The organism is Longispora urticae (assembly GCF_053902585.1).
Map to the genome: position 1 here is coordinate 56,924 of NZ_JAQZSH010000022.1, position 113,273 is coordinate 170,196.

The 113,273-nt window shown below is 70.9% G+C and carries 111 protein-coding genes, 1 tRNA gene, 2 pseudogenes and 1 riboswitch (2 of these 115 running past the window's edge); of the genes and pseudogenes, 72 read left to right on the top strand and 42 right to left on the bottom strand.

The features are described from left to right. The 9 genes from PT931_RS12830 to PT931_RS12870 form a co-directional block, all read left to right on the top strand. Positions 1 to 182, top strand: partial view of a hypothetical protein gene (locus PT931_RS12830; RefSeq protein WP_456245949.1) — the 3' portion only. 553 nt of this gene lie to the left of the window's left edge; 182 of the gene's 735 nt are visible here — the last part of the coding sequence; the start codon falls outside the window, past its left edge; it ends in the stop codon at positions 180 to 182. Positions 183 to 359: 177 nt separating this feature from the next. Then, positions 360 to 1,175, top strand: coding sequence for a dihydropteroate synthase (gene folP / locus PT931_RS12835; protein ID WP_456246167.1), 816 nt, complete (start codon positions 360 to 362; stop codon positions 1,173 to 1,175). Beyond that, positions 1,162 to 1,518: a dihydroneopterin aldolase gene (gene folB, locus PT931_RS12840; RefSeq protein ID WP_456245950.1), complete on the top strand. Its 357-nt coding sequence runs from the start codon at positions 1,162 to 1,164 to the stop codon at positions 1,516 to 1,518. Before folP ends, folB begins: the two co-directional genes overlap by 14 nt. After that, on the top strand, positions 1,515 to 2,009 hold the full coding sequence (gene folK, locus PT931_RS12845) for a 2-amino-4-hydroxy-6-hydroxymethyldihydropteridine diphosphokinase (RefSeq protein ID WP_456245951.1): 495 nt from the start codon (positions 1,515 to 1,517) through the stop codon (positions 2,007 to 2,009). The genes folB and folK overlap by 4 nt, the downstream gene beginning before the upstream one ends. Further along, positions 2,006 to 2,491: a DUF3180 domain-containing protein gene (locus PT931_RS12850; RefSeq protein WP_456245952.1), complete on the top strand. Its 486-nt coding sequence runs from the start codon at positions 2,006 to 2,008 to the stop codon at positions 2,489 to 2,491. The genes folK and PT931_RS12850 overlap by 4 nt, the downstream gene beginning before the upstream one ends. 23 nt (positions 2,492 to 2,514) lie before the next feature. Further along, on the top strand, positions 2,515 to 3,813 hold the full coding sequence (locus tag PT931_RS12855) for an ABC transporter permease (RefSeq protein ID WP_456245953.1): 1,299 nt from the start codon (positions 2,515 to 2,517) through the stop codon (positions 3,811 to 3,813). Positions 3,814 to 3,918: 105 nt separating this feature from the next. Continuing rightward, a complete protein-coding gene (locus tag PT931_RS12860; RefSeq protein ID WP_456245954.1) occupies positions 3,919 to 4,857 on the top strand; it encodes an SAM-dependent methyltransferase in 939 nt (312 codons plus the stop codon). Then, positions 4,854 to 5,987 carry an NADH-quinone oxidoreductase subunit D gene (locus tag PT931_RS12865; protein ID WP_456245955.1) on the top strand — a complete coding sequence of 378 codons (1,134 nt, stop codon included), beginning with the start codon at positions 4,854 to 4,856 and terminating at the stop codon, positions 5,985 to 5,987. The genes PT931_RS12860 and PT931_RS12865 overlap by 4 nt, the downstream gene beginning before the upstream one ends. Then, on the top strand, positions 5,977 to 7,209 hold the full coding sequence (locus tag PT931_RS12870; protein ID WP_456245956.1) for a threonine/serine ThrE exporter family protein: 1,233 nt from the start codon (positions 5,977 to 5,979) through the stop codon (positions 7,207 to 7,209). Before PT931_RS12865 ends, PT931_RS12870 begins: the two co-directional genes overlap by 11 nt. On the opposite strand, the gene PT931_RS12875 is transcribed toward PT931_RS12870, so the two are convergent. Then, complete coding sequence (locus PT931_RS12875; protein WP_456245957.1) at positions 7,206 to 9,005, bottom strand: hypothetical protein; 1,800 nt, start codon at positions 9,003 to 9,005, stop codon at positions 7,206 to 7,208. The two genes, PT931_RS12870 and PT931_RS12875, sit on opposite strands and share 4 nt — an antisense overlap. A 237-nt stretch (positions 9,006 to 9,242) precedes the next feature. Here PT931_RS12875 and PT931_RS12880 point away from each other — a divergent pair, with 237 nt between their 5' ends. The 4 genes from PT931_RS12880 (at position 9,243) to PT931_RS12895 (ending at position 14,439) form a co-directional block, all read left to right on the top strand. Next, entirely contained in the window at positions 9,243 to 10,388 is a 1,146-nt protein-coding gene (locus tag PT931_RS12880; RefSeq protein WP_456245958.1) for a sensor histidine kinase, read from the top strand. Then, entirely contained in the window at positions 10,385 to 11,068 is a 684-nt protein-coding gene (locus tag PT931_RS12885; RefSeq protein WP_456245959.1) for a response regulator, read from the top strand. Before PT931_RS12880 ends, PT931_RS12885 begins: the two co-directional genes overlap by 4 nt. A gap of 108 nt (positions 11,069 to 11,176) precedes the next feature. Then, entirely contained in the window at positions 11,177 to 11,923 is a 747-nt protein-coding gene (locus PT931_RS12890; protein WP_456245960.1) for an ABC transporter ATP-binding protein, read from the top strand. Next, positions 11,923 to 14,439 (top strand): ABC transporter permease, encoded by a 2,517-nt coding sequence (locus PT931_RS12895; RefSeq protein WP_456245961.1) that lies wholly within the window; start codon positions 11,923 to 11,925, stop codon positions 14,437 to 14,439. Before PT931_RS12890 ends, PT931_RS12895 begins: the two co-directional genes overlap by 1 nt. A gap of 124 nt (positions 14,440 to 14,563) precedes the next feature. Here the strand turns inward: PT931_RS12895 and PT931_RS12900 are convergent, their stop codons facing one another. From PT931_RS12900 to PT931_RS12915, 4 genes are all read right to left on the bottom strand, one after another. Continuing rightward, positions 14,564 to 15,436: a septum formation family protein gene (locus tag PT931_RS12900; protein ID WP_456245962.1), complete on the bottom strand. Its 873-nt coding sequence runs from the start codon at positions 15,434 to 15,436 to the stop codon at positions 14,564 to 14,566. A gap of 78 nt (positions 15,437 to 15,514) precedes the next feature. Beyond that, positions 15,515 to 15,910 carry an aspartate 1-decarboxylase gene (panD, locus tag PT931_RS12905; protein WP_456245963.1) on the bottom strand — a complete coding sequence of 132 codons (396 nt, stop codon included), beginning with the start codon at positions 15,908 to 15,910 and terminating at the stop codon, positions 15,515 to 15,517. Continuing rightward, a complete protein-coding gene (gene panC, locus PT931_RS12910; protein ID WP_456245964.1) occupies positions 15,910 to 16,716 on the bottom strand; it encodes a pantoate--beta-alanine ligase in 807 nt (268 codons plus the stop codon). The genes panD and panC overlap by 1 nt, the downstream gene beginning before the upstream one ends. Beyond that, complete coding sequence (locus PT931_RS12915; protein WP_456245965.1) at positions 16,713 to 17,585, bottom strand: Rossmann-like and DUF2520 domain-containing protein; 873 nt, start codon at positions 17,583 to 17,585, stop codon at positions 16,713 to 16,715. Before PT931_RS12915 ends, panC begins: the two co-directional genes overlap by 4 nt. Before the next feature lie 165 nt (positions 17,586 to 17,750). Between PT931_RS12915 and PT931_RS12920 the strand changes: the two genes are divergently transcribed. The 4 genes from PT931_RS12920 to PT931_RS12935 are packed head-to-tail and all read left to right on the top strand — an operon-like array spanning position 17,751 to position 21,902. Then, positions 17,751 to 18,623: a septum formation family protein gene (locus tag PT931_RS12920; protein ID WP_456245966.1), complete on the top strand. Its 873-nt coding sequence runs from the start codon at positions 17,751 to 17,753 to the stop codon at positions 18,621 to 18,623. Positions 18,624 to 18,668: 45 nt separating this feature from the next. Continuing rightward, positions 18,669 to 20,255 (top strand): L-aspartate oxidase, encoded by a 1,587-nt coding sequence (locus tag PT931_RS12925; protein WP_456245967.1) that lies wholly within the window; start codon positions 18,669 to 18,671, stop codon positions 20,253 to 20,255. A 58-nt stretch (positions 20,256 to 20,313) separates the two neighbouring features. Beyond that, positions 20,314 to 21,132, top strand: coding sequence for a carboxylating nicotinate-nucleotide diphosphorylase (gene nadC, locus PT931_RS12930; RefSeq protein ID WP_456246168.1), 819 nt, complete (start codon positions 20,314 to 20,316; stop codon positions 21,130 to 21,132). 5 nt (positions 21,133 to 21,137) lie between these two features. After that, positions 21,138 to 21,902 (top strand): type III pantothenate kinase, encoded by a 765-nt coding sequence (locus tag PT931_RS12935; RefSeq protein ID WP_456245968.1) that lies wholly within the window; start codon positions 21,138 to 21,140, stop codon positions 21,900 to 21,902. Between the two features lie 11 nt (positions 21,903 to 21,913). On the opposite strand, the gene PT931_RS12940 is transcribed toward PT931_RS12935, so the two are convergent. Then, positions 21,914 to 22,591, bottom strand: coding sequence for a class I SAM-dependent methyltransferase (locus PT931_RS12940; protein ID WP_456245969.1), 678 nt, complete (start codon positions 22,589 to 22,591; stop codon positions 21,914 to 21,916). Positions 22,592 to 22,682: 91 nt separating this feature from the next. On the opposite strand from PT931_RS12940, the gene lysS reads away from it, so the two are divergent. The 3 genes from lysS to PT931_RS12955 all read left to right on the top strand — a co-directional run bounded on the left by lysS (position 22,683) and on the right by PT931_RS12955 (position 27,420). Continuing rightward, positions 22,683 to 24,185: a lysine--tRNA ligase gene (lysS, locus tag PT931_RS12945; protein WP_456245970.1), complete on the top strand. Its 1,503-nt coding sequence runs from the start codon at positions 22,683 to 22,685 to the stop codon at positions 24,183 to 24,185. Between the two features lie 80 nt (positions 24,186 to 24,265). Continuing rightward, positions 24,266 to 24,622 (top strand): histone-like nucleoid-structuring protein Lsr2, encoded by a 357-nt coding sequence (locus tag PT931_RS12950; RefSeq protein WP_197005886.1) that lies wholly within the window; start codon positions 24,266 to 24,268, stop codon positions 24,620 to 24,622. A gap of 275 nt (positions 24,623 to 24,897) precedes the next feature. Further along, a complete protein-coding gene (locus PT931_RS12955) occupies positions 24,898 to 27,420 on the top strand; it encodes an ATP-dependent Clp protease ATP-binding subunit (RefSeq protein WP_456245971.1) in 2,523 nt (840 codons plus the stop codon). 74 nt (positions 27,421 to 27,494) lie between these two features. Here the strand turns inward: PT931_RS12955 and PT931_RS12960 are convergent, their stop codons facing one another. Next, positions 27,495 to 28,313 carry a polysaccharide deacetylase family protein gene (locus tag PT931_RS12960; protein WP_456245972.1) on the bottom strand — a complete coding sequence of 273 codons (819 nt, stop codon included), beginning with the start codon at positions 28,311 to 28,313 and terminating at the stop codon, positions 27,495 to 27,497. Positions 28,314 to 28,382: 69 nt separating this feature from the next. Next, positions 28,383 to 29,246 carry an A/G-specific adenine glycosylase gene (locus PT931_RS12965; RefSeq protein WP_456245973.1) on the bottom strand — a complete coding sequence of 288 codons (864 nt, stop codon included), beginning with the start codon at positions 29,244 to 29,246 and terminating at the stop codon, positions 28,383 to 28,385. A gap of 149 nt (positions 29,247 to 29,395) precedes the next feature. Here PT931_RS12965 and PT931_RS12970 point away from each other — a divergent pair, with 149 nt between their 5' ends. Next, a complete protein-coding gene (locus tag PT931_RS12970) occupies positions 29,396 to 29,995 on the top strand; it encodes a hypothetical protein (RefSeq protein ID WP_456245974.1) in 600 nt (199 codons plus the stop codon). A gap of 146 nt (positions 29,996 to 30,141) precedes the next feature. Continuing rightward, a complete protein-coding gene (locus tag PT931_RS12975; RefSeq protein ID WP_456245975.1) occupies positions 30,142 to 30,279 on the top strand; it encodes a hypothetical protein in 138 nt (45 codons plus the stop codon). A gap of 106 nt (positions 30,280 to 30,385) precedes the next feature. Here PT931_RS12975 and PT931_RS12980 read toward each other — a convergent pair whose 3' ends face one another. The 6 genes from PT931_RS12980 to PT931_RS13005 all read right to left on the bottom strand — a co-directional run bounded on the left by PT931_RS12980 (position 30,386) and on the right by PT931_RS13005 (position 36,033). After that, a complete protein-coding gene (locus tag PT931_RS12980; RefSeq protein WP_456245976.1) occupies positions 30,386 to 30,991 on the bottom strand; it encodes a YdcF family protein in 606 nt (201 codons plus the stop codon). Between the two features lie 119 nt (positions 30,992 to 31,110). Further along, entirely contained in the window at positions 31,111 to 31,506 is a 396-nt protein-coding gene (locus tag PT931_RS12985) for a DUF4259 domain-containing protein (RefSeq protein ID WP_456245977.1), read from the bottom strand. A gap of 354 nt (positions 31,507 to 31,860) precedes the next feature. Next, complete coding sequence (gene disA, locus PT931_RS12990) at positions 31,861 to 33,012, bottom strand: DNA integrity scanning diadenylate cyclase DisA (protein ID WP_456245978.1); 1,152 nt, start codon at positions 33,010 to 33,012, stop codon at positions 31,861 to 31,863. Between the two features lie 7 nt (positions 33,013 to 33,019). After that, positions 33,020 to 34,453, bottom strand: coding sequence for a DNA repair protein RadA (radA, locus tag PT931_RS12995; RefSeq protein WP_456245979.1), 1,434 nt, complete (start codon positions 34,451 to 34,453; stop codon positions 33,020 to 33,022). Between the two features lie 31 nt (positions 34,454 to 34,484). Then, positions 34,485 to 35,258 carry a hypothetical protein gene (locus PT931_RS13000; protein WP_456245980.1) on the bottom strand — a complete coding sequence of 258 codons (774 nt, stop codon included), beginning with the start codon at positions 35,256 to 35,258 and terminating at the stop codon, positions 34,485 to 34,487. A 118-nt stretch (positions 35,259 to 35,376) separates the two neighbouring features. Further along, positions 35,377 to 36,033, bottom strand: coding sequence for a hypothetical protein (locus PT931_RS13005; protein WP_456245981.1), 657 nt, complete (start codon positions 36,031 to 36,033; stop codon positions 35,377 to 35,379). A gap of 347 nt (positions 36,034 to 36,380) precedes the next feature. On the opposite strand from PT931_RS13005, the gene PT931_RS13010 reads away from it, so the two are divergent. The 4 genes from PT931_RS13010 to PT931_RS13025 are packed head-to-tail and all read left to right on the top strand — an operon-like array spanning position 36,381 to position 38,783. Then, entirely contained in the window at positions 36,381 to 36,866 is a 486-nt protein-coding gene (locus PT931_RS13010) for a CarD family transcriptional regulator (RefSeq protein ID WP_197005877.1), read from the top strand. A 35-nt stretch (positions 36,867 to 36,901) separates the two neighbouring features. Continuing rightward, positions 36,902 to 37,579, top strand: a complete 678-nt coding sequence (ispD, locus tag PT931_RS13015) for a 2-C-methyl-D-erythritol 4-phosphate cytidylyltransferase (RefSeq protein WP_456245982.1) — start codon at positions 36,902 to 36,904, stop codon at positions 37,577 to 37,579. Next, complete coding sequence (gene ispF, locus PT931_RS13020) at positions 37,576 to 38,088, top strand: 2-C-methyl-D-erythritol 2,4-cyclodiphosphate synthase (RefSeq protein WP_456245983.1); 513 nt, start codon at positions 37,576 to 37,578, stop codon at positions 38,086 to 38,088. The genes ispD and ispF overlap by 4 nt, the downstream gene beginning before the upstream one ends. Further along, on the top strand, positions 38,085 to 38,783 hold the full coding sequence (locus PT931_RS13025) for a tetratricopeptide repeat protein (RefSeq protein ID WP_456245984.1): 699 nt from the start codon (positions 38,085 to 38,087) through the stop codon (positions 38,781 to 38,783). The genes ispF and PT931_RS13025 overlap by 4 nt, the downstream gene beginning before the upstream one ends. A gap of 170 nt (positions 38,784 to 38,953) precedes the next feature. Here the strand turns inward: PT931_RS13025 and PT931_RS13030 are convergent, their stop codons facing one another. Next, positions 38,954 to 40,114: a homogentisate 1,2-dioxygenase gene (locus PT931_RS13030; RefSeq protein WP_456245985.1), complete on the bottom strand. Its 1,161-nt coding sequence runs from the start codon at positions 40,112 to 40,114 to the stop codon at positions 38,954 to 38,956. An 80-nt stretch (positions 40,115 to 40,194) separates the two neighbouring features. On the opposite strand from PT931_RS13030, the gene PT931_RS13035 reads away from it, so the two are divergent. Together PT931_RS13035 and fahA are read left to right on the top strand one after the other, a co-directional pair. Beyond that, the gene (locus PT931_RS13035) at positions 40,195 to 40,926 is read left to right on the top strand and encodes a hypothetical protein (RefSeq protein ID WP_456245986.1); all 732 of its coding nucleotides are present in this window, start codon (positions 40,195 to 40,197) and stop codon (positions 40,924 to 40,926) included. After that, a complete protein-coding gene (fahA, locus tag PT931_RS13040; RefSeq protein ID WP_456245987.1) occupies positions 40,923 to 42,074 on the top strand; it encodes a fumarylacetoacetase in 1,152 nt (383 codons plus the stop codon). Before PT931_RS13035 ends, fahA begins: the two co-directional genes overlap by 4 nt. 168 nt (positions 42,075 to 42,242) lie before the next feature. On the opposite strand, the gene hisC is transcribed toward fahA, so the two are convergent. Genes hisC through hppD form a run of 3 tightly spaced genes read right to left on the bottom strand, consistent with a single transcriptional unit; the run spans position 42,243 to position 45,320 of the window. Then, entirely contained in the window at positions 42,243 to 43,319 is a 1,077-nt protein-coding gene (gene hisC, locus PT931_RS13045; RefSeq protein WP_456245988.1) for a histidinol-phosphate transaminase, read from the bottom strand. Continuing rightward, positions 43,316 to 44,134: an RDD family protein gene (locus tag PT931_RS13050; RefSeq protein WP_456245989.1), complete on the bottom strand. Its 819-nt coding sequence runs from the start codon at positions 44,132 to 44,134 to the stop codon at positions 43,316 to 43,318. The genes hisC and PT931_RS13050 overlap by 4 nt, the downstream gene beginning before the upstream one ends. Before the next feature lie 13 nt (positions 44,135 to 44,147). Continuing rightward, positions 44,148 to 45,320, bottom strand: a complete 1,173-nt coding sequence (gene hppD, locus PT931_RS13055; RefSeq protein WP_456245990.1) for a 4-hydroxyphenylpyruvate dioxygenase — start codon at positions 45,318 to 45,320, stop codon at positions 44,148 to 44,150. A 122-nt stretch (positions 45,321 to 45,442) separates the two neighbouring features. Here hppD and PT931_RS13060 point away from each other — a divergent pair, with 122 nt between their 5' ends. Beyond that, the gene (locus PT931_RS13060) at positions 45,443 to 45,913 is read left to right on the top strand and encodes an Lrp/AsnC family transcriptional regulator (protein WP_456245991.1); all 471 of its coding nucleotides are present in this window, start codon (positions 45,443 to 45,445) and stop codon (positions 45,911 to 45,913) included. Positions 45,914 to 46,005: 92 nt separating this feature from the next. Then, positions 46,006 to 47,646, top strand: a complete 1,641-nt coding sequence (locus tag PT931_RS13065) for a fumarate hydratase (RefSeq protein WP_456245992.1) — start codon at positions 46,006 to 46,008, stop codon at positions 47,644 to 47,646. Positions 47,647 to 47,702: 56 nt separating this feature from the next. Here PT931_RS13065 and PT931_RS13070 read toward each other — a convergent pair whose 3' ends face one another. Next, positions 47,703 to 49,538 (bottom strand): hypothetical protein, encoded by a 1,836-nt coding sequence (locus tag PT931_RS13070; protein ID WP_456245993.1) that lies wholly within the window; start codon positions 49,536 to 49,538, stop codon positions 47,703 to 47,705. A 95-nt stretch (positions 49,539 to 49,633) separates the two neighbouring features. On the opposite strand from PT931_RS13070, the gene PT931_RS13075 reads away from it, so the two are divergent. Next, positions 49,634 to 50,428 (top strand): DUF4184 family protein, encoded by a 795-nt coding sequence (locus tag PT931_RS13075; RefSeq protein ID WP_456245994.1) that lies wholly within the window; start codon positions 49,634 to 49,636, stop codon positions 50,426 to 50,428. Further along, positions 50,376 to 51,758, top strand: a complete 1,383-nt coding sequence (locus tag PT931_RS13080) for a class II fumarate hydratase (protein WP_456245995.1) — start codon at positions 50,376 to 50,378, stop codon at positions 51,756 to 51,758. The genes PT931_RS13075 and PT931_RS13080 overlap by 53 nt, the downstream gene beginning before the upstream one ends. 209 nt (positions 51,759 to 51,967) lie before the next feature. Here the strand turns inward: PT931_RS13080 and PT931_RS13085 are convergent, their stop codons facing one another. Further along, a complete protein-coding gene (locus PT931_RS13085) occupies positions 51,968 to 52,609 on the bottom strand; it encodes an IclR family transcriptional regulator (RefSeq protein ID WP_456245996.1) in 642 nt (213 codons plus the stop codon). Positions 52,610 to 52,700: 91 nt separating this feature from the next. Between PT931_RS13085 and cysS the strand changes: the two genes are divergently transcribed. The 4 genes from cysS to PT931_RS13105 are packed head-to-tail and all read left to right on the top strand — an operon-like array spanning position 52,701 to position 57,883. Beyond that, complete coding sequence (gene cysS, locus PT931_RS13090) at positions 52,701 to 54,098, top strand: cysteine--tRNA ligase (RefSeq protein WP_456245997.1); 1,398 nt, start codon at positions 52,701 to 52,703, stop codon at positions 54,096 to 54,098. A gap of 2 nt (positions 54,099 to 54,100) precedes the next feature. Further along, entirely contained in the window at positions 54,101 to 55,222 is a 1,122-nt protein-coding gene (rlmB, locus tag PT931_RS13095) for a 23S rRNA (guanosine(2251)-2'-O)-methyltransferase RlmB (protein WP_456245998.1), read from the top strand. A gap of 47 nt (positions 55,223 to 55,269) precedes the next feature. Next, positions 55,270 to 56,607, top strand: a complete 1,338-nt coding sequence (locus PT931_RS13100) for an outer membrane protein assembly factor BamB family protein (RefSeq protein WP_456245999.1) — start codon at positions 55,270 to 55,272, stop codon at positions 56,605 to 56,607. Next, positions 56,594 to 57,883 (top strand): outer membrane protein assembly factor BamB family protein, encoded by a 1,290-nt coding sequence (locus PT931_RS13105; protein WP_456246000.1) that lies wholly within the window; start codon positions 56,594 to 56,596, stop codon positions 57,881 to 57,883. The genes PT931_RS13100 and PT931_RS13105 overlap by 14 nt, the downstream gene beginning before the upstream one ends. 84 nt (positions 57,884 to 57,967) lie before the next feature. Here the strand turns inward: PT931_RS13105 and PT931_RS13110 are convergent, their stop codons facing one another. Beyond that, positions 57,968 to 59,050: an ABC transporter ATP-binding protein gene (locus tag PT931_RS13110; protein WP_456246001.1), complete on the bottom strand. Its 1,083-nt coding sequence runs from the start codon at positions 59,048 to 59,050 to the stop codon at positions 57,968 to 57,970. Between the two features lie 132 nt (positions 59,051 to 59,182). Here PT931_RS13110 and PT931_RS13115 point away from each other — a divergent pair. Further along, positions 59,183 to 59,255: transfer RNA gene (locus PT931_RS13115), tRNA-Thr, on the top strand. A gap of 21 nt (positions 59,256 to 59,276) precedes the next feature. Here PT931_RS13115 and PT931_RS13120 read toward each other — a convergent pair. From PT931_RS13120 to PT931_RS13140, 5 genes are all read right to left on the bottom strand, one after another. Next, positions 59,277 to 60,044, bottom strand: a complete 768-nt coding sequence (locus PT931_RS13120) for a DUF4184 family protein (RefSeq protein WP_456246002.1) — start codon at positions 60,042 to 60,044, stop codon at positions 59,277 to 59,279. 93 nt (positions 60,045 to 60,137) lie between these two features. After that, positions 60,138 to 60,695, bottom strand: coding sequence for an RICIN domain-containing protein (locus tag PT931_RS13125; protein ID WP_456246003.1), 558 nt, complete (start codon positions 60,693 to 60,695; stop codon positions 60,138 to 60,140). Between the two features lie 199 nt (positions 60,696 to 60,894). Further along, a complete protein-coding gene (locus tag PT931_RS13130; protein WP_456246004.1) occupies positions 60,895 to 61,860 on the bottom strand; it encodes an NAD-dependent epimerase/dehydratase family protein in 966 nt (321 codons plus the stop codon). 13 nt (positions 61,861 to 61,873) lie between these two features. After that, on the bottom strand, positions 61,874 to 62,389 hold the full coding sequence (locus tag PT931_RS13135; RefSeq protein WP_456246005.1) for an NUDIX domain-containing protein: 516 nt from the start codon (positions 62,387 to 62,389) through the stop codon (positions 61,874 to 61,876). A gap of 31 nt (positions 62,390 to 62,420) precedes the next feature. Next, positions 62,421 to 63,755, bottom strand: a complete 1,335-nt coding sequence (locus PT931_RS13140) for a helix-turn-helix domain-containing protein (protein ID WP_456246006.1) — start codon at positions 63,753 to 63,755, stop codon at positions 62,421 to 62,423. Between the two features lie 138 nt (positions 63,756 to 63,893). Here PT931_RS13140 and PT931_RS13145 point away from each other — a divergent pair, with 138 nt between their 5' ends. The 7 genes from PT931_RS13145 (at position 63,894) to PT931_RS13175 (ending at position 70,373) form a co-directional block, all read left to right on the top strand. Continuing rightward, a complete protein-coding gene (locus tag PT931_RS13145; protein WP_456246007.1) occupies positions 63,894 to 64,208 on the top strand; it encodes a hypothetical protein in 315 nt (104 codons plus the stop codon). A 238-nt stretch (positions 64,209 to 64,446) separates the two neighbouring features. After that, complete coding sequence (locus PT931_RS13150; protein WP_456246008.1) at positions 64,447 to 64,893, top strand: group II truncated hemoglobin; 447 nt, start codon at positions 64,447 to 64,449, stop codon at positions 64,891 to 64,893. A 428-nt stretch (positions 64,894 to 65,321) separates the two neighbouring features. Continuing rightward, positions 65,322 to 65,675: a hypothetical protein gene (locus PT931_RS13155; RefSeq protein WP_363725316.1), complete on the top strand. Its 354-nt coding sequence runs from the start codon at positions 65,322 to 65,324 to the stop codon at positions 65,673 to 65,675. Between the two features lie 121 nt (positions 65,676 to 65,796). Next, on the top strand, positions 65,797 to 67,464 hold the full coding sequence (locus tag PT931_RS13160; protein ID WP_456246009.1) for an NAD-binding protein: 1,668 nt from the start codon (positions 65,797 to 65,799) through the stop codon (positions 67,462 to 67,464). Positions 67,465 to 67,509: 45 nt separating this feature from the next. Beyond that, a complete protein-coding gene (locus PT931_RS13165) occupies positions 67,510 to 68,166 on the top strand; it encodes a nitroreductase family protein (protein WP_456246010.1) in 657 nt (218 codons plus the stop codon). A gap of 64 nt (positions 68,167 to 68,230) precedes the next feature. Further along, positions 68,231 to 69,547, top strand: coding sequence for a trypsin-like serine peptidase (locus PT931_RS13170; protein ID WP_456246011.1), 1,317 nt, complete (start codon positions 68,231 to 68,233; stop codon positions 69,545 to 69,547). A 67-nt stretch (positions 69,548 to 69,614) separates the two neighbouring features. Next, positions 69,615 to 70,373, top strand: coding sequence for a phosphatase PAP2 family protein (locus PT931_RS13175; protein ID WP_456246012.1), 759 nt, complete (start codon positions 69,615 to 69,617; stop codon positions 70,371 to 70,373). 43 nt (positions 70,374 to 70,416) lie between these two features. On the opposite strand, the gene PT931_RS13180 is transcribed toward PT931_RS13175, so the two are convergent. Genes PT931_RS13180 through PT931_RS13200 form a run of 5 tightly spaced genes read right to left on the bottom strand, consistent with a single transcriptional unit; the run spans position 70,417 to position 75,140 of the window. Further along, a complete protein-coding gene (locus tag PT931_RS13180) occupies positions 70,417 to 71,238 on the bottom strand; it encodes a class II fructose-bisphosphate aldolase (protein WP_456246013.1) in 822 nt (273 codons plus the stop codon). Then, positions 71,239 to 72,267, bottom strand: coding sequence for a 1-phosphofructokinase family hexose kinase (locus PT931_RS13185; protein WP_456246014.1), 1,029 nt, complete (start codon positions 72,265 to 72,267; stop codon positions 71,239 to 71,241). It lies immediately after the preceding gene. Then, positions 72,264 to 73,283, bottom strand: coding sequence for an N-acetylglucosamine-6-phosphate deacetylase (nagA, locus tag PT931_RS13190; RefSeq protein WP_456246169.1), 1,020 nt, complete (start codon positions 73,281 to 73,283; stop codon positions 72,264 to 72,266). Before nagA ends, PT931_RS13185 begins: the two co-directional genes overlap by 4 nt. A gap of 53 nt (positions 73,284 to 73,336) precedes the next feature. Then, on the bottom strand, positions 73,337 to 74,266 hold the full coding sequence (locus PT931_RS13195) for an ROK family protein (protein WP_456246015.1): 930 nt from the start codon (positions 74,264 to 74,266) through the stop codon (positions 73,337 to 73,339). Then, on the bottom strand, positions 74,259 to 75,140 hold the full coding sequence (locus tag PT931_RS13200; RefSeq protein WP_456246016.1) for an SIS domain-containing protein: 882 nt from the start codon (positions 75,138 to 75,140) through the stop codon (positions 74,259 to 74,261). The genes PT931_RS13195 and PT931_RS13200 overlap by 8 nt, the downstream gene beginning before the upstream one ends. Positions 75,141 to 75,307: 167 nt before the next feature. On the opposite strand from PT931_RS13200, the gene PT931_RS13205 reads away from it, so the two are divergent. Further along, on the top strand, positions 75,308 to 76,093 hold the full coding sequence (locus tag PT931_RS13205; protein ID WP_363725332.1) for a DeoR/GlpR family DNA-binding transcription regulator: 786 nt from the start codon (positions 75,308 to 75,310) through the stop codon (positions 76,091 to 76,093). Between the two features lie 331 nt (positions 76,094 to 76,424). Here the strand turns inward: PT931_RS13205 and PT931_RS13210 are convergent, their stop codons facing one another. Then, positions 76,425 to 77,036: a cadmium resistance transporter gene (locus tag PT931_RS13210; protein WP_456246017.1), complete on the bottom strand. Its 612-nt coding sequence runs from the start codon at positions 77,034 to 77,036 to the stop codon at positions 76,425 to 76,427. Positions 77,037 to 77,209: 173 nt separating this feature from the next. Between PT931_RS13210 and PT931_RS13215 the strand changes: the two are divergent. Both PT931_RS13215 and PT931_RS13220 read left to right on the top strand, forming a co-directional pair. After that, a pseudogene (locus PT931_RS13215) lies at positions 77,210 to 77,431 on the top strand (DUF3263 domain-containing protein); the annotation flags it as partial. Positions 77,432 to 77,474: 43 nt separating this feature from the next. Then, entirely contained in the window at positions 77,475 to 78,008 is a 534-nt protein-coding gene (locus PT931_RS13220; protein WP_456246018.1) for a hypothetical protein, read from the top strand. Between the two features lies 1 nt (position 78,009). Here PT931_RS13220 and PT931_RS13225 read toward each other — a convergent pair whose 3' ends face one another. The 3 genes from PT931_RS13225 to PT931_RS13235 form a co-directional block, all read right to left on the bottom strand. Beyond that, positions 78,010 to 80,109 (bottom strand): AAA family ATPase, encoded by a 2,100-nt coding sequence (locus PT931_RS13225; RefSeq protein WP_456246019.1) that lies wholly within the window; start codon positions 80,107 to 80,109, stop codon positions 78,010 to 78,012. A 366-nt stretch (positions 80,110 to 80,475) separates the two neighbouring features. Continuing rightward, positions 80,476 to 81,705: an amidohydrolase family protein gene (locus PT931_RS13230; RefSeq protein WP_456246020.1), complete on the bottom strand. Its 1,230-nt coding sequence runs from the start codon at positions 81,703 to 81,705 to the stop codon at positions 80,476 to 80,478. Further along, entirely contained in the window at positions 81,702 to 81,989 is a 288-nt protein-coding gene (locus PT931_RS13235) for a hypothetical protein (protein ID WP_456246021.1), read from the bottom strand. Before PT931_RS13235 ends, PT931_RS13230 begins: the two co-directional genes overlap by 4 nt. A 59-nt stretch (positions 81,990 to 82,048) precedes the next feature. On the opposite strand from PT931_RS13235, the gene PT931_RS13240 reads away from it, so the two are divergent. From PT931_RS13240 to PT931_RS13250, 3 genes are read left to right on the top strand one after another with little or no spacing between them, the layout of a single operon-like run. After that, positions 82,049 to 84,556, top strand: coding sequence for an alpha/beta fold hydrolase (locus PT931_RS13240; RefSeq protein WP_456246022.1), 2,508 nt, complete (start codon positions 82,049 to 82,051; stop codon positions 84,554 to 84,556). Continuing rightward, a complete protein-coding gene (locus PT931_RS13245; protein WP_456246023.1) occupies positions 84,543 to 84,680 on the top strand; it encodes a hypothetical protein in 138 nt (45 codons plus the stop codon). Before PT931_RS13240 ends, PT931_RS13245 begins: the two co-directional genes overlap by 14 nt. Next, positions 84,677 to 85,549 (top strand): ABC transporter permease, encoded by an 873-nt coding sequence (locus PT931_RS13250; RefSeq protein WP_456246024.1) that lies wholly within the window; start codon positions 84,677 to 84,679, stop codon positions 85,547 to 85,549. The genes PT931_RS13245 and PT931_RS13250 overlap by 4 nt, the downstream gene beginning before the upstream one ends. Before the next feature lie 525 nt (positions 85,550 to 86,074). On the opposite strand, the pseudogene PT931_RS13255 reads toward PT931_RS13250, so the two are convergent. Beyond that, positions 86,075 to 86,929: pseudogene (locus PT931_RS13255) on the bottom strand (trypsin-like peptidase domain-containing protein); the annotation flags it as partial. Then, complete coding sequence (locus PT931_RS13260) at positions 86,926 to 87,588, bottom strand: lipocalin family protein (protein ID WP_456246025.1); 663 nt, start codon at positions 87,586 to 87,588, stop codon at positions 86,926 to 86,928. The gene PT931_RS13260 and the pseudogene PT931_RS13255, both read right to left, overlap by 4 nt. Before the next feature lie 183 nt (positions 87,589 to 87,771). Between PT931_RS13260 and PT931_RS13265 the strand changes: the two genes are divergently transcribed. Further along, a complete protein-coding gene (locus tag PT931_RS13265) occupies positions 87,772 to 88,302 on the top strand; it encodes a hypothetical protein (RefSeq protein WP_456246026.1) in 531 nt (176 codons plus the stop codon). On the opposite strand, the gene PT931_RS13270 is transcribed toward PT931_RS13265, so the two are convergent. The 4 genes from PT931_RS13270 to PT931_RS13285 form a co-directional block, all read right to left on the bottom strand. Then, the gene (locus PT931_RS13270; RefSeq protein ID WP_363725351.1) at positions 88,292 to 88,603 is read right to left on the bottom strand and encodes a hypothetical protein; all 312 of its coding nucleotides are present in this window, start codon (positions 88,601 to 88,603) and stop codon (positions 88,292 to 88,294) included. The genes PT931_RS13265 and PT931_RS13270 overlap by 11 nt on opposite strands. A 159-nt stretch (positions 88,604 to 88,762) precedes the next feature. Next, the gene (locus PT931_RS13275; RefSeq protein WP_456246027.1) at positions 88,763 to 89,614 is read right to left on the bottom strand and encodes a helix-turn-helix domain-containing protein; all 852 of its coding nucleotides are present in this window, start codon (positions 89,612 to 89,614) and stop codon (positions 88,763 to 88,765) included. A gap of 128 nt (positions 89,615 to 89,742) precedes the next feature. After that, positions 89,743 to 89,946 carry a DUF397 domain-containing protein gene (locus PT931_RS13280; protein ID WP_456246028.1) on the bottom strand — a complete coding sequence of 68 codons (204 nt, stop codon included), beginning with the start codon at positions 89,944 to 89,946 and terminating at the stop codon, positions 89,743 to 89,745. Beyond that, complete coding sequence (locus PT931_RS13285) at positions 89,939 to 90,817, bottom strand: helix-turn-helix domain-containing protein (RefSeq protein ID WP_456246029.1); 879 nt, start codon at positions 90,815 to 90,817, stop codon at positions 89,939 to 89,941. The genes PT931_RS13280 and PT931_RS13285 overlap by 8 nt, the downstream gene beginning before the upstream one ends. A gap of 100 nt (positions 90,818 to 90,917) precedes the next feature. Beyond that, positions 90,918 to 91,032, top strand: a riboswitch (SAM riboswitch). 11 nt (positions 91,033 to 91,043) lie between these two features. Here PT931_RS13285 and thrC point away from each other — a divergent pair. The 7 genes from thrC to PT931_RS13320 all read left to right on the top strand — a co-directional run bounded on the left by thrC (position 91,044) and on the right by PT931_RS13320 (position 98,622). After that, complete coding sequence (gene thrC / locus PT931_RS13290; RefSeq protein WP_363725358.1) at positions 91,044 to 92,300, top strand: threonine synthase; 1,257 nt, start codon at positions 91,044 to 91,046, stop codon at positions 92,298 to 92,300. A gap of 379 nt (positions 92,301 to 92,679) precedes the next feature. Continuing rightward, positions 92,680 to 93,663, top strand: a complete 984-nt coding sequence (locus tag PT931_RS13295) for a GNAT family N-acetyltransferase (RefSeq protein ID WP_456246030.1) — start codon at positions 92,680 to 92,682, stop codon at positions 93,661 to 93,663. Between the two features lie 41 nt (positions 93,664 to 93,704). Then, entirely contained in the window at positions 93,705 to 94,724 is a 1,020-nt protein-coding gene (locus tag PT931_RS13300; protein ID WP_456246031.1) for a GNAT family N-acetyltransferase, read from the top strand. A 26-nt stretch (positions 94,725 to 94,750) separates the two neighbouring features. Beyond that, on the top strand, positions 94,751 to 95,482 hold the full coding sequence (locus tag PT931_RS13305) for a hypothetical protein (RefSeq protein ID WP_456246032.1): 732 nt from the start codon (positions 94,751 to 94,753) through the stop codon (positions 95,480 to 95,482). A 53-nt stretch (positions 95,483 to 95,535) separates the two neighbouring features. Next, positions 95,536 to 97,203: a phenylacetic acid degradation protein PaaN gene (paaN, locus tag PT931_RS13310; RefSeq protein ID WP_456246033.1), complete on the top strand. Its 1,668-nt coding sequence runs from the start codon at positions 95,536 to 95,538 to the stop codon at positions 97,201 to 97,203. Positions 97,204 to 97,330: 127 nt separating this feature from the next. Further along, on the top strand, positions 97,331 to 97,660 hold the full coding sequence (locus tag PT931_RS13315) for a PadR family transcriptional regulator (protein ID WP_456246034.1): 330 nt from the start codon (positions 97,331 to 97,333) through the stop codon (positions 97,658 to 97,660). Continuing rightward, positions 97,660 to 98,622, top strand: coding sequence for an HAAS signaling domain-containing protein (locus PT931_RS13320; RefSeq protein ID WP_456246035.1), 963 nt, complete (start codon positions 97,660 to 97,662; stop codon positions 98,620 to 98,622). Before PT931_RS13315 ends, PT931_RS13320 begins: the two co-directional genes overlap by 1 nt. Positions 98,623 to 98,833: 211 nt before the next feature. Here the strand turns inward: PT931_RS13320 and PT931_RS13325 are convergent, their stop codons facing one another. Next, the gene (locus PT931_RS13325; protein ID WP_456246036.1) at positions 98,834 to 99,625 is read right to left on the bottom strand and encodes a phosphotransferase family protein; all 792 of its coding nucleotides are present in this window, start codon (positions 99,623 to 99,625) and stop codon (positions 98,834 to 98,836) included. A gap of 229 nt (positions 99,626 to 99,854) precedes the next feature. Here PT931_RS13325 and PT931_RS13330 point away from each other — a divergent pair, with 229 nt between their 5' ends. From PT931_RS13330 to PT931_RS13395, 14 genes are all read left to right on the top strand, one after another. Then, positions 99,855 to 100,058 carry a cold-shock protein gene (locus PT931_RS13330; RefSeq protein WP_363725374.1) on the top strand — a complete coding sequence of 68 codons (204 nt, stop codon included), beginning with the start codon at positions 99,855 to 99,857 and terminating at the stop codon, positions 100,056 to 100,058. 54 nt (positions 100,059 to 100,112) lie between these two features. Next, positions 100,113 to 101,012, top strand: a complete 900-nt coding sequence (locus PT931_RS13335) for a LysR family transcriptional regulator (RefSeq protein WP_456246037.1) — start codon at positions 100,113 to 100,115, stop codon at positions 101,010 to 101,012. A 40-nt stretch (positions 101,013 to 101,052) separates the two neighbouring features. Then, entirely contained in the window at positions 101,053 to 101,874 is an 822-nt protein-coding gene (locus tag PT931_RS13340) for a hypothetical protein (RefSeq protein WP_456246038.1), read from the top strand. 177 nt (positions 101,875 to 102,051) lie between these two features. Beyond that, positions 102,052 to 103,671: a chaperonin GroEL gene (gene groL, locus PT931_RS13345; protein ID WP_363725380.1), complete on the top strand. Its 1,620-nt coding sequence runs from the start codon at positions 102,052 to 102,054 to the stop codon at positions 103,669 to 103,671. A 326-nt stretch (positions 103,672 to 103,997) separates the two neighbouring features. After that, a complete protein-coding gene (locus PT931_RS13350; RefSeq protein WP_363725382.1) occupies positions 103,998 to 104,318 on the top strand; it encodes a PadR family transcriptional regulator in 321 nt (106 codons plus the stop codon). A gap of 173 nt (positions 104,319 to 104,491) precedes the next feature. Then, positions 104,492 to 105,673, top strand: coding sequence for a hypothetical protein (locus PT931_RS13355; RefSeq protein WP_456246039.1), 1,182 nt, complete (start codon positions 104,492 to 104,494; stop codon positions 105,671 to 105,673). 36 nt (positions 105,674 to 105,709) lie between these two features. Continuing rightward, entirely contained in the window at positions 105,710 to 106,378 is a 669-nt protein-coding gene (locus tag PT931_RS13360) for a copper homeostasis protein CutC (RefSeq protein ID WP_456246040.1), read from the top strand. Between the two features lie 425 nt (positions 106,379 to 106,803). Further along, positions 106,804 to 107,400 carry a dihydrofolate reductase family protein gene (locus PT931_RS13365; protein ID WP_456246041.1) on the top strand — a complete coding sequence of 199 codons (597 nt, stop codon included), beginning with the start codon at positions 106,804 to 106,806 and terminating at the stop codon, positions 107,398 to 107,400. 408 nt (positions 107,401 to 107,808) lie between these two features. Continuing rightward, entirely contained in the window at positions 107,809 to 108,834 is a 1,026-nt protein-coding gene (locus tag PT931_RS13370; protein WP_456246042.1) for a dipeptidase, read from the top strand. 9 nt (positions 108,835 to 108,843) lie between these two features. Next, the gene (locus tag PT931_RS13375) at positions 108,844 to 110,235 is read left to right on the top strand and encodes a sugar porter family MFS transporter (RefSeq protein WP_456246043.1); all 1,392 of its coding nucleotides are present in this window, start codon (positions 108,844 to 108,846) and stop codon (positions 110,233 to 110,235) included. A 41-nt stretch (positions 110,236 to 110,276) separates the two neighbouring features. Next, positions 110,277 to 111,395, top strand: a complete 1,119-nt coding sequence (locus tag PT931_RS13380) for an efflux RND transporter periplasmic adaptor subunit (RefSeq protein ID WP_456246044.1) — start codon at positions 110,277 to 110,279, stop codon at positions 111,393 to 111,395. Next, positions 111,392 to 112,060, top strand: coding sequence for an ABC transporter ATP-binding protein (locus tag PT931_RS13385; protein WP_456246045.1), 669 nt, complete (start codon positions 111,392 to 111,394; stop codon positions 112,058 to 112,060). The genes PT931_RS13380 and PT931_RS13385 overlap by 4 nt, the downstream gene beginning before the upstream one ends. Then, positions 112,057 to 113,247: an ABC transporter permease gene (locus tag PT931_RS13390; protein WP_456246046.1), complete on the top strand. Its 1,191-nt coding sequence runs from the start codon at positions 112,057 to 112,059 to the stop codon at positions 113,245 to 113,247. The genes PT931_RS13385 and PT931_RS13390 overlap by 4 nt, the downstream gene beginning before the upstream one ends. Positions 113,248 to 113,254: 7 nt before the next feature. Continuing rightward, a protein-coding gene (locus PT931_RS13395; protein WP_456246047.1) for a hypothetical protein crosses the window boundary here: on the top strand, positions 113,255 to 113,273 show its 5' portion. The gene runs 320 nt beyond the window's last position; only the first 19 of its 339 coding nucleotides appear in the window; the start codon lies at positions 113,255 to 113,257; the stop codon falls past the right edge of the window.

Below are 113,273 nucleotides of genomic sequence, written 5' to 3' on the forward strand. Positions count from 1 at the left end.
ACCGGGACGTGGTCGGCACGTGGCTCATCGTGGTCGCCGCCGAGGACGGTGCCGGTCGGCGGTTCGTCCGACTGACGGATTTCCGACTCTTGCCCCCCGGGGCTGCGCAGCCGCCGCTGGAGATCGTCGGGGCGGTCGAACTCGCCGTGTGGCCCCTGACGCCGGCGACCCCACCGGAGTGATACGCCGCCGGGTGTCCGCGCGGTAGCCGGTCGGCCGCCCGCCACCGAAAGCTGCGACGCGCACCCCCCGGGCTCCGGGCCGCTGAGCCGTCTGGGCGAGCCGCCCCACCTACCCCGGATCCCGGCGGCCCGCCCGGCCGCACCCTCTACCCTGAACGGGTGAGCACTCCCGCCGTCATGGGCATCCTGAACGTCACCCCCGACTCGTTCAGCGACGGCGGCCGGCACGCGGAGCTCGAGGCGGCCGTCCGCGCCGGCCTCACCCTGCGCGCCCAGGGCGCCGACCTCGTGGACGTGGGCGGCGAGTCCACCCGCCCGGGAGCCGCCCGGGTCGACGCCGACACCGAGGCCGCCCGGGTCGTGCCCGTGATCCGGGAACTCGCCGCGGCCGGGGTGCCGACCAGCGTGGACACCACCCGGGCGACGGTGGCCGCCGCGGCGCTCGCGGCCGGCGCGACCATCGTCAACGACGTCTCCGGCGGCCTGGCCGACCCCGACATGGCCCGGGTGGTGGCCGACGCGGGCTGCCCCTGGATCCTGATGCACTGGCGGGGCCACTCCGACCGGATGCAGGGCAACGCGGTGTACGCGGACGTGGTCGCCGAGGTGCTCGCCGAGCTGTCGGAGCGGGTGGACGCCGCCACGGGTGCCGGGGTGGACCGGGAACGGCTGATCCTCGACCCGGGGATCGGCTTCGCCAAGAACGCGGCGCACAACTGGGAACTCCTGACCCACATGGACAGGCTGACGGCCCTCGGCCTGCCCGTACTCATCGGCGCCAGTCGCAAGTCCTTCCTCGGCGCGCTGCTCGCCGGCCCCGACGGCACCCCCCGCCCCACCGACGGCCGGGAGGCGGCGACCCTGGCGGTCAGCGTCCTGGCGGCCCAGGCCGGAGCGTGGGGGGTCAGGGTGCACGACGTGCTCGGCACCGCCGACGCGCTGGCCGTCCTGCGCATGGTGAACGATCGAAAGGTGACCGATGGACACCATTGAGCTGCGGGGCCTGACGGCGCGCGGCCACCACGGGGTGTACGACTTCGAGCGCGTCGCCGGCCAGGACTTCGTCGTGGACGTCGTCCTCGACATCGACCTGCGGAAGGCGGCGTACTCCGACGACGTGGCCGACACCGTGCACTACGGCGAGCTGGCCGGCCAGCTGGTCGCGGTCGTGTCCGGAGAGCCGGTCAACCTGATCGAGACCCTGGCCGAGCGGCTGGCGGACGTCTGCCTGGCCGACCCCCGGGTGGTGGCCTGCGCGGTCACGGTGCACAAGCCGCAGGCCCCGATCCAGCACGAGTTCGCCGACGTCTCCGTCACCGTGCGGAGGAAGGCATGAGGGCGCTGCTGGCCCTGGGGGCCAACCTGGGCGACCGGCGGGCGGCGCTCGGGGCGGCGGTGGCCACGCTCGGTGACGCCGTGCTGACCGCCTCCCGGGTGTACGAGACGCCGCCGTGGGGGGACGAGCACCAGCCGGCGTACCTGAACATGGTCCTGCTCGTCGAGGGCGACTCCGACTGGCTGGCCGTCGCGCGCGGCCTGGAGGAGGCGGCCGGGCGGACCAGGGACCCGGAGCGCCCGTTCGGCCCGCGCACCCTCGACGTGGACGTGATCATGGTGTGGGACCCGGAGCCGGTGCTGTCCGACGATCCGGAGCTGACCCTGCCGCATCCCCGGGCGCACCTGCGCGCGTTCGTGCTCGTGCCGTGGCTGGAGGTCGACCCGTGGGCCGAGCTGCCCGGGCACGGGTTCGTGGCGGACCTGCTCCGGGAACCCGAGCTCGCGGCGGACGCGCGCGACGTGGTCGCGGTCGGTACCGTGGCGTCATGACCGAGCCGGAGCCCAGCCTGCGCCCGACCAGCCCCACGACCCTGTTCGTGGCCGGCCTCGCCGGCGCCGCCCTGACGTGGGTGCTGATCGGCCGGTTCTACGGGGACCTGCCGAAGCTGACCTGGCTGACCGCGTTGACCCTGGGCCTGCTGGGCCTCGCGGAGCTGTACGCGGCGTGGAACACCCGGACCCGGCTGGCCCGCCGACCGGGCACCGAGCCGGTCGAGCCGTTGACCGTGGCGCGGCTCGTGGTGCTCGCGAAGGCCTCCTCCCTGGTGGGCGCGATCTTCGTCGGGGCGTACGGCGCGCTGACGTTGTGGCTGTGGATGTCGAGCCTCGACGCGGCCGGCCGGGACTTCCCCGGGGCGGTGCTGGCGCTGTGCGCGTCGGCGGTTCTGCTGGTCGCCGCGCTGTGGCTGGAGCAGTCGTGCCGGATCCCGCCGGGCCCCAAGGATATTGAAAAGGACCCTTCCGCCGGCTGAGTTCGGCGGGTACGGTCCCGCACATGGCTCTCGATGCCCCCGGGTCGACCGGCAAGGATCGGCTCTTCGTCCACCTTGTCTGGGAAGTGCTGCTGGCCTGCCTGGTGACGGGCCTGGCCGTGACGCTGTACGGTTTCGCGTCCACCAGCTTCGGCGGTAACCACCTGAAGTCCATGGCCACCGTCGCAGCCGTGCTGCTGTTCCTCGCGGTGGGCCTGTCCGCGACGGTCCGCGCCGGGGTGGTGAACCTGGCCGTGGGCCCGGTCGCAGTCGCCTCCGGGTACGCCTTCGCGGCGCACAGCTACGCCGGATACGTCGAGGCGACGCTGTTCGCCGCGGGGGTGGCGCTGCTGGCCGGCCTGGTGCTGGCGCTGTTCGTGTGCGTGGTCCGGGTGCCGGGCTGGGCGGCGAGCGCCGGGATCTCGGTGCTGATCTTCGCGTACTTCGCCGGCCACCACACCCGCGAGATCACGGACCTCGACTACCGGCCCCAGGGGCACGGCGGGCTCTGGCTCGGCGGCGCCGTCGCGCTGTCCGTCATCGGCGGGCTGTTGTGCCTGGGCGGCGGGCTCCGGCGCGGCCTGTCCCGGTACCGGATCGACGGCGACCCGGCCGGTCGGCCCGGTGCCGGCCCCGCGCTGCTGGCGGCGGGGATCCTGGTCGGCTCGTGCCTGCTGGCGGCCGCGTCGGGCGTCCTGCTGGTCCTGAACCTGCGGGCCAGTACTCCGACGGACGGGTTGCAGCACACGTTCGCGGCGCTCGGCGCGGTACTGCTCGGCGGGGTGAGCGCCTTCGGCCGCCGGGGCGGCATCCTCGGCACGGTGCTGGGCGTGCTCGCCGTCACCCTGGGCGGCCAGATCCTCGCGGTCAAGGCCGTGAGCGCCTCCTACCTGTGGGTGGCCGGCATCGCGGTCCTCCTCGGGCTGCTCGTCACCCGGCTGGTCGAGCGGTTCGGCCGGCCCCGGCGCTACCCGCCGACGGTCGGGGACCCGGAGTCGCCGGACTGGCCGCTCGGGGTCGGCCCGGGCAGTGGCGAGGCGGTGGCCGTGGACGACACGTGGCCGGGCGGCAGCCCGTACGCGAAGGCGAGTTCGGACTCCTGGTCCGGGCCGGCGACCGCCACGTTGTCGGCCCCGCCGGTCCCGCCGCCGCCCGCCCCGGGCGAGCCGGCCGGCTATGACCCGCGCTACGGCGACGACACGAGCTACGGTGCGCGCCCGGGGGAGACGTCCCCGTTCCGGCCGCCGCTGGGCACCGACCGGCCCGAGCAGGGCAACGGGCCCGACATCGACCCGTGGGGTACCCCTCCGCGCCGGATCTGACGGAACATCCCGGTACCCGTCGCTGTGGGTTAGTTTTCAGGGGCATCCTTCTGGGGATGACAGGGGTGCCACAACCCAGACGACACACGCACCGCGGGGGCCACAATGCCGGTCAGCACTTGGCGCGAGGCCATGGAACGGGCCCTCTACGGGCCGGACGGCTTCTTCGTCCGCGAGGCCCCGGCGAGCCAGTTCCGGACCAGCGTGCACGCGTCCTCACAGCTCAGTGCCGCGATCGCGACCGTGGTGCGCCGGGTGGACGCGGCCCTCGGGCACCCGGAGACCTTCGACGTCGTGGACATCGGCGCGGGGCGGGGCGAGCTGCTGGAGACGCTGCGGGCGGAGCTGGCCGACGTGCGGTTCCGGTACACGGCCGTGGAGATCGCGGAGCGGCCGGCCGGGATCTCCCCCGACATCGGCTGGGTGCGCGAGATGCCGAAGGGCACCACGGGGCTGATCGTGGCGACCGAGTGGCTCGACAACGTGCCCGTCGACGTGGTGAGCCGCGACGAGGCCGGCGTGCCCCGGCTGCTGCTCACCGACGGCACCCTCGGCCCGGCCGCCGACCGGGAGACCGCCGACTGGCTGCGCGACTGGTGGCCGGAGTTCGAGCAGGCCGAGTCGGGGCTGACCCGGGACCGGGCCTGGCAGGCGGCGGTGGCCGACCACACCGGGCTGGCGCTCGCCGTGGACTACGGCCACACCAGAGATCAACGGCCTTTCTTCGGTACGTTGACCGGGTACCGCGCGGGTCGGCAGGTCCCCCCCGACCCCGACGGGGCCACGGACATCACGGCCCACGTGGCGATGGACTCGCTGAGTACCGGAAACTCGGTCCTGGTCTCCCAGCGCGAGGCGCTGCGCACCCTGGGCGTGACCGGCACCCGCCCCCCGTTGTCCCTGGCCAGCACCGACCCGCGCGGGTACCTGCGGGCGCTGGTCGCCGCGACCGAGGCCAACGAGCTGACCGACCCGGGCGGACTCGGCGGACACTGGTGGCTGTTCGAGGGCAGGGGCGTGGACGTGGCACGATGCTTCCCATGACCGAGTTGACCGTGGGCGTGGGAGCTGGACTCGACACCGCCGACATGGTGCTGAACATCGGACCGCAGCACCCGTCCACCCACGGCGTGCTCCGGCTCAAGCTGACCGTCGACGGCGAACGGGTCGTGACCTGCGAACCCATCATCGGGTACATGCACCGGGGCGCGGAGAAACTGTTCGAGGTCCGCGACTACCGGCAGATCATCGTGCTCGCCAACCGGCACGACTGGCTGTCCGCGTTCGCCAACGAGCTGGGCGTCGCGCTCGCGGTCGAACGGCTGATGGGCATCGAGGTCCCCGAACGCGCCACCTGGCTGCGCACCGCGCTCGCCGAGCTGAACCGGGTGCTCAACCACCTGATGTTCCTCGGCTCGTACCCGCTGGAGATCGGCGCGATCACGCCGGTGTTCTACGCCTTCCGGGAACGCGAGAAGCTCCAGGCGATCATGGAGGAGGCGGCCGGCGGCCGGATGCACTTCATGTTCAACCGGGTCGGCGGCATCAAGGAGGAGGTGCCGGCCGGCTGGACCCGCCGGGCCCGCGAGGCCATCGCCGACGTCCGCAAGGGCATGAAGGACATCGACGTCCTGATCCGGCGCAACGAGATCTTCATGGCCCGCACCAAGGGCGTCGGGGTGCTCACCGCCGAGGCCGCCGCCGGGTACGGGGCGTCCGGGCCGGTCGCCCGCGCCAGCGGCCTCGACTTCGACCTGCGCCGCGACGAGCCCTATCTCGCGTACGGCGAGCTGGACGTGCCCGTGGTGACCCGGCAGGCCGGCGACTGCCACGCCCGGTTCGAGTGCATGCTCGACCAGGTCTACGTCTCCCTCGACCTCGCCGAACAGTGCCTCGACAAGGTGGACACCATCCAGGGGCCGGTCAACACCCGGCTGCCCAAGGTGGTCAAGGCCCCCGAGGGGCACACCTACGCGTGGACGGAGAGCCCGCTCGGCCTCAACGGGTACTACCTGGTGTCGCGGGGCGAGAAGACGCCGTGGCGGATGAAGCTGCGCACCGCGTCGTACTCCAACGTGCAGGCGCTGGCCACCCTGCTGCCCGGCTGCCTCATCCCGGACCTCGTCGCCATCCTCGGCTCGATGTTCTTCGTCGTGGGCGATATTGACAAGTAACCCGGCCAGCCTGCTCACCTTCCTCCGGAAGCTGGGCGTGGCCCTGTGCGACGCGGGCGACCCGGTGAACCAGACCACCGAGCGACTGCAGAAGATCGCCGACGCGTACGGGGCCGAGGACGTCCGGTTCTTCGTCCTGCCCACCGGTGTGTTCATCCGCGACCACGAGGCCGTCGACTTCTCCGAGGCCACCGGCACCGGACTGCGCCTCGACCAGATCAGCGCCCTGTACGAGCTGGTCGGGCTCGCGTCCACCGCCCGGATCACCCCGGCCGAGGGCAGCACCCGGCTGGACGCGCTGCTCGCCTCCCCGCCCCGGTTCGGCACCGCCGCCACGCTGCTCGGGCACGTCGCGTTCTCCGTCGGCCTCGGACTGCTCCTCGAACCGACCTGGCGTGCGCTGGTCGCCTACGCCGTACTCGGCCTCGGGGTCGGGCTGCTCGGCCTCGTCGCCCGGCGGAGCCGCTCGCTGTCCCTGGCGCTGCCCGTGCTGGCGAGCCTGCTGGTCACGGCCGTCGCGTACCAGGTGGCGGCGCCGCTGCTCGGCGACACGGCGCTACGGGTACTCATCCCGCCGCTCGTGTCCTTCCTGCCCGGCGCGACCCTGACCATGGCCACCGTCGAGCTCGCCTCCGGCGCGATGATCTCCGGCTCGACCCGCCTCGTGTACGGCATCAGCCGGCTGCTCCTGCTCACCTTCGGCGTGGCCGCCGGCACCCAGCTCGCCGGGGCGCACAACGCCGACGTGACCCTGATCCCCCCACTCGGCCCGTGGACGCCCTGGGTCGGGGTGGCCGTGTTCGGCGTCGGCGTGTACCTGTACTTCTCCGCCCCGGCCAGGTCCCTGCTCTGGCTGATGGGCATGCTCTACCTCGCCTACGTGGCGCAGTTCCTCGGCACGCTGCTGATCGGGGCCCTGTTCAGCGGGTTCGTCGGCGCGCTCGTGATGACCGTCGTGTCCTACTGGCTCCAGCGGATCCCCGGCGCGCCGCCCGCCCAGGTGCTCTTCCTGCCCGCCTTCTGGCTGCTGGTGCCGGGGGCGGTGGGGCTGCTCAGCCTGAACGAGCTGGCCACGGATGTGCCGATCGGGGCGAGTGACGCGATCGGTGGGCTGTGGTCGTTCATCTCCATCGCGTTGGGGATGCTGGTGGGGTCCAGTTTGGGCCGGTACTCGATCACCGACCTGGTGCCGGCGGCCTACCGGCAGCGGAACGCGCGCTAGCGCCAGCGTTCCTCGCGCGGGTAGTCCTCCTGCGGGGGCTGCCAGCCGCGTTCGGCGGCGCGGCCCCGGCGGGGTTCCTCCTCGGTGTACCGGGCGCGGTAGCCGCTGTCGTCGTAGTCGCGCGGCGGGCTCCAGCCGGACTCGGTGCGCTCGTCGCCACCGGGGTCCTGCGCGCGCCAGGCCGGGGTCTGCTCGTCCCAGTCGGGGTTGGCGGCCCGGCGGCCCGACCGCTCGGCCGGTCCCTGCCGGGTGGCCCGCTCGGGTTCGGCCGGTTCCTGGCGGATCGAGGCCCACCGGTCGGCGACCCGCAGCTCCTGGCCGTACTCGTCCGTGCGCAGCTCCGCGCGCCGTTCGCCCATCCGGACCTCGCCGCCGCGCTCGTCGGAGCGCACCTCGGCCCAGGACTCGCCGGCCGAGCGGGTGGAGCCCGGCGCGTCCTGCGAGCGCAGGTCCGCCCACGGGTCGTTGCCGCGCGGGATGGCGGGCAGGCTGGTGGAGAAACTGGGTTCGTCGTCGGGCTCGGCGCGGCGGGCCCGACGGTTGCGGGTCGGGCCGTCCATCTCGAACCGGCCGGGCTCGGGCTCGGGGCGGCGCACGTCGAGTTCGGCGCGGCGCGGCTCCGGCTCGGACCGGCGGGGCTCGGCTTCGGCGCGGCGGGGCTCCGAACCGCGCAGCTCCGCGCGGATGTCGGACCCGCGAAGGTCCGGCTCGGCACGGCGCGGCTCGGGTTCGGCGCGGCGCGGCTCGGGTTCGGACCGGCGGGGCTCCAGCTCGGCGCGGCGGGGCGGCGCGGACTCCGCCCGGCGGGAACCGCTGTCCGCCCACGAGGGCTCGCGGGTTTCCGGCTCGTACCTGGCCGGCTCGGCGTCGTACCGGTCCGGCTCGGCGCGGCGCGGCGCGAACCCGGAGCTGCTGTCGAACCCGGACTCGTACCGCGGCGCCCCCTCGGCCCGGCGCGGCTCGTACTGCGAAACAGAGGTGGAGTCGTCGTACCGGCGCGGCTCGGGCCGGGCCGGTGGCGGGCTCGGCGGCTGCCACGCGCGGGCCGGGGCCTCGTCGGCGGGCCGGGCACGGTTCTCCTCGGCGGGCCGGGCGCGCACGGGCGCCGGCTCGGGCTCCCAGCGCGGGCGGTCCTCCTCGACCCGGCGGCCGTACTCGGCGGGGCGGGCGGCCGGCTCGGACCCGGGGCGCGGGCCGAGCACGGTCGACGGCTCGATCCGGCTGGTCTCCAACGCGGGCCGGGCGCCGTACTCGGTGCCCTCCGGCTGCGCGGCGCGCCCCTCGGTCCAGCGGGGTTCCGCCTCCGGTCGACGGGTCGCTTCTTCGGCGGGGGGATAAGGAGTGGCCCGGCCGTGCGGGTGGTCAGCGGTGAGCGTGGTCTGGCGGGTGGTGACCTGCACGGTCTCGGTGTGGTGCACGAGGCCGGAGGACTGCGGCACCGGCACGGACGCGGTCGCGGTCACCGGACCGGGCTGCGGCCGGCCGCCCCGGAGCGCGTCGACCTCCCCGCGCAGGGTCTGCACCTCGCGGAGCAGCGCGGCGTGGGTGGCCTTCGCGGCGGTCCGGATGTCGTCGCGGACGTCCTCCCGGAGCAGTTCCAGCTCCTCGACGAGCGTCGCCTCCATCTCGGCGGTCACCCCGCCGGTGTCCCGACGCAGGGTGATGGACAACCCGATGAGAACGATCGAGAGGATGGCGAGAGCGGCGGCGACTCGAAGTGGGCCCCCGCCCTGGCTGAGCAGCAGCAGAGCGGCTGCCACCGGAGCCAGACCCACCCCGATCCAGAACAGGATCATGGGCAGACCGCCGCTCAGACGCCCCTGTTGGGTGTCCGAGGCTGGCATGGTTGCAGACAGTACCGATTGTTTCAGTTTTTCGAAATAGGGAGGCGCCACGAAGTCCCACCACTTTCCCCTGCACCCGGCTAGTCGTCTTCCTCCCTCCACCGCATAACGAGGGTCATCCTCAGGGATGACGGGCTGATCAGCCTGGCGACGGCCGTCGGAGGCCTCTCCCGTCGTTACGCTCGGTACGTGCCCCGTACCTATTTCGGCCTCCCGCTGCGCAGCGCACTGTTCGACGCGGCGGTGGTGATCAGCGCGCTCTTCCTGTGCGCGGCCAGTGCGGGCACCGAGGAGTACTCCTGGCGCCAGGGCCTGCTCGGCGTAGCGATGTCCCTGGTCCTGCTCTTCCGCCGTAGGTACGCGACGGTCGCGTGCACGGTCGTCGCCCTGCTGGCCCTGTTCCAGACCCTGATGAACTGGCAGGTCCTCCCGCACGACGCGGTGGTCCTGGTCGCCGGGTACAGCGTGGTCAAGTACTCGAAGAGGCTCTGGGAGGGTTTCGCGGCCGGCGCGGCCCTGGTCCTCGGCGTGTTCCTCGCGGCCGACCAGATGGGCAGCAGCTGGGAGGAGAAGGGCGGCATGGTCATCATGCTGGGCTCCCTCGTCGTCGGGGTGTGGTTCGCCGGCCTCAACGCCCGCAACCGCCGGCTGTACGTGGTGAGCCTGGAGGACCGGGCCGAGACGCTGGAGCGCGAGCAGGCCCACCTGGCCCGGATCGCGGTGGGCGAGGAGCGCAACCGGATCGCCCGGGAGCTGCACGACATCGTCGCGCACAGCCTGGCGGTGATGATCGTGCAGGCCGACGGCGCGCGGTACGTGCTCGACGCGAACCCGGAGAAGGCCCGCGAGGCCATGCTGACCATCGGCGACACCGGCCGGGAGTCGCTGGAGGAGATGCGCCGCCTGGTCGGGGTGCTCCGCGAGGCACCCGACGACGACCGCAACGTGGTGGTGCTCAACCAGGTCGGCACGCTGGTCGAGCGCTCCGAGGCCGCCGGCCTGACGATCGAGATGACCCATCTGGGTACGCCGCGGCCGCTGTCCCAGGCGCTGGAGCTGACCGCGTACCGGATCGTGCAGGAGGCCCTGACCAACACGCTCAAGCACGCCGGCGCCGGCACCCGGGTCACCCTGACCTTCGAGTGGCTGCCGCACACCCTGAACATCGCGATCATCGACGACGGGGCGGGCCAGGTGCCCCGGGCGGTGGGCTCCGGCGGCCACGGCCTGGTCGGCATGCGGGAGCGCGCGATGCTGTACGGCGGCGAGCTGATCGCCAAGCCCCGGCTGGTCGGCGGCTTCGAGGTCATCGCGACGCTACCCTTACGGCCATGACCGAGCGGAGCGACGAGTACATGATCAGGGTCTTTCTCGTGGACGACCAGTCGCTGGTGCGCGCCGGGTTCCGGATGGTCCTGGAGGCGCAGCCGGACATGACGGTCGTCGGCGAGGCCGGCGACGGGGCCGACGCGCTCCGCCAGCTGGCCACGGTCGAGGCCGACCTCGTGGTGATGGACATCCGGATGCCGGTGCTCGACGGCGTGTCGGCCACCGCCCGCCTGACCGCCATCCCGAACGGCCCGAAGGTGCTGGTGCTCACCACCTTCGACACGGACGAGGACGCGTTCGCGGCGCTGCGGGCCGGGGCCAGCGGTTTCCTGCTCAAGAGCGTGCCGCCCGAGGACCTGCTCGCCGCGATCCGGGTGGTGGCCGGCGGGGACGCCGTGGTCGCGCCGAGGGTGACCCGCAAGCTGCTCGACCGGTTCGCCGGCCAGCTCGGCCCGCAGAGCGGCTCGGACGACTCGAAGGTGAAGCTCCTGACGGACCGGGAGCACGAGGTGCTGCTGCTGGTGGCCCAGGGCCTGTCGAACCAGGAGATCGCGGAGCGGCTGTTCGTGGCGGAGGCCACCGTCAAGACGCACATCGGCCGGATCCTCACGAAGCTGGAGCTGCGCGACCGGGTGCAGGCCGTCATCCTGGCCTACGAGTCCGGCCTGGTGAAGCCGACCCGCTAGTAATCCTCAGGTCGTAGGGATCTGCCCCTAGGGCGCGACCGGCGGTGGACCCGAGGTCCCGTTCACGGGTGGACGCACACCGCCCGGCGCGCGCCTAGCGTTTGGCGCATGACCAACAACGCAGCAGCCGTGGCCGCCATCGGCCTGAGCAAGCAGTACGGAGTGGGCGAGGCCGCCGTCGTCGCGCTGGACGCCGTGACCCTCGAGTTCGGCGCGGGCCAGTTCACCGCGATCATGGGGCCGTCCGGTTCCGGCAAGTCGACGCTGATGCACTGCCTCGCGGGCCTCGACCGGCCGAGCGCGGGCACGGTGCGGATCGGCGACGCCGACGTCACCCGGCTCGACGACAAGAAGCTCACGCTGCTGCGCCGCGACCACGTCGGTTTCGTGTTCCAGAAGTTCAACCTGCTCCCGGCGCTGACCGCCGCGGAGAACATCATGCTGCCGATCTCCATCGCGGGCGGCAAGGCCGACGCGAAGTGGTTCTCCCAGGTCGTCGCGGCCGTCGGGATCGCCGACCGGCTGGGCCACCGGCCGAGCGAGCTGTCCGGCGGCCAGCAGCAGCGGGTGGCCGTGGCCCGGGCGCTGATCACGAAGCCGCTGGTCATCTTCGCCGACGAGCCGACCGGCAACCTGGACTCCCGGTCCGGGGCCGAGGTGCTCCGGCTGCTCCGCGAGGCCGTGGACACCCTGGGCCAGACGGTCATCATGGTCACCCACGACCCGATGGCCGCGTCCGCCGCCGACCGGGTGGTCTTCCTGGCCGACGGCCGGCTGGTCTCGGAGCTGTACGGGCCGACGCCCGAGCGCATCCTCGACGTCATGGGCAACCTCGACAAGGCGGGCGCGCGCTGATGTTCAAGCTCACCCTCAAGTCGCTGCGCGCGAACTCGGTCCGGCTGATCCTGTCCTCCCTCGCCATCGTGCTGGGCGTGGCGTTCATCGCCGGTACGTTCGTGTTCACCGACGGCCTCAAGCAGGCCTCGTACGACAAGGTCGGCAAGCTCGACCAGAAGACCAGCGTCGGCGTGGAGCTGTCCGAGACCGCCTACCGGACCTCCGCCACCAATCCCGACGCCGGTAAGGCCGACCCGCCGGGCTTCGACCAGGCCACCCTCGACAAGGTGCGCGGGCTGTCCGGGGTCGCCGTCGCCGAGGGTGTGGTGCGGACCACGGGCGGCCTGACCGGTACCAACGGAAAGCCCGTCCGGGGTTATCCGATCTTCACCAGCGTCCCGACCAGCAAGGACCTCCAGTCCTACACCGTGACGGCCGGGCACCTGTCGGAGAAGACCGGCGAACTCACCATCGACCAGCACACGTTCGAGAAGCAGGGCTTCAAGCTCGGCGACACCGTGACGGCCGCCGGTGAGAACGGCGTGGGCCGGAAGATGACGCTGGTCGGCGTCGTGGACGTCTCGGGCACCGCGCTCGACTACGGCGGGGCGTTCCTCGGGGTCACCCCGGACGACGCGCTGGCGATGAGCGGCCTGAAGAAGTACACCGGAATGATCATCGCGGCGAAGCCGGGTGTCGCCAACGAGGCCCTGGCCAAGGAGGTGAAGCAGGCGGTCGGCCCGACGGGGGACGTGAAGACCCGCCAGGAACTGCTCGACGCGGGTTTAGCACAGATCGTGCAGAACGTCGAGCAGTTCAACATTGTGCTGCTCACGTTCGGCGCGATCTCGGCATTCGTCGCGGCCTTCGTGATCGCCAACACCTTCACGATCGTGCTCGCGCAGCGTGCCCGGCAGACCGCGCTGCTCCGGCTCGTCGGTGCCACCCGGGGACAGGCGTTCCGGTCCGTGGTGCTCGAATCGGCGGTGGTGGGCTTCGTCGCCTCGATTGCGGGCATCGTGGCCGGCCTGGGCATCGCGGCGGGCATGCAGACGGTACTGAGAAGGCTCGACTTCCCGATGGAGGGCGGCCTCGTCCTCACCTGGAAGACCATCGTGATCTCCCTGGTGATCGGCACGGGCATCACGGTCTTCTCGGCCCTGGTTCCCGCGTGGCGGGGCACCCGGGTGCCGCCGGTCGCGGCGCTGTCGGATTCCGCGGTGGAGACCGCCCGTAAGGTCGGCAAGATCAGACTGGTACTCGGCGCGGCCGCCCTCGCGGCTGGCGTGGCCTGCCTGTTCGGCGCGGGGATGCTCGGCAGTTTCCTGTTCGTCGGCGCGGGCGGCGTACTCAGCTTCACGGGGATCGTGATGTTCGGCCCGGTTCTGGTGCCGTTCCTGGTCCGGGTGCTCGGCTGGCCGCTGCGGAAGCTGTTCGGCGCGACCGCCACGCTGGCGATCTCCAACGCGGTGCGCAACCCGCGCCGGATCGCGGCCACCTCGGTGGCGCTGGTGATCGGGATCGGCCTGGTGTCCGCGTTCCAGGTGGGTGGCGAGAGCGTCAAGGCGGGGATCGGCGCCCAGATCGACCGGAAGATCGGCGCGGACTTCATGTTCCGGTCCGGCTCCGGGCAGATCTCCCAGGAGCTGGTCGACAAGCTGCGCAAGCTGCCCGAGCTGGGTACCGTCTCGGAGCCCCGGCAGGCCGTCGACGAGGCCTCGAACCTGCGGATCCGGTCCACCCAGCCGCTGTACGCGCTGAACGACGGCGAGAAGGCCGTCGACGGGGACCCGGCGAAGCTGACGGAGGGCAAGGCCGTCGCGACGGTGCCCACCGGGCTGAAGGTCGGCGACAAGGTCACCGTCAAGGGCAGGTCGTTCCAGGTCACCAGCGTCGTCAAGCAGGGCGACGTGGACAAGAAGCCGAACACCACCAAGCAGATCTCGATCATGGACTCCGACTTCACGGCGCTGTACCCGGAGTACCGGCCGTATGGTCTGGAGGCCTCCACGGCCGCCGGGTTCACCACGGCCAAGGCCATGGACGCCGCGTACACGGTGCTCGAGGACTACCCGACCGTGGAGGTGATGGACCGGGCCGCGTACAAGGCGGAGCTCACGTCCACCGTCGACACCATGCTCGCGTTCGTCACGGCGATGCTCGGCCTGGCCGTGGTGATCTCGCTGATCGGGGTCGCGAACACCCTGACCCTGTCGGTGGTGGAACGGACCCGGGAGAACGGCGTCCTGCGCGCCGTCGGCCTGACCCGGGGCAAGCTGCGCGGCATGCTCGCCGTGGAGGCGATCCTGATGGCCCTGGTGGGCGCGCTGCTCGGCGTGGCCCTGGGGACAGCGGTGAGCGCCGGGGCCATGAACATGATCAACAGTCTGGGTGGTGACTTCGCGGTCACGGTGCCCTGGGGGAAGCTGTCGATCATCCTCGGCGTCGCGGCCGCGGCGGCCCTGGCCGCCTCGGTGTTCCCCGCCCGGCGGGCCGTGGGCCGGCCGGTGGTGGAGTCGCTCGCGACGGAGTGACTCGGCCTGTGAGGTGACGGAGGCCCGGTTCCCCGTGGGGGTGGGACCGGGCCTTCGCCATGGGTCGGGATGGCCGCGCCGGGGGCCGGGTGCCGCATGGGTCGGCCGGCCGAGTCAGCGGCCCTCAGGCCAGGGGCAGGGCCTGCTCCCCGATCCCCTGCACCAGCCCGGTGAAGTGCCGCCCCCCGGTCGGCACGACCAGGCACCGCAACGTCAGTAACCCGTGCTTGACCCCGTCCATCTGCGGCCCCAGCCACAGCACGGTCACGTCCTTCGACGTCTTCGTGCTGGGCCAGCCGAGGTACTCCATCGCGGTCTTCTCGCACGCGCTCACCGCGGCGGTCTGCAACTCGGTGGCCGACGTCGGCAGCGCGCCCGGGTCGAGCTTCGCCAGCCCGGCGAACTCCCCGCCGTGCGGCCCGTCGCAGTTGGGCAGGTAGTCGACGTCCTGCACGTTCGAGCCCTCGTAGCGGGGTTCGACGCAGCCGAAGAGCAGCGGGCCGGGCTGGGCGAGAACACCCTTGAGCAGGCCGGTACGCGGGACGAACGTGCGGACCAGATAGCTGCGGGACTCGGCGAGTACGCAGGTCAGCCAGCGCTTCATGGTGCCGTTCGCCGTCTTGTCCTCGGTGTACATCTCGACCTCGAGCCGCCCGGTCTGCCGGTGCGCGCCGAGGTAGGCCTCCGCCTCCCGCTCGCACCGGTCGTACCCCGTGGTCAGCATCGTGTCCCGGCCGGCCGTCCCGTCGGTCTCTCCGACGAAGAACGTCTCGAACTCGTGCGAGGCCGAGCAGTCGACGAGTTTGCGCCCGAGGGTGGACTGCGGGAAGCCGTTCTGGGCGGGCGCGCTGGTGGAGTTCCAGCACTCGCCGACCTTGTCGCCGGCCGCGAGCGGGTCCTTCTTCTCCGCGCCGCCCGGCAGGAGCGCGCAGCCGCTGAGGGTGAGGGAGGCGACGGCGAGGGCCGCCCCCAGGAATGAACCCCGTGAATACCCCATGACGGGGCAGCCTACGGAAGTTCCCGGCGGCGGCCATTCGGCCGAACGGTCACACAGAACGGGCCGGCAGGCCCGGCCTCACACCAGGCGCACGCCCGGATTCGCGACGGTCGGATCGGTGCCCAGCTCGATGACCTCGTTGCGCTCGTTGACGTGCACGACGCGCGGGAGATAGGACTTGGCCTCGGACTCGTCCATCTGTCCATAAGAGATGATGATCACAAGATCATCCGGGTGTACGAGGTGCGCTGCCGCCCCGTTGATCCCGATCACGCCGGACCCGCGCTCGCCGGGGATCACGTACGTCTCCAGCCGGGCCCCGTTCGTGATGTCCACGATCGCGACCTGCTCGCCGGGGATCAGGTCGGCGGCGTCGAGCAGATCCTCGTCGATGGTGACGGAGCCGACGTAGTGCAGGTCGGCCTGCGTCACCGTCGCGCGGTGGATCTTCGACTTGAGCATCGTACGCAGCATCACTGCACCTCCACGGGCGCGTTGTCGATCAGGCGGGTGGTACCGACCCGGGCGGCGACCAGCAGGCGCGCCGGCCCGGTGCCGACCGGACCCAGGAGCGGGTCGGTCAGCGCAAGGTAGTCGAGGTCGACATCCTTGAGTTCGTTGCCGGCGGCCGCGAGGATCTCCTCGGCGGTACCGGAGGGGCACGCGTGCAGCGCGCGGGACAGCGACAGGGCCCGGTCCCGTTCGGACGGGGACAGGAACCGGTTCCGGCTGGACAGGGCCAGGCCGTCGGGCTCGCGCACCGTGGGCACACCGACGATCTCGGTGCCCATGTCCAGGTCGCGGACCATCTGCCGGATGAGGGTGAGCTGCTGGTAGTCCTTCTCGCCGAAGTACGCGCGGTCGGCGGCGGTGAGCCGGAGCAGCTTGTGCACGACGGTGAGCATCCCGGAGAAGTGGCCGGGGCGGCTCGCGCCGTCGAGGATGTCGCCGGTGGGACCCGGGTCGATCCGCACCGACGGGGTCACCGGGTAGATCACGTCCACGGTGGGGGTGAAGACCGCGTCCACGCCCTCGGCCCGGCAGAGGTCGAGGTCCGCGTCCAGGGTGCGCGGGTAGCGGTCGAGGTCCTCGGAGGGCCCGAACTGCAACGGGTTCACGAAGATGGTCGCGAGCACGTGGTCGTTCGCGGCCCGGGCGGCGCGCAGCAGCGAGGCGTGCCCCTCGTGGAGCGCGCCCATGGTCATCACCACGCCGACCCGGCCGGTGAACGTGGCCCGGGCGGCGGCGAGCCCCGCCCGGTCGGCGACGACGAGAGTCACGACCGCACCGCCAGTACCCCCAGAAGTTCCTCCGCGTCGACGGCCTTGAGCCGCCCACCCGCGATGGCCCGGTCGGCGGTCCGGCGGGCCAGGGCCACATACGCCGCGACCGAGTCCGGCGCGTGCGCGGCCAGGGCCGTCAGGTGCGTGGCCACCGTGCCGGCGTCGCCCCGGACCACCGGCCCGGTCAGCGCCGCGTCGCCGAGCCGCAGGGTGTTGTCGAGCGCGGCCGACAGCAGCGGGCCGAGCATCCGCTCGGGGTGCGTCACCCCGGAGCCGCGCAGCAGGTCCATCGCCTCGTTGACCAGCGTGACCAGGTGGTTGGAGCCGTGCACGAGCGCCGCGTGGTACAGCGGCCGGTCGGCCTCGGTGACGAACTCCGGCTCCCCGCCCAGTTCGAGCACCAGCGCCTCGGCCACGAACCGCAGCTCCTCGGGGGCCGTGATCCCCCAGGAGATGCCGTCGAGCCGGTCGAGGTCCTCGGGCCGGTTCGTGAACGTCATCACGGGGTGCAGGGCGAGCGGGAGCGCGTGCCGGCGGGCGGCCGGGGCGAGCACGTCCAGGCCGTGGGTGCCGGCGGTGTGCGCGACGATCTGGCCGGCGGGGAACTCCAGCGCCTCGACGAGCTTGGGAAGAACATCGTCGGGTACCGCCAGGAGGGCCAGATCGACGCCGGCGACGACCTCGTCGGGGGTCAGGACCTGTGCGGAGGGCAGCAGCCGCTCGACGCGGGCCCGGGACGCCGAGGACACCGCGGAGGCGGCGACCACGCGGTGACCGGCGCGTTCCAGGGCCGCCCCGAGGACGGCGCCGACCCGGCCAGCCCCGACGATGCCGACCCGGAGGCGGCCAGGGCGTTCTACGTTCATGTCGCGATCCAGTCCTGGTTGGGGTACCGGTCGACGCAAGTATGCGTCCTGGTCTCGGCGGCTGGGGAGGGCTTGTGGCGTATCGCACCCGGGGGCCGGCGGTGCCGTGCTCCGGGCCGGAAACGGGGCTGCGGGGATGTGCGGGGACCCGTAGGCTCCCGCGCCGTGAAGCCCAGAACTGTTGTCCTCCTCGTCGTCGCCGGTGTCCTCCTAGTATGCGGTGGTTTGGCCGCCCTGGGTGGGCTGGTCAACAGCGGGTTCCTCGGCGGTGGCGGCATCGGTGCGAGCGGCAGGACCACCCCGGTGGCGGGGGACTGCCGGCGCGCCGGCACCGGGCCCGCGACCGGCGCGAACGGCTTCCCCGACACCTACGTGGCCGGCCGGGTGAAGTGTTCCAGCCCACACGAGATCGAGACGGTCTACGTCGGGGTGTACGCCTCCACCTGGACCGAGGAGGTGGGCACGAAGGAGACCACGGAGATCTGCACCTCCCGCTCCGAGGAGTACCTGGGCGGGAAGCGCCACGCCGGGCGGATCGAGATGACCTACTACCTGGAGGAGGGCAGCGGCCGGCGCTGGTTCACCTGCGACCTGGCGGAGGTCGGCAGCTCGGCGGGCAAGAAGCTGGTCACCCGGAGCGCATCCCTGCGCGGCTCCCTCGCCGGGGCCGCCCCGATGACGATCGGCTGCGCGAACTCCACCACCGACGACTTCGTCTACCTGGCGGACTGCGGCACCGCCCACAACGCCGAGTTCGCCGGCCTCTACGCCATGCCGGCCGATGCCGCTCCGGCCGACGAGGACGCCCTCGGCACCGCGGTGACCGCGGGCTGCGAGAAGGTGGTCACGGACTACCTGGGCTGGGACAAGCGTCGATACGACGACTCCCAGTTGATCGAGCTCTCCTACTGGGGCGCGTCGCACGCGGACCTGGCCGGCGACCGTACCTTCCAGTGCTATGTGACCACTCTTGATCACCACAGGTTCACGGCCAGTGTCAAGGGCCTCGGCGACGGGCGGCCCCCGCTGGCCGGGTGAGACCCCGGTCAGCGCATCGCCCGACTGGTGGCGTTCACTGTGTGCATGCACAGACTGCAGGCCCCCGAGCCCGGCTGGGTGGAGACGACCGATGTCCTGGTCGTCGGGACGGGCATCGCCGGACTGACCGTGGCCCTGCAGCTCCGCGAGGCGGGCCACCACGTCACCGTGGTCACGAAGGTCAACATCGACGATGGTTCGACCCGTTGGGCGCAGGGCGGGATCGCCGCCGTGCTCGACCCGCTGGACACCCCGGAGGCGCACGCCCTCGACACCCAGGTCGCCGGGGTCGGGCTGTGCGACCCGGCGGCCGTGCGGGTGCTCACCGAGGAGGGCCCGGCCCGGGTCAAGGAACTGATCCGGTTCGGGGCCCAGTTCGACCGGCACCCGGACGGGTCGCTGATGCTGACCCGGGAGGGCGGCCACCACGCCGACCGGATCGTGCACGCCGGGGGCGACGCGACCGGGGCCGAGGTCCAGCGGGCGCTGCACCGGGCGGTCCGCCGCGACCCGTGGATCCGCCTCGTCGAGCACGCCCTGGTCCTGGACCTGCTGAAGGACGCCCAGGGCCGGGCGTGCGGCATCACGCTGCACGTCCTCGGCGAGGGCACCGAGGACGGGGTCGGCGCGATCCTCGCCCGGGCCGTGGTCCTCGCGACCGGCGGCCTCGGCCAGATCTTCAGTGTGACCACGAACCCCGAGGTGTCCACGGGCGACGGGGTGGCCGTCGCGCTGCGGGCCGGCGCGACCGTCACGGACCTGGAGTTCGTGCAGTTCCACCCCACTTCCCTGTACCTTCCCGGCTCGCGCGCCCAGCAGCCCCTGGTCAGCGAGGCCCTGCGCGGCGCGGGCGCGTACCTGCGGGACGGCGCGGGCGCCCGCTTCATGGTCGGCAGGCACGAACTCAACGAGCTGGCCCCGCGCGACATCGTCGCCAAGAACATCACCCGGGTGATGCACGCCGAGGGCACCGACCACGTCTGGCTGGACGCGAAGCACGTCGAGCGGCTGCCGGAGCGGTTCCCGACGATCACCGCGTACTGCCGCGAGGCCGGCATCGAGCCCACCACCGAGCTGATCCCGGTCGCCCCGGCCGCGCACTACGCCTCGGGCGGCGTGCGCACCGACCTGCACGGCCGCACCAGCATCCCCGGCCTGTACGCCTGCGGCGAGGTCGCCTGCACCGGGGTGCACGGCGCGAACCGGCTGGCCTCCAACTCCCTGCTCGAGGGCCTGGTGTTCGCCAAGCGGATCGCGGCCGACATCGCGGCCGACCTGCCCCCGCAGTCCGACCCGGTCTTCGGGGGGACCGAGGAGAAGGTCGTCGACGAGAACGTCAAGGGCGAGCTCCAGCGCGCGATGACCCGGCACGCGGGCGTCCTGCGCAGCGAGGAGTCGCTGGCCAGCGCCAGTGCGACGGTCCAGGAACTGGCCGGGCGGGCCGGCCGGCCGCGTAACGTGACCTGGGAGGCGACGAACCTGCTCACCGTCGCCTCCGGTCTGCTGCGCGCCGCGACGGAACGCAAGGAGACCCGGGGCTGCCACTGGCGCGAGGACTTCCCGGACGCCCGGCCCGAGTACCTCGGACATGTGTTGTTGGGGTTGAACTCCTCGACGTGGGAAGCACTGTGAGCGGCGCCGCCGAGGGTGCCGCGGAATACCAACGGGAGGCGTTGTTGTGAGGGCTGACATCGACCGCGTGATCGCGACCGCGCTTGCGGAGGACCTGGGGCCCGCGGGGCTCGACGTGACCACCGCCGCCACGATCCCCGCCGACCAGACCGACGTGGCCGAGCTGGTCGCCCGGGCCGACGGCGTCGTCGCCGGGCTGGAGGTGGCCGTCGCGGTGTTCCAGGCGGTCGGCCCCGTCGAGGTCGAGCTGCACGTCGCCGAGGGTGACCGGGTACCGGCGGGCACGGTGCTCGCCACCCTCACCGGCCCGACCCGCGCCCTGCTGACCGCCGAGCGGACCGCGCTGAACCTGCTCTGCCGGATGTCCGGGGTGGCCACCCACACCCGGGCCTGGGCGGACGCCCTGCTCGGTACGAAGTGCGTGGTGCTCGACACCCGCAAGACCACCCCGGGCCTGCGCGCCCTGGAGAAGTACGCGGTCCGGGTCGGCGGCGGCTCGAACAAGCGCATGGGCCTGTACGACGTGGCCATGATCAAGGACAACCACAAGCTGGCCGCCGGCTCGGTCACCGAGGCGTACCGACGGGTGCGCGAACAGTTCCCCGACGTGTCGGTACAGGTGGAGGTCACCACGCTCGCCGAGGCCGTGGAGGCCGTCGACGCGGGCGCCACGTTCCTGCTGCTGGACAACATGACCCCGGAGCGGATCCGCGAGGTGGTCGACGCGGTGGGCGGTCGGGCCGAGTTGGAGGCCACCGGCAACCTCACGCTCGATAGAGTGCGCCCGTACGCCGAGACCGGCGTGGACTACCTGTCGGTCGGGGCGCTCACCCACTCCTCGCCCATCATGGACATCGCACTCGATCTGCGGAGGTAAACACCATGCTGCTCGCCATCGATGTGGGGAACACCAACACGGTCCTCGCCACGTTCGACGGTGACCGGCTGGTGCACTCCTGGCGGATCAAGACGGACTCGCGGTCCACCGCCGACGAGCTGGCCCTGGTCTACCGGGGCCTGCTCGCCGCCGACTCGGTCCAGGTCACCGGCGTGGTCGCCTGCTCCTCGGTGCCCCAGGCCCTGCGCGAACTCCGCTGGATGCTCGACCGGCACTTCGGCGGGGTACCGGCGGTCGTCGTCGAGCCCGGGGTGCGCACCGGGGTGCCGTTGTCCATCGACAACCCGAAGGAGGTCGGCTCCGACCGGGTGGTCAACACGCTGGCCGCGTACCAGCTGTACGGCGGCCCCTCGATCGTGGTCGACTTCGGCACGGCGACGAACTTCGACGTGGTCGGACCGAAGGGCGAGTTCATGGGGGGCGCCTTCGCCCCCGGCATCGAGATCTCGATCGACGCCCTCGCCGCGCGGGCCGCCCAGCTCCGCAAGGTGGAGCCGGTCCGCCCCCGCTCGGTGATCGGCAAGAACACGGTCGAGTGCCTGCAGTCCGGCCTGGTGTACGGGTTCGCCGCACAGGTCGACGGCATGATCAGTCGGATGGTGGCCGAACTGGGCGGCTCCGTCACCGCCGTGATCGCCACCGGCGGACTCGCGCCCGTGGTGATCGAGGAGTGCGAGACGGTCACCCACCACGAGCCCTCGTTGACCCTGATCGGGCTCCGGATGGTCTGGGAACGCACGAACCGCTAGCGCGGCCGGCCCTAGCGCGGCAGCCGGCGGGTCCTCAACGCCACCGTGATGTACGGCAGCTCGAACGGCTCCTCGAGCCCGGTCGTCAGGTCGCGGAGCTCGGCCTCCACCTCGGCCTGCCGCTCGGGGGTCGCGGTCAGGTAGTACGACCGGCTGCGGGTCAGGGTGACCAGGGTGTCGGTGGTGTGGTGCACGGAGTGCCGGAACGTGGCCCGCTCGGCCTCGTGGAAGTGCTGGCCGAAGCCCGGCTGCGGCGCGTGGAACACCCGCTGCGCCTCGGATTCGGCGATCTTCGAGATGGTCGCGACCCAGTCCACGGACTCGTCGCGGATGTTCCAGATCGGACCGAAGATTCCTCCACTTCGGAGGACCCGGGCGATCTCGGGATGCGCCTCGTCGTGGCGGAACCAGTGGTACGCCTGCGCCGCGACCACCGCGTCCACAGAGGCGTCCGGTAAGGGGATGCGTTCGGCGCTGCCGTCGAGGGCGTTGATCCCGGCCCCGATCCGCGAGCGCATCGCGGCGTCCGGTTCGACGGCGATGACCTCGTGACCTGCGTTGGCCAGCACGCGGCTGAAGATGCCGGTACCCGCGCCGAGGTCCACGACCTTCAACGGTGTCGGGCCGAGTAGCCAGGCCGCGGCCTCGGCCGGGTAGGAGGGGCGGATCCGGTCATAGAGATCTGCCACCGGCCCGAAGGATCTGGCCTGGCGTGACAAGTCGAAGGCGTCCATCGGAGGCGAACCTATACCCTTTGTTGCATACAAGAAAGGTGTTGCCGTGACCAAGCCCGTCCAACAGCCAGACAACGATGACCTGCCGGAGCAGTTGCGGATTCGTCATGAGAAGCGAGCCAAGCTGCTCGCTGACGGTATCGAGCCGTATCCGGTGAGTTTCCCACGGACCACGACCCTGGCCAAGTTGAAGGCGCTCTATCCCGACCTGCCGCCCGACACGGCGGCCGGCGAGCGGGCCTCGGTCACGGGCCGGGTGATCTTCGTGCGGAACACCGGCAAGCTGTGCTTCGCGACGCTCCGCGACGGCGACGGCACCGAGCTGCAGGCGATGTTGTCCCTGGACAAGGTCGGCGCGGACGCGCTCGAGCAGTGGAAGCGCATGGTGGACCTCGGCGACCTGGTCGGCGTCGAGGGCGATGTCGCGACGAGCCGGCGCGGCGAGTTGTCGATCATGGTCGAGCGGTTCGTAATCACGGCGAAGTCGCTCCGCCCGCTGCCGGTCGCGCACAAGCCGATGGGCGAAGAGACGCGGATCCGACAGCGGTACGTCGACCTGATCGTCCGTCCGCAGGCCCGTGAGGTCGTCCGGGTCCGCTCCGGCGTGGTCCGGTCGCTCCGGGAGTTCCTCCAGGGGCGCGACTTCGTCGAGGTCGAGACGCCGATGCTCCAGCAGATGCACGGCGGGGCGACGGCGCGGCCGTTCAAGACCCACTCGAACGCGCTGGACATTGACCTTTATCTACGGATCGCACCTGAGCTGTACCTCAAGCGTTGTGTGGTCGGCGGAATCGACCGGGTCTTCGAGATCAACAGAAACTTCCGTAATGAAGGCTCGGACTCCACTCATTCACCTGAGTTTGCGATGCTGGAAGCCTACGAGGCATACGGCGATTACAACACCATGGCAGAGCTGACCAGGGAATTCGTCCAGAACGCCGCGTACTCCGTATTCGGTAGTCACGTCGTGACACATCATGACGGTACCGAACACGATCTCGGCGGGGATTGGCGGGAAATCACGCTTTTCGGCTCGCTATCCGAGGCGCTGGGCACCGAGGTCACGATCAGCACTCCCTATCCGGAGTTGGTGAAGTTCGCCGAAGCCCACGACCTGGCCGTGGATCCCAAGTGGGGCCCCGGAAAGCTGGCCGAGGAGCTCTTCGAGGAGTTGGTCGTCCCGGGCCTCATCGCGCCGACTTTCGTGCGCGATTACCCGGAGGAGACCAGCCCCCTCACCCGTGCGCACCGCACCGAGCCGGGCCTCACGGAGAAGTGGGATTTGTACGTACAAGGGTTCGAATTGGGGACAGCGTATTCGGAGCTCGTGGACCCCGTAGTCCAGCGCGAAAGACTGGTCGCCCAGGCGCTCCTCGGAGCCAAGGGAGACGACGAGGCCATGCAACTCGACGAGGACTTTCTCCGGGCCATGGAGTATGGAATGCCACCCATGGGTGGTATGGGGATGGGTATTGACAGACTGCTGATGGCTCTGACCGGTCTCGGCATCCGGGAGACCATCCTCTTCCCCATGGTTAAGCCAGAGTAAAGGAATAGTGCCGACGGCTTTTCTTTTCCCGTACCGTGGGCTATCTTTCTTTTAATTTGTTGGGAAAGAAGGGGAAAACCGTGGCACAGAAGGTGCACGTGGTCCTCGTCGATGACCTCGACTCGGGTCCAGCCGACGAGACGGTGAGCTTCGGCCTTGATGGGGCCAGCTACATCATCGACTTGTCCAGTGAAAACGCAAAGGTGCTTCGCGAGTCCTTGGCGAAGTACATCACCGCTGGTCGTCGGCAGCGCGCCGGCGCCGGCCGTCCTGCCACCCGGCAGGTCACCACTGGTGCCCGGACCAGTGGTGCGAATGACCGTGAGCAGAACAAGGCCATTCGTGACTGGGCCGTGCGTAACGGCCACAAGGTCTCCAGTCGTGGGCGTATCTCCCAGGACATCGTCGACCTGTACAACGCGCAGGCCGGCCGCTGATCTTCGCGTTACCGCCTGGCCCGACCCCTGGTACCCGGGGTCGGGCCGGCTGCGTCTCCGGGCCGTATTTCGCTCTTGGCGTAGCGCTCAAGCTGCGGGAACAGGTCAAGAAGGCCGTTGGTTAGGGCAAACGTGACGGTCGTGTCGGGGGGAGTGCCCCGACCCGGCCAGCGCTACCCCTGAACAGTCAGGGGCGGGCGATAGAGTAAGGGCACGGATACCAAGAGGTGTTCGGGGACCCACACGGTGCCACCGCGCACGTGAGGAGCACGGGAATGTTCGAGAGGTTCACTGACCGCGCGCGGCGGGTTGTCGTCCTGGCTCAAGAAGAAGCCCGGATGCTCAACCACAACTACATTGGCACCGAGCACATCCTGCTCGGTCTCATCCACGAGGGTGAGGGCGTTGCAGCCAAGGCGCTGGAGAGCCTCGGGATCTCGCTTGAGGGCGTTCGCCAGCAGGTTGAGGAGATCATCGGGCAGGGGCAGCAGGCGCCGAGCGGGCACATCCCGTTCACCCCGAGGGCCAAGAAGGTCCTCGAGCTGTCACTGCGCGAGGCTTTGCAGCTCGGGCACAACTACATCGGCACCGAGCACATCCTGCTCGGTCTGATCCGTGAGGGCGAGGGCGTCGCCGCCCAGGTCCTGGTCAAGCTGGGTGCCGACCTCAACCGGGTCCGCCAGCAGGTCATCCAGCTGCTCTCCGGCTACCAGGGCAAGGAGCCGGCCGCCGCCGGCACCACGACCGAGGCCGCCCCGTCCACCTCCCTGGTCCTCGACCAGTTCGGCCGGAACCTGACCCAGGCCGCCCGCGAGGGCAAGCTCGACCCGGTCATCGGCCGGGAGAAGGAAATCGAGCGGGTCATGCAGGTCCTGTCCCGGCGGACCAAGAACAACCCGGTCCTGATCGGCGAGCCCGGCGTCGGTAAGACCGCCGCCGTCGAGGGCCTGGCGCAGAAGATCGTCAAGGGCGAGGTCCCCGAGACGCTCAAGGACAAGCAGCTCTACACCCTCGACCTGGGCGCCCTGGTCGCCGGCTCGAGGTACCGGGGTGACTTCGAGGAGCGCCTGAAGAAGGTCCTCAAGGAGATCCGCACCCGCGGCGACATCATCCTGTTCATCGACGAGATCCACACCCTGGTCGGTGCGGGTGCCGCCGAGGGCGCGATCGACGCCGCCTCCATCCTCAAGCCGATGCTGGCCCGGGGTGAGCTCCAGACGATCGGCGCCACCACCCTCGACGAGTACCGCAAGCATCTGGAGAAGGACGCCGCGCTCGAGCGCCGGTTCCAGCCCATCCAGGTCGCCGAGCCGTCGCTGGCGCACACCATCGAGATCCTCAAGGGCCTCCGCGACCGGTACGAGGCCCACCACCGCATCTCCATCACCGACGCGGCCCTCGTGGCGGCGGCGACCCTGGCGGACCGGTACATCTCCGACCGCTTCCTGCCGGACAAGGCGATCGACCTGATCGACGAGGCCGGCGCCCGGATGCGGATCCGCCGGATGACCGCACCGCCGGACCTCCGTGACTTCGACGACAAGATCGCCCAGGTCCGCAAGGACAAGGAGTCGGCGATCGACGCGCAGGACTTCGAGCGCGCGGCCCAGCTGCGTGACAAGGAGAAGACCCTGCTCGGCCAGAAGGCGCAGCGGGAGAAGGAGTGGAAGGCCGGCGACCTCGACATCGTCAGCGAGGTCGACGACGAGCAGATCGCCGAGGTCCTGGCCAACTGGACGGGCATCCCGGTCTACAAGCTCACCGAGGAGGAGACCTCCCGGCTGCTCCGCATGGAGGACGAGCTGCACAAGCGGATCGTCGGCCAGATCGACGCGGTCAAGGCCGTGTCGAAGGCCATCCGGCGGACCCGGGCCGGTCTCAAGGACCCGAAGCGCCCGGCCGGCTCGTTCATCTTCGCCGGTCCGTCCGGTGTCGGTAAGTCCGAGCTGTCCAAGGCGCTGGCGGAGTTCCTGTTCGGCTCCGAGGACGCGCTGATCCAGCTCGACATGTCCGAGTTCCACGACCGCTACACGGTCTCCCGGCTCGTCGGTGCCCCTCCCGGGTACGTCGGCTACGACGAGGGCGGCCAGCTCACGGAGAAGGTGCGGCGCAAGCCGTTCTCGGTCGTGCTGTTCGACGAGATCGAGAAGGCCCACCCGGACGTCTTCAACACGCTGCTCCAGATCTTGGAGGACGGTCGCCTCACGGACGGCCAGGGCCGCATCGTGGACTTCAAGAACACGGTGATCATCCTGACCACGAACCTGGGCACCCGCGACGTGGCGAAGGCCGTGTCCCTGGGCTTCCAGCAGTCCGAGGACACCGACGCGAGCTACGACCGGATGAAGACGAAGGTCAACGACGAGCTCAAGCAGCACTTCCGGCCCGAGTTCCTCAACCGGATCGACGACACCATCGTCTTCCACCAGCTGAGCGAGCCGAACATCCTCGAGATCGTCGACATCATGACGATGCGGATCGAGAACCAGCTCAAGAACAAGGACATGGGCCTGGAGCTCACCGACAACGCGAAGAAGTACCTGTCGAAGAAGGGCTACGACCCGGTCCTCGGCGCGCGTCCGCTGCGTCGCACCATTCAGCGGGAGATCGAGGACAACCTGTCGGAGCGGGTGCTCTACAACGAGCTGAAGCCCGGCCAGATCGTTCTCATCGACTGCGAGGGCGACCCCGAGAACATCGACCAGTCGAAGCTGACCTTCAAGGGCGTCGAAAAGCCCGCGCAGGTTCCCGACGCCGTTCCCGTCGAACTCGGCTCCGCCGAACCGACTTCGGAATAACTCGCGGCTGAGACAGAACAACGATGGCGCCCCGGAAGAAATCTTCCGGGGCGCCACCCTTATAGCCGCAAGCTTTACGGAATGTAGTTCTCCAGGAGTGCCGGCGTCAGTCCGTTGGCCTTCATCGCGTTCAAAGCGGCGGTGAAGTCGTCCACGTACGCCTCGCGGAAATGCATCAGCACGATGTCGCCGGGTTGCATCTTCCCCCACTCGCCCTGATAGCGGACCTTCCCCTTGTCGACCGTCTGCTTCCAGTACAGGACGGCCTTCATGCCGCAGTCGTGCGCGGCCCGCAACGTGTTCTGGTTGTACTCACCGAATGGCGGCCGGAACAGCGTCGGCCGGGTCCCGAAAAGTTTCCCGAGTTCGTCCGCGCTGCCGCAGATCTCCTGCTTCTGCCGCTCGTACGACAGCGTCGGCATGGACAGGTGGTTGACCGTGTGCGCCTGGATCGTGGCCCCGTTGGCGACCAGTTCCTTGAAGAACGCCGGATTCTCCTTGGCGGCCGGGCTGAGCAGGAACAGCGACACCGGTATGCCCGAGGCCTTCAGCAGCGCGATCGCCTCCGGCTTCTTCACCCAGCCGTCGTCGATGGTGAGGAAGGCGACCTTCTGGGTGGTCGGAATGCTGGACAGCAGCGGCGCGGTCGGCCCCCCGGCGAGGTTGATCGGCTCCGGCGGCGGCGCGGGATCGAACCGGGGCGTCTTCCCGTCGAACGGGTTCGGGGAGGCCGTGGGGGTGGGGCTGGCGGCCTGTCCCCGACCGGGACTCGCGGAGGGCGACGACGGGGCGGACCACTGCGTCGCCTTGGGGCCGCAACCGGCCACGAGCGCGAGAACGGGGAGTACGAGCAGAGCCGAGAGCAGGCGTCGTCGGGGACGGGGAGGGCGCATCGCGCCATCTTAGGTCGGGATTTGGTAAACGCCAGGCGACTCGGCGTGTCGTGGTGTAGGGGACGGCTGTCAGACGGGGAGCGAGAACAGCCCCTCGTGGACCTCGTGGGCAAGCCCGTCCTCGACCAGTCCGGCCAACGCCCGCCGCCGCTGCGTCTCGTCCGGCCACACCGCGTCCAACGTGCGCAACGGCACCGGATCCCGGGCGTCGCGCAGCAGGGCCATCATGAGACCCCGGACCTGCCGGTCGGTCCCCGCGTACCCCTGAGGCCTGCGTCCTGGACCTTCGGCGGGCGGCTGCCCGGCGAGCCGCCACGCGCAGGTCGCCACGACGGGGCAGTCCCCGCACCGGGGCGACCGGGCCACGCACACGAGCGCCCCGAGTTCCATGAACGCGGCGGACACCCGGGGCGCGTTCTCCGCCGGCAGCAGCGTTTCGACGAGCGCGAAGTCGGCGGGGGTGGTCGCCGCCCCGCCGTCGGCGAGCCCGGTGACGGCCCGGGCGACGAAGCGCCGCACGTTGACGTCCACCACGGGTTCGCGCTGCCCGAAGGCGAAGGCGGCCACCGCCCGGGCCGTGTACGCCCCGATCCCGGGCAGGGCGAGCAGTTCCGCCACGCCGGTCGGCACCGCGCCGTCGTGCCGTTCGACCAGGGCGGTCGCGCAGGCGTGCAGCCGGAGGGCGCGGCGCGGGTAGCCGAGCCGGTTCCACGCGCGGATCGCCTCGGCGGGGGTGTCGGCGGCCAGGTGCGCCGGGGTGGGCCACTTGGCGAGCCAGTTGAGCCACGCGGGGAGCACCCGGACGACAGGCGTCTGCTGGAGCATGACCTCGCTGACGAGGATGCCCCAGGGGGTCGTGTCGGGGGCACGCCAGGGCAGATCACGGGCGTGTTCGTCGTACCAGGTGAGGGCCTGTGCCGCGAGCGGAGTCATCTCCCCGATGATGGCACGGCCCCCCGCCGCGTTTTTGCCCCGGGCGAGCCGATTCCGCATTCGTGCGCGGACTCGGATACTGTGACGGAATTATGCGATCGACGGTCGGACCCCTACCGCCCGCCGTCTACTGGCGGCGTCGAGCCATCGTGCTCGGAGCGATTCTGCTTGTCCTGCTGCTGGGCGTCGTCTACGCCTGCTCGGACCCGTCTTCCCCCGGGAAGAACGACGCCGTGAAGCCCACCGCGTCGACCCCCAAGCCCGATGGCACGACGCCCGCCGAGAACCCCGGTGGTAGCCCCGCGGCCCCGGGCGCGTCCGGCACCCCGTCGCCGGCTCCCGGCCAGGGCGCGGTGACGCCGTGCACCGACGACGAGATCTCGGTGACCGTCCGGACCGACCGCGACCCCGTGCCGAGCGCCGCGTTCCTCCGCATCTTCATCAAGATCAAAAATATTTCGGCCCGCACGTGTACCCGTGACCTCGGCGCCGACGCCCAGGAAGCCCAGATCAAGCAGGGCGACAAGCGGATCTGGTCCTCCGACGACTGCTCCGCCCTGCACGGCACCAACGTCGTCTCCCTCGCGCCGAACTCCGACGGCCAGGAGTTCTTCACCGACTGGAACACGACGACGTCGAGCGCGGCCACGTGCAAGGACGGGCGCACGCTCGTCGAGCAGGGCTCCTACCAGGTGTTCGGGCGCCTCGGCACGAAGACGAGCGCCCCGGCCAACTTCAAGGTCAGCTGACCCGCTCGGCACGTCGCGGGTGCTGGGGGACGGGCCGCTGCTCCGGTAGCGGCCTTCGGCAACCCCTCGACGGGTACTGGCGGGCGCGGTCCGGCACTCGTCGTCGCCGGTCCTCGCGCTGAAGGCCCGCAGGGTCCGCCTCCCCGGTGGTCGCCGGAGCGCCGGTGTGGTCGCGGTTCCGCCTGCGACGTTCCCGGCAGCTCGCCGAGCTCCTACGACGTCTCCGGCAGCTCACCGACCTCGTCGAGGAACAGCGTGCCGCCGTCGGCGTGCCCGGAGGTTGAGCGGACCACCGTCGCTGTCCCGTGCGAGAAGAGCGGACCACCGCAGCTGTCCCGTGCGAGAAGAGCGGACCGCCTTCGCTGTCCCGTGGGAACGGGAGTTCGCTCGTCAGGAATCGGCCGAGCGGACCCACCCGGCGCCGTCCCGCACGAGGGCGGGCAGTTCGTCCCGGTCGAGGAAACCCCGGAAGTAGCGGTACTCACCCTCGAGGCGTTCGCGGTCCGCGCTGTCCGCCCACGTGTGCCGCGTGTAGGGCGCACCGGTGGCGCGGGCCGGCGGATCCCAGGTGACGGCGTAGATCCGTTCGACGCTGGGCATGCCGGCGGCCAGGACGTGCAACGCCCGGCGGTGCCACCACTTGACGACGGCGATGACGGTACGCACCTCGCCGAAGCGAGCCTCGATCAACGGCCGGGCGTCGGCGACGTTGCCGACCGTAGTGGTGGACCGCCGCTCGATCAGGAGCTGCTCCGGGCGCACGCCGGCTTCGTACAGCAGCCGGGCGTGGACCTCGCTCTCGACGTGGTCGGGGATCCTCCGGTTCGGCCCGCCGGTGAGCACCACGCAGGGCGCGAGCTGTTGCCGCAGCAGGCGGGCGGCGGGCGGCACCGGCCCGGGCAGCGTGGAGCCGAACACGAAGGCGATGTCGGCCGGCGCGAGGCCCGGTGCGGTGGCGTCGAGGAGTCCGGTCATCTCGTCGAGAGTGGCGGTCACGCCCACCAAACTACCGACGCCCACACCGTCGTCGCCTCTGACCTCGAGTGGCGAGTCTCAGGCTGGCCAGTTCGTGGGCGCACTCCCGGCCGCTTCAGCGCTGACACGAGGCCGACTTCTCAGCTCGCCGCCAGCAGCACCTGTCGCAGCTGGTTGAGGTTCTTTCTCGCCTGGGCGGCGTCGGGGGCGTGCACCCAGTCGCGCATCCAGAGGTCCGACGCCAGCGTCAGAGCCTCGACGGCCAGGCCGATCAGGTCCGACCCCGGAACCGGCAGCTTCGCCTCGGCATTCCCTGTGAGGCTCGGCCCACCTGGCAGCCCGGTGGCGACCAAGCCGACCAGAGCCACCACCTGGTCGGGGAAGACCTCACGGTTCCACGTGAGGCTCCCTGACACCACTCCAGTCAACGTCGAGGTCACCGCGAGCACCCGCTCACCGGATGGCACCTCGGCCAGCTCGTCGAGCAGATCCTGCGCGCTGTCACTGTCGAAGAGCCCCACACCGAAAGTGCCCACACCACCACCCCGCCCGAACTCCGGCCACACCGGCCGTCAGCTTAGGGCCCATGACCACGGATCGCACCCACCCGCCAGATCAGACGGGTACTCGCCGTATGGCGGACGGCTCGCGGAGACCGTCATGGGGCGCCGGCACTACTGGCTGCCGACATCCGCCACGCGGAGCTGACTCCCGCGGCTTTCGGCGTGCGCCTACCGCCCGGACCTGCCGAGCCGCGGCTCCGTCTCCCCGGAACCGATTCGCCCGACCGCGACCGAGGCACGATGGCCGGTGCTGATGAGCGGCCTGATTGACGGCAACCAGCCGCCCGGACCGTGGGCCCGCGCTTCCCGCCAGGAGAACCTGCGGTCCTAGACGTACCGTTCCAGGATCGATGCCTCCGCCAGGCGGGACAGTCCCTCGCGCACGCTACGGGCCCGGGCGTCGCCCACCCCGTCCACGGCCTGCAGGTCCTCCACCGTGGCCCCCAGCAGCCGCTGGAGGCTGCCGAAGTGGTCCACGATCCGGTCGATGACCGCCCCGGGCAGCCGGGGCACCTTGGTGAGCAGCCGGAAGCCGCGCGGACTGACCGCCGCCTCCAGCGCGTCGGACGCCGCCGGGTAGCCGAGGGCCTTGCCGACCAGGGTGAGGTCGAGGAGTTCGGTGGCGGAGAGGCCGTCGAGCTCGGCGAGCGCGTCGCCGACGCTGCGGGAGGTGCGGCGGGGGCTGGCCAGGTAGTCGCGGACCACGAGGGTGCGGTCGGCGTCGACGCCGGCCATCAGCTCGTCGAGCTGGAGGGCGAGGAGGCGGCCGTCGGTGCCGAGCTCGATCACGTACCCCTCGATCTCGTCGGCTATCCGGCGCACCATCTCCAGGCGCTGGACGACGGCCATCGCGTCGCGCACGGTCACCAGGTCCTCGATCTCCAGCGCGGAGAGCGTGCCGGCGACCTCGTCGAGCCGGAGTTTGTACCGCTCCAGGGTCGCCAGGGCCTGGTTCGCCCGGGACAGGATCGCCGCGGAGTCGTCGATGACGTGTCGCTGACCCGACACGTAGAGGCTGATGATCCGCATGGACTGGCTGACCGAAATGACCGGATGGCCGGTCTGCTTGGCCACCCGCTCGGCGGTGCGGTGCCGGGTGCCGGACTCCTCGGACAGGATCGTCGGGTCGGGCATCAGGTGCACGGCGGCGCGGACGATCCGGGTGCCGTCGCTGGACAGCACGACCCCGCCGTCCATCTTGCAGAGCTCGCGGAGCCGGGTCGCGGAGAACTCGACATCCAGGGGAAAACCGCCGGTACACAGGGTCTCGACGACCTTGTCGTAGCCCAGGACGATGAGGCCGCCGGTACGCCCGCGGAGGATGCGCTCCAGGCCGTCACGGAGTGCGGTGCCCGGAGCCATCAGCGCGAGTGTGGCGCGGAGCGGGTCATCGCGGTCGATCGGCACGACAGCTACTTTAGCGTGTCCGGTCTCGGTGGCGGCGGGACTGCGCCTGCCCCCGCCTGCGGCTGCGGTCATGATCACGTTATCGGGGCCCCTCGTTGGCGGCCTGCGCGTACGCCGTGGCGGCCGCGTGCAGCGCCGTACGGAGGTCCGCGACCTCGAGCACGCGCATCCCCTCGGGGGCCTTGGACGTGTTGTTCGGGCCGCAGCCGGGCGGGACGAGCGCCATCCTGTACCCCAGGCGGGCGGCCTCCGCGAGCCTGCGGGGCACGGCGCCGACCCGGCGGACCTCCCCGGTCAGCCCGACCTCGCCGATCGCGACCAGGTCGGGGGTGAGCGGGATGTCGTGGGTGGCGGAGGCGACGGCGAGCGCGAGGGCCAGGTCGGCGGCCGGTTCCGTGATCTTCATGCCGCCCACCGTCGCGGCGAACACCTCGCGGTCGTGCAGTTTGAGCCGGGCGCGGCGCTGGAGCACGGCCAGCACCATGGCGAGCCGGGCGCCGTCCAGGCCGCTGACGGTGCGCCGCGGGTTGCCCGGCATCTCGGCCCCCACCAGGGCCTGGATCTCGGCGATCAGGGCCCGGCGGCCCTCCATGGTCACCGTGACGCACGTGCCGGGGACGGCGTCGGCGTGCCGGGTGATGAACAGCCCGGACGGGTCGGGCAGCGAGGCGATCCCGGACTCGTGCATCTCGAAGCAGCCCACCTCGTCGGCGGCCCCGAACCGGTTCTTCATCGAGCGCAGCAGCCGGAGCGAGGAGTGCCGGTCGCCCTCGAAGTTGAGCACGACGTCGACCAGGTGCTCCAGGACCCGGGGCCCGGCGACCGTGCCGTCCTTGGTGACGTGGCCGACGAGCACCGTGGCGATGCCGCGCTCCTTGGCCGTGGCGACCAGGGCGGCGGCGACGGCGCGGACCTGGGTGACGCCCCCGGGCACGCCGTCCGTCCCCGGGGAGGAGACGGTCTGCACCGAGTCGATGATCAGGAGCCCGGGCTGCACGGCGTCGACGTGCCCCAGGATGGTGGTCAGGTCCCCCTCGGCGGCCATGAACAGCCGCTCGTGCAGGGCGCCGATCCGCTCGGCGCGCAGCCGGACCTGGCTCGCGGACTCCTCGCCGCTGATCACCAGCGCGGGGGTGTCGGCGTTGGCGGCCCACTGCTGGGCGACGTCGAGGAGCAGGGTGGACTTGCCGACCCCGGGCTCGCCGGCGAACAGGATGACCGCGCCGGGGACCAGACCGCCGCCGAGCACCCGGTCGAGTTCGGCGACCCCGCTGGGCCGCCGCCGCGCGGGCTCGGCGCTGATCGTGGAGATGGGGCGGGCCGGCTCGCTGGGCACCCGGGCGGCCATGTTGCGCAGCGCGGCGGGCTCGGCGCTGACCTCGATGATCGAGCCCCACTCGTTGCACTCGGGACAGCGGCCCACCCAGCGGGGCGGCCGGTGTCCACAGGCGTCGCACTGCACGACGACCCGGGGTGACTTCGTGGCCGAACGGGAACTCCTGGGCGTGGTCACGCACTGAACCTAGCCCAGGAGTACGACAGCGTTACTTGTGCTCGCCGCCGCCGCTGCCGTCGACCGTGTGCGCGCCCTCGATCTCGCTGCTCTCGCGCGGACCGGGGGTCAGCGGGGTACCCATCGGGATCTCGAACTTGTCGCTGGCGAACGTCTTGCCCTCGGCGTCCTGGAAGGTGAACGTGAAGCCGCGGGCGACGACGCCCGGCTTCAGCTCGTCCTTGAGGTCCGTGAGCTGCAGGTACGTCGCCTGGCCCGGCAGCAGGGAGGTGTAGCCCTGGCCCGGGACGGTGATGTTCAGCGCGCAGCCACCGGCGGGCACCGGGGCGGCGGCCGACGGCGAGGGCACAGCGGAGGCGGACGGTGCGGCGGAGCTCGACGGCACCGCGGAGGCCGAGGCCGACGCGCTGGGCGTGGCCGACGGGGACGCGGACGCCGACGCGGCGGCGGACGGGCTGGCCGGCGGGACGATGCCCCCGGTGCCCTTCACGACCTTGCCGGCGTCGCTGTCCACGGAGCACAGCTTCACCGCGTACGGGCTGTCGTTGAAGATCCGGACCTGGAGCGGTGCCGTGCCCTTCGCGGCGTACCCCTTGTCGGAGTACTGGACCATCACGTCGCGGAGCGCCACCCGACCGACGATCAGGTCGTGGCTGTCCTTGAGTTCGATGGTGCGGTTCGCGCCGGGTACCGCGGCGACCTGACCGGCGGTCTGGGAGACCTGCCCGGCGCTGCAGCCAGCCGTGAGCGCGACGGCAGCCACACCCAAGGCGAACGCCGGGATGGCAGTTGTCAGACGGGTCACGTCGGTCCTCCTCGATAGCCACACGCAGACCGGTTGACAGCCTAGTTGTCGCGTTCGGGGAGGCGGAGGCACCCCGCCCAATTCATGACCACCGGTTGTGGACGCGGCGCGGCGCGTCCTAGGGATGCAGCGCGAGGAGCTCGGTCCGGAACGGTTCGAGGGTCGTCGTGGCCCGGACGAGACGGGTGACCCGGCCGGTGCTGTCGACGAGGACGACGGTGGCCTGGTCGGCGGTGGCGGGCCCCGAGCCGGACCTGTTGCGGACCAGCCCGGTGGGGTCGGCGAGCCGGAAGCCCGGACCGCTCTCGGTGGGGGACTGCCGGCCGACGAGCAGGACGGTGACGCCCGTCGGCGCCGCTCCCGTCACGGCGGTGGTGAGCTGGGCGCACACGCACGCGTCGAGGATCAGGATGGCGGCGGGCAGGTGCCTGCCGATCCGGACGGAGCGGCCCAGCTCGTCGGTGAGGGTGACCCCGGTCAGGGACAGGTCGACGTCGGGCTCGGAACTCCTCGGCGCGCGGCCCAGCGGCCCGACCATGGAGAACAGGCTGCTCAGCGCCAGCACGAGCGTGATCAGGAGGATCGCGAACGGGGAGCGGAACAGCGAGCCGTTGCCCGTCCAGCGACGCCGGCGGGCGGCCCAGCGCAGCTCCCGGCGGACCCGCTTGGCCTCTAAGGCCAGCTCAGCGGGGGTGTCGGGGATGATGACGCGGCCCCACTCGGGTGGGAGCCCCGTGACCGGCTGGCTGTTGTCGTCCTCTCGCCATGTGGCCATGCGCACCCCCTCGCGGAGCAGCACCCAACGGACCCTTTAGTCCTTGCTTTCCAGTTTCCCGCACCCGGGCGGCGGGGGCCAGAGGGTTGGCGGGGAACTTTTCCGGACGTGACGTGGGCCGCACCCGACCAGGACACTGGCCCCGCGCTAGTCCGAAATAAACGATTAGTCCGCCATACTTGTCACCAGATCGTTACTCCACGTGTCGTTCCCGGTGCGGATCAGCGAAACGCGGATGTTGTCAAGTGCCTCACATAGCCCCTGACCTGCGGTTATGTCGGTCAGCACACTGTCCGTCAGGCTGCGGAGCGTGTTACCCTAGACACAGCGAAAGGGGTTTCGAACCTATGGCTTTCAGTGTCGGCGAGACCGTTGTATACCCCCACCACGGGGCCGCACTCATCGAGGCAATCGAGACTCGCGTCATTCGGGGCGAGGAGAAGCAGTACCTGGTTCTGAAGGTCGCACAGGGCGACTTGACGGTCCGGGTGCCTGCGGAGAACGCCGAGATCGTTGGTGTGCGGGAAGTGGTCGGCGAAGAGGGCCTCACGGCAGTCTTCGATGTTCTCCGCGCCCCACACACCGAAGAACCGACCAACTGGTCGCGGCGTTACAAGGCGAATCTGGAGAAGCTGGCCTCCGGCAATCCGCTCAAGGTGGCGGAGGTCGTGCGTGACCTCTGGCGTCGTGAGCGGGAGCGTGGGCTCTCCGCTGGCGAGAAGCGCATGCTCGCCAAGGCCCGCGACATCCTGGTCGGCGAGGTGGCACTCGCCGAGAAGAGCACCAAGGACGATGCCGAGGGTCTCCTCGACAAGGTGCTTCTTGAGGCGTGACCAACAGTTCTGAAGGATCGATAGAGGGCCGCGGCGTGACCACGCAATCCGAGCAGCGTGGTGATGTCGCGGCCCTCGTTCCTGCCGCTGGTGCCGGCCTCCGACTCGGTCCCGGGGCCCCGAAGGCACTGCGCCCACTCGCCGGCGAGCCGCTGCTCGTGCACGCCGTGCGCAATCTGCTGGCCACCCCCGGTGTCGGGTGCGTGGTCGTCGCCGCCCCACCGGGCGAGGTCGACGCCGTCGAGGCCATGCTGCCCGACGGGGTGCTCGTCGTGGCCGGTGGCGCGACCCGCCAGACCTCCGTGGCCAACGCGCTCGCGGCCGTACCCGCCGAATTCCTGATCATTCTCGTGCACGACGCCGCCCGGGCCCTGACGCCGCCGACCGTGATCGCGCGGGTCGCCGCGGCCGTGCGGGCCGGTTCCCGCGCCGTGATCCCCGTGCTGCCCGTCGTGGACACCATCAAGCAGGTCGGCGACGACGGCGAGGTGCTCGCCACCGTCGACCGCAGCGTGCTGCGCGCCGTGCAGACCCCGCAGGGCTTCGACCGCCAGACCCTCACCACCGCCCATGACCAGGCCAGCGACGACCTCACGGACGATGCCGGCCTCGTCGAGAAGCTGGGGGTACGGGTGGACACGGTCCCCGGCGACGAACTCGCCATGAAGATCACCCGTCCCCTCGACCTGAAGATCGCTGAGGCTCTCCTGTGATCGTGCCCCGGATCGGCATCGGCACCGATGTGCACGCGTTCGAAGAGGGCAGGGAGTGCTGGGTCGGCGGCCTGCACTGGCCGGGGGAGCGCGGCCTCGCCGGGCACTCCGACGCCGACGTCGTCGCGCACGCCGCCTGCAACGCCCTGCTGTCCGCCGCCGGCCTCGGTGACCTGGGCTCCAACTTCGGTACGTCGCGGCCCGAGTGGGCGGGCGCCTCCGGGGTCGCGCTGCTCACCGAGTCGGCGCGCCGGGTCCGGGAGGTCGGGTTCGAGATCGGCAACGTCGCGGTACAGGTGATCGGGGTCGCGCCCCGGGTCGGTACCCGGCGCGCGGAGGCCGAGGCGGTACTGACCTCCGCCGTGGGGGCGCCGGTGAACCTGGCCGGGGCGACCACCGACGGGCTGGGGATGACCGGTCGCGGGGAGGGGCTCGTCGGCCTCGCCACCGCCCTGATCTACCAGCCGGCCGCCGCCGAGCCGGCTTCCCAGGTGGGGGCGGCGCTGTGACCGGGGAGACGGCCGACGTCTACCTGAGCCGGGCCCGGCTGCTCGTCGACCTGGGCCACTGGCGCGACGCGGGCGACGAGTTGAAGTTCGCCCGGTCGCTCGCCCCCGAGGACGCCGACATCCTGGCGCTGTCCGCGCTGGTCTCCGCGCGGGAGGGCCGGGCCGGTGAGGCCGTGGAGTTCGCGGCGGCGGCCACCGACGCCGCTCCGGGGCACGACGAGGCGATCATCATCCGGGCGTGGGTGCTCGCGTCCACGGACAACCGGGCCGGCGCGCTCGCCTTCGCCGAGGAACTGCTCCGGGATTTCGCACACTCGGCGTACGCCACGCTGGTCGCCACGGCGCTGCTCAACGTGTTCGGTGGCGGGCAGCTGGCGCTCGACGCGGCGTGGGACGCGGTGCGACTGGCGCCGGCCGATCCGGACGCGCACTGGCTGCTCGCCCGGATCGCGGCCCCGATGGGGCTCGACCAGGTCGTCGAGGAGGGGCTGTTCCGCGCCCGGCAGCTGCCGCCGTTCCCGGGGCGGCGGGCCGGGGTGTGGAAGTTGTGGTGGGACCGGTTCGGCGGGGTCCAGCCCGCACCGGCCACGAACACCACCGCGGGCTCCGGCGGAGGTGGTTGGGGCGGGATCTTCAAGGTCGCCGCGATCGTGTTCGCGGTCGGGCTGCTGCTGGCCTGGTTGGCGGCCAGGTAGACCCGGCTCCGGGTACGAGGCTGGTCGGCTCCGCCCGCTGGATCGGTTCGGGGCTACCCCGCCCGTGGTAGCCCCGAAATCCTCGCGGTCGGCCGACGCGGGCCGGGTTGGACCTCGCCCGTCCGAGCAGCCCTGATCGGACAGGCGAGGTGGCTTGACGCCGGTACCCGTCAGAGTTTGCGGTTCGACCAGGTCCAGGCGTAGTTCTCGTCCTCGACGGCCAGCCCCGGCTCGCACAGGTCCAGCGGGCGGAACGTGTCCACCATGACCGCGGTCTCGTCGAAGTAGTCGGCGCCGATCGAGCCCTCGGCCGCGCCCGGCTGCGGGCCGTGCGTGAAGCCGGACGGGTGCAGCGAGATCGAGCCCTGGCCGATGCCGGAGCCCTTGCGCGCCTCGTAGTTGCCGCCGGTGTAGAACAGCACCTCGTCGGAGTCGACGTTGTGGTGGTTGTACGGCACCGGGATCGCCAGCGGGTGGTAGTCCACCTTGCGCGGGACGAACGAGCAGATCACGAAGTTGGGGCCCTGGAACGTCTGGTGCACCGGCGGCGGCTGGTGCACGCGGCCCGTGATGGGTTCGAAGTCGTGGATGGAGAACGCCCACGGGTACATGTGGCCGTCCCAGCCGACGACGTCGAACGGGTGGTTCGCGTACGTGAACCTGGTCCAGCCGGTGCGGTGCTGGACGTACACCTCGACGTCCTCGCCGTCCTCCAGCAGGGGCTCGGACGGGCCGCGCACGTCGCGCTCGCAGTAGGGCGAGTGCTCCAGGAACTGGCCGCGCACCGACAGGTACCGCTTCGGGGGGCCGATGTGGCCGGTGGCCTCGACGACGAGCATCTTGACCATGCCGTCGGGCACCACGCGGTAGATCACCGAGGTGGGCACGATCAGGTAGTCGCCGGCGGTGAACTCCAGGACGCCGAAGCTGGTCTCCAGGCGGCCGGAGCCGGACTCGACGTACAGGCACTCGTCGCCGATCGCGTTGCGGTACAGCACGGAGGTGCGCGAGGACGCGACGTAGGAGATCCGGCAGTCGGCGTTGGCCAGCAGGTGCTGCCGGTCGAGGATCGGGTCGGTCTGCTCGCCGAGCTTGGCCGTCACCAGGTGCCGGGGCTTGAGAGGCTTGTTGGGGATCCGGGTCCAGGCCGTCGGCTCGTACTCCTCCGCGGCGACGATCGCGGTCGGCAGGAACCGGTGGTACAGCAGGGACGAATCGCTGGAAAAGCCCTCCTGGCCCATGAGCTCCTCCGCGTACAGGCTGCCGTCGGGCTGCCGGAACTGGGTGTGACGCTTCGGCGGAAGCTCGCCAACGCTCCGGTAATAGGGCATCTCAACCTCCGGTCGTCCGATAATCGGACGGTCCAACCAACACTTGTCCGCTATTTGTAGCGTCGCCTACAGTAGTGGATGTGTCAACGTCTGCTATCCCACGGCTCCTGCAAGGGCTGATCGACGACGCGGCCGTCTTCCCGCCCGGCAACGCGCCGCTGCCCGACGCCATTGTCGCGCACCGTGCACACCGTTCAGCATGGTATGCGCCTTTTGTCGGCCCTCTACTGCTGCCCGTCGGGCGGATCGACGAGGCCGGCCCACTCGACTTCCCGTTCGGGGCCATCGGTGGCCACGCGCCGGGAGCCGTCCAGGTCGAGCTGCCCTGGTCGCCGTCGCTCCTCGACGAGGACTGGATCGAAACCACCAGGGTGTACGCGGAGATCAGCCGCGCCAGCGACTGGCGCGCCACCCTCGACGCGCTCGTCGGCACCCCGGTCACGCCGAAGTTCCGCACCGGCGGCCTGTCACCCGAGCTGTTCCCGAGCATCGGGGAACTCGCGGCGATCATCAGCGCCTGCCGCACCCGCGGCCTGCGGATCAAGCTCACCGCCGGGCTGCACCACGCCGCCCGGCACACCGACCCGGCGACCGGGTTCACCCACCACGGGTTCCTCAACATCCTCGCCGCGTGCCTGACGCCCGGCGAGGAGGCGTTCATGCTGGAGGCCACCGAGCCCGAGGTGCTCGCGGACGTGGTCCGGCCGCACCTCTTCCAGGAGCGGCCCCTCTGGGTGGGATTCGGGACCTGTAGCGTCACCGAGCCGTTGGAAGACATTCTCAAACTGGGACTAGTGGAGGAGAGATCGTGAGCTGGGTAGCGGGGGCCGACGGCCCGTGGGGCACGCACAACCTGCCGTACGGGGTGGCCGACGGGCGGATCGTCGTCCGCGTCGGTGACCAGGTGCTGGACCTGCAGTCCGTGCTGGCGCTGGAGGCGTTGCGCGCTCCGGTGCTCAACGACTTCATGGCGCTGGGCCCCGACGCCTGGCGCGCGGTCCGGGAGCGGGTCGTGGAGCTGCTGACCGACGAGTCGCACCGGGCCGAGGTGGAGCCGCACCTGTCGCCGCTCGCCGGGAAGACCCTGAGCCTGCCGTTCGCGGTCGGCGACTACGTGGACTTCTACTCCTCCGAGGAGCACGCGACCAACGTCGGCAAGCTGTTCCGGCCCGACTCGCCGCCGCTGTACCCGAACTGGAAGCACATCCCGATCGGGTACCACGGGCGCTCCGGCACGGTCGTCGTCAGCGGCACCGAGGTCAAGCGGCCCAGCGGGCAGCGCAAGGGCGAGGAAGCCCCCGTGTTCGGGCCGTCCGTCCGGCTGGACATCGAGGCCGAGGTCGGGTTCGTGGTCGGCGTGCCGTCCGCCCTGGGCGACACGGTGGGCGTGGACGCGTTCGCCGAGCACGTGTTCGGCGTGGTGCTGGTCAACGACTGGTCGGCCCGGGACATCCAGGCATGGGAGTACGTGCCGCTGGGCCCGTTCCTCGGCAAGTCCTTCGCGACGTCGGTGTCCGCGTGGGTGACCCCGCTGGCCGCGCTCGCCACGGTGGCCGCCCCGGCGCAGGACCCGGCCGTGCTGCCCTACCTCGCAGAGCGGGACCGGGGCACCTTCGGGATCGACCTGGAGGTGGACTGGAACGGCACCGTGGTGTCCCGCCCGCCCTTCGCGGGGATGTACTGGACCCCCGCGCAGCAGCTCGCGCACATGACCGTCAACGGCGCCTCGGTCCGGACCGGGGACCTGTTCGCCTCGGGCACCGTGTCCGGGCCGAACCGCGACCAGGTCGGCTCGTTCCTGGAGCTCAGTTGGTCGGGGGCCGACCCGGTCAAGCTGGAGGACGGGTCGGAGCGCACGTTCCTGCTCGACGGGGACACGGTGACGCTGACGGCCACCGCGCCGGGGGCCTCGGGGCTGCCGGTCGCGCTGGGCGAGGTCACGGGGACCATCGCGGGCTGACCGGCCCGCGGTGGGCATCCTGGGCGGGGCAACGGAGCCAGGGGTGCGCGGCGACCACGGAACCGGGGGCGCGGACGACCGCCGCATGCCGGATCAGGCGCCTCCGTAACCGGAAAATGGGTCTGAAAAAGGGGGCACCTCGGGTGAGCTGCCCCCTTTCCGTGCGGGTCAGAGTGCCTTTTCGGCCGCCGTCAGCATCGCGTCGTTCTCGGCCGGGGTGCCGATCGTGATCCGGACGCCGTGGCCCTGGAACGGCCGGACGATGACGCCCTGCTGCTCACAGGCCTGCGCGAACGGCGCCGACCGGTCGCCCAGCGGCAGCCAGACGAAGTTGGCCTGGCTGTCGGGCACGACCACGCCGAGGGCGCGCAGGCCCTCCACGACCCTGCCGCGCTCGGCGATCACCAGGTCCACCCGGCGGCGCATCTCGTCGCCGGCGGCCAGGGCGGCCAGGGCCCCGGCCTGGGCGGCGGCGCTGGTCGAGAACGGGGTCACGCACTTGCGGATCGCGCCCGCGACCTCCGGCGAGGCGTGTAGCCAGCCGATCCGCAGCGCGGCCAGGCCCCAGGCCTTCGACAGGGTGCGCAGCACGACCACGTTCGGCCGGTCCCCGAAGGTCTCCAGCGCGTCGGGCACGTCGGCGTCGGTGACGAACTCCCGGTACGCCTCGTCCAGCACCACCAGCACGTCGGCCGGCACCCGGTCCAGGAACGCCGTCAGCTCGTCCTTGCGCAGGAACGTGCCGGTCGGGTTGTTCGGGTTGCAGACGAAGATCAGCCGGGTCTTCGGCGTGATCGCGGCGAGCATCGCGTCCAGGTCGTGGCCGTGCTCCGGCGTGTTGGGCACCATGACGCTGGTGGCGCCGGCGGTGGCCGTGATGATCGGGTACGCCTCGAACGAGCGCCACGCGAACACGACCTCGTCGCCGGGCACGCAGGTGGCCTTCACCAGGATCTCGGCGAGCGCGACGGAACCGCAGCCGGTGGCCACGTTGTCCGGGTCGACCGCGTAGAGCTCGGCGATCCGGGCGCGCAGGGCGACGACACCCATGTCGGGGTACCGGTGCGCGTTCGTCGCCGCCTCGGTCACCGCCTCCACGACGCCCGGCAGCGGGCCGTACGGCACCTCGTTGCTCGCGAGCTTGATCGCCTCGGGGATGCCCAGCTCCCGGGCCAGGTCGGCCGGGCTGCGGCCGGGCACGTAGTTCGGCAGCTTCTCGAGGTCGGCGCGGGTCAGCCGGGTCATGTCCGTTCTCCTTCTCCTGTGTTGACGACCACGGTCTGGACCGCACGGTCGTGGATGCACTGCTGGTACGGGCGGTTCGTCACGACGCCGAGCGAGTCGAAGAACTGGAACACCAGGCCGAGCCCGCAGCAGCCGTACCACAGCAGGCACGGGATCGACATGTTCAGCCAGCGGCGCAGGCTCCGGCCGAAGCCGACCTTGTCCGTCGTGTCGAGCCGCACCACCTTGATCCGCATCAGCCGCTTGCCGAGCGTCTGTCCGGTGCCGGCGATGCCGGGGACCTCGTACGCGCCCCAGACGGCGATCAGCACCAGGACCATGTAGAACGGCAGGAACTGGGCGCTCTCCGGGAACGCCGGCGGGTCGCCCTTCTGGCCGTCGAAGCTCCACTGGAAGACCTCGGAGTACCAGGGGCCGACCGCGTCGAAGAACAGGTACAGGAACCAGGCGTTCGCGACGAGGGCCAGCAGGAACACCGACCCGATGTCGATCATCCGGGCGGTGAACCGGGAGCCGGCCGTGGCCAGGGTGAGGCCGTGCGGGCGGGGTTTGGGGGCAGGGGCCTGCGGGGGCGTCCATCCGGGTGGGGGCACCGCCCCGGCCGGCGGGGTCCAGCCCGGAGGCGGAGGCCCCGGGTCCGGAACCAGGGTGGGCAGGGGTGGGGGAACCGGCCGGGCCAGCAACGGCCCGTCCGGTGTCTCCGCGTCGATCGGCAGGGGCTCGCCCACCCACTGCTCGCCGTCCCAGAAGCGCTGGGTGTCCGGTTCGGCCGGGTCGCGATGCCAGCCGGGCTGGACTCCGTCGGTCTTGGTCACGGCCCCTATCCTGCTACAGGTTGCCGCGCTGCTCCTGCTCGCGCTCGATCGCCTCGAACAGCGCCTTGAAGTTGCCCTTGCCGAAGCCGAGCGAACCGTGCCGCTCGATCAGCTCGAAGAACACCGTGGGGCGGTCCTGGACGGGCTTGGTGAAGATCTGCAGCAGGTAGCCGTCGTCGTCCCGGTCGACCAGGATCTTGCGCGCCTTGAGCTCGCTGATCTCGGTGCGCAGCTTGCCGACCCGGGCCGTGAGCTCCTCGTCGTAGTACGAGTCGGGCACGTCGAGGAACTCCACGCCGGCCGCCGTCATCGCGTCGACGCTGGCCAGGATGTCGTTGGTGGCCAGGGCCAGGTGCTGGACGCCCGGGCTCTCGTAGAACTCCAGGTACTCGTCGATCTGGGACTTCTTCCGGGAGATGGCCGGCTCGTTGAGCGGGAACTTCACCTTCCGGGTACCGCTGGCCACGACCTTGGACATCAGCGCCGAGTACTCGGTCGCGATGTCGTCGCCGACGAACTCGGCCATCTTGGTGAAGCCCATCACGCGCTCGTAGTACTCGACCCAGTCGTTCATCTTGCCGAGTTCCACGTTGCCGACGACGTGGTCGAGGGCCTGGAAGAAGCGCTTCGGCTCGGTGCCGGCGGCGATGGCCGGGGCGCGGTCCACGATCGGGGCGCGCTGGACGAAGCCGGGCAGGAACGGGCCGGAGTACTTCGACCGGTCCACCAGCACGTGCCGGGTCTCGCCGTACGTGCGGATCGAGGCGAGGCGGACCGTGCCGTGCTCGTCGGTGATGTCGTAGGGCTCGTCCACGCCCTCCGCGCCGTTGGCCAGGGCGAACTTGTAGTTGGCGTCCACGTCGGGCACCTCGAGGGCGACCTCGATCACACCGTCGCCGTGCCGGGCGTAGTGCTGGGTGGCCGCGCTGTCCGTGCGCACACCGCCGGCGAAGACGAAGGTCGCGCCGCCGGACGTCAGGACGTACTCGGCGTGCTCGCGGAAACCCTGCTCCGGGCCCCGGTACGCGACGCAGGTCATGCCGAAGGCCGTCGAGTAGTAGTGCGCCGCCTGCTTGGCGTTGCCCACGTAGAACCGGACGTGGTCCCAGCCCTTGATCGGGAACTGGTCGGTGGTGATGTCGTGCGCGACGGCACCGACAAGCTGATCGTCCAGCGTCTGGGTCATGGCCGGGGCTCCTTCCGGGAAGTGGGTTTCGCCCGAAGCTTTACCCGGCCCGAGCAACTAGGCAACTGTGCGCTCTGCCAGTGGTCATGTTGCGCAGACTGTTCTACGACTACCCTGAAGTAATGGACAAGTTGTACAGCCTCGACGACCTCGATGTCCGGTTGCTCCGGCTGCTGGCCGCCGAGCCCCGGATCGGGGTCCTTGAATGCTCCCGGCGGCTCGGCGTGGCCCGGGGCACCGCCCAGGCCCGGCTCGACCGGCTCGTGGAACGCGGGGTGCTGCGCGGCTTCGGCCCGGAGCTGGACCCGGTCGCCCTGGGCTACGGGGTGATGGCGTTCATCACGCTGGAGATCCGGCAGCGCCGCGGGCACCAGCCGGTGGCCGAGCACCTGGCCGGGATCCCGGAGGTCCTCGAAGCGCACACGATCACGGGCAGCGGGGACATGATGTGCCGGATCGTGGCCCGGTCGAACGCGGACCTCCAGCGGGTGATCGACCAGATCGTGTCCCAGGAGGGCATCGTGCGCGCGTCGACGATCATCGCCCTCGAGGAGCAGATCCACTATCGGGTACTGCCGCTGGTGCGGCTCTGATCCGTGCGCCCCGGGCCGTGGCCCCGCTCCGGGACAGTGACTTAGGTCAGCCTTGCCGGGCCTGTGCCCGGCCCGGGGATAGGCTGGCGGGCATGCCCGAGTTCGACTACTCGCCCCTGCTCCCGCTCGGTCCCGACGAGACCGAGTACCGGCTGCTGACCTCCGACGGCGTCGAGGTCATCGAAGCCGCCGGACGAACGTTCCTCCAGGTGGCGCCCGAGGCGTTGACCCTGCTGACCGAGACGGCGATGCATGACATCGCGCACTACCTGCGCCCCGCGCACCTCACCCAGCTCCGGTCGATCATCGACGACCCGGCCGCGTCCCCGAACGACCGGTTCGTGGCGCTGGACCTGCTGAAGAACGCGAACATCGCCGCCGGTGGCGTGCTGCCGATGTGCCAGGACACCGGTACGGCGATCGTGATGGGCAAGCGTGGTCGGCACGTGCTCACCGACGGGGCCGACGAGCGGGCCATCGCGGAGGGCGTCTTCAACGCGTACACGAAGCTGAATCTGCGGTACTCGCAGTTGGCGCCGTTGACGATGTGGGACGAGAAGAACACCGGCTCGAACCTGCCCGCCCAGATCGAGCTGTACGCCGACGGGGACGACGCCTACAAGTTCCTGTTCATGGCGAAGGGTGGCGGCAGCGCGAACAAGAGCTTCCTGTACCAGGAGACCAAGGCGGTGCTGAACCCCGCCGGGATGATGCGGTTCCTGGAGGAGAAGCTGCGCGGGCTGGGCACGTCGGCGTGTCCGCCGTACCACCTGGCGATCGTGGTCGGGGGCACCAGCGCGGAGTTCGCGGTGAAGACGGCCAAGTACGCCTCCGCGAAGTACCTGGACAACCTGCCCACCTCGGGTTCGGCGTCGGGCCACGGTTTCCGGGACCTGGAGCTGGAGGCCGAGGTGCTGGAGCTGACCCGCCAGTTCGGGATCGGCGCCCAGTTCGGCGGCAAGTACTTCTGCCACGACGTGCGGGTGGTCCGGCTGCCCCGGCACGGCGCGTCCTGCCCGGTGGCGATCGCCGTGTCCTGCTCGGCGGACCGCCAGGCGCTCGGCAAGATCACCTCCTCCGGGGTGTACCTGGAGAAGCTGGAGACCGATCCGGCGCACTTCCTGCCGCACACGTCGCAGGACGACCTGTCGGAGGACGTGGTCCGGGTGGACCTCAACCGGCCGATGGCGGAGATCCGGGCCGAGCTGTCGAAGTACCCGGTGAAGACGCGGTTGTCCCTGAGTGGTCCGCTCGTCGTGGCCCGCGACATCGCGCACGCGAAGATCAAGGAGCGGCTCGACGCGGGCGAGGGCATGCCGTCCTACCTCCGGGACCACGCCGTGTACTACGCCGGCCCCGCCAAGACCCCCACCGGGATGGCCTCGGGTTCCTTCGGCCCCACGACGGCCGGCCGGATGGACTCCTATGTGGAGCAGTTCCAGGCGGCGGGCGGCTCGCTCGTGATGCTCGCCAAGGGCAACCGGTCCGGGCAGGTCACCAAGGCCTGCGCGGCGCACGGCGGGTTCTACCTCGGGTCCATCGGCGGCCCGGCGGCCCGGCTCGCGCAGGACTGCATCAAGAAGGTCGAGGTCCTGGAGTACGCGGAGCTCGGCATGGAGGCCGTGTGGAAGATCGAGGTGGAGGACTTCCCGGCGTTCGTCGTGGTCGACGACAAGGGGAACGACTTCTTCGCCGAGACGACCAAGCCGACCCTGACGCTCGGGCGGCGGTAGCCCTCAGCGCAGTGCGACGGCCCGCCCCCTTCTGAGGGCGGGCCGTTTCCGTGCCGCTAGTTCACCAGGAAGTAGTGGTAGTTGTCCGAGGTGGTGGTGCCGTCGGCCAGCACGCCCCGGACGCTCAGCCAGTGGTCGGAGCCGCCGGTCTCCGGGGTCCACGTGACGCTCGCGGTGCCGTCCGCGCCGGCCGGCACGGTCTCCTCGAACCCGAAGTCGAACGAGTACACATAGGAGACGACGCCGGGCTGGCGGGGCTGGAAGGTGAAGGTGCCGGTCACGCCCGCGCCACCGGAGGACACGTCAGCCGGGTACTCGGCGGAGACCACCCTCGGGCTGACGTCCACGTGCAGGTTCGTCAGCGAGATCCCCGTCAGCCGGCCGTCCGCGCGCCGGGCCTGAAGGTGGAACTCCAGGTACTCGGACTCCGGGACGAACGTGACGGCGGCCGTGTGGTCCGCGCCGGCCGCGACGGTCAGGTGCGGGCCCTCGCCGAGCCAGTAGGTGTACTCGACCACGTCGGCGGTCGTCGGGTGGAAGGTGAGCACCCGGGCCTCGCCGATCCCGCCGCCCGGGTTGCCGTCCGTGAAGTACGGCTCGTTGAAGGGGACCCCGAAGGTGTAGACCCGCTCCGGGGACCGGTTCCCGGCGCGGTCCACGCTCCACACGGACAGGGACTGCTGCCAGCCGATGGTCGGGGTGAGCTGGTACGTCGCCCGCCCGCCCCGGTGGTCCGCCGCGACGTAGCCGGACCGGCCGGACCGCTCGGCGTAGACGAAGCCCGCGACGTCCTTGTCCCCGTTGGCGGAGAACACGAACGTGCCGGGTACGCCGATGCCGCCGTAGCCGGAGTCGTGCTCGATGTCCCGGTAGTCGTCGGAGGTCACGGACGGGGCCGCCGCCGGGGCGACCAGGTCGGTCGTGAACCGGCAGCCGCCGCTCCACGCGGACTGCCCGCCGTGCGGGTCGGTGGACCGCACGGCCACCGCGTACGTGGTGCCACCGACGAGTCGGCCCGCGGGCACCCTGAGCGCGGCGAAGGAACTGGTGAAGTCGCTGTAGCGACCCCGGCCCTCCAACTCGAAGCGCTGGTCGGGGGCGTCGACCGGCCACACGGCGAACACGACGGTCTGTTCCGCGTCGTAGACGTCGGGGTCGGAGAACCGGACCCGCAGTTCGGGCTCCGTCGTCCGGGCGAACGGCTTGTCCTCGCCCTGGCAGGGCTTGCCCTCGACGCTGGCGTCCCACGGGGTGTTCGGCGCGGCGTTGGTCCACACACCCAGTTCCAGCTGGGCGTCGTACCACTGGGCCAGCCGGGCGTCCTTCTCGACACCCTTGGGCACCCGCAGCTCGACCGTGAACGTGTCGGCCCCGCCCCGGACGGCCTTGCCCACGCCGTACGCCACGTCGGCGGTGATGTAGTCGGCCGGGCAGCCCGGGCGGGTGGCGAAGTCGATGACCTTCAGGCTGTTCAGCTCGGCCGGCTGGCGCGTCCAGGTCGGCGGCGCGTCCGGGGTCTCCGTCCAGCGGAACTCGGTCTGCCGGGGCGCGGAGCAGTCGTCGACCTTCGTGTGCCGGGTGAAGATCTGCGCCGCGCGGACGTCGAGGCCCTTGAGGGCCCGCACGTCGTAGGTGGCGAAGGCGCGGGCGGTGTGGGTCGTGCCGGCGCCGTCCTTCCAGGTGCCGACCGGGACGGCACCGTCGACGGGCGGCAGCGCGCGCTCCGGCGAGGCCGAGTCCACGTATGACACGGAGGTGGGCACGAGGGTGCGCGAGGTGTTCGGGACGATCGCGGTGGCACTGGTCCCCGTCGTGACGAGTGCGACACCGCTGGTGAGTGCGGCCAGGGCGGCGGCTGTCAGGAGCCGTCGCGGGGCGGAGAGGGTTGTCACCCGCAGAGGGTAGGTCCGGGGCGGGGACGCCCGCTGCCCCGTTTCCGTGCGGTGCCTTCACCGGTTGTGCGCATCTGGAGGCTACGGTCCGGTTCATGCCCCTGACGTTTCCGTCACACTCGGCCATCGTCGTGCCGCTGAAGCTCTGGCGGCCCCGCTGGTTCGACGGCGTGGCGCTGGTGCTCGGCTCGACGGCCCCCGACCTGCCCTACAGCGTGTTCGCGGTGCTGCCGAACACGCCTTCGGCGCACAACCTCTGGGGGGTACTCCTCTGGTGCCTCCCCGTCACCCTCCTCGGCTGCCGGCTCACCCGGTGGGCGGCCCCGGCGGTCGCGGCGTCCCTCCCGGGCTGGGGTCGCGACTACGCGGTCCTGGGCGGGGTGCGCCACCCCTGGTACGTGACGGTGTGCTCGGCCCTGCTCGGTGCCGCCAGCCACCTGTTCTGGGACGGCTTCACCCACGATCCGGCGGGCCACGGCTGGGCGACGGGGGTGCTGACGCCGCTGGGCACGGAGGTGGCCGGTACCCCGCTGTGGTGGTTCCTCCAGCAGGGTTCCACGGTGTTCGGCGCGCTCGCCGTGGCGGGGCTGGTGATCCTGGTCGGCCGGCGCGGCCTGCTCCGGGAGTGGCACGGCCCTCCGCCGCAGGTCGATGCGCGGCCCCGGTTCTTCTGGGCGGTGGCCGGCGGCGTGACGGCGCTGCTCGCGGTCGTGAGCTTCCTGTTGCCCGCCGCGTGGTTCACGGCCGTGATCGGGGTGCGGCTGCTGGAGTCGGCGGGGCTGGGCTTGTTGGCCGGTGCGTGGGCGGTCCGGGTTTTCCCGGGGCAGGATGGCAGGTATGGAGTACCGCATCGAGCACGACACCATGGGCGAGGTCCGGGTTCCGGCTGAGGCGCTGTGGGGCGCGCAGACCCAGAGGGCGGTGGAGAACTTCCCGATCTCGGGGGTACGGGTCGACCCGGCGCACATCGCGGCCCTGGCGATGGTCAAGTCCGCGGCCGCCCGGTCCAACGCCGAGCTGCCGCCCGACCTGGCCAAGGCCATCGCGGAGGCCGCCGACGAGGTCGCGGCGGGCCGGCACCCGGACGAGTTCCCGATCGACGTGTACCAGACCGGCTCGGGCACCTCGACCAACATGAACGTCAACGAGGTGATCGCGGCGCTGGCCACCGCCCGGCTCGGCCGGCCCGTGCACCCCAACGACCACGTGAACGCCGCCCAGTCCTCCAACGACGTGTTCCCGTCCGCGCTGCACATCGCGGCCACGGCGGCGGTGGTGCGCGACCTGGTGCCCGCGCTGGAGCACCTGGGCGCGGTCCTGACGGCGAAGTCCGCGGAGTGGCGCGACGTCGTCAAGGCGGGCCGGACGCACCTGATGGACGCGACGCCGGTGACCCTGGGCCAGGAGTTCGGCGGGTACGCGGCGCAGGTCCGCTACGGGGTCGAGCGGCTGTGGGGCACCCTGCCCCGGGTCGGTGAGCTGCCGCTGGGCGGGACGGCCGTGGGTACGGGCATCAACACCCCGGCCGGGTTCGCCGCCAAGGTGATCGCGCTGCTGGCCACCGAGACGGGGCTGCCGCTGACCGAGGCGCGGGACCACTTCGAGGCGCAGGGCGCGCGCGACGCCCTGGTGGAGCTGTCCGGGCAGCTGCGCACGATCGCGGTCGGCCTGTACAAGATCGCCAACGACGTGCGCTGGATGGGCTCCGGCCCGCGCGCCGGCCTCGGTGAGCTGCACATCCCCGACCTGCAGCCGGGTTCCTCGATCATGCCGGGCAAGGTGAACCCGGTGCTGTGCGAGGCGGTCCGCCAGGTCGCCGCGCAGGTGATCGGCAACGACGCCGCGATCGCGTTCTCCGGCTCGCAGGGCGACTTCGAGCTCAACGTGATGCTCCCCGTGCTGTCCCGCAACCTGCTGGAGTCGATCCGGCTGCTGGCGAACGTGTCCCGGCTGTTCGCGGACGGCTGCGTGGCGGGGCTGACGGCGAACGAGGACCGGATGCGGGAGTACGCGGAGGGCTCGCCCTCGATCGTCACCCCGCTCAACCGGTACCTGGGGTACGCGGAGGGGGCGGCGGTGGCCAAGGAGGCGCTGGCCACCCGGCGGAGCATCCGGGAGGTCGTGATCGGGCGGGGGCACGTCGACCGGGGGACGTTGACGGAGGAGCAGTTGGACGCGGCGTTGGATCTGCTGGGGATGGCGCGGCCGCACGGGAGGTGACAGGGACGGCCGGGGCGCGGACCACGCCGGGCCCGGGTGCCACGCGCGCCCGGGTTGCCGTGGGTGCCCCTCGCAGGGGGCGTGACGGTGGGCGGGGCAGGGCACCTCGCGGGGCCAGAGTGCTCCGGAAACCGATGCGTGCCAGGTCGGGCGCCTCTCGTAGCCCTCTGGGCCTCGTGCTTTTCAGGCCGCGGAGGGGCCACCGCCACTCAGGCCGCCGAGAGGGCCGCCGTGAGTTCGGTGGCGGCCTGGAGGACCAACGGTCCGACGACGGCCCCGTCCAGGGGGCCGAGGGACACGACGCCCACGCTGGCCTCCAGGCCGGGTACGCCGAGCACCGGCGCGGCCAGGCCGTGCGCGCCCGGCTGCAGCTCGCCGACGGAGCCGACCCAGCCGGGCTGCCCGGGCCGGCCGCGCAGGATCGCCTTGCCGGCGGCGCCCTGGTCGAGCGGGTGCCGGGAGCCGGCCCGGTAGGCGACGTGGAACTGGGTCCAGCTCGGCTCGACCACGACCAGGGCGAGGGCCTCGCCGCCGTCGGCGACGGTCAGGTGCGCGGTGGCCCCGGCGGCCTCGGCGAGCCGGCGCAGGGGCGCCAGGGCCGCGTCGGCGACCAGGGGCTGGGCGCGGCGGGCGAGCTGGAGGACGCCCAAGCCGAGCCGGAGCCGGCCGGCGGGGTCGCGGCGGAGCAGGGCGTGCGCGGTGAGCGGGCCGACGAGGCGGTAGACCACCGCGCGGCCGACCTCGAGCCGCTCGGCGGCCTCCGTGATGGTCAGCCCGTCGGGCGTGTCCGCCACGATCTTGAGCAGGCGGAGGCCCCGGTCGAGGGTCTGGGCGGTCTCTGTACTCAACATCACTCCATCGTTCGGCCGGACCTGAGCCGCCTACGGTCTACCGCGCTGCTCACGTGCAGAGGATAAGCGCAGGCTCCGGTACCCTTTTGGGGTGACTCTCAGGCTGCATGACACCGCGACCCGCTCGGTGCGGGACTTTGTCCCGCGGGAACCCGGCAAGGTGGGGATCTACCTGTGTGGGATCACGGTTCAGGCAGGCCCGCACATCGGTCACATGCGTTCCGCGATCAACTACGACGTTCTCCGCCGCTGGCTGCTGCACCTCGGGTATGAGGTCCGGTTTGTCCGCAACATCACCGACATCGACGACAAGATCCTGGCCAAGGCCCTGGAAGCCAACGTGCCGTTCTGGCAGATCGCCTACGGCAACGAGCTCCTGGTCGGTCGGATGTATGACGCTCTCGGTGTGCTCCCCGCCACCGTGGAACCCCGGGCCACCGGGCACATCCCCGAGATGTTCGCCCTGATCCAGAACCTGGTCGAGCGCGGCCACGCGTACGCGGCCGAGGGCAACGTCTACTTCGACGTGCGCTCCTGGGCTCCGTACGGCGAGCTGTCCGGGCAGCGCCCCGACGCGATGCTGCCCACCGAGAGCGGCGCGTCCGGCAAGCGCTCCCCGCTGGACTTCGCGCTCTGGAAGGGCGAGAAGCCGACCGAACCCGCCGACGCCTACTGGGACTCGCAGTGGGGTCGGGGCCGCCCCGGCTGGCACATCGAGTGCTCCGCCATGACCTGGCGCTACCTGGGCGAGGAGTTCGACATCCACGGCGGCGGGCTGGACATCCAGTTCCCGCACCACGAGAACGAGGTCGCGCAGAGCAAGGCGGCCGGCTTCGGCTTCGCCCGGCACTGGGTGCACCACGCCATGCTCAACCTCGGCGGCGAGAAGATGTCCAAGTCCGTGGGCAACGTCCTGGACCTCGACGCGCTGATCGCCAAGGGCCTGCGCCCCATCGAGGTGCGGTACTACATCGCGTCCCCGCACTACCGCTCCGTGATCGAGTACTCGGACGAGGCGATCCAGGAGTCCGCGGTCGCGTTCCGCCGGATCGAGGGCTTCGTCACCCGCGCCACCGAACTGGTCGGCGAGGTCGAGCCGGGCGAGTTGGGCGCGGAGTTCGTCGCCGCGATGAACGACGACCTGAACACATCGAGGGCCCTCGCGGCCCTGCACGAGACGATCCGGCAGGGCAATTCGGCGCTCGCCGATGGCCACCACGGCGCCGCACGACGGGCGCTGGCCAGTGTCCGGGCCATGCTCGGTATCCTGGGTATCGACCCATTGGATTCCCAGTGGCGAGTGGCCGGCAGCGACCAGCAGCTCAAGCCGGCAGTCGACTCTCTTGTCGCATTGGCGCTCGAGCAGCGCAACGCAGCCCGCGCCCGTAAGGACTTCCAGGCAGCAGACGCGGTCCGTGACCAGCTGAAGCGTGCAGGGATCATTGTCGAGGACACCCCGAACGGGCCTCGCTGGACGTTGGGGAGCTGACGATGGCAGGAAATTCACAGCGCAAGGGCGCGATTCAGCGCAAGGCGAAGAAGGGCGCCACGGGCGGTAGCGGCGGCAAGCGGGGCGCACAGACCCTCAAGCCGCGCGGCAAGACGCTGCCCGCCGAGGAACGGCCCTGGCACAAGGGCTACTCGGGCACCGAGCAGGTCCCGAGCAAGACCGCGTGGAAGCAGCACAAGGAGAAGAAGGCCGCCTCCGCCGAGGGCCGCGCGCCCAAGGTCGGCCAGCCGGGCTCGGTCCAGACGACCCGCGGCGGCAAGGTCGCCCCGGGTACCAGGATCCGGCAGGCGTCCGGCCCGGCCCGTCCGGCGGGCCCCCGGATCGCCCCCGGCCGGCGCGCCAACACGCCCCGGGAGGCCCCCGAGCTGCTCGTCGGCCGTAACCCGGTCGTGGAGGCGCTCCGCGCGCACGTGCCGAGCACCGCGCTGTACATCGCGCAGGGCATCGACATCGACGAGCGGATCACGGAGATTGTCCGGACCGCCGCCGACAAGGGCCTGGCGATCCTGGAGGTCACCCGGCGCGAACTCGACCGGATGACCGGCGGGGTGCTGCACCAGGGTGTGGGCCTCGCGGTCCCGCCGTACAACTACGAGGCCCTCGAGGACCTGCTGGGTGCCGCCCGGGACGCTGTGACCGCGCCGCTGCTCGTGGCGCTCGACGGTGTCACCGACCCCCGCAACCTGGGTGCGATCGTCCGGTCGGCCGCCGCGTTCGGCGCGCAGGGCGTGATCGTGCCCGAGCGTCGGGCCGCCGGGATGACCGCCACCGCGTGGCGTACCTCGGCCGGTGCGGCGGCGCGGCTGCCGATCGCCCAGGTGACCAACCTCACCCGGACGCTGAAGGTCTGTCAGGAGGCCGGCTACATGGTCGTCGGGCTCGACGCCGACGGCGACGTGTCCCTGCACGACCTCGAAGCCGCCGTCGACCCGATCGTGATCGTGATCGGCTCCGAGGGTCGTGGTTTGTCCCGGCTGGTCGGCGAGTCCTGCGACCTGCTGGTCAACATCCCGATGGCCGGCCAGGTCGAGTCGCTGAACGCCTCGGTGGCCGCCGCCGTCACGCTGTCGGAGATCGCCCGCCGCCGGGCGCTGGACATCTAGTCGAAGGACTGCGCGACCATGGCCCCGGGAGGTAGTCTCCCGGGGCCATGACCGTCATCGACCTCGGCGAGATCACCGACGAATCCGCCCCCGAACCGCCCCGCCGTCCGGTGGACCTGGGCTGGGTGCGGCACGTGCTGCCGTTCGCGGTGGTGGTGGCCCTCGCGTCGGGCGTGTGCGCGGCCGCCGCCGGGCCGGATCGGGGCTCGGCCCGACAGATCTTCGTGAGCTCCGAGGTGTACGGGAAGTCCCCCGACCAGCCGGCCGGGGCCCCCGCGCTGGCCGGCGACGCGCTGTTCACGGCGGGCACCGACCACCTGACCCGGCACGACCTGCGGCACGACGGCCGGGTCGTCTACCGGGTTCCGACCGGAATGCCCCAGCCGGCGGCCACGCTGCGGGTGGCCGGGGGGATGGTGTTCGCGTCGTTCCGGGCGGTGACGAAGCTTCCGGAGAGCTTCTTCCACACCGTCGAGACGACGACCGTCGCGTTCGACGCCGGGACCGGTGCGCGGCGGTGGACCCATCCCGACACGGTGGCGCACGTGCTGGCCGACGGCCGGGTGTTGTTCGACTCCGGTGCGGCGGTCGACGCGGCGACGGGCCGTGAGCTGTGGACGTTCCAGGGCCACTACGTGCTCGACCCGGACGGCGAGCCCGCGCTCCCGTTGCGGTTGGTCGGGCTGGCCGTCCACTCCGAGGTCGGTGCCGCCGAGTCCGTGCTCCGGGTGTTCCTGCGGCTGCGGGACCCCGAGACCGCCGAGGTCCTGACCTCCCGGGAGATCTACACCAGGCGGTCGCTGGGCGGCGTCGGATACGGCGACGACTGGGACGTGCTGGTTGTGCCGGGGGCGATCCTCGTGCACGACCGGTTCAGTGGCCTGAGCAGGCACGATCCGGTGACGCTGGCGGAACTCTGGAAGTCGCGCACCTCTCCCGGGCTGTCCGAGGGCGAGGCCTGCGGCCGGTTGGCCTGCGTGATCGGCCAGCGCGCCGCCAGTACGTCGCAGGTCACCGCGATCGACCCGGCGACCGGCGACCTGCGCTGGCAGATCACCGTGTCCGGCGCGGTGATGGCTGACGGCAGCTTCCGGCGGTTGGGCGCGAACACGATGGTGCTCGACCCGGACACCGGCCGGGTCCGGACCCAGCTGACCGGGTGGCGGGTGCTCGGCGCCGACCGCCGGTACCCGGACCGGATCCCGCTGGTCCGCGACTCCGATTCCGGCGGCTACTGGCTGGGTCTGCTGGACGGCCCGACCGGCAGGGTCCGGTTGGTGCTGCCGGTGCCGACCTCGCCGGCGAGCTGTGCCGGTAACGATCGCTACCTGGCGTGTGTCGACGCCGGTGGCCGTCTGGGAGCCTGGTCGTATGGGGTTCATTGATCTGGGTGAGTTGACCGACGGGGAGCCGGAGCCGCCGTCCGCCGGGCCACTGTGGACGCGGTGGCGGCGCCGGGTGCAGGTGCTCGGCCTGGTCGCGGTCACGCTGTTGACGTGCGGGGCGGTGGAGACGGCCCGGGTACCCCCGTTGCACGAGGTCTTCTCGGTCTCCTCGCCCTCCCGCGGCCGCAGCGACCAGCAGCTCCTGATCGACAACGACAACCTCTTCCGGGTGTACCGCGAGGGCGCGACCACCTGGCTGGCCAGCTACGACCTAACCCGCAGCGGTCGTCGACTCTGGCGGGTACCGGTCGACGCCAGCGCGGTCGGCTCGCTGGTGCTGATCGGCCGGCGCCTGTTCCTGCAACGGTTCCCGGCCGGCCAGCCGACGGACGACGGCGCGTTGCTGACCCCGGTGGCGATGGCCTTCGACAAGGGGACCGGCGCGTCCGCATGGTCGGTGGAGGGCTTCCCGTTCGCGCGGCTCGGCGAGGACAAGCTGCTGTTCAGCCGGGGCAACGACCTGGTGGGGGTGGACGCGGCCACCGGGCGGGAACTGTGGAAGCGTTCGCCGGGCGAGGGCGGGGCGGCGCTGGTCGGCGGCGAGACCCCGGTCGCGCCGTGGCGGGTGGCGTTCGCGGAGGGTACGACGCTGCGGATCGTGGACCTGGAGTCGGGCCAGGTGCTCCGGAGCCGCGACCTCGGCCCCGACAAGGGCGGGGCGAACCGGTTCGGTGGCCTGTTCGCCACGTCGAAGGCGCTGGTGCTGCGGCAGGGCTCGTCGTACACGACCTATGACCCGGAGACGCTGGAGCAGTTGTGGACGGCGTCGGCCCCGGAGTCCGAGTGGGCGATGCCGTGCGGGGAGCTGTTGTGCCAGATGTCCGGCCCGGAGGTGGTGGCCGTGGACGTCGCGACGGGGCGCACCCGGTGGACCACGCGGACGGACGGCCTGTACCTGACCGGGGCCGGGGTGAACGGGGCGATGCTGGGCAACGCGCGGGGTACCGGGATCCGGATGGTCGACGCCGCCACCGGTCAGGAGCTGCTGAACCTGGGCCGGTGGACGCCGCTGCCCGGTCATGACGGCTCGGCGGGCCGGCTCGCGCTGAGCGGCATCTTCGAGGGCGTCGACTGGGTGGGGGTCGCCGACGTCGGTTCCCGGCGGATCCGACCGTTGGCGAAGCTTCCGGGCGCGGGGGACGAGACGTGCGTGGCCAGCGAGAAGTACCTGGTGTGCACACTTATCAGCGAAAAGCTAACAGCCTGGACTTTTTAGGGCAGAATTACTCGTACCCAGGTAATTCCCAACGGGGGGCTCTCCACGGCCGTGGAGAGCCCCCCGTTCTGCTGGGGTACCTACTTACGCGATGCGCAGACCCGACGCGGCGTCGAACACGTGGTGGTGCGCGCCCCGCGGCTTCACGTGCACGATGTCGCCGAGGCGAGGGGCGTTCCGGCCGTCGGTACGGACCGTGAACCGCTCCTGGGTGCCGTTGACGTCGGCGTGCCCGTACACGTAGGCGTCGGAGCCGAGCTCCTCCACCAGGTCCACGATGACCTGCAGGCCGCCGTCGCCCGCGCCGACCAGGTCGGTGTCCTCCGGCCGGAAGCCGATGGTCACCTTGCCGTTGTCGACCTTCGAGACCTGGTCCCGGCTCAGCGGGATGAACATCGAGCCGAACTGGCCACCGTCGGCGGTCAGCTGCACGGTCTTGATGTTCATGGCCGGCGAGCCGATGAAGCCGGCGACGAACACGTTCGCCGGCGCGTCGTACAGGTTGCGCGGCGTGTCGACCTGCTGCAGGACACCGTCGAGCATGACCGCGACCCGGTGACCCATGGTCATGGCCTCGACCTGGTCGTGCGTCACGTACACCGTGGTGATGTCGAGCTTCTTCTGCAGTGCGGCGATCTGCGAACGGGTCTGCACCCGGAGCTTGGCGTCGAGGTTCGACAGCGGCTCATCCATGAGGAAGACCTGCGGCTCGCGGACGATGGCCCGGCCCATGGCGACCCGCTGGCGCTGACCGCCGGAGAGGGCCTTGGGCTTGCGGTCCAGGTACTCCTCCAGCTGGAGCAGCACCGCCGCCTCCTTGACCCGCCGCTGGATCTCGTCCTTGGAGGTCTTGCGGAGCTTGAGCGCGAACGCCATGTTCTCGTACACCGTCATGTGCGGGTACAGCGCGTAGTTCTGGAAGACCATCGCGATGTCGCGGGACTTCGGGGCGAGGTGGGTGACCTCGCGCTCGTCGATGAAGATGCCGCCCTTGTCGACGTCCTCGAGGCCGGCGAGCATCCGCAGGCTGGTTGACTTGCCGCAACCCGAGGGGCCCACGAGGACCAGGAACTCGCCGTCCCCGATCTCGAGGTTCAGGGAGTCGACGGCGGGTCGGGGGGTGCCCGGATAGATCCGAGTAGCGGACCTGTAACTGACTGTAGCCATGCTGCGACTAACCTTCCTTCCACCGGCAGGAACGTGCCGGACGATCCGAGTGAAAGAGCAGTGCCCGACCACCATAGGCGCGGGGGAGATCGCTTGCCAACAGCTGACGGTATGATCCTCTGCAGCCGGTAGGCCGCTATGGCGCAATTGGTAGCGCACCCCACTTGTAATGGGAAGGTTTCGGGTTCGAGTCCCGATAGCGGCTCAAATCACCCATTTGGGTACGTCAAGCGAGGCGCCGGTCCCGGGCCCACCGAACCGCGGCCCACACGGCCAGTACGCCGGCCAGCGCCCCGAGGACCGCCGACAGGATCCAGCGCACACCGACCACGGCCAGCGAGGGCCAGCCGGGCAGCAGTACGGAGCCGACCGCGAGCAGCCCGGTCACCGCGCAGGCGACGCCCCAGAACACGCCGGGCCGGGCGGCGTCGGGCCCGGGCCACAGGTCGGCTGGCCGGAGTGGGCCGTGCCAGCGCGGCAGCAGGCTCCGCCGGCCGATCAGCACCGCGCACCACGCCACCGCGAGCCCGCCCACCGCCGTGGACCCCAGGTGCGCGTAGGTGTGCACCGGCACCCCGAACGGCCCCGCCAGGCTCAACCACTCGAACCGCACCCGGCCCTGGTCGAGCGACCGGTGCGTGACCATGTCCCAGAGCCGGTGGCTGAGCGCGCCGACATACGCCGAAGACGCCGTCACCCACCAGCGGTGCCGCACCCGGCCCAGTACCCCGTAGTGCCGTCCCCAGCCGGGCAGGTGCGCGGCGACGACCGGCGCGGCCCGGCGCAGCACGAGGCTGCCCAGCACGGTCGCCGGCACGCAGAACCAGACCAGCGACCACCAGAGGTGCGCCCGCACCGTGACCCAGGGCTCGAACGCGAACGGCAGGTCCGGTACCGCCGAGCCGACGACGAGCGCGACGCCGTCGAACCAGCGGGGCCGCCACAACTTCAGGGGTACGACGGCCGCGGCGTGCGACGGAAAGGTCAGGGGCATGAGCCGGACCGTAGCCGGCCGGTGTGGGCGGGGTGTGGAGGTGCTGGTCGGGAACGGTGCCGGGCGGCCGTGGATGGCCGCCCGGCACCCGGGCTACTTGAGCGTGTCCTCCCACACCGGCAGCCACACGTCATTGGGCGCGCCCCCCGCGACGCACGTGTACTGGATCAGCGGATTGCCCCGACCCACCCCGCCGCGCACGTTGAGGCACTTGCCGCTCTCCTTGCCGACGACCTGGTACCCGATCCCCTTCGGGACGAGCTTCCACAACTCGTTGGCCGCGTTCCCGCAGGTGTACTGGATGACCGCCGTCCCGTCCTGGGTCCCGCCACCCTGCACGTTGAGACACTTTCCGCTGTGGACGGCCTTGAACCGGTAGTACCCGTCCAGGGTCGACTCGGCCTCCCACCGCTCGTTGCCGGCGTTGGACAGCGGCCACTGGATCACCGCCGCCCCGTTGTCGACGGAGGCGCCGGAGACGTTGGCGACCTGCCCCGGGTCACTGGCGAGCCGGAGCGTGACCTGCTGGACCTGCACCGCCTCCGTGACCGGCCCGCCCGGGGACGTCGCCCCGGCCGGCGTCGCCCAACCCGCCATCAATCCCGCACCCACCACGAGCGCGGTCGCGGACAGCAGCTTTCGGTAGTCCATGTTTCCCCCCGAGTCGGAACTGTGCGTGCCTGTCGAGGAACCCTAAAATTCCGATCTCCCAAAATTCTGTGCAAATGCCAAATTTGATGTCCAACACTTTGAATTCATCGGATTATTGGTACCGCGCCGCGGTGCCGAAGTCGACTGACTAGGATCCGCCCGCCCAATTCGGTCTCCGGTCGCACGCACCTCCGGGTGGTCAGCCCCGCCATGCCCGCCACGCGTCCTCGATCAGCTCCCCGAGGTCCGACCTGGCCGGGATCCAGCCGAGCCCGGTGGCCGCGCGTCGGACGTCAGCGATGAGAAGTGGGGGCTCGGGCCTCGGCGGGAGTTGCTCGACGGTGAAGTCGACCCCGGTGACCTCCCGTGCAACGCGGACGACTTCCGCCATGCTGGAACCGGTACCGCTGCCGATGTTGTACAGCTCGTGCGGGGCGGGTGCCTCGTGCTGGCCCGTTTGCCGCCCGGGTGCAGACCTGCCGAGAGCCAGGCGGACAGCGGTGGCGACGTCCAGGACGTGCACGAAGTCGCGGACCGCCGAGCCGTCGCCGTTGAGCGTGACCCGGTCGAGCTCTCCGGCCGCCGCCCGCAGCGTGTTGGGGATGATGCGGGTGTGATCGGTGTCCGGCACGCCGTTGACCGCACCTGCCAGGTTGAAGATCCGCAGGCTTGTGGCGGTGATGGCGCCCGTCGCGGCGTGCGCGGCGACGAGGCGCTCGGCGGCCAGTTTCGATTCGGCGTACGGGCTCTCCGGGTGCGGCTCCAGGTTCTCGCTCAGAGCGCCCGCGTGGACCGAGCCGTAGACGATGTTCGTGGAGGTGAACACGAAGCTGGGCGGCGTCGCGGGTTTCGCCGCCTCCATAGCGAGAAGCAGGTTGAGGGTGCCGGCGGCGTTGACGTCGAAGTAGGTCAGGGGGTGGGCGAAGGAGTCCCGGCCATGGGTGAGGGCGGCGAGGTGGCAGACACCGTCGAATCCGCCTTCGGCCAAGATCTCGATCATCCGGGTACGGTCCCGCACGTCGCCGTGAACGAGGGTCGCGCCTTCGGGGAGCGTCGCGTCCGTGCCGCCCCGGCTCAGCACGGTGACCTGATGGCCTGCGGCGATGAGGTCGAGGGTGACGGCGCGGCCGAGATACCCGAGCCCTCCGGTGACCAGTACCTTCACGTCAGGTTTCTCCCTACTGGGGACGGCCGAACTCCAGATACCGGGTACCCGTGTCCAACGCTCTTTGGGCCTCAGCCATCCGGCGGGCCATCGAGGGGCGGAGATGGTCGGTCGCCTCGTCCAGCGTCAGGAAGACCAGGGAGGCGAGTTCGTCATCCGGTAGCCGGATGGCCGCGATCTGCTCATCGGTCAGGACACCGCCGTCGTAGACGAACTGGATGCTGTCTCCCCACACGCCGTGCGCGGGGGTCCAGTCCACGACCAGCGGTGCTCCGATCTCCAGGTCGAGGCGGAGTTCCTCCTCGATCTCGCGACGGCATGCCTGAAGCGGAGACTCGCCTTCCTCCGCGATGCCCCCCGGAATGTCGAGGAACGGCTTGTAACGCGGTTCCACGAAGAGGATGTGCGCCGAGGAATCCCGGATCAGGGCACCCCCAGCGATGATTTTCCGGGGCAGGCGGGCGGCGATGCCTGGATTGAACTCCGGCTCCGGTTCGCCCTCGGCCAGCAGGTCATTCTCGATGCTCATGACGGGTGAACACGACTCCTGGTCGGCGCGATCAGTCCGTCAGTACGATACGCGCCCGTTCGCGTAGATCCCGGATCGCCGGGTGCGCCTTCTGTGGATCGAGCCGATGCAGGAGTTGTCTCAGCTCGTGCTGGGACCGAGCGGAGGCTGCGAGGCTGATGGCTTCCACGGCCTGGATGCCGAGCGTGCCGGCTCGCTCGATGTCGCCCTCGTGGTGGGCCGCTGTCGCGAGTTGGACGGCCGCGTAGGCGCGGCGTCGCGGCTGGTCGACACTGAGTTGCCAGACCGTGTGTAGCAGCGGCAGTGCTTCGGTCGTTCTCCCCAGCGTGGTCCAGCACGTGCCGGCGTGGCTCGCGAAAACCGCGTCGTCGATCTTGGCCGCCCAGTCGGGTTCCTCGCCGCGTCGGATGCGCTGATAGGTGTTATCTGCCCGTGCGAGCGAGCGTGTGCAGCCTGGCGCGTCTCCGAGTTCTGAGTAGGCGCGGGCGGCCAGGAACGCGGCGTCGGTGGCCATGGCGGCGGACGTGGTCCGGCTACTGCGGTCGTAGGCTGCCTGCGCGAGTCTGAGGGCTTGGGCGGGCTGGCCCAGGTAGAGGGCCTGGTGTCCCATGCTGGCGAGGATGAACGCGCCGTAGGCCACGTCACCTGCCTGGCTGGCCATGCGCAGCCCCTGGGTGAAGTACCGCTGCGCGAGGGAGTGTTGGCCGGAGTCGTAGGCCATCCAGCCGATCAGCTCACACAGGGCGGCTGCCGCACCGAAGACGTCGCGTCCGACGGAATCGGCGCACTGGCCGCGCAGCATCGGAACGACCGCGTCGTGGAGGTACCTGGCGGCGAGCTCCCGGCTGTGCGCGCCGCCGAACTGCCGGTCGAGCCGGTCGAACGCCTGAGTGGTCGCCCTGACCTCCAACACGTGTCGCTCAGTCACCCGATGGCTCGAACGCGGCAGGTCGAGGTCGGGACTGCTGAACATCCAGTCGAGTACCGCCGCGTTCTGGGCATCGGGCGAGAACCGGCCCCGCACGACTGCCGTGTGCCCCAGCAGGTCGTATCGGGACAGCTCCTCCATGACGGTGAGTGTTGCCGCCAACGACGCGTGATAACCGAGGCCCAGTCGGGAACCCGGTCGACCCGATCCCGCCTCCAGGTCGAGTGCCGACGGCGGGACTCCATAGACGACGGGAAACAAGATTCGATACGGCTCGGAGGGTTCCCGGTGGCCGTTCTCCCAGTGGGAGATCATGCGCAACAGGCTTCTCCTGGCGGCCACCGTGGTCCCGAGATCTGAGGCCGCCCGCTCCAGTGCGAACGCGAGTCGGGCCTTTGTCCAGCCGAGACGTTCACGGTGCTCGCGTAACCGGGTCATTTCTCCACTTTGTTCCCGCGGCCGTGTCCGCGCAACCCGTTGAGTCATCTCCCGTCATCCTCGTGCGACTCCAGACATCGTGCGACTCCCATCGGCGTCTGACGATTCCGGCAGCGGTCGGATGAGCTGGTCCGAGGAGTGGGCATCGAGACCAGGGAGACCGGCATGTTCAAGGCTTCACCAGCGCAGCTCTCGGAACTGGGCCAGCGGATCGTGAGTTTCGTCGACAGCTACCGGCCAGACGAGGTCGACGCGCTGATCTTCGTGGACGAGGAGGGCAGGTTCGGGTTCTCGAAAGGCCCGGACGCGCCGGCCGGCTGTCGGTCGATCATGAACCGGGCCGGGATCGACCGCCTCATGGTCCTACACACCTACGTAACCAGCGACTTCGCCGACCCCGGAGAGCGTGACGCATTTGCCGCCCTTGTCTGTGATGACGCGTGGCTGTCATGAGGCACGATGTGCCAAGCGGGGTCCGGGCGCTGATGGAGCCGACGCGGGAGTTGCCGACGGTGACGCCCCGATGCACGGCGCTCCCCAACGAAAGCTCTGCGGACCGCGCGGAGGCACTCGCTGAAGGTATCTGTCTGATCGTCGTAGGCGCGTTCGTCGTGGGCGTGCTCGGCTACGCGGTCGCCACTGCGTTCGGTTGGCACCAGTAGCGCTGCCCGGGCTCTGACATCATGGGGTGATGGAGAGCGTCTATGCGGCGGCGGGTGGCGGTGAGGGCCTGCTGCGGCTGGCCACGGCGTGGCACGCGCGCGTGATGGCCGACGAGATCGTCAGCCACGCGTTCAGCCACGGGTTCCATCCGCAGCACGACGAGCGGCTCGCCGCCTACTGGGCCGAGGCACTCGGCGGCCCCACCACCTACTCCGACACCTACGGCGACGAGACCTCGGTCGTGCGGATGCACAGCGGCAACGGGCTGCACGAGGAGATGGACCGTCGGGCGATCGCCTGCTTCGACCAGGCCCTGCGCGACGTCGGCCTCGACGCGGAGCCACTCCGGCAGGTGCTGCACGACTACTTCGCGTGGGCTACCACCGGGGCAATGGCGCAGTATCACGCGTCAGCCGACGAGGTCCCCGACGGTATGCGCATCCCCCGTTGGTCCTGGGGCGGGCTCCTGCGCTAGGCCGCGCCGCAACAGCGTCTCACCATTCCGTTCGCGGGTGGCGGGGCGCTTTTCTGTTGTCCCGGTCGGCTTCCGGGGTGTTGAGCTGTGGATATACGGGTGATGGTTCGGGGGGTGAATGGTTCTCGGTGCGAAGCCGGGAGTCGTGGTGGTGGATGGACGCGGGGATTCGTACACGTGAATGGGATTCGGGTGTTTGATTACTGAGTGTTGTGGCGTGGGCACTCAGTCGGATGATTATGCAGATTCGCCCATTGATGTTGAATAATCGCCCCGCGAAGGCGAGACCTGAGTGCGGTTCGCTCGTTGCGTAGATCAGAAGCGCGAAGGGTACCCAGATCTCAAAGATGTTAGTTACCCTAATTGCGGCAATTGTCCTGCCTCGACCACCCGCCGTGGTCGAGGCACAGCCCCTGAAAGGGGGAGTCATGGCTGCTCTGGAGACTTACGGGCGGACCAGCGACGAGCCGGCCCGCCATGGCGGTTCCGGTCATCCGGCGACGATCTACGGGATCGCCGGCGTTCTGGTCGAGCACGACGGGATGACCTACCGCCAGTGGTTGGTGCCCGGCCTCCGCTACGAGATCCGCCCCAACGACGGTTGGAAGCTCGTCGACGCTGACGGGATTCTCATCGGCCACCTGGTGGAGGAGGACGGCAGCGCGATCCGCGAGCTGCCGACCGCCGACGGGCCGCTCGTCCTGATCCGCCCGAACAGTTACAGCGTGCAAGAGGTGCGCGAGGGGGCCTGGGAAGTCCTGGTCCTCGAACCGGCACTGTAGATCTGGTACGGAAACGGCGGGTGGCGAGGGTGCCGCCCGCCTTTTCGCGTGGTGCTCCTCACTGGACGCCGGCCGTGCTCGGGACGGTCGCCGGTTGCCCCGGCTGGCTACCATCGGGCACATGTCCCCAGTCCTGCCCCGCCGTGTGCAACGCCGGCACTTCGTCGTCTGTGGGGACAATCCGCTCGCGTTCCGGCTGGCCGAGGAGCTGACGAAGAAGTACGGGGAGAACGTCACCGTCATTCTGCGGTCCAAGAGGGACAACCACGGGCCGGACATCTCCCGGCTGCCGGGGGTGCGGATCGTCGAGTCCACCCGGCTGGACGAGGACACGTTCCGGGCGGCGGGGCTGCCCGAGGCGCGCGCCCTGGCCCTGGTCCAGCACGGCGACGTCGAGAACATCCACGCGGCGCTGCGCGCCCAGGACCTGCATCCGGGGCTGCGCCTGGTGGTCCGGATGTCGAGTACGAGCCTCGGGCGGCGGATGCACGAGCTGTTCGACGACTGCACGGCGCTGTCGGACGCGGCGATCGCGGCCCCGGCGTTCGTGGTGGCGGCGCTGAACGACCCCACGTTGAACGTGGTGCGGTTGCCGGGGCAGACGTTGCGGGTCGCGCACCGGGACTCGGTGCCGGAGGACCAGGTGCTGTGCGCGCTCACCGATCCGACGGAGTCGCCGTCCTCGCTGCTGCCGGAGGGCTCGCGGAGTACGGACCTGGTGCTGGCGCTGGCCACCGGGACCCCGGAGGAGACCGCGCCGGCCCCGCCGAAGCGGCGCGCGCCGGCCAAGATGCTGTGGGATGTGCTGCGGTTCCGGAAGTTGTGGATCGCGCTGCTGGTCGGGCTGGGCGTGATGGCCGTGGCGGCGACCGTGTGGTCGGAGCTGACGGGCAAGTCCTGGCTCGCGTCGCTGTACGAGATGATGATGACCTCCGCCGGTTCGGGGCAGGTGGACCACAACCTGCACGGGCCCGAACGGGTGGTGCAGGTCGCGGTGACGCTGGCCGGGCTGGTGATCCTGGTGCCGATCGCGACCGCGCTGGCCGTCGAGTTCGTGGTGAACACCCGGCTGGCGATCGCGTTGAACAAGCCCCGGACGACGCACTCGGGGCACGTGGTGGTCATCGGGCTGGGCAACGTGGGCACGAGGGTGGTCCGCCAGCTGCACGACCTGGGCATCGACGTGGTGGCGATCGACGCGAACGAGAAGGCCATCGGGGTGCCGGTGGTCCGGTCGCTGGGCCGCGAGGTGATCATCGGGGACGCGAGCCGGCGGGACACGCTGCTGGCGGCCGGGGTGGACACGTGCCGGGCGTTGTTGACGATCACGAGTGACGACGCGACGAACCTGGACGCGGGGCTGCTGGGCAAGGAACTCCAGCCGGACCTGTGGGTCACGCTGCGGCTGTTCGACGGGGACCTGGCGCACCGGGTGGAGAAGCACCTGGGGATCACCCGGTCGCGGAGCGTGTCGTACATGGCGGCTCCGGCGTTCGCGGCGGCGATGATCGACCGGAAGGCGATCCAGACGATCCCGGTCGGCCGGCGGGTGCTCCTGGTCGCGGAGTTGCCGCTGGCGCGCGGGTCGGAGCTGGTCGGGGCCCGGTTGAGTGCCGCGCACGACTCGGGCGAGGTGCGGGTGATCGCGATGCGCAACGGCGGGCGTACGGGGTACCGGCCGTCGGCCGACCACGTGCTCGCGGTGGGGGACCGGATCACGGTGGTGGCGACCCGGGCGGGGCTCGGCCGGCTGCTGCCGAGAACGGTGTCCCGGTCCACGTCCGAATAGTGAACACTCTTGTCCGTTAGGCGGTCGGGGTCTAACAATGTACGCATGACGCGCAGCTACCCCACCGTTCCGGCCCCGCACTACGACGTACCCGCCGAAGAGGCCCTTGCCAGGGTCGAGGCCTTCGCCGACCTGATGCTCCAGCGCAGGACGATCCGCGACTTCTCCGACGCCCCCGTGTCCCTCGAGGTGATCGACGCGGCGATCCGGGTGGCCGCGACCGCCCCGAGCGGCGCGAACGTGCAGCCGTGGCGGTTCGTGGTCGTCACCGACCCGGAGATCAAGTCCCGGCTGCGGGTCGCGGCCGAGGAGGAGGAGGTCGAGTTCTACACCCGGCGGGCCAGCCAGGAGTGGCTGGACGCGCTGGCCCCGCTCGGTACGGACACCGACAAGCCGTTCCTCGAGGTCGCGCCGGCCCTGATCGTGGTGTTCGAGGTGCACAAGGGCCCCGAGACCCCCCGGCCGTACTACGTGAAGGAGTCCGTCGGGATCGCCGTCGGTTTCCTGCTCGCGGCCCTGCACCACGCGGGCCTGGCGACCCTGACCCACACCCCGAGCCCGATGCGGTTCCTGAACGAGGTGCTGGAGCGGCCGGCCGAGGAGCGGGCGTACGTGGTGATCCCCGTGGGGTACCCGGCGTCGGACGCCGAGGTGCCCGCGATCACCAAGAAGCCACTGGATGAGGTACGAATCATCCGATAACCGCGTCGCCCCCACCGCGCGGGTCGTTAACCACGGCAAACCCGAAATGCGCGGAAGGGGCACCATGCGGCGAGTCGTGGCGGTACTCATGGGGGTGGCGATCCTGGTCGTCGCCGGAGGGGTCGCGGAGGCGGCGATCACGCACCGACAGGACGGCCCGTTCGGGATGCTGGTCGCCGCGAGCACCGACCAGCAGCCCGAACAGGGGATGGCGGGCGCGCCGGAAGCGAAGTCGAAGGCCCCCGGCAAGCCCAAGGCCAAGGAGGCCAAGGTCCGGCCGGCGCCGGCCCTGATCGGCGGTATCGAGCCCGTCAACCAGGTGCTCGACCTCCTCGGCAACGGGCGGACCGAACTGCACTACAAGGACGCGGAGTACGTGAAGCCGCACCTCAGCAAGCTGGTACTGCTGCCCGGGCAGTACCTGAAGGTCAGCGACAAGGCGGGCAAGGAGAGCCGGTACTACGGCCCCGAGGGCCTGCCCCTCAACCCGGCCAGCCTGCTCGACGTCGGCAAGACCCTGTCCAACGGTCCGCTGACCGGCGTGGACAAGTGGGTCATGTCGGTGCCCGGTGACACGGCGGTGCTGGAGGTCGTCAGCAAGCGGCTGCCGCTGCCCACCGAGAAGCTCGGCGGCCTCGGCGTCACGGTCGACAAGGTGGCGCGCGGCTTCGGCAAGAAGGAGCTCGCCGCGAAGGAGAAGCCGCGCACCGAGAGCGTGTGCAAGCGCGACGACAAGTCCGACGCGGTGTGCTTCCAGTCGGAGTACCCGCGGGAGTTCGCGCACGCCACGCCCGTCGCCCGGCTCCTGATCAACGGCGTCGAGCTGTGCACCGCCTGGCGGATCGGCGCCAACAACCGGATGCTGACCAACCAGCACTGCATCGCCAGCCAGCGCGACGTGAACAACACCGAGGTCTGGTTCAACTACCAGTGCGCGGTGTGCGGGGCGACCAAGTCGGAGCCGGTCACCAAGGTGTGGGGCGACCAGTTCCTCGCCACGGACGACAAGCTCGACTTCACCCTGTTCTCGGTGGGCGAGTTCGAGGAGATCCAGTCGTTCGGGTACCTGGAGTTCGACGACCGCCGGCCCGACGCCGGCGAGGAGATCTACATCCCGCAGCACCCGGGCGGCCAGACCAAGCAGATCGCGATGACCAGCGACGCCGACGGCGCCAACTGCAAGGTCGACGACCCCAACTTCGAGGGGTACGGGCCCGGCACGGACGTCTCGTACTTCTGTGACACCGAGGGCGGCTCGTCCGGCTCGCCGGTGCTGTCCCGGCGGACCCACAAGGTCGTCGCGCTGCACCACTTCGGCGGCTGCCCCAACTCGGGGGTCCGGGTCGACCTGATCCAGAAGAAGATCGCCGGCAAGCTGTAGCGGGCGCGCCGACCGGGCCGGGGACGCACTCGGCCAACCGGCCCGGGGCGGCGCGCTTTAATAGGGGATGCGAATTCCCCTGGTCAAGGAACGGCCAGGCTGGTGGCTCGACGCCTCCTGCCTGGCCGTTCTGGTTGTCCTGACCACCGCGTTGGCCCAGGGCGCCGGGTGGCTGCTGGATCTCGATCTCGCCGTCCGCGACGTGGTGGACGCGCACCGGCCCGACTGGGCGGACTGGGTGTTCGGGCAGGTGTTCAACCGGCTCGGCGGCGGTACCCCTCTGATGGTGTTGTGCCTGCTCGCCGGCGTCTGGCGGCTCTGGCGGGCCCGGGGCGCAACCGGAGCCGACCCGGGGAACGGCACCCCTACGGCTGGCGCGGCGCTGCTCGGCCGCCTCTGGCCACTCCTCATCACCGTGGCCGGCTACCTGCTGACCGGCCTCTCGATCAAACCCCTCAAGGTCTGGTCGCACCGCCTGCCACCGCACGACCCGGCCAACGACCCGGCCTTCTTCGCCGCCCCGCACCCCGGATTCGCCGGCGGCCCGGCCAACGAGTCGTTCCCGTCGGGGCACGCGGTCAACGTGTTCGTCTGGTACACGATCCTGGTCATCCTGCTCGCCCCGTGGCTGACCGCCCGATGGCGGCTGGTGCTGCGGGTCGTACCCGTCGTCGTGGTCACCTTCACCACGATCTACCTGGGCTTCCACTGGGTCACCGACACCGCCGCCGGCCTGCTGATCGGCGTGCTGCTGTCCCGCCTGCTCGGCTGGGTCGACTGGGAGGCGCTGGGGTCGCGCCGCCGGGAACCGTCCACGGCGGCATAGCCCGGGGGCGGCCCGACGGTTCGCGAGCCACCCGGCGTCTCCGCTACGGGTTCAGCACCCGCAGGAAGTGCTCGACCGTCGCGGCCATCGCGTCCCGCCCCGGCGCCACGTACTTCCGCGGATCCACGGCCTTCGGGTTCCCCCCGAGGTAGTCCCGCACCGCCCCGGTGAACGCGATGTTCAACGCCGTACCAATATTGATCTTCGTCATGCCCGCCCGGACGGCCGCCGTCAGCTCCCCGTCCGGCACCCCCGAGGACCCGTGCAGCACCAGCGGCACCGGCACCGCCGCGCGCAGCCGGCCGATCAGCTCCAGGTCCAGCGCGGCGTCCCGGGACACCATCGCGTGCGAGGACCCCACGGCCACGGCCAGCGCGTCCACCCCGGTGTCCCGGACGAACGCGACCGCCTCGTCGGGATCGGTGCGCACCCCGGGGGCGTGCGCGCCGTCCTTGCCGCCGACCTCACCCAGCTCGCTCTCCAGCCACAGGCCGTGCGCGTGGCAGAACTCGACGGCCTTGCGGGTCTCGGCCACGTTGGCGGCGAAGTCGAGCTTGGAGCCGTCGTACATGACCGAGCCGAAGCCGTGGTCGGGGGCCTGCTCGACGAGGGACATGTCCTCGACGTGGTCCAGGTGCAACGCGACGGGTACCGAGGACGCGCGGGCCACCTCCCGGGCCGCCGCCGCGATCGGGGCGAGCCGGTTGTGGTGGAAGATCACCGCGTTCTGGCTGATCTGCAGGATCACCGGCTGGCCGGCGGCCTCGGCCCCCGCGACGATGGCCTCGGCGTGCTCCACGGTGATCACGTTGAACGCGCCGACGCCCCGGCCGGGGACGACGAGCTCTGCGGTGGGGGTCAGCATCTACAGCTCCTGAGAGGTCACCGCATGGCAGAACCTGCGGTAGGCGATCTGGTCGAAGGCCCCGGCCTCGGGGGCCAGCACCGCCGCGGCGGACAGCGCCACCGCGTCGGCGAGGATCGAGGGCCAGTCCTTCCGGTACGCCAGCCCGCGCGCCACGGCCGCGACCGCCGAGTCCCCGGCCCCCGTGGGGTTGCCGGCGACCGGTGCGGGCGGGGCGGCGTGCCAGCAGCCGTCGGCGGTGACGGCGAGCATCCCGTCGGGGCCCCGGGAGGCCAGGACGGTGCGCGCCCCGGCCGTGCGGAGCGCCTCGGCGCATTCGATGATGTGCGCGAGGCCGGCGGTGGCGATCCGGTACCCGGCGTCGGCGGCGGGAGCCGGCGCGGCGCCGGAGGTCTGGGTGAAGCCGGGATCGGTGGTGCCCTGCCGGACGTTGCTGTTCCGGGACTCGCTGGCCCGCCCCGCGTGCATCGCCTCCGCCAACTCCTCGGCGTTCGGCTTGATCACGTCGGGCCCGGCCGCCAGAGCGCGCAGCAGCGGCTCCCCGCTGGTGTCCAGGACGGTCGGCACGTCGCGTTCCCTGGCGGTGGCCACCAGCTGCGCGTACGCGTCCACCGGCACCCCCCGCGGCAGCGACCCGGACAGCACGACGACCCGGGCGACCGCGACGAGCCCCGTGTAGCGCCGCACGAACTCGGCCCACTCGTCGGCGCTGACCTCGGGGCCGGGCTCCCAGAACCCGGTGGCGTCGGAGCCGTCGGTGACGACGACCGTCCGGCGCGACTCGCCGGCGATCTCCACGAACGCGTGCTTCGTCTCCAGCAGGTCGCGGGCCCGCGCGCCGGCCGCGCCGCCGATCAGGCCGGTGGCGATGACGGGTTCACCGAGGGCGTGCAGTACCCGGGCGACGTTGAGGCCCTTGCCGCCGGGGCGTTCGGCGACGGAGCGGACCCGGTGCGCGGCGCCCGGGACGAGCGCGTCGACCTGGTAGGTGACGTCGAGCGCCACGTTCAGGGTGACGGTGAGGATCACGCGACTCGCGCTCCGCCCTTGTGCACCTCGAGGACCTGGAGGTTGTCGTCGAGTACCAGGAAATCTGCTCTTCTGCCGACCTCGATCGCGCCCCGGTCGTGCAGGCCGACCGCGCCGGCCGGGGTGGTCGCGGCCATCCGCACGGCGTCGACGATGGAGAAGCCGGCCCCGATGGCCCGGCGGAACGCGGCGTCCATGGTCAGGGTGCTGCCGGCGATGGAGCCGTTGCGGGTCAGCCGGGCCACGCCGTCGGCGACGGCCACGGTCTGGCCGCCGAGTTCGTACTCGCCGTCGGGCATGCCGGCCGCCGCCATCGCGTCGGTGATCAGCGCCGCGCGTTCCGGGCCGGTCACGCCGGCCGCGAAGGACAGGGTGCCGTCGTGCAGGTGCACCCCGTCGGCGACGAACTCGCAGACGATGCCGGGCGCGCGGAGCAGGGCGAACACGGGGCCGGGCTCGCGGTGGTGCGGCGGGCGCATGCCGTTGAACACGTGGGTGCCGACGGTGGCGCCGGCCGTGATCATGGCCAGTGTCTGCTCGTACGTCGCGTCGGTGTGCCCGATCGCCACCGCGATCCCCGCGTCGACCAGCATCTTCGTGGCCGCGAGCGCGCCGGGCAGTTCGGGGGCGACGGTCACCATCCGCACGGCCCCGCCGCCGAGGTTGAGCAGCGCGGCCAGCTCGTCGAGGTCGGGGTCGCGGAGGAAGTCGGGGTTCTGGGCGCCGCACCGGATCGCCGACAGGTACGGGCCCTCGTAGTGGATGCCCGCGAGGGTGCCGTCGCCGACGAGGGGCCGGAAGTTCGCGGTCGCCGTACTCATCAGCTCGGGGGGTGAGGTGACCAGCGAGGCGATGATCGAGGTGGTGCCGTGCGCGAGGTGGAAGGCCGCCGCCTCGCGGGCCGCGACCGGGTCGCCGGTGGTGAACGTGTGCCCGCCGCCGCCGTGGGTGTGGATGTCCACGAAGCCGGGGATCAGCCATCCGGTGTCGTCCCCCGGTACCACCTCGGTGATCATGCCGTCTTCGCTGTTGAGCTGGCCGGTGATGACCCCGTCGGGGGTAACGATCTTCACGAGCTCTCCAACCTGTCGAGCGCGAGGAGTGCCGCACCGATGCAGCCGGCCTCGTCGCCGAGCGCGGCCCGGACCAGGTGTGGCCGGGCATGGAACGTCCGTTTGGCGTCCAGCGCGACCGCGAGCGGGGCGAGGAGCAGGCCACCGGCCTCGGCCAGCCCACCCCCGATGATGATGATCTCCGGGTCGAGCAGGGCGATCCCGGCGAGCAGGCCGTCCGCCAGGGCGTCCACGGACTCCTGCCAGATCTGCTGCGCCTTGGCCTCTCCGGCCTCGGCCCGCGCCGCCACCTCGGCCGCGGTCACGTTTTCACCGTACCTGCGGCCGATGGCGCTGGCGGACGCGATCGCCTCCATGCACCCGAACTGGCCGCAACCACACTGGGGCCCACCCGGGCGGATGACGATGTGGCCGATCTCGCCGGCCGCCCCGTGCGCCCCGCTCCGGACCTGACCGTTGACGGCCAGCCCCGAGGCGATTCCAGTACCAATCGGAATGAAAAGCACATTATTGTACTCTTTGCCCGCACCGATCCGCGCCTCGGCCAGCGCCCCGGCCCGCACGTCGTGCCCGAGGGCGGCGGTCAGACCGGTCCGCTGCTCGATCAGGTCGCGCAGGGGGGCGTCGCGCCAGCCGATGTTCGACGAGTACACGGCGATGCCGCCGTCCTCGTTGACCACGCCCGGTACGACGACGCCGACCGCCTTCGGGTCCAGCCCCTTGTCCCGGGCCGTGCGCACCAGGCCGGCCGCGACGTCGCCGATCGTGTCGAGGACGGCCTCGGGCCCGCGTTCCCGGTGGGTCGCGTGCCGCTCGACGTGCAGCACGTGGCCCTCGGTGTCCACGAGCGCGCACTTCATCCCCGTACCGCCGACGTCGATCGCGACGACGGTACGGGGCGCGTGACTGGGCGGCCCGCTAACCATCCAGGATCACCGAGCGGGTCAGGTGCCGCGGCTGGTCGGGGTCGAGTCCCCGGTGCGCGGCGAGCGCCACGGCGACCCGCTGGGCGACGACCAGGTCCGCGAGCGGGTCCAGGTCGCTGGAGATGAACGCCGCGCCGGTGCGCTCCACGTCCTCCGCCAGCCCCTTCGGCACCTCGCCGAACGCCCACACGGCGCGGTTCGGGGCGGCGATCGAGATCGGGCCGTGCCGGTACTCCATCGCCGGGTACGACTCGGTCCAGAACGTCGCGGCCTCCCGGCACTTCAGCCCGGCCTCGTTGGCCAGCCCGACGGTCCAGCCCCGACCGAGGAACGTGATCTGCTCGATCGTCGCGACGTCCACCGGCAGCGCGAGCTCGACGGCCTTGGCCGCGTCCGAGACCGCCCCGCTCAGGTCCTCGCCCAGGCTGGCGCGCAGCAGGGCCAGGGTGGTCGTCGCGAACCGGGTCTGGACGACCGACTTCTCGTCCGCGAAGTCCAGCACGATCGCGTCCCCGGCGAGCGCGACGCCCGGCGAGGTCGGGTCGCCGATGATGGCGACGCTGGGGATGCTGGCGGGCAGCTGGCCCAGCAGCTCCAGCACCTCGGTCGTGGTACCCGACCGGGTGATGGCGAGGACGCGGTCGTACCCGCGCCCGACCGGGAACTCGGACGCGGCGAACGCGTCCGTCTCGCCGTGCCCGGCACTCTCGCGTAACACGGCATACGACTGCGCCATGAACCACGACGTGCCGCAGCCGACGACCGCGATGCGCTCGCCGTTGCGGGGCAGAGCGTCAACCCGGGCGCCCGCCACCTCGACGGCGCGGGTCCAGCACGCGGGCTGGCTGGCGATCTCCTGCTCGACGTACGTCACCTGCGTGGCCTCCTTGATGGCTTATGATCCGATTTCGCGCACGGAACTCGACGTAAGGGCCTAGTTTCGAGCATCATTGTGCAGGAGAATCATTGTGCACGGAACTCCGTAGGATGCATAGCACTGTGATCGAGCCCGACTGGGGCTGACTGGGAGAGGGGCCGCACGTGGACCGGTACGCGCGCTGGAATGCGCTGCTGGAGCTCCTCGCGGAGACCGGGCGTGTCAGTGTCGAGGACGCAGCCGATCGGCTGACTGTGTCGCAGGCCACAATTCGGCGGGATTTCGACCAGCTCGCCCAGCAACAGATGATCACCCGCACCCGAGGTGGCGCGGTCGCCAACGGGGTGTCGTACGACCTCCCGCTGCGGTACAAATCGGCCAAGAACATCGGGGAGAAGCAGCGGATCGGCCAGGTCGCCGCCTCGCTCGTCTCCCCGGGCATGGTCGTCGGCATCAACGGCGGCACCACCACCACCGAGGTCGCCCGGGCGCTCGCCACCCGCGCCGACCTGGCCGGCGGCGTCGACGGCCAGGGCCTGACGATCGTCACCAACGCCCTGAACATCGCCAACGAGATGATCGTCCGGTCCCACATCAAGATCGTGGTGACCGGCGGGGTCGTCCGCCCGCAGTCCTACGAGCTGGTCGGCCCCCTGGCCACCGGCATCCTCCGCGAACTGACCCTGGACATGGTCCTGCTCGGCGTCAACGCGGTCGACGTCCAGCTCGGCGCGGCGGCGCACCACGAGGGCGAGGCGGCGATCAACAACCTGATGGCGGCCCGCGCCCGCCGCGTCGTGATCATCGCGGACAGCTCCAAGCTGGGCAAGCACGCCTTCGCCCGGATCTGCCCCATCGAGCGCGTCGACACCCTGGTCACCGACCAGCACGCCGACCCGCGCCTGGTGGCCGAGTTCGAGGCGGCGGGGCTGAAGGTCGTCAAGGTGTGACCGGTTCGTCACCGGGACACGCTCCGACGCGTTGACGCATGTCCGGATCTGGGCAATCATCTGGTAGACGTAGCCCGTGCGGCGAGGCGGCCCCCTCATCGCACGGGCTCACTGCCGTCCGGGGCCGGTCGGGTCGCGATCCCGGGCTGGGGGTCGGCCACCTCCGCGCTTCGGTGGGCCGCGCGAGGCCGCCTCGGCGGTTGCCGCCGGTGCTCGGGTCGCACCTCACCTCCGTTCCCCGCCCGCGTGCTCGGAGGCGTGCGGTGGCAACGGATCGCGGCAGGTCCCAGAGACCGTTTCCTGCGCGTGTGCCCGAAGGCGTGGCAGGGAGTCAGATCAGTGCGAGCGCCCGGCCCACGACGCCCGACTCGGCGATGATCGCGGCTCCGATGACGACGAACACGACCGGCACGATCCACTGCCCGTGCCGCTCGATGACCGCGACGACCCGCCGGTGCGACCCGAGCCACGACCCGGCCACGCACCACACGGCCACCAGCACGGCGAACACCCCCACCGTGACCAGGCCTTCCGCCACCCCGATCGACCGCAGCATCGGCGTGTAGACCGACACGTTGTCGGCACCGTTGGCGACAGTTACGCCCGCCACCGCCAGCCAGCCGCCCGCGATCCGGGTGCCCTCTTCGTTGTCGCCGCCGGCCCGGAACGCCCCGACCAACCCCCGCACCCCCAGCCCGATCGGCACCAGCCCGAGGAGCCCGACCCACCGGTCCGGCACGACCTGGAGCCCTAGCGCGGCCAGCGCGGACACCGCCACCAGCGCCCCGACGCCCAGATACTGCCCGCCCCAGATCTGCCACCGCCCCGGCCGCCCGGTCGCCCGGAACGACAGGAACAACACGGTCAACACCAGAAGATCATCGACATTGGTACCGGCGAACACGCCCACCGCCGCCGCCATCGTCCGCACGAGGTCACCCACGACCGGCAACGGTACGGCCCCTGGGTACCCGCCTCAGCCCCGCCTGTGGATAACCGTTGGCCTGTGGATAACCCTGTGGATGCCGAAAACTGGCCTTTCGTTCGGGGTGGGGGCTTCGCTAGTGTCGAGGGATGGCTGTCCAACCGCATACCTCTGACGCGAAGCTGCCCGAGCTCAGCGTCCGGGAACGCGAGCTGCTCGACTTCGAGAAGCGGTGGTGGCGGTTCCCGGGTGCCAAGGAGCAGGCGATCCGCGACGAGTTCGACCTGTCCGGCACGAGGTACTACCAGTTGATCAACGAGCTGCTCGACAACCCGGCGGCCCTGGTGCACGATCCGGTGCTGGTCGGCCGCCTCCGCCGGATCCGCGACACCCGCCGCCGTTCCCGCGGCTAGCGACGGGGCGCCGGGAAGCGTTTCCGGCCGCTAGGGTGCCGTCATGACCGACGCGAATCCGAACGAAATTCTGGTTGTCTTTCCCGGCGGCACCGTGCCGATGCGCGCTGGCACTCTGGCGGAGAAGATGACGAGTTCGGCGGCGGCGCAGGATTGGAAGGAACACAACCAGGGCTACAGCGACGAGCCGTGGACCCTGGGCCGTTGGGGCGACCTGTTGTGGCGGCATTCGCCGTCCTCACGGCAGGGCATCCACAAGGCCGTGGTCTTCGCGTTCAACCCGGAAGTGGGTCTGCACTCCATGCCGGAGACGGTCTCGACGTTCGAGCTCGGCCACCTGGTGTACTACTGCGAGGTGCTGAAGCCGCTGCTCGCGGCCTGGCCTGACAGCCGCGAGGACCTCGCGAGGGAACTCGTCTTCATCCGGGTCGCCGCGACGTATGCGGGTCCTGGGCGAGAACGCGTCCGCGAGGCCCTCAAGGAGTATGTCCTCGACTATCTGGACGACCCCGAGGACCTGGCGAACATTGGCGAGGTCAGCCCGGAGACGCTACGGCTGATCGCCCCGGACGGGTAGCTCACCGCGTCGCCGCGTAGGCAGCCAACGCCGCCACCTGCGCAGGATCCAGCGAGGGCCGCACCCGCTCCCGGGCCGTGGCCACATGCGCGGCGGTCACGGTGGCCGCGTCCAGCGACTCCCGCATCGCCGCGAGCGCCGCCTCCCGCAGCAGCGCCGCACAGTCCGCCGACGAGAACCCCTCCAACTCCTCGGCGAGCGCGGACAGGTCCACGTCGGCGGCCAGGGGCACGCTGCGGGCGGAGGCGCGCAGGATCGCGGCCCGGGCGGTGGCGTCCGGCGGCGGGACGTAGACGAGGCGTTCGAGGCGGCCGGGGCGGAGCAGGGCGGGGTCGATCAGGTCGGGGCGGTTGGTGGCGCCGATGACGACGACGTTGCGGAGGGACTCGACGCCGTCGAGCTCGGTGAGGAGGGCGGCGACGACCCGGTCGGTGGTGCCGCCGTCGGTGGACTGGCCGCGTTGCGGGGCGAGCGCGTCGACCTCGTCGAGGAAGATCAGGGTGGGGGCGGCGTCGCGGGCGCGGCGGAATAGTTCGCGGACGCCGCGTTCGCTCTCGCCGACCCATTTGTTGAGCAGCTCGGCACCCTTGACGGACAGGACGTTCGCCTTCCCGGTACCGGCGATGGCCTTCACCAGGAACGTCTTTCCGCAGCCGGGCGGCCCGTACAGCAGGACGCCGCGGGGCGCGTCGACGCCGAGCCGGGCGAACGTGTCCGGGTACGTCAGCGGCCACAGCACGCTCTCGGTGAGCACCTGTTTGACGTCGGCCATGTCGCCGACCTCGTCGAGGGTGATCCGGCCGAGATCGAGGGTCGACTGCCCCATGGAGCTGGGCCGGACGACCTCGAGGGCGGCGTCGAAGTCGGCCTGGGTGACCTGGGGCGCGGCCCCGCCCCGGACCCGGAGGGCGGCCCGGACCCCGGCCTCACGGGTGAGGGCGGACAGGTCGGCGGCGACGAAGCCGGGGGTGCGGCCGGCGACGTCGTCGAGCAGCACGTCCGGGGCGAGCGCGACGCCCCGGGTGAGGACGTCGAGGAGTTCGCGGCGGCCGATCGCGTCGGGGAGCGGCACGGAGATCTCGTGTTCGAGCAGGCCGGGGCCGCGCAGGCCCGGTTCGAGGTCCTCGGGGCGGCTGGTGGTGCAGATGACGGCCCGGCCGCGGGTGACCCGGTCGACGATCAGGGAGCGGAACGCGGTGGCCAGCCCGCCGGAAAGTGCGTCCACATCGGACACGAGCAGGATGCCTTCGGACCGGCGGAGCGCGGCGAGGGCGTCGTTCGGCGGCTGGGCGGCGAGTTCGGGGCCCCAGAGGGTGGTGACCCGGGCCTTCAGGGAGTGCGCGACGGCTCTGACCAGTGTGGACTTTCCGGAGCCTGCCGGCCCGGTGATGAGGACGCCGAGCGACACGTCAGTGCCCAGGGAGTCGAGCACTTCGCGGTGGTGCAGGCCGAGGTCGAGGAGTTCGGTGAGCTGCTGGGCCTGGCCGCGCAGCCCGGCGAGCTCGATCTCCTCGGCGGCCGGGCCGGCGGGCTCGGGCGCGGACGGCGAGTGGGTGGCGTGCCCGTCCCGCCAGCCGACGACGGTGTCCATGGTGACCAGCCCGGTCGGCCCGGGCTCGACGGCGGTGACGGTGAGCAGCACCGTGGTCCACGCGAGCCCGACCCGGTTGGCGAGGCTCTGCCGCGCGCCGGACGCCACGTCGTGCGGCAGCAGGGACACGTTGTCGTCGAGGGTGGCGACCTTGCCGAGCAGGGCGAGGCGGAGCATCTCGGGGGAGACCGAGGCCATGATCTCGGGCTCGCCGGCGACGGTGATCCGTCGGGCGGCCTCGACGGGCAGCGCGGACACGGTGACCGAGGAGCCGTCGCGCGCGCCGAGGTTGCCGAGCATCAGGTCGTCGGCGTGCAGCAGGCCCCGGGCGGTGCCCGGCTCGGCGAGGGCCGCGATGCCGGCGGTCTCCCGGCGCCCGACGAGGCGGATCGGGTCACCGGGGCGCAGCCCGAGGGCGGTGAGCACCTCGGCGTGCAGCCGGACGATGCCCCGGCGGGCGTCGAGGGCGGCGGGGCGCAGGCTGGCGGTCAACGTCAGGGCTTCGGTCACGCCCCGACACTAGCCGCCCCCCGCCGCCCCGGGAGGGGCCAGAAACGAAACCCCTCAACCCACCAGATGGGTACGAGCCCCCGCGCGCCCGTCCGCGCTCCCCGCGCCCCGCGTGCCTTCGGGGCTGGCCGGTGCCGCGTCGCGCCCACCGGGGGCAGTCCGGCTCGCCACGGGCAGGAATGCGGCCCCGCCAATGGCGCCAGGCCCCGCGCGCATGTCCGCGCTCCCCGCGCCCCGCGTGCCTCCGGGGCGGCAGACTCCGCGACAGGGTCCCTCCCCGGCACGAGAGTGAGGGCCCGGCGCCGCCATGCCCAGCACCAGCCCGGCGCCGCCCTCCCCGTCACCCGGTTGCGGGCCTCACGCCCGTCACGCGCCGGTGCGGTCCACCACCCGGTTGCCGTCCAGCCACACGCCCCGGATCGACTCCTTGAGCGCACCCTTGGCCCCGGCGTGCGCGAGCGCGTCGCCCTCCACGAGCACCAGGTCGGCCTTCCTGCCGGGCGCGATCGTGCCCAGCGTGTCGGCCACGCCCAGGAGTTCGGCGGCCGAACCGGTGCCGGTGTGCAGGGCCGCCGCCGGGGTCATGCCCGCCTCGATCAGCAGGCGGAACTCGTCCAGGTTGTCGCCGTGCGGGCCGACCCCGGAGTCCGTACCCATCGCGATCTTCACGCCCGCCGCGACGGCGCGCTCGACGGCGGCCGTGTGCTGGTCGACCACCATCAGGGCCTTCTCGATCACCTCGGGCAGCAGGCCGCCGCCGTCCGCCGCGATCCGGAGCACCATCTGGGGGGCGAGCATCGTCGGCACCAGCCAGGCGTCGCGCTCCAGCAGCAGGTCCACGCCCTCGTCGTCGAGGTAGATGCCGTGCTCGACGGAGCGGACCCCGTTGCGCAGCGCCACCTTGATCCCGTCGGCGGCCTGGGCGTGGGACATGACGTACTTGCCCGCCGCCGCGGCCTCCTCGACCATCACGGCGACCTCGGCGTCGCGGAAGTGGCCGTGCCGGGGGTCGTCGCGCGGGGACAGTACCCCTCCGGACGTCATGATCTTGAGAACGTCGGCCCCGGCGCGCAGCATCTCCCGGGTCTTCTTCCGGGCCTCGTCGGGCCCGTCGCAGATCCCGTGCGGCCGCCCCGGGTGCGCGGGGAACAGCTTCACGGAGGTACCGCACGGCATCCAGCCGTCCCCGTGCCCGCCGGTCTGGCTGAGCGCGTTGACGGAGATCTGCATCCGGGGCCCCGCCACGAGCCCCCGGCGCACCGCCTCCTTGACGCCCAGGTCGGCGCCCCCTGCGTCGCGCACCGAGGTGATACCGCAGTCCAGGGTGGCCCGCAGGTTGTGCACGGACTCGTAGAACGGCAGCGAGAACGGCCTGGCCAGCCCCTTGAGGTAGTCCACACCGGAGAACATCACGTGCACGTGGCAGTCGAAGAAGCCGGGCAGCAGGGTGTGGCCGGTCGCGTCGATCGCGACATCGCCGTCGAGGCCGGTGCCGACCTCGACGATCGTGTCCCCCTCGACGACCACGTCGGCGGGGGAGGGGGCAGCGCCGGTGCCGTCGAACACGACACCGCCGTGGATCAGGGTCCGGGTCATCCGTTGTTCATAGCGGCTCGCGCCGCCTCGACGCCACCCCACTGGTCCCAGATCGTCCAGGTGCTGCCGCCCGGGTACACCTCCACGCCGTTGTCCGGCCCGAGTTGGACCCGGCGGCCCGGGTACGCGCGGGTGGCTGTCTGCACGTCGCGTTCGTCGAAGGCGCCGGAGAAGATGAGTGCGCCATCGATGAGTTCGCATTTCGAGGCGCCGGTCGGCCAGCGCTGTTCGAAGGCGTCCGTTTTGAACGGCTCATGGGGCGGGGGGATGTCAGGGCCAAGCATGTGGGAGATTTAACCGTATTTTTTTAGCCGACGCCATCGCGCCGCGTACAGTCGCCAGCATGCGCTTGATCGGTCGCCATCGCCTGTGGGCGCTCGCACTCGTGATCGTCCTCCTGGGCGGCCTCTCCTGGTGGTACTTCTCGGATGACGAAGCCGACTACCGCACCACCGACGCCCAACTGCCCGTCAACGGCGTCACCCTCGACACCACCTTCTACGCCCAGGCCTCCGGCAAGGCCCCGCTGATCCTGCTCGCGCACGGCTTCGGCGGCTCGAAGAACTCCGTCGCCGACTCCGCGAAGGAACTCGCCGGCCGGGGCTACAACGTGCTGACCTGGACCGCCCGGGGCTTCGGCCGGTCCACGGGCGAGATCCACCTCAACGCGCGCGACTTCGAGATCAAGGACGCGCAGGGCCTGATCGACTGGGCCGCGCAACGCCCGTCCGTCGCGCTGGACGCGGCCGGCGACCCGAAGCTGGGCGTCGTCGGCGGGTCGTACGGCGGGGCGCTGGCCCTCAACCTGGCCGGCGTCGACAAGCGGGTGGACGCCATCGTCCCGCAGATCACGTACAACGACCTGGCCCGGTCGCTGCTGCCCGACGGTTCCGGCGGCCCGCCCGAGAACGGGGTGCTGAAGAAGGGCTGGGTCGGCGTCCTGTTCGGCTCCGGTTCGGGTTTCTCCCTCGGCGGTGCCGGTAGTGGTGCCCCGACCCGGGGCGTCCCCGGTGACCCGCAGTGCGGCCGGTTCGCCAAGGACGTCTGCGCGGCGTTCCTGGACACCGTGACCACCGGCCGGGCCACCCCCGAGACCGTGAAGCTGCTCCGCGAGGTCAGCCCCAACGCGATCGCCGGCCAGATCACCGCCCCGACCCTGCTCATCCAGGGCATGGCCGACTCGCTGTTCCCGCTGCCCGAGGCCGAGGCCAACGCGAAGGCCATCACCAGCGCGCCCGTCCGGCTCGCCTGGTTCTCCGGCGGGCACGACGGCGGGGTCGGCTCCAACGCAGACCGGGACCGGGTCAAGTTCCTGACCGTCCAGTGGCTCGACCACCACCTGCTCAAGCAGGGCGACGCGCCGGGTACGTCGTTCACGTACAGCCGGGTGACCGGGGTCAGCGCGCAGGAGCGGGGGCTGACGACGACGGGCTTCAAGCTCGACGCGTACCCCGGGCTGGACGGCTCCCAGCGCTCCGTCGACATCACCGGACGCGAACAGCGGATCGCCAGCCCGCCCAACGGCGTACCCTCCGCGATCTCGGTCCTGCCCGGCCTGTCCCTCGGCGGCACCGGCCTGACCAGCGTCGAGATGACCGGCCAGAACGCGGCCTTCGAGTCCGAACCGCTGACCACGGCGGCGGACGTCGTCGGCACCCCGAGCGTGCAGCTGCGCGTCGCGTCCCCGACGGGCGAGGCGGTGCTGTTCGCCAAGCTGTACGACGTCAGCCCCAACGGCCAGGCCTCCCTGCCCAACGGCCTCGTCGCCCCGATCCGGCTCTCCGGCCTGTCCGCCGACCTCGCCGCCGCCCAGCCGGTCAACGTGACCCTGCCGGCGATCTCCACCCGGATCGACGTCGGGCACCGGGTGCGTGTGGTGATCGCGACCTCCGACCAGTCCTACCAGGGCCCGGTCCAGCCGGTCGTCTACACCGTGGCCGCCGGCACCGCGGTCGCCCTGCCCACCGCCGCCGGCACCCCGCTGATCACGGCGGAGACCCCGCTGCTGATCGCGCTCGCCGTCCTGGTGGGCCTGATCCTGCTCGGCATCCTGGCGGCGGTCCTGATCGCCCGGGCCCGGCACCGGGGCCGCGACCGCGCGGTCGTCGCCGAGTACGCGGACACCCCGCTGGTCATCAAGGGCCTCCGCAAGGAGTACGCGGGCGGTTACGTCGCCGTCCGGGACATCAGCCTGACCGTGCAACGCGGCCAGGTCGTCGGCCTGCTCGGCCCCAACGGCGCGGGAAAGACCACCTCCCTCCGGGTACTGATGGGCCTCACCCGCCCCAGCGCCGGCCAGGTCCTGGTCTTCGGCCACCAGCTCATCCCGGGCGCCCCGGTGCTGTCCCGGCTCGGCGCGCTCGTCGAGGGCCCCGGCTTCCTCCCGCACCTGTCGGGCATGGAGAACCTCCGCCTGTACTGGCAGTCCACCGGCCGCCCCGCCGAGGACTCCCGCCTCGAAGAGGTCCTGGAGATCGCCAACCTGGGCAAGGCCATCCACCGCAAGGCCCGCACCTACTCGCACGGCATGAAGCAGCGCCTCGCCATCGCGCAGGCCATGCTCGGCATGCCGGAGCTGCTGGTCCTCGACGAGCCGACCGACGGGCTCGACCCGCCGCAGATCGCCGAGATGCGCCGGGTACTGAAGAAGTACGCCGTCGACGGCCGCGCCGTGCTCGTCTCCAGTCACCTGCTGGCGGAGGTCGAACAGACCTGCACGCACGTGGTCGTGGTGAACCAGGGCCGGCTCGTCGCGGCCGGGCCCGTCGCCGATGTGGCCAGCTCGGGCCGCCGCCTGGAGGACGCGTTCCTCGCCCTGGTCGAGGGAGGCCCGGAAGATGACCGCGACTGACCCCCGGGTGGCCCCGCGCGGCTGCCTGCCGGCCACACCGCACCGTGGGGCGCGCTCCGCGCTCCTTCTGAGCACCCCGACCCCCGCCGCGTCCATCCCCCGCCTCCAGGAGGTGCCCCGGTGACCACCGTGACCGAGACCGACGGCCGCGCCACCGGCTGGCACGCCCACCGCACCCTGCGCTACGGGGTGGAGTTCCGCCGCCAGCTGACCCGTCGGCGTACCAAGATGGCGTTGGGTTTCCTGACCCTCCTGCCGTTGTTGCTGGCCGGCGCGTTCAAGCTCAACCCGGGCGGCAACCAGTCGACCCGGCAGAGCGCGTACGGCAGCCTGGTGGATCTGGCGACCGGCAGCGCCCTGAACTTCACGATCTTCTCGCTGTTCGTGTCGTCCACGTTCCTGCTGATCGTGGTGGTGGCGCTGTTCTGCGGGGACACGATCGCCAGCGAGGCGAGCTGGGGGAGCCTGCGCTACCTACTGGCCGTCCCGGTGCCCCGGTCGCGGCTGCTCGCCGTGAAGCTGTCGGTGGCCCTGACCTACTGCGCCATCGCGGTACTCCTGCTGGCTGGCAGCGCGACCCTGTTCGGCTGGATCTTCTTCGGCTGGCACGACCTCGGCACCCCGCTGGGCGGCGTCCTCCCGGCCAGCACGGGCACCGGCCGGGTCCTCGGCGTCGTCGCCTACCTGGCGATCCAGCTGCTACCGATCGCCGGCCTGGCCTTCCTGCTGTCCGTGAGCACCGACGCGCCCCTCGGTGCCGTCGGCGGCGCGGTCCTGTTGCAGATCATCGCGAACATCCTCGACGCGGTGACCGCCCTCGGGGACCTGCGCAACTGGCTCCCCGGGCACTACGACACCGGCTGGCTCGGCCTGCTGGCCAGCCCGATCCAGACCGAGGACATGATCCGGGGCACCATCTCCGCCCTGCTGTACGTCACGATCTTCGTGGCGCTGGGCTGGTGGCGCTTCCTCCGCAAGGACGTGGTGAGCTAACCGGCCCTCTGCCCCGGCCCACGGCTCAGCCACCGGCCGGGGCAGTGGCCCGTATCCGGGGCCGGACACCGGCACGATCCCCGGCCCGGACACCGGCGCTACCGCCGGCCCGAAGCCTGGCCCGGACACCGGCCCGATCGGAGCCCCGGGCCCGGCCCCGACGCCCCCAGCGGCAGCGGTCCGCCGCAGCATGAACAGGAACACCGCCACCACCCCGGTCCCCACCGCGACCAGCGCGCACAACGCGATCACCAGACTCGGCACGGCCGAACTCCCCGGCGTCTGCCCGGCCAACCTCCGGTACTCCCACGCCTGCTGGTGACTGGGGGAGGCTTTGAGGACCGCGTCGAAGTACTCGATGGCGGCCTTGTGGTGGCCGGCGTAGTACTGCTTGAGCCCGGACCGGTAATTGCGGTCCACTGGCCCCAGCCCGTTGGGGATCTCCTTGCCGCGCAGCACCCCCGCGACCAGCGAGGACGCGGCCATGAAGTTGAACGCCTGCGGTTCGCCGGCCGGCGCGGAACTCACGATGCCGATCACCCGACCGGACTGGTCCACCACGGGCCCGCCGCTCATGCCCCCGGTGGAGGCGGCGCTGACCTCGTAGAAGGGGACGCCGGCGATGGTGCGGCGGTTGCTGATCCGGCCGTCCTTGGCGCTCGGTTCGAGGGTGGGGTCGCTGATCCGGTCGGCGGAGCCGGGAAAGCCGATGGCGAGGATCGGGGTACCGACGGGCAGGTCGCTGCCGTCGATGATCTCCAGGGCGGGGAGGCGGCCCCGTTCGACCTTGAGGATGGCGACGTCGCCGCGGCTGTGCGGCAGGATGTGCACGACCTCGGCGGGCAGCGGGTCGTCCACGGTCCGGTCGGCGACCCGGACGCCCCGGTGCACGACGACCTCGCGGCTGACGGGGCTGTCCTTCTCGGGGCCCTCGGCGACGGCGCGGTCGGCCAGCGCGGCCACGGCCCTGGCGGTGTCGCCGATCCGGCCGACGGTGGCCAGCTCCTGGGCGACGATCCCGAACAGGGCCCGGCCGATGCCCTCCGGCCCCGGGTCCACGCAGTGCCCGGCGGTGACGAGCAGGCCGTCGGCGTGCACCCCGAACCCGGTGCAGGAGCTGACGATCCGGTAGCCTTCCTTGCCGCCGAACACCTCCCCGGTCTTCGTGTCCCGCACCCACGCCTGCCACCGGATCTCCACGATCACAATGGCCGGCCGGGCAATGGCGGCGGCCCGCTCCTCGGCACTGGGCGGCGCAGCCCCGGCCGGTGCGCCGATCCCGAGCACGACCAGCCCCAACAGGGCGGCAAGCCCGAGCCGGGAGACCGCGCGCCCCATCTGGCCGCCCACCTCTGTGAGGTGACCCGTGCCGCGCCTCATCCGTAGAACCCGTAGCCGGCGGTGCGCGCCCACACCGAGCGGTAGCCCGTGTCGTTGCTCTCCTCGAACCCGGTGGCCCCGCACTTGTACCGGTCGGTCTCGTTCAGTGAGAGGTTCGGTGAGCTGGTCGCGTCGGACTCCCCCTCGGGCACCGACCAGTGGTGCTTGAGATTCACGCTGGTCCGCGCCAGATACGTCACCGTGTCCCCCGTCGCCGTCCAGGTGAACTCCGCCGTCCCGTTGGACTGGAGGCGGAGGGTGGAGCCGCCACTGTTGGCGGTGTAGGTCACGTTGTCCCACTTCTCGGTGCCGGTGCCGTCGGCGCGGAACTCATACGACTTGCCGGGGCTGGAGCTGGCCGCGAAGGGGTCGGCATTCGAGTAGTACTTCACCATGGAGGTCTCGGACACCACCCGCCACGAGCCGATGATGCAGGCCGGCAGCCCGACGACCCGGGTCGGCCCGGGAGAGGCGCTCGGCCGGGGCGCGGGGCTCGGCTGGGTCGGTGGCCCGCCGGCCGGGCAGCACCGCTCGGGCCCGAAGCCGACACTGGCGACCGAGACGGCGGCCAGCCCGATCGCGGCCACCCCGGACAGCACACTGACGAGGGCCAACGCCAGGATCGCGCCCCCGAACCGTCTCCCGCTCACGTCCCGCATGCCAGAATTGTGCCAGCGGGGTACGACACTTTCCACTGTGGATCTTGCTCACTCATCCGTCAACTGTGGACCCAGCCAATTCGGGCTCAAAGCACGGATTTCCCCACGACACGACACGTCTTAACTGACAGCTAACCCTTTTTAGACACCGAAGTTCGTCATTTCAGCGGACAATTCTGTTCCATGAGGCAGCCGCGCGACCTGAACGCCACCTCCGCCGCGACTCTCGGTCTGCTGCACCGTCTGAGATCGGCCACGGCCGGCGAGCTGGCCCGGGCGGCCGAGTCCGATATCAGCCCCTTCTGGGGTATCACCCGCAGCCAGATCTTCCGGGAACTGCCACTGCTCGCCGGCCGCGGCCTGGTCGGGGCGGGCGACACGGGCCCCCGGGGCAGCGTGCCGTACCACCTGACCGACGCGGGGCGCGAGGCGTTCGCCACCTGGCTGGTCGGGGTGCCGCAGGTCCAGCAGCCCCGCGAGGAGCTGCTGCTCCGGATCGGCTTCGGCGAGCACTTCGGCACCGACGAGCTGGAGGTCCTGCTCGGCGGCCACCGCGGGGCGCACGAGGCCCGGCTCGCCCAACTGGAGGCCGAGCGGATCGCGATGCTGGAGGCGGGGGAGACCTACCGCCTGGTGACCTGCGAATACGGCATCCGCTACGAGCGGATGGTCCTCGCCTGGATCGAGGACCTGCCCAAACTCCTCACCAGTTGAGCCGCCACAGTTCCCACTGCCCGTCGGGGCCGAGCTGCGCCGTGTAGGCGTGCTGGACGCTGAGCGGCTCGTCCCCGTGCTGGGTCGGCAGCCGGAACACGGGCTGCCCGGCCCGGGTCAGCACCGCCCCGTGGAACCGCCCGCCGGTCACCCGCCAGTCGAGGCCGTCGTGGTGCAGCCGGTACCCCTCACCCGGGGTCATCCAGTGCACGATCCCGTCGAGCGCGAGTCCGAGGATCGCGTCGCGGGGGCCGTTGGAGACGGTGTCCAGAGTGCCGAGCGCGGTCGCCGTGGTGGCCATGGCTTCTCCCTTCGGGGTCGGCCGGGGCGATCAGGGGGAAGGGACCGCCCCGGCTGCCCAAAACGCTAGGACCGTGCCCCGACGGAGGACCGAATTCATGCGGGTCAAGGCATAAAATCATTAGATGGTTACGGTGGGCCCCGACCCGGCGCGCATCGGTTAGTCCGGCAGCCCCCGATGCTCGTCAGCCACTTCCCGCAGAAACTCCCTCGCGGCGTCCCCGTGTTGCGCCACCCCATGCAGCGACTCGAATAGCTCCGCATACATGACGATGTCCTTGTGATCGCGAACCTTCAGGTCGCCGTGCATGTTCTCGACAACAACCAGCCGCTCGTCATAGATCGTGAAGTGGTGGAGGGTTGCCTGAGGGATTCGAGTGGTCCACGGGAGCACGCTGATGTCCACACTATCGAGTCGAGACATGGACGCGATGTGGTCCATCTGCATGGCCATCACGGGACCGGAACAGAGTCGGCTGCGCAAAGCCGCCTCCGAAAACAGGAAGCGGAAGTGTCGCCCTGGTTCGTAGAGAATTCGCTGCCTATCGACGCGTGCTGTGATCATTCGTTGCGCGTTGACGCTTCCAACAAAGAGCGGCTTGACGAACAGTGAGCGGATGAACTCAGGAGTCTGCAACAAGCCGGAGATGAAGGTCGGAGAGTAGTTCCTGTATTCCAGAGCCGCCCGCTCCCGTGCTCCCACGTTTTGCTGATTGCGATCCAAGCCGACCTGACGCATGGCGCTCATGTGCGTGAAGCTCAAGGGACTGACCTGCGCGAGTTTGAGGATCTTTCGCCGAACCTCTGTGCTCGCCTCCAGAGCGTTCAGCATATTTTCGACCTCCTCGACGGAAGGTCTACTGAGGCCGGTCTCGATCTTCGACACCTTCGACTGGCTTACGCCCAGCCTGGCCGCGAGCCTGGAACCACTCAGACCTGCGGATTCACGAAGCTCGCGGAGGGCGACCCCTAGCTCCTGGCGCCGCCGGAACAGATCAGCCGATTTCGACATCCCTCGACGGTAGCTCCAGATTGCACCATGCCCATAGCTCGAAGCCCCGATATTCGAGTCACGGAATAAATATGTGTGGCCCCGGGAGGTTCCCCAGGGCCACACAGTCGTTGTGCATGTAGAGCCTGTCAGCGCACGAAGGAGCCAGCCTTGACCCCGGCAACGAATGCTTGCCAGTCCAAGCCGCTGAAGACGAGCGTGCCAGCGGAGCGGGCTTTCGTGTCACGAACGCCGAGCAGGTGATGCTCGACATTCGACGCAACTTCGACGCACGCTTGTGCATCTCCTGATCGACGGGACTTGCGCCAGTCGACGAACAGCGGCTCAGCCATGCTGGTCCATCACGGTGAATCGCTCAGTCGCCTCTTCGAGGAGAGTCCTTGAGTCCTCAGCGCTCAGCGCGTGCGAGGAGATCTCCTGGTGCATCGCCTCGTAGCGGGCCAGATCCTCGGAGTCGCTGAGGATCAGGTCCACGGAGCTGGTCTCGACAAAGGTGACCTGCGGGTCATCCGGACTCGCATACCGGAATAGTGTGAAGCCCGAAGCCATCGAGGTTCGCTCGTAGATCTCGGAGTTGAACGGTAGAACTCGGATCACGATGTTCGACCGTTGCCCTATCTTGACCAAGTGTCGAAACTGCTCGACCATGATCGCCGGTGGGCAGGTTCGGCGATGAAGGACTCCCTCATCCATGATCACCGAATACCGCGTCTCCTCGTTGTCGAGGAGCTTCTGACGCGTTAGCCGACCGTGGATAGCTGTGTTCAGCGCTCCAGGCTCGGAAAAGCTTGGGTAGTGCGACAGGCGCGACCGGGCGTAGTCCTCCGTCTGGAGGAGCCCGGGCACGTACAGCAGAGTGATCTGCCTGATGTCCGTGGCGCCCGCTTCGATCTCGGCGATCTGGCGGTACCGCTCGAACATCGGCCCCACCATCGCCTTCCACCAACCGCGCTGGTTGGCGTCGCGGGCCATGGAGATCAGGATCTCGCGCTGCCCGCCGATCACCTCCAACGCGTCCAGAATGTCCATAACAACCGACAGGTCCGGTCGGAGCTTGCCGTTTTCCAGCCTGCTGAGCTCCGAGGCCTGCCAGCCGACGAGTGCGGCCACGTTCGCGATGGTCAGCTGCTTGTCCCGGCGGAGCTTGCGTAACTCAGCGCCCAGCCTGCTCCGACGCACCATTGGGCTGTGCCCTACTGCCATTTCGGACCTCCTTGTCCCCGATCGGAAGGTTCAACGAGCGTGGTGCGGCTCACGTGTCGGGTGGTGGAAAAAGCCCATAGAATGCTGGGCACAACTGAATACCTCATCCAGAGGAGCCGAGGGAACGGCCCGTTGACGCTCCGGCAACCGCCACACATGTGGGTTAGGTGCCAAATCCGGCCCGGATCGAAGATCGAATCCGGGAAAGATGGGAAGGAATCCGCGCATGGCGCTGTCCGCAACCAACTCACCCGCTCGATGTCTCGTGTGCCGAGCCTGCGGCCAGGAGTACCCGCTGATCGCTCAGCACGCCTGTTTCGAGTGCTTCGGCCCTCTTGAGGTCGGCTACGACCAGGCGGCGTTGAACAAGGTCACCCGCGAGCAGATCGAGGCGGGCCCGCAGAACATCTGGCGGTACGCGCCGCTCCTCCCCGCCGGCCAGGACCCCGCCTCCCGGGTGACCCTCGACCCCGGTCTGACCCCCCTGATCAGGGCGGACGCGCTGGCGGCCGAGCTGGGCATGACCGGCACGCTGTGGGTGAAGGACGACTCGGCGAACCCGACGCACTCGTTCAAGGACCGGGTGGTGTCGGTGGCGCTGACGGCGGCGAAGGAGCTGGGCTTCACCCGGTTCGCGTGCGCGTCGACGGGCAACCTGGCGAACTCGGTGGCGGCGCACTCGGCCCGCGCCGGGGTGCCGAGCATCGTGTTCATCCCGTCCGACCTCGAACAGGGCAAGATCATCACCACGGCGGTCTACGGGGGCGAGCTCGTCGCCATCGAGGGCTCCTACGACGACGTGAACCGGCTCTGCGGCGAGCTCACCGAGACGGACGAGTTCGAGGACACGGCGTTCGTGAACGTCAACGTCCGGCCGTACTACGCGGAGGGCTCCAAGACCCTCGGCTACGAGGTCGCCGAGCAGCTCGGCTGGCGGCTCCCGGCCCAGGTGGTCGTGCCGATGGCGTCCGGCGAGCTGCTGACGAAGATCGACAAGGCGTTCGAGGAACTGGTCGAGATCGGCCTCGTACCCGAGAGTGGTTGGAAGGTCTTCGGCGCCCAGTCGAAGGGCTGCGACCCGATCGCCACCGCGCTGCGCGACGAGAAGGACCAGATCACCCCGGTGAAGCCGACCGGCATCGCGAAGTCCCTGAACATCGGTGACCCGGCGGCGGGGCCGTTCGCCCTGGAGTCGGTGCGCCGGACCGGGGGCTGGATGGACTCGGTGACCGACGACGAGATCCGCGACGGGATCCAGCTGCTGGCCCGCACGACCGGCGTGTTCGCGGAAACCGCCGGGGGCGTCACGGTCGCGGTCCTCAAAAAGCTTCTTGAGAGTGGCAAGCTCGACCCGTCGGCTGAGACAGTTGTGTACAACACGGGCGAGGGACTGAAGACTTTGGACGCCGTGGCCGATCGCGTAGGCCCGACGCACCAGGTGAAGCCTTCTTTGCGCGCCGCCCGTGAGGCTGGGTTGTTGTGACTTAGGTCACACAAACTACATAGCGTAGTCAAGGCACTGCGTAATGTGTGCTGGTGGGTTGGCGAGTCGTCCGGTGTCCCCGGGCGAGTCGCCACTCACGGTGAGCTTAACGATCGATAACTATAACTTGGCTGCTTGACGACGGGGTAGTAGAGGAAGAGTATTTTCTCTGCGGGAGGACGCCGTAACCACCGTCGAAACCTGTTTCGATGATGTGCTCCGATCTCGATCGGTGCAGCGGTGCCGCAATTTGGCGGTGCTGCTCAAGCGAGCGTTCTCCCGACCAACGTGTGAGCCGCCCCCGAGGACTCGGGGGCGGCTCCTTTTTGTCCAGGGTTAATCGGTCGCGGGGGGACCGTGCGGCGGTCAAGGTGGACCCATGGACATCATCGAGCTGGACACCTCGGACCTGGCCCGGGTCGAGGAACGCTACGCCGCCATGAACACCGCCTGGCACGCCGAGAATCCGGACATGCCGCCCCGGTGCCGCGAACAGTGGGTCGACGCCGTGGACGACCCGTGGCCGGGCGCCGGCTACGAACACTGGATCGCGGTCGAGGACGGCCGGATCGTCGGCGGCCTCGTCCTCGACTGGCCGACCCGGGACAACCTCACCCTGCTGGGCGTCGACCTCTGGGTGCTCCCCGAGCACCGCCGCCGGGGCGTCGGCCGCGCCCTGCACGCCAAGGTCCTGGAGCGCGCCGGGGCACTCGGCCGCACCGTCCTCATCGGCCAGGCGCACGGCGAGGCCGGCCGGGCGTTCGCCGGGACTGTGGGCGCGACCTGGGCCCTGAACGAGGTGTGCCGCAAGTGGGAGGCCGGCACCGTGCCCGAGGCGGACCTCGACGCCCTGCTCGCCGAGGCCTGGACGCACGCCGAGGGCTACGAGCTGATCACCTGGCGGGACGGCACGCCGGACTCGGTGATCGCCGACGTCGCCTACCTCAACGGCCGGATGCTGCTCGACATCCCGATGGGTGACATCCCGGTCGAGCGGGAGGACATCGACGTCGACCTGGTCCGGGCCAAGGACGCGGCGCTCGACGTGCGCAAACGGCGGCGGTACAACGCGGGGGTGCTGCACGGGGGCCGGCTGGTCGCGTACACGACGATTGCCCTCGATCATGGTTTCGACGACTTCGGCTGGCAGTGGATCACCATCGCGCACCCGGAGCACCGGGGCCGGCGGCTCGGCACGATCGTGAAGCTCGCCAACCTGGCGTTCGTCCGCTCGGAGCTGCCGGAACTGCGCACCCTCTACACCTGGAACGCCGACGAGAACCGGCACATGATCGCCGTCAACGAGGCGATGGGTTTCCGGGTCCGCAAGATCGACCAGGAGTACAAGCAGGTGTTGGCATAATTCGGTCGCGGCGTCGGTCCGCGTTCGTCAGTCTGACGGGTATGCATATCACTCAGCTCGATGTGACCGACGACGCGGCCGCGGCCGCCTGGCACGCGGTGCACCTCGCCGCCCATGCCCACGAGCGTGCGGAGTTTCCGTTCCCCACGCTCGAACGCGACATCGGAAGACTCAGGAACCCGTGGCCCGGCGAGAAGTGTGAGTACTGGATCGCCACCGAGGACGGCGAACCGGTCGGCCTGCTCGGCCTGTCCATGCCGACCCTCGACAACCTCGACAACATCGGGGCCGACTTCACCGTGCACCCGGAGCACCGCCGCAAGGGCATCGGCCGCGCGCTGTACGCGAAGGCCGTCGAACGCGCGAAGGCCGAGAACCGCAAGAACCTCCAGACCGACTCCACCGAGGCGCTCCCCGGTCAGGAGGAGGGCAGTCCGCACGGCCCCGGCCAGGCGTTCGCCCAGGCGATGGGCTTCCGACGGGTTCTCGACGAGGCGCACCGCCGGTGGGTACCCGGCGTGGTGTCCGAGGAGGAGTTGGCCCGCCAGCTCGCCGAGGCCTGGACGCACGCCGAGGGCTACGACCTGATCACCTGGCAGGACCGGGTCCCGGAGAAGTACGCCGACGACCTCGCCTACCTCGACCGGCGGATCATGATGGAGTCCCCGATCGGCGACTTCACCTTCGAGGAGGAGAAGATCGACGCCGACCGGGTCAAGGCCGGCGAGGAGGTCGCCCGGATCCGGGGTCAGCTCCACTTCGCCGTGGGCCTGGTGCACCGCGAGACCGACACCCTCGCGGCCTACTCGGCGCTGGCCACCGACGCCGGCGACGAGTGGCACGCCTGGCAGCACAACACCATCGCCAGCTCCGCGCACCGGGGCCACCGGCTCGGCACGATCGTCAAACTGGAGAACCTGGCCTACTACCGGGCCACGTATCCGCAGCTCCGGGCCATCGACACCTCGAACGCCGCGGACAACGGCTACATGATCGTGATTAACGAGCGGATGGGGTTCCGCTGGGCGAATACCTGGGTGAACTGGCAGCAGGAGTTGTAAAACCCGCCTAATGTTCTTTTATGTGGGTGAAGATAGCTAGTGTGCTGGTCGGGGTCATCACGGTGGCTCCGACCCCTGCTTACGCGGCCGACGACCCGCCCTTCCAGTCCCGGGTGTACGCGACCCGCGAGGGGCTCGTCGGCAAGAACACCGCCAACGGACACGTCATCACCTCCCACGACCACTTCGTCGCCCTCCCGTCCCGTCGGGGCCTGTCGGCCAAGGGCGGCGGCGACCGCAGCGTGCAGGTGTGCTCCGACAACGGCCGGTGCGAGTACGCGCCGGTGTGGGACGTCGGCCCCTGGAACACCCACGACGACTACTGGAACCCCGACCGGCAGGAATGGGGCGACCTGCCGCACGGCACACCCCAGGCGCAGGCCGCCTACTACGACGACTACAACGCCAAGAAGGACGAGTTCGGCCGCACGGTCGACAACCCGGCGGGCATCGACCTCGCCGACGGCACCTTCTGGGACGGTCTCCGGCTCACCAACAACGCCTGGGTCACCGTGACCTTCCTGTGGACCGGGGTGTCCCCGGGCGCCGGCAAGGCCGAGACGCTGCTCAACCTGCGGTCCGGGCCCGGGACGAACCACCCGGTCGTGGGGTTCGCCGCGCCGTACGCGGTGCTGCCCCTGGAGTGCCAGACCCGGGGCGAGCAGATCGGCTCCACGGACCGCTGGGACCGGCTCTACGGCGGCCAGTACGTCACCCACGCCTACGTCACCGACCAGGTCGAACCACCACCCTGCTGACACGTCCATGACACGTTGGTGATCAGATTGCCGAAAGTTGTCACAGTCGGGGCATGATGGTGGGCATGACTGCGGACCTCTTCGCCACACACAGCGACAAACTCGACGCCGCGCTCACCGCGATCCGGGAGCGGGGCTACTGGTCGGCCTACCCCGAATCGCCCAGCCCCCGCGTGTGGGGCGAGACGGCCGCCGCGGACGGCAAGGCTGCCTTCGAGGCGTACCACAACGCGGACTTCCCGCTCGACGGCGCGGAGCGGGTCGCCACCGAGACCAGCCCGTTCGGGGTCGACCTCGGTATCCGGTACCCGCACACCGACGCCGACACCCTGATCTCCCGGGGCCAGGAGGCGCTGCCCGCGTGGCGCGCCGCCACCCCGCAGACCCGGGCCGGCGTCACGCTGGAGATCCTCGACCGGCTCGCCAGGAACACGTTCGAGCTGGCCAACGCCGTGCAGTTCACCACGGGCCAGGCGTTCGTGATGGCGTTCCAGGCCGGCACCGCGCACGCGTTCGACCGCGCCCTGGAGGCCGTCGCCTACGCCTACGCCGAGATGACCCGGCACCCGGCCACCGCCGAGTGGGAGAAGCCGGCCGGCAAGGGCGACCCGCTGAAGATGACCAAGACCTTCCACGTGGTACCGCGTGGCCTGGCCCTCGTCGTCGGCTGCAACACCTTCCCGACCTGGAACTCCTACCCGGGCCTGTTCGCCTCCCTGGTCACCGGCAACCCGGTCATCGTCAAGCCGCACCCGCGCGCCATCGCCCCGCTGGCCATCACGGTCCGGGTCGCCCGCGAGGTGCTCGCCGAGGCCGGGTTCGACCCGAACCTCGTCCAGCTCGCCCCCGAGGCCCCGGGCGAGAAGCTGGCCTCCGTGCTGGCCACCCGGCCCGAGGTGAAGATCGTGGACTTCACCGGCTCCACCGAATACGGCGACTGGCTGGAGGAGAACGCCAAGCAGGCCGTCGTGTACACCGAGAAGGCCGGCGTCAACACGATCATCATCGACTCGACCGACGACTTCTCCGGGATGTGCCGCAACATCGCGTTCACCCTGTCGCTGTACTCGGGCCAGATGTGCACCACCTCGCAGAACATCTACATCCCGCGCGACGGCATCTCCACCCCCGACGGCGTGAAGACCTTCGACGAGGTCGCCGCCGGGATCGCCGGCTCCGTGGCCAAGCTGACCGGTGACCCCGCCCGCGCCGTCGAACTGATCGGCGCGATCGTCAACGAGGGCGTCATCGGCCGGCTCGACCTGGCCCGCAAGGTTGGCGAGGTCGTCCTCGACTCCGTCGCCCACACCCACCCGGACTTCCCGGACGCCGTGGTCCGCACCCCGCTGATCGTCAAGCTCGACGCGTCCGACGAGGACACCTACGGCACCGAGTGGTTCGGCCCGATCTCGTTCCTGATCGCCACGGCCGGCACCACGGAGAGCGTGGACCTGTTCGCCCGCACCGTCGAGGCGAAGGGCGCGCTCACCGCCGGGGTCTACTCCACCGACGAGGACGTGCTCCGGGTCGTCGAGGAGGCCGCGATCGAGGTCGGCACCCACCTGTCGATCAACCTGACCGGCGGCGTGTTCGTCAACCAGTCCGCGGCGTACTCGGACTTCCACGCCAGCGGCGCCAACCGGGCGGCCAACTCGGCCCTGACCGACGGGGCCTACGTCTCCAACCGGTTCCGGATCGTGCAGTCCCGCCGGCACAGCTAGGCGGCGCACTTCCAGCGGGCGGACACCTCCGGGTGCCCGCCCGCTTCTTTGTACCCACAGGTGTATGGCGCAGCGAGGGGTAGTTCCGTCTTGACGGTACTTCGCGGTCCGCAGTACTGTCTGATGCGTGGATACCACCCAGCTTCTCAAAGGAGTGCTCGACCTGGCCGTCCTCGCCGTGCTCCGCGAAGACGACGGCTACGGGTACGACATCCTCCGCAGACTGCGGGCGGCCGGACTGGACGAGGTCGGCGACGCCTCCGTCTACGGCACCCTGCGCCGGCTGTTCACCGCCGGCTACCTGACCACGTACGTGGTCCCCTCCGAAGAGGGCCCGCACCGCAAGTACTACGCCCTCAACCCCGCCGGCCGCACCCAGCTCACCCGGTCCAGCACGGTGTGGCGCGGGTTCGCCGGGACCATGAACAGCCTGCTCGACGGGAAGGCGGCAGCGTGATGAGCACGACGACTTCGGGCGAGGCGTACCTGGCGGGGGTCCGCGCGGCGCTGTCCGACCTGCCGCCGGAGGTGCGCGACGACCTCATGGAGGACCTGCCCGCCCACCTCGCCGACATCGAGGCCGAGCACAGCGGGACGCTGACCGAGCGGCTGGGCACCCCGGCGGAGTACGCGGCCGAACTGCGCGCCGCCGCCGGACTGGACCCGGCGGGCAACGGCCACGCCACCTCGCTGGACTGGCGGCGGTTCGCGGCCTTCCTCAGCCGGGTGGACGTCCGGTTGGGCACCCTCGTCGGGTACCCCCGGATCATGGATCTGTTCCTCGCTCTCCGACCGGCCTGGTGGATCTTCCGGGGCTGGGTGATCGCGAGCTTCCTGATGCTGGTGTTCACCGGCGGCGGTCCCGGCCTGCTGCCCTTCGGCGGCGGCAACGGACAGCCGCTGCTCGGGCTGCTCGTCCTCCTGGGTTCCGTCGCGTTCTCGGTCTGGCTGGGCCGGCGGACCCGGACGACCCGGGGCTGGCCCCGGTGGCTGCTGCTCGCCGCGGCGTTCCCGATCGCGCTCGTCGGCCTGGTCATCGTCGCCGAGTCGGCGGACCGGAACGCCCCCTACAACAGCTACGACCGGTGGGGGCACGTGCAGGACATCGTCGCCTACGACGCCGAGGGCAGGCCGCTGAAGGACGTCCGGATCTACGACCAGAACGGCGACCCGATCCAGATGGGCAACCCGTACCGGTGCCGCCAGTCGGTTGTCTACAGCGACGGCGACAGCTTCGGCCGGCCGGACCGGTGGATCTACCCGCTGTGCCCGCAGGACCAGCAGGGGCCGGGGCCGATCCAGCGCTCCGGGGCCCCGCAGAACCCGCGCCCGTCGGCGACCCCGTCCGTGGCCCCGAGTGCCTCCCCGGGCGCCACGCCGACCCCGGCCACCAGCGCGAGCCCCTCGGCGGTGCCCTGACTGGCTCGGTGCGGGAGGGCGGTCCGGAAGAACCCGCTCCCGTCGCTGGCCCTGCTCAGGTCCTGCCGACCCTGAACCCGGTACGGCGCGCGGCGCCCCAGAGCGCCGCGCGCTCCGTGCATCCACACACGACGGAGCTGGTCCTCGGCGGACACCGTGATCCGCAGGGCCCGCAGGCGCGCGGTGTCCGCGACGGTCGCGCGGCGGACGGTCACAGCAGGCTCTCCAGATAGCTCTCGACCGTCGGCAGGTCGTCCTCGTCGTCCTCGTCCACGATGTCGAGCACCGCCCGGACGTCCCAGTAAGGATTGTGTTCGGAAGCGAACCGCAGCACCGAGTCGGCAGTCGCCCGGTCGTACGCCAGGACGAGGTTGATCCTCAGGTGCGCGAGGTCCACGCCCGCCGGGCCCCGGGCCGCCGTGGTCCAGTCGATCACGCCCGTCAGCCGCCCGTCCCGCCACAGCGTGTTACCGGGATGGAAGTCGCGGTGCAGGAACACGTCCGGGCTCGGGGGCGGGCCGGCGACGGCCACCGCGAGAGCGCGTTCCCACACCGGGTGCGCCGACGGCGGCTCCCACCCGCTCAGATCCTCGTACGGCGCGTACGGGCCGACGTCGGGCACCGGCAGCGCGTGCAGCACGTCGGCCGCGTCGACCAGTTGCCGGAGCATGTCGGCGGTCAGCGGCTCGGCGGTCGGGGAGTGGTGGGTGGCGCTGTGCAGGATCGCGCCTGGCAGCCGGGTCATCAGCAGCGCCGGGTACTCCCCGTGCCGGCCCTCGGCGTCCACCGCCACGACCTCCGGCACCGGCAGGCCACTGCCGACGAGCGCCGTGAGCGCCGCGGTCTCGTTCTCCGGACTGTGGTCGGGGTCCGTCTCCCGCCAGTCGGGCCGGCTCCACAACCGCAGCACGTACTCCCGGCCGTCGGTCGTCGTCACCCCCGTCACGGACTGTGCGACGCCCCCCGTGAGCGGCACGGCCGACGCGATGTCGGCGCCGATCACCTTGTGTAGCCAATCGAGAGTCGCCCGGGACGGTGGTGGTTGTGCGCGCATAAGAAACAGAATCTAGCCGCGATTGTCCACAGTCGCAGCGTTATTTCTACTGTCCGGTTTGTATTAGTGCGTAGGTTGATCGGCTCGTGTAGCGTGCGTTCATCGAGCACCGGGAATGGCTTGATGCCGGCGTGCGCGGCGTGCGGCGTCGGGGTGTTTGGCAGAAGGAAGTGCGGCTGTGGCTGAAGGTAGCGTCAAGTGGTTCAACAGCGAAAAGGGCTACGGCTTCATCGCTGTGGATGGCGGGCAGGATGTTTTCGTCCACTTCTCGTCGATCCAAATGGATGGGTACAAGTCACTCGAGGACGGCCAGCGGGTCGAATTTGAGATCGGTCAGGGCCAGAAGGGTCCGCAGGCGGAGAACGTCCGCCTGGCTGGTTGAGCCATTCGCGGGAGACCGCGTCGAGACGGGGTGGACTACCCATAGACTGAACCTATGGGTAGTCGTCTCGGGCTCGCCGACCTCGTGCCACTGGGCCTGTTCGTCGACGCCGTCGCCACCGGCAGCATCTCCGCCGCCGCCCGCGCGCACCAGATCACCCAGCCCTCCGCCAGCGAGGCGCTCCGCCGGCTCGAACGCAGGGTCGGCGTCGAACTCCTGATCCGTACGCCGCGCGGCTGCCGGCCCACCGCCGAGGGCGCCCGGCTCGCCGACCTCGCCCGGGACCTGCTCGCCGCCGCCGACCGGTTCGCCGGGGAGGCCGAGACGCTCCGGGCCGGGGCCCAGGGCCGGATCAGGGTGGCCGCGAGCTACACCAACGCCGAGTACGTGCTGCCGGGGCGGATCGCCGCCGCCGGGGACGTCACCGTGTCCCTCACCGTCGCCAACTCCGACGAGGTCACCGCGCTGGTGCGCTCCGGGGCCGTCGACGTCGGGTTCGTCGAGGGGCCGATCCCCACCGCCGGGCTGACCACCCGGCTGTTCGACCGCGACGAGCTCGTCGTCCTCGTCGCACCCGAACACGCCTGGGCCCGGCTCGACGGCCCGCTGCCGCTGGAGACGCTCGTGGCCACCCGGCTCCTGCTCCGCGAGGCCGAGTCGGGCACCCGGCGCACCTACGAGGCGGCGGCCGCCGCGGCAGGGCACCTGATCGCCGAGCCGTTCGGCGTGATGACCTCCACCGAGGCGCTCAAGGCTGCCGTCCGGGCCGGGCTGGGCGCGACCATTCTCAGCCGGCTGGCCGTCCGGGAGGAACTGGCGGCGGGGAGCCTCGTGCTCGTACCCGTCGACGGGTTTTCCCTGGCCCGTGAACTGCGCGCCATCCGGCTCGCCGGCTCCCGGGACAAGGCGGTCACCGCATTCGTTCAGGCTGTTTCTCGGAAAAATTATATCTAGCCATGCTAAGCAATGTTCAACTACCCAATAGGGGGCGAACATGGCGACTTATGGCTATCAGGCCATCGGCCAACCGACCGACGACCCGCTCGTGCCCGACCCCGCCGCCGGATTCGGCGGTTGGTACGACCGGGTGGTCGGCGTCCTGCGCCGCAGTTGGCAGTCGCTCCTGACCATCGCGGCGGTCACCATCGCCGGCCCCACCGTCCTGCTCACCATCCTGACCAACGTCTCCTACGACCAGAACGCCGCCGACAACTGGAACTTCCGCCCGGTCGCCGGCCTCCTCGCCTTCGTCGTCTGGATCGGCGCCGCCTACCTCGGCTCGCTCGGCTCCGCCGCCGGGGTGTGGGCCATCACCCAGGAGGCCGCCGGCCGGACCGTCACCCTCGGCCAGGCCCTCCGGTTCGGCCGGACCCGCGCGCTCGCCGTCTGGGGCTGGCAGATCCTCAGCTCGATCCTCATCGCCCTCGGCATCTGCCTGTGCCTGATCGGCTCGGTCTACTTCGCCATCGCCTGCTCGCTGGTCACCCCCGTCATCGTGTACGAGCGGACCGGCGGCATCCCGCGCTCCTTCAAGCTCACCCACGCGCGGTTCGGCCACACCCTGTCCCGGCTCGTACCCCTCGCGCTGGTCGTGATCGTCCTGTCCTGCTGCCTCGGCGCGCCCTCCGGCCTGTCCGCCTCGATCAGCGGGGACGTGGGCCGGTTCGTGGCCGACGTCGGCGGCGGCCTCTGGTCGGCCGTCGTCGCGCTGCCGATCTTCGTCCTGGTGCTGGCCGGCACCGTTGTGACCTACGCCGACCTCCGCGCCCGGGAGACCCCGCTGAGCACGGAACAGCTCCTCCGGGAGGCCTCATAGGTTGCACTCGCGGCTGGAGAGTGCTAAACGTTGACCTGGCACTCGTGCACTGCGAGTGCCAGGTCGAGAAGGTGAGACCCTCCGTAGGGTCGTCCGTCGCGGGCACTGACTCGACTCGGACCTTGCGTACATTCAGCCCTTACCCGGGCAGAACGCAGCAGCGGAGGACACGCCACCATGGCTAAGTTGATCGCGTTCGACGAGGAGGCGCGCCGCGGCCTTGAGCGGGGCATGAACATCCTCGCCGACGCCGTGAAGGTGACGCTCGGCCCGAAGGGCCGCAACGTCGTGCTCGAGAAGAAGTGGGGCGCCCCCACCATCACCAACGATGGTGTGAGCATCGCCAAGGAGATCGAGCTCGAGGACCCGTACGAGAAGATCGGGGCCGAGCTCGTCAAGGAGGTCGCCAAGAAGACGGACGACGTCGCTGGCGACGGCACCACCACCGCCACCGTGCTGGCCCAGGCTCTCGTCCGCGAGGGTCTGCGCAACGTGGCCGCCGGTGCCAACCCGATCGCCCTCAAGCGGGGCATCGAGGCCGCCGTGGCCGCCGTCTCCGAGGAGCTGTCGAAGCTCGCGAAGGACGTCGAGACCAAGGAGCAGATCGCCTCCACCGCCTCCATCTCGGCCGGTGACAACACCGTCGGTCAGATCATCGCCGAGGCGATGGACAAGGTCGGCAAGGAAGGCGTCATCACCGTCGAGGAGAGCAACACCTTCGGCCTCGAGCTCGAGCTCACCGAGGGCATGCGCTTCGACAAGGGCTACATCTCGCCCTACTTCGTCACCGACGCGGAGCGGATGGAGTCGGTTCTCGACGACCCGTACATCCTCATCGCGAACCAGAAGATCTCGGCTGTCAAGGACATGCTGCCGATCCTCGAGAAGGTCATGCAGTCCGGCAAGCCGCTGCTGATCATCGCCGAGGACCTCGAGGGCGAGGCCCTGGCCACCCTGGTCGTCAACAAGATCCGTGGCACCTTCAAGTCCGTCGCCGTCAAGGCCCCGGGCTTCGGTGACCGCCGCAAGGCCATGCTGGGCGACATCGCCATCCTCACCGGTGGCCAGGTCATCAGCGAGGAGGTCGGCCTCAAGCTCGACGGTGTCGGTCTCGAGCTCCTCGGTCGCGCCCGCAAGGTCGTCGTCACCAAGGACGAGACCACGATCGTCGACGGCGTCGGCGAGGCGGACGAGATCCAGGGCCGGGTCAACCAGATCCGCGCCGAGATCGAGAAGTCGGACTCCGACTACGACCGCGAGAAGCTGCAGGAGCGCCTGGCGAAGCTCGCCGGCGGTGTCGCGGTCATCAAGGTCGGCGCGGCCACCGAGGTCGAGCTCAAGGAGCGCAAGCACCGCATCGAGGACGCCGTTCGCAACGCGAAGGCGGCCGTCGAGGAGGGCATCGTCCCCGGTGGTGGCGTGGCGCTCGTCCAGGCCGGCGCGACCGCGTTCGACAAGATCGACCTGACCGGTGACGAGGCCACGGGCGTGAACATCGTCCGCGTGTCGCTCGAGGCCCCGCTGCGGCAGATCGCCGTCAACGCCGGTCTCGAGGGTGGCGTCATCGTCGAGAAGGTGCGCAACCTGACCCCGGGCTGGGGCCTCAACGCGGCCAACGGCGAGTACGTCGACATGCTGGCCGAGGGCATCATCGACCCGGCCAAGGTGACGCGTTCCGCGCTGCAGAACGCCGCGTCGATCGCCGCGCTGTTCCTCACGACCGAGGCTGTCGTCGCGGACAAGCCGGAGAAGTCGGCCGCTCCGGCCGGTAACCCCGGTGGGGACATGGACTTCTAAGTCCTTGATCTGATCTACCTCAGCAGAGGGTGGGCCTTCGGGTCCGCCCTCTGCTTTTTGGTGGGGTGGGGTGGGGGTTGGGGCTGGCGGCCTGGGGTTTGGGCCTGGGGTCAGAGGTGACGCTGGGTCCGCGTCTGGGGCCACTTCTCGGCCCGGGGCCGCGTCCGCGTCCGGGTCCGGGGCTGGGGTCGGGGTCGGGGTCCGGGCCGGGGCTGCGGCATCGGCTTGGGTGTCTCTTCGGTTGGGCCTGGCGGGGTCGGTGACGGGGGCGGGCTGGCCAGACCCTATGTAGACAACAGGCATAGACCCTATGTAGAGTTCTTGGGGTGGCGGATGATGTGCGGTTGACGGTGCCGGTGGCGCGGGTGCTCGCGGCGTTCCTGGCGGACGTGGAGGTCGAGCGCTACGGGCTCGACCTGATGCACCAGACGGGCCTGGCCAGTGGCAGCCTCTATCCGATCCTGACGCGGCTGGTGCGTGCCGGGTGGCTGGAGACGCAGTGGGAGGACATCGATCCGGTTCAGGCCGGGCGGCCCGCCCGGAGGTATTACCGGGTCACCGCTGAGGGGGCGTCGCGGTCGCGGGTGGCGCTTCAGGCTTTGCGGCAGGAGACCAGTCCGGCTCCCGTGGTGCGTCCGGCATGGTGACGGCGGGGGGTGTGGAGGGGGTGGATCCGGGCTCAGGGCGAGGTTCGGGCTCGGGCACGGGGCCGGAGGTTGGGCGAGGGCTTGGTTCAGGCTCTGGTCGAGGTTCCGGCTCCGGCTCCGGTTCGGGTTCCGGTTCGGAGCCGGGTGATGCGGCCGGTTCTGGGGCGTGGTTGGTGCGTTTCCTGTTGCGGGTCGCGGTTCGGCGGTGGCCGGAGCACCTGCGGGCCGAGGTCGGGCCCGAGTGGGCTGCCGAGGTGCATGTCATCGAGGGCGCGTGGGCCCGGCTGACGTTCGCCGCGAGCCTGGCCGTGGCCCGGCCGCCCCGGGACGGCGCGCGGGGGGAGGGTCTGCGGCTGGCGCTCCGGGGGGTGTGGCGGCCCGGGTTGCTCATGCTGTTCGCCCCGCTGCTCGGTGTGTTCGGCGAGGTTGGGATGTATGTCGCCATGTTCGCCCGGGGTGCGTTCGACGGGTCCCTGCTGGCGGGCTACATCCTGCACGCGGTCGTGTTCCTCTTGTTCGCGCTGACGTCGGCGGGGCTCGGGGTGCTGGTGGCGCGGGAGGCCCCTGGCGGGGCGGCCAGCACTGATGTGGGCTCCAGCTTGAGGGCGGACAACTCCGCCGCGGAGGAGCCCGGCACCGTGGCGGCTGGCGGGAGCTCTCTGCCAGGTGCCGGAACTCCGGCTGCGGCAGGCAGGAACCAGTGGTCTGAGGGGCTTCCGTCGTCGGCTGGTCGGGCCAGTTCTGTGGCAGAGCGGCCGCCGGGGGCGATGGTTCGTCCGCTCGTGTGTCTGGCCGTGCTGGTGGCGGCGACGGCGGTGCTGTTGGGCGCGATCGAGGCGCTGGACAACCGCGACCCGGGTCGGCAGGTCCGGGTGCTGCACAGTGTCTTCGCGTGGGGGCTGGGGCTGGGAGTGGCTGCTGTCGTGCTGTTCTGGTTGGGGGGCCGTCGTCGACCCAGGCCCGGACGCGGCGCCGGAGTTGGGGCTAGGGCCAGCGCTAGAGCCATAGCCAGGGCCGGAGTCGAGGGCGGGGTTGTGGCGGTGTTCGGGGGGCTGGGCTCGCTGTATCTGGCGGCCGGCGTCCAGGTCGTGGAGCGGTTCGGGGCACAGGCCCCGTGGAACCTCTTCGTGTGGTGGCTGCCGGGCACGCTGGGCGGCGTGGACCTCGGCCCAGGGCTGTCCGGGTGGATCATCAGCGAGAGCGTCCCGACGTACTTCGACAGGATGTCCTACATACTCCCGTTCGTAACGGCGTTCGCCCTCAGCTATGTCGTCCAGAGCAGCCGCCGGGTGGCCTGGGTGCCCGTCCGGACGCCCGAGCCAGGGGGCGGCGACAGTCCGGTGTGGCCCCGGTAACGGAGACACCTCGGGTAATTTGAAACAATCCTGTCCATGACGCGCGCGCTGCTGGAGATCATCGCCCTGGACGCCTTCGACGCGGCCGCCGCCGAGGCCGGTGGGGCCGACCGTCTGGAGGTCGTCGCCGACATGCGCGCCGACGGGCTCACCCCGTCCGTGGCGACGGTCGCCGCCATCCGGGCCGCCACCAGGCTCCCGCTCCGGGTCATGCTCCGGTCCCGGGCCGGCTTCCAGACCGACGAGCGCGACCTGGACGAGCTGTCCGCCGTGGCCGCCCAGCTGGTCGACGCCGGTGCGGACGCGTTCGTGCTGGGCTTCCTGACGGGTACCGGCGAGATCGACGTCCCCTCCACCACCCGCCTCGCCGGAGCGCTCGACGGTCGACCGTGGACCTTTCACCGCGCCATCGACCACGCGGTCGGCCCGGACGCCTGGGACCTGGTGTGCGCCCTCCCGGGGCTCGACGCCGTACTCACCGCCGGTTCGCCGCAGGGGCTCGGCGCCGGGCTCGACGGGCTGCTCGCCCGGGACCCGGCGCTGATCCTGGCCGGGGGCGGACTCACGCCGGCCCACGTGCCGGTGCTGCGCGCCAACGGGGTACGGGCGTTCCACGTGGGCAGCGCGGCGCGGGCCGAGGGCGGCTGGGCCGCCGGGGTGAGCGCCGAGCGGGTGGCGGAGTGGCGCGCGGTGGTCTCGGGCTGACCGTTGGGCGCGGCGGGCGGGTCTGAGGGTGCGCACGCTGACTGCCGGGCGCGTGACGTCCGGGTCTGCCGGTGCGCAGTCTGAGCGCGGGCGTGCGGCGGGACCGCTGGTGCTCAGCCTGACGTGATGGCCGCTGGCGCCCCGGAAGGCAGGGCTGCACCCCGCCGGGCTCGGTGGGCCACCGAGGGCTCACGGCCGTGACGGTCGATGGTGGGGTGCCGGCCGGGGCCTGGTGGGTCACCGGGGGTGACGAGCGGTGTGTTCGTGGCCGTGACGGTCGATGGTGGGGTGCCGGCCGGGGCCTGGTGGGTCACCGGGGGTGGCGAGCGGTGGGGCAGGCTCCCGCCGATGTGCGGGTGCCGACCGCGGCGAGGTGGGATGATCTTCAGCGCCGTATGTCGGAGTGGGGAAGAGGGGCGAGTTCCGTGCGCATCGTGATTGTGGAGTTCATGAGCCTGGACGGGGTCGTACAGGCGCCGGGCGGGCCCGAGGAGGACACCGACGGCGGGTTCGCGCACGGTGGGTGGTCGCATCCGTTCTTCGACCCGGAGATCGTGGGTGGCGCGTTCGACGGGGCGATGAGCGGGGCCGAGGGGCTGCTGTTCGGGCGTCGTACGTGGCAGACGATGGCCGGGGCGTGGCCCGAGCGGGCCGGTGACCCGTTCGCGGACCGGATGAACGCGCTCCCGAAGTACGTGGTGTCCGGGACGCTGGGCGAGGACGACCTGAGCTGGAACAACAGCACGCTGATTCCCGGTGGTACGGCCGTCGCCGACATCGGGCAGCTGCGCGCGGCCGAGGGCGGGAACCTGGTCGTCATGGGCAGCCCGACGCTCGCGCGCACCCTGATCGGCGAGGGCCTGGTGGACGAGCTCCGGCTGATCGTCATGCCGGTACTCCTCGGTGGAGGTAAGTCGATCTTCCCCGCCGACGGGGGGCTGCACACGCTCGAACTGGTCTCCGCGACCACGAGTGACGCTGGCGTCAACGTGTGCGTCTACCGCCCGGCCGCGACGAAGTAGTCCCGCCCGACCGGCGGCGGTGCCCTGCGGGGAGGCGCCGCCGCCGAAGCCAACCGGCCGTTCCTGAGGCCACCCGCGACAGCGCCCCGGCAGACCCTGGGCTGCCGGGGCCTGCCGTGCCCGCCGCCGCCCAGCCGCCACGGGCACGGAGACCCGCCGCCCAGCGGCCACGCGCACGAAGACCCGCCGCCGCCCAGCGGCCAAGCGCACGGAGGCCCGTCACCGCTGAGCCGCCCTGCGTATGGAGGCCCGCCACCGCCCAGCGGCCACGAGCACAGTGCCCGCCGCTCAGCCGCCCCGCGCACGAAGACCCGCCACCGCCCAGCCGCCACGGGCACGAAGGCCCACCACCGCCCACCCCCGCTTCACCCCCACCCCGGACGAAATCGCTGGTCGTAGGATCGGCCCGTGGACATCATCGACGGGCACAACGACCTGGCGTGGGAGCTGCGCGCCCGGTACCGGTACAACCCGGATCTCTTCGATCTCGGTGTTGATCAGACCGCGACCGGGCTGCAGACCGACCTGCCCCGGCTGAGGGCCGGCGGGGTGGCCGCCCAGTTCTGGTCGGTGTGGGTGGACCAGGACGAGCCCGACCCGGTGACGGCCACGTTGGAGCAGGTCGACGCGGTGCACGCGCTGATCCGGCGGTACGGGGACCTGGAGCTCGCGACGACCGCCGCCGAGGTCGAGCGCGCCTGGGAGCGGGGCCGGATCGCGTCGCTGATGGGCGCGGAGGGCGGGCATCAGATCGACTCCTCGCTGGGGGTGTTGCGGATGCTGCACCGGCTCGGCGTGCGCTACCTGACCCTGACGCACATCAGGAACATCCCGTGGGCGGACAGTGCGACGGACGACCCGGTGGTGGGCGGGTTGACGGAGTTCGGGCACGACGTGGTGCGGGAGCTGAACCGGCTGCGGATGATGGTGGACCTGTCGCACGTCGCGCCGAGCACCATGCACGCGGCGCTGGACACGTCGACGGCCCCGGCGTTCTTCTCGCATTCCTCGGCGCGCGGGCTGTGTGACCACCCGCGCAATGTGCCCGACGACGTGCTGGGGCGGGTGCGGGACACCGAGGGGCTGGTGATGGTGACGTTCGTGCCGTGGTTCCTGACGGAGGAGTGTCGGGCCTGGGCGGAGGAGAAGGACAAACAGGAGGATGTACCGGGCTGGCTGCGCGCCAACCCGCTGCCGCCGGTCGGGGTGGCCGATGTCGCGGACCACGTGGAGTACGTCCGGGCGGTGGCCGGGGTGGACCATGTCGGGTTGGGCGGCGACTACGACGGGGTCGAGCTGTTGCCGGCAGGGTTGGAGGATGTCGCCGGGTATCCGAGGCTGTTGGAGGAACTGCGGCGGCGGCGCTGGTCGGAGGCGGAGCTGGGCGCGTTGGCGCACGGGAATGCGCTGCGGGTGATGCGGGCAAGCCTATAGATTTGCGACATGACCGAAATCTCGGAGGGTCAGCGGCACGGCGCGGTGCTGTTCGTGTCCGGATCGGCCGCGATCGGCGGCTTCCTGTTCGGGTACGACACGGCGGTCATCAACGGGGCCGTGGACGCGGTGAAGGCCGAGTTCGGACTGTCCTCGGCGGTCCTCGGCTTCGTCGTCTCCTCCGCGCTCCTGGGCTGCGCCGTGGGGGCCTGGTTCGCCGGGCCGCTCGCCGACAAGTGGGGGCGGCTGCGGGTGATGCTGCTCGCCGCGATCCTGTTCGGGATCAGCGCGCTGGGTTCGGCGCTGTCGGTCGGGCCGATCAGTCTCACCGGGTGGCGGCTCGTGGGCGGGTTCGCGGTGGGGGCGGCGTCCGTGATCGCGCCCGCGTACATCGCGGAGATCTCGCCGGCCGACATCCGGGGGCGCCTCGGTTCGCTGCAACAGTTGGCCATCGTGTCCGGGATCTTCGCGTCGCTGCTCATCGACTATCTGCTGGCCCGGTCGGCGGGCGGGGCGGGCGAGTCGGTGCCGTGGGGCGGCGCGGCGTGGCGGTGGATGTTCGCGTCGGCGATGCTGCCGGCCCTCGTGTACGGGGTGCTGGCGCTCCAGATTCCCGAGTCGCCCCGGTACCTGGTCAAGGTCAAGAAGATGGACCGGGCCCGCGAGGTGCTCAAGCGCTTCGTCGGCGGCGACGTGGACCTGAAGATGAAGGAGATCGTCCGGTCCCTGGCGGGCGGCGACCAGGCCGTGAACCTGCGGGACCTGCGCGGGCCGGTGCTGGGCCTGCGCGGCATCGTCTGGGTCGGGATCCTGCTGTCGGTGTTCCAGCAGTTCGTCGGCATCAACGTGATCTTCTACTACTCCACGACCCTGTGGCAGGCGGTCGGGTTCGCCGAGTCCGACGCGATGCTCACCTCTGTGATCACGTCCGTCACCAACATCGTCACCACGCTGGTCGCGATCTCGCTGATCGACAAGGTGGGCCGCCGGCCGCTCCTGATCATCGGCGCGGCCGGGATGGTGCTGTCGCTGGGGCTGATGGCGTGGGCGTTCTCCACGGCGAGCGGTTCGGGGACGGATCTGGTGCTCGGGGACACCGAGGGGAAGATCGCGCTGGTGGCCGCCAACGTGTACGTCTTCGCGTTCGGGATGAGCTGGGGGCCCGTCGTGTGGGTGCTGCTCGGCGAGATGTTCAACAACCGGATCCGGGCCACCGCGCTGGCCGTGGCCGCCGCCGCGCAGTGGATCGCCAACTGGATCATCACGGTGACGTTCCCGCCGCTGGCCAGCGTGGGGCTGACGCTGGCGTACGGGCTGTACACCATGTTCGCGTTCCTGGCCCTGATCTTCGTGCTGCGGTTCATCAAGGAGACGAAGGGTCGGGAGCTGGAGGACATGTAACTCATAGGGTCCTCACAGGTCGGAGTGGTGGGGTACCCACCATGCGCAATCCCAGGCGGCGTCGCCTCGTCATCACCAACAGCGTCCTGGCCCTGCTGATTCTCGCGGGCGGGGTGGCCGGCTACTTCGCGCTCCGCTCACCCGCCAGGACCGAGGCGAAGGCCGGCGTCCGCACGGTCGCGGTGACCCAGGGCGCCGTCAGTGCCTCCATCGCGGCGAGCGGCACGGTCACGGCCGCGAAGATCCTCAACGTGGACTTCACGGCCGCCGGCCGGATCAGCGACGTGAAGGTGAAGGCCGGCCAGGTGGTGCAGGCCGGGGACGTCCTGGCCACGCTGGACACGAGGGTGCTCGAACAGAACTCCGCGGCCGCCTGGGCGGCCGTGACGTCCGCGCAGGCCGACCTGACCGCCGCGAAGGGCGCTGCGAAGGTGGACGCCTCCCAGGTCGCCCGGGCACAGTCGTCCCTGGTCTCGGCGCAGGCGAAGGCCGAGCAGGCTGAGGACGCGTTGGAGAGTTCGACCCTGAAGGCCCCCTCGGGCGGCACGCTGCTGGCCGTGAACGCCGAGGTCGGCGGGGCGAGCGCGGGGGGAGGGACGAAGACCGCCTCGACGGGTACGAGCGCGGGCACGCCCCTCTTCCAGCTCACGGACCTGGCGAACCTGACCGTCCGGGCGTCGTTCACGGAGGCCGACAGCCTGAAGGTGAAGGTCGGCCAGGCGGTGACCGTGACGCTGAACGCGGCCCCGGGCAAGCCGGCCCCGGGCAAGGTGTCGGTGGTGGATCCGGTGCCGACCACCCAGAACAGCGTGGTCACCTACGGGGTGACGGTCACGTTCGACCAACTGCCGGCGGAGGTGCGGCTCGGGCAGTCCGCGTCGGTCACGGTGGTGACCGGGGCGAAGGAGGGCGTGTTGGTGGTGCCGACGAGCGCGGTGCGGGTCGCGGGCAACCGGGCCACGGTGACCGTGGTCGACGCGGCCGGCGCGCAGTCCGCCAAGACGGTGCAGGTGGGGTTGCAGGGCGACCTGTACACCGAGGTCACGGGCGGGCTGGTCGCGGGCGAGAAGGTCGTGCTGGCCACGACGGGCGGGGCGACGACGACCCAGAACCCGACCAACCAGCGGGGTACCGGCGGCACGGGCCGGACCGCCCGATGAGGCCGGTGATCGCGGTCCGCGACCTCACCAAGGTGTACGGATCCGGCGAGGCCGCCGTGCACGCCCTCCGTGGCGTCTCGCTCACGGTCGAGCGCGGCGAGTACGTGGCCGTCATGGGCTCCTCCGGCTCGGGCAAGTCGACCCTGATGCACGTGCTGGGCTGCCTGGACACGCCGACGTCGGGGAGCTACCACCTCGACGGGATCGACGTGGCGGAGCTCGACGACGACAGCCAGGCGCTGGTCCGCAACCGCCGGATCGGGTTCGTGTTCCAGGCGTTCAACCTGATCCCGAGGCGGACGGCGCTGGCCCAGGTCGAACTGCCGCTGACGTACGCGGGGGTGCCCCGGCGGGCCCGACGCGAACGGGCGCTGGCGGCCCTGGACACCGTCGGGCTGAGCGACCGGCTCGACCACCTGCCCAACGAGTTGTCGGGCGGCCAGCAGCAGCGGGTCGCCATCGCCCGCGCGCTGGTCACGGAGCCGGCCCTGCTGCTGGCCGACGAGCCGACCGGCAACCTGGACAGCCACTCCACCGCGGACGTTCTCGACGTGCTCGACGGGTTGAACAGGACGGGCGTCACCATCGCCCTGATCACGCACGAGGATCACGTCGCCGACCGGGCGCACCGGGTGATCCGGCTCCGGGACGGTGAGCTCGCGTGAGGGAGGCGGTACGCGGGCTGACCGCGAACAAGCTGCGGTCCGGGTTGACCGTGCTGGGCATCCTGATCGGGGTCGGCGCGGTGATCATGCTGGTCGCGTACGGGAACGGGTCGGCGAAGGCCGTGCAGGCCGGCATCGAGAGCCTGGGCAGCAACACGCTGACGGTGCAGGGCAACCGGAGCGCGGGCGGCCGGTCGGCGACGGCGGCGCAGACCTCCTCGGGGGAGCTGACCCTGGCGGACGCGGAATCGTTGCTGGACAGGGCACTCGTACCCGACGCTGTGAGTGTCTCTCCGGTTGTCACCACCGCGCTGACGGCCGTGCGGGAGTCGACGTCGCACGCGGTGCCCCAGGTGATCGGCACCGAACCCGGCTACCTGGCCGCGACGAACACGAGGCTGGAGTCCGGCGAGCTGTTCGGGGCGGGCGACACCCGGCGGGTTGCGGTGCTCGGCCGGACCGTGGCCAGCGAACTGTTCGGCCGGACCGACCCGGTGGGGCAGACCGTCACGCTCGGCGGGGTCCGGTTCACGGTGACCGGGGTGCTCGCGGCCAAGGACACCGCCGGCTTCTCCGACCCGAACGACACGGTGATCGTGCCCGTGGCGGCCCTCCGGGAGAGCGTCACCGGCTACGGCGGCCTGTCCTCGATCCTCGTGCGGGCCACCAGCGCCGAGACCACGGACCTCGCGCAGGCCGAGGTGCTCAACGTGCTCAACGCCCGGCACCACGCGACGGCCGCGAACAGTCCGTTCCGGGTGCAGAACCAGGCCCAGTTGCTGGCCACCCGCACCGCCACGGCGGACACGTTCACGTTCCTGCTCGGCGCGGTGGCGGCGATCAGCCTGCTCGTCGGCGGGATCGGCGTCACCAACATCATGCTGGTCACGGTCACCGAGCGGACCCGGGAGATCGGGATCCGCAAGGCGCTGGGCGCGCCCCGGGGCACGATCCTCGGCCAGTTCCTCATGGAGGCCACGGTGCTGAGCCTGGTCGGCGGCGGCCTGGGCGTGCTGGTGGCCCTGGTCGGGGCGACGTTCACGATCGGCGGGGTACAGCCGGTGATCGTGCCCAGCTCGGTCGCGCTGGCGCTCGGCGTCTCGGTCGCGATCGGCCTGTTCTTCGGCAGCTTCCCCGCGCACCGGGCCGCCTCGATGCGCCCGATAGATGCACTTCGATATGAATAGGATGGCTATGGCGAACGAGGTGCAGG

Bases quoted from the DNA above. Each gene is read 5' to 3' on its own strand.
- folP (WP_456246167.1), top strand. From the start codon at position 360: ATGGGCATCCTGAACGTCACCCCCGACTCGTTCAGCGACGGCGGCCGG.
- folB (WP_456245950.1), top strand. From the start codon at position 1,162: ATGGACACCATTGAGCTGCGGGGCCTGACGGCGCGCGGCCACCACGGG.
- folK (WP_456245951.1), top strand. From the start codon at position 1,515: ATGAGGGCGCTGCTGGCCCTGGGGGCCAACCTGGGCGACCGGCGGGCG.
- PT931_RS12850 (WP_456245952.1), top strand. From the start codon at position 2,006: ATGACCGAGCCGGAGCCCAGCCTGCGCCCGACCAGCCCCACGACCCTG.
- PT931_RS12855 (WP_456245953.1), top strand. From the start codon at position 2,515: ATGGCTCTCGATGCCCCCGGGTCGACCGGCAAGGATCGGCTCTTCGTC.
- PT931_RS12860 (WP_456245954.1), top strand. From the start codon at position 3,919: ATGCCGGTCAGCACTTGGCGCGAGGCCATGGAACGGGCCCTCTACGGG.
- PT931_RS12865 (WP_456245955.1), top strand. From the start codon at position 4,854: ATGACCGAGTTGACCGTGGGCGTGGGAGCTGGACTCGACACCGCCGAC.
- PT931_RS12875 (WP_456245957.1), bottom strand. From the start codon at position 9,005: ATGATCCTGTTCTGGATCGGGGTGGGTCTGGCTCCGGTGGCAGCCGCT.
- PT931_RS12885 (WP_456245959.1), top strand. From the start codon at position 10,385: ATGACCGAGCGGAGCGACGAGTACATGATCAGGGTCTTTCTCGTGGAC.
- PT931_RS12890 (WP_456245960.1), top strand. From the start codon at position 11,177: ATGACCAACAACGCAGCAGCCGTGGCCGCCATCGGCCTGAGCAAGCAG.
- PT931_RS12895 (WP_456245961.1), top strand. From the start codon at position 11,923: ATGTTCAAGCTCACCCTCAAGTCGCTGCGCGCGAACTCGGTCCGGCTG.
- PT931_RS12900 (WP_456245962.1), bottom strand. From the start codon at position 15,436: ATGGGGTATTCACGGGGTTCATTCCTGGGGGCGGCCCTCGCCGTCGCC.
- panD (WP_456245963.1), bottom strand. From the start codon at position 15,910: ATGCTGCGTACGATGCTCAAGTCGAAGATCCACCGCGCGACGGTGACG.
- PT931_RS12915 (WP_456245965.1), bottom strand. From the start codon at position 17,585: ATGAACGTAGAACGCCCTGGCCGCCTCCGGGTCGGCATCGTCGGGGCT.
- PT931_RS12925 (WP_456245967.1), top strand. From the start codon at position 18,669: ATGCACAGACTGCAGGCCCCCGAGCCCGGCTGGGTGGAGACGACCGAT.
- PT931_RS12935 (WP_456245968.1), top strand. From the start codon at position 21,138: ATGCTGCTCGCCATCGATGTGGGGAACACCAACACGGTCCTCGCCACG.
- PT931_RS12955 (WP_456245971.1), top strand. From the start codon at position 24,898: ATGTTCGAGAGGTTCACTGACCGCGCGCGGCGGGTTGTCGTCCTGGCT.
- PT931_RS12960 (WP_456245972.1), bottom strand. From the start codon at position 28,313: ATGCGCCCTCCCCGTCCCCGACGACGCCTGCTCTCGGCTCTGCTCGTA.
- PT931_RS12965 (WP_456245973.1), bottom strand. From the start codon at position 29,246: ATGACTCCGCTCGCGGCACAGGCCCTCACCTGGTACGACGAACACGCC.
- disA (WP_456245978.1), bottom strand. From the start codon at position 33,012: ATGACCGCAGCCGCAGGCGGGGGCAGGCGCAGTCCCGCCGCCACCGAG.
- PT931_RS13005 (WP_456245981.1), bottom strand. From the start codon at position 36,033: ATGGCCACATGGCGAGAGGACGACAACAGCCAGCCGGTCACGGGGCTC.
- PT931_RS13010 (WP_197005877.1), top strand. From the start codon at position 36,381: ATGGCTTTCAGTGTCGGCGAGACCGTTGTATACCCCCACCACGGGGCC.
- PT931_RS13030 (WP_456245985.1), bottom strand. From the start codon at position 40,114: ATGCCCTATTACCGGAGCGTTGGCGAGCTTCCGCCGAAGCGTCACACC.
- hisC (WP_456245988.1), bottom strand. From the start codon at position 43,319: ATGACCCGGCTGACCCGCGCCGACCTCGAGAAGCTGCCGAACTACGTG.
- hppD (WP_456245990.1), bottom strand. From the start codon at position 45,320: ATGACCCAGACGCTGGACGATCAGCTTGTCGGTGCCGTCGCGCACGAC.
- PT931_RS13060 (WP_456245991.1), top strand. From the start codon at position 45,443: ATGGACAAGTTGTACAGCCTCGACGACCTCGATGTCCGGTTGCTCCGG.
- PT931_RS13065 (WP_456245992.1), top strand. From the start codon at position 46,006: ATGCCCGAGTTCGACTACTCGCCCCTGCTCCCGCTCGGTCCCGACGAG.
- PT931_RS13075 (WP_456245994.1), top strand. From the start codon at position 49,634: ATGCCCCTGACGTTTCCGTCACACTCGGCCATCGTCGTGCCGCTGAAG.
- PT931_RS13080 (WP_456245995.1), top strand. From the start codon at position 50,376: ATGGAGTACCGCATCGAGCACGACACCATGGGCGAGGTCCGGGTTCCG.
- PT931_RS13085 (WP_456245996.1), bottom strand. From the start codon at position 52,609: ATGTTGAGTACAGAGACCGCCCAGACCCTCGACCGGGGCCTCCGCCTG.
- rlmB (WP_456245998.1), top strand. From the start codon at position 54,101: ATGGCAGGAAATTCACAGCGCAAGGGCGCGATTCAGCGCAAGGCGAAG.
- PT931_RS13100 (WP_456245999.1), top strand. From the start codon at position 55,270: ATGACCGTCATCGACCTCGGCGAGATCACCGACGAATCCGCCCCCGAA.
- PT931_RS13105 (WP_456246000.1), top strand. From the start codon at position 56,594: ATGGGGTTCATTGATCTGGGTGAGTTGACCGACGGGGAGCCGGAGCCG.
- PT931_RS13110 (WP_456246001.1), bottom strand. From the start codon at position 59,050: ATGGCTACAGTCAGTTACAGGTCCGCTACTCGGATCTATCCGGGCACC.
- PT931_RS13120 (WP_456246002.1), bottom strand. From the start codon at position 60,044: ATGCCCCTGACCTTTCCGTCGCACGCCGCGGCCGTCGTACCCCTGAAG.
- PT931_RS13125 (WP_456246003.1), bottom strand. From the start codon at position 60,695: ATGGACTACCGAAAGCTGCTGTCCGCGACCGCGCTCGTGGTGGGTGCG.
- PT931_RS13135 (WP_456246005.1), bottom strand. From the start codon at position 62,389: ATGAGCATCGAGAATGACCTGCTGGCCGAGGGCGAACCGGAGCCGGAG.
- PT931_RS13140 (WP_456246006.1), bottom strand. From the start codon at position 63,755: ATGACCCGGTTACGCGAGCACCGTGAACGTCTCGGCTGGACAAAGGCC.
- PT931_RS13150 (WP_456246008.1), top strand. From the start codon at position 64,447: ATGGAGAGCGTCTATGCGGCGGCGGGTGGCGGTGAGGGCCTGCTGCGG.
- PT931_RS13155 (WP_363725316.1), top strand. From the start codon at position 65,322: ATGGCTGCTCTGGAGACTTACGGGCGGACCAGCGACGAGCCGGCCCGC.
- PT931_RS13160 (WP_456246009.1), top strand. From the start codon at position 65,797: ATGTCCCCAGTCCTGCCCCGCCGTGTGCAACGCCGGCACTTCGTCGTC.
- PT931_RS13165 (WP_456246010.1), top strand. From the start codon at position 67,510: ATGACGCGCAGCTACCCCACCGTTCCGGCCCCGCACTACGACGTACCC.
- PT931_RS13170 (WP_456246011.1), top strand. From the start codon at position 68,231: ATGCGGCGAGTCGTGGCGGTACTCATGGGGGTGGCGATCCTGGTCGTC.
- PT931_RS13175 (WP_456246012.1), top strand. From the start codon at position 69,615: ATGCGAATTCCCCTGGTCAAGGAACGGCCAGGCTGGTGGCTCGACGCC.
- PT931_RS13180 (WP_456246013.1), bottom strand. From the start codon at position 71,238: ATGCTGACCCCCACCGCAGAGCTCGTCGTCCCCGGCCGGGGCGTCGGC.
- nagA (WP_456246169.1), bottom strand. From the start codon at position 73,283: ATGATCACCGAGGTGGTACCGGGGGACGACACCGGATGGCTGATCCCC.
- PT931_RS13195 (WP_456246015.1), bottom strand. From the start codon at position 74,266: ATGGTTAGCGGGCCGCCCAGTCACGCGCCCCGTACCGTCGTCGCGATC.
- PT931_RS13220 (WP_456246018.1), top strand. From the start codon at position 77,475: ATGACCGACGCGAATCCGAACGAAATTCTGGTTGTCTTTCCCGGCGGC.
- PT931_RS13230 (WP_456246020.1), bottom strand. From the start codon at position 81,705: ATGACCCGGACCCTGATCCACGGCGGTGTCGTGTTCGACGGCACCGGC.
- PT931_RS13235 (WP_456246021.1), bottom strand. From the start codon at position 81,989: ATGCTTGGCCCTGACATCCCCCCGCCCCATGAGCCGTTCAAAACGGAC.
- PT931_RS13240 (WP_456246022.1), top strand. From the start codon at position 82,049: ATGCGCTTGATCGGTCGCCATCGCCTGTGGGCGCTCGCACTCGTGATC.
- PT931_RS13245 (WP_456246023.1), top strand. From the start codon at position 84,543: ATGACCGCGACTGACCCCCGGGTGGCCCCGCGCGGCTGCCTGCCGGCC.
- PT931_RS13260 (WP_456246025.1), bottom strand. From the start codon at position 87,588: ATGCGGGACGTGAGCGGGAGACGGTTCGGGGGCGCGATCCTGGCGTTG.
- PT931_RS13265 (WP_456246026.1), top strand. From the start codon at position 87,772: ATGAGGCAGCCGCGCGACCTGAACGCCACCTCCGCCGCGACTCTCGGT.
- PT931_RS13270 (WP_363725351.1), bottom strand. From the start codon at position 88,603: ATGGCCACCACGGCGACCGCGCTCGGCACTCTGGACACCGTCTCCAAC.
- PT931_RS13275 (WP_456246027.1), bottom strand. From the start codon at position 89,614: ATGTCGAAATCGGCTGATCTGTTCCGGCGGCGCCAGGAGCTAGGGGTC.
- PT931_RS13280 (WP_456246028.1), bottom strand. From the start codon at position 89,946: ATGGCTGAGCCGCTGTTCGTCGACTGGCGCAAGTCCCGTCGATCAGGA.
- PT931_RS13285 (WP_456246029.1), bottom strand. From the start codon at position 90,817: ATGGCAGTAGGGCACAGCCCAATGGTGCGTCGGAGCAGGCTGGGCGCT.
- thrC (WP_363725358.1), top strand. From the start codon at position 91,044: ATGGCGCTGTCCGCAACCAACTCACCCGCTCGATGTCTCGTGTGCCGA.
- PT931_RS13295 (WP_456246030.1), top strand. From the start codon at position 92,680: ATGGACATCATCGAGCTGGACACCTCGGACCTGGCCCGGGTCGAGGAA.
- PT931_RS13300 (WP_456246031.1), top strand. From the start codon at position 93,705: ATGCATATCACTCAGCTCGATGTGACCGACGACGCGGCCGCGGCCGCC.
- paaN (WP_456246033.1), top strand. From the start codon at position 95,536: ATGATGGTGGGCATGACTGCGGACCTCTTCGCCACACACAGCGACAAA.
- PT931_RS13320 (WP_456246035.1), top strand. From the start codon at position 97,660: ATGAGCACGACGACTTCGGGCGAGGCGTACCTGGCGGGGGTCCGCGCG.
- PT931_RS13335 (WP_456246037.1), top strand. From the start codon at position 100,113: ATGGGTAGTCGTCTCGGGCTCGCCGACCTCGTGCCACTGGGCCTGTTC.
- PT931_RS13340 (WP_456246038.1), top strand. From the start codon at position 101,053: ATGGCGACTTATGGCTATCAGGCCATCGGCCAACCGACCGACGACCCG.
- groL (WP_363725380.1), top strand. From the start codon at position 102,052: ATGGCTAAGTTGATCGCGTTCGACGAGGAGGCGCGCCGCGGCCTTGAG.
- PT931_RS13360 (WP_456246040.1), top strand. From the start codon at position 105,710: ATGACGCGCGCGCTGCTGGAGATCATCGCCCTGGACGCCTTCGACGCG.
- PT931_RS13375 (WP_456246043.1), top strand. From the start codon at position 108,844: ATGACCGAAATCTCGGAGGGTCAGCGGCACGGCGCGGTGCTGTTCGTG.
- PT931_RS13380 (WP_456246044.1), top strand. From the start codon at position 110,277: ATGCGCAATCCCAGGCGGCGTCGCCTCGTCATCACCAACAGCGTCCTG.
- PT931_RS13385 (WP_456246045.1), top strand. From the start codon at position 111,392: ATGAGGCCGGTGATCGCGGTCCGCGACCTCACCAAGGTGTACGGATCC.